The sequence below is a fragment of the Arthrobacter gallicola genome, from assembly GCF_014836775.1.
In the GTDB taxonomy this organism is placed as follows: domain Bacteria; phylum Actinomycetota; class Actinomycetes; order Actinomycetales; family Micrococcaceae; genus Arthrobacter_B; species Arthrobacter_B gallicola.
The window spans coordinates 803681-919023 of sequence record NZ_JACSQD010000001.1 but is presented as its reverse complement, the minus strand read 5'-3'; the positions used below and the strand labels follow the sequence as shown (position 1 = coordinate 919023).

The window sequence follows — 115343 nt, the reverse complement described above, 5'->3', positions numbered from 1 at the left end:
GCTACGAGTCGATCGTGGAACTTTCCGGTCTGGAAAAAGCCATCCACCTGCCCATGCGTTCCTACTCCTCCGGCATGTCCTCCCGGCTGCGCTTCGCAATCGCGGCAAGTATCGACCCGGAGATCCTGCTGATCGATGAGGCACTGAACACCGGAGACGCGCAATTTGCTGACCGCAGCCGGAAAAGGATGGACGAGCTGCGGGCCAACGCCGGCTGCGTCTTCCTGGTCAGCCACAGCTTGGACACCGTCATCGAGATGTGTTCCCGGGTGATCTGGATGGATAAGGGCGACCTCCTGATGGACGGGGAGCCGCGCGCCGTCGTAAAGGCCTACAAGGACTTCACCCGCCAGCTTTCCAAGGGGAACAACATTTCCGCAGCAAAGATCCGGAACGAGGCCATGAAATCGCTGGTGCCCACGCAGATCATTGAGCGCTCAACCGGGCGCCGCAGCGCGAGGGCCAGCTGATGGCGATCCTGGGGGACCTTCGCACCGGGCTGTGGCATCTGCGTTCGGGCGGGCCGGCGCAGGTGAAGGAATGGAACCTCCGGCGGCGGGCCGAACTGGGTTTCGCCGACCCCGCGAACGCCCGCGGGATTGAGGCCGGCTGGATCGGCCGGGGGAGCAAGCGGCGGCTGTCCATTCCTGCCGCGCCCGCGTCGCCGCGTCCTCCGCGCCGCGGTGACCTGAAGGTCGGCGTGATCCTTGACGAGTTCTCTGCCATGGCCTTCGCCTACGAGTGGAACACCGTGGCGCTTGACCCGGTGACCTGGCAGCAGCAGATCCTCGAGCACGAAGTGGACCTGGTCTTCGCGGAATCCGCCTGGGCCGGCAATGACCGGCTGTGGCGCGGAAAACTTGCCGGCAGCGACGGACCGTCAAGCCAGCTCAAGGAGCTGCTGGCCTTCAGCCGGGCCAGGGGCATTCCCAGCGTCTTCTGGAACAAGGAAGATCCACCGCATTACAGTGATTTCCTGCCCACCGCCGCACTCTTTGACTACGTCTTCACCTCGGATGTCAGCCGGGTGGAGCATTACCGGGCGGACCTGGGGCACTCCAACATCGGCGTCCTTCCCTTCGCCGCCCAGCCGGCGATCCACAACCCGGCACGGCCGCGGTACGGGCGCCATGCCCGGGACATTGCCTTCGCCGGCATGTACTTCGCGCACAAGTACCCGGAACGGCGCCAGCAGATGGACATGCTCCTTGGCGGGGCCATGGACGCCTCCGCGAAGCTGCCCCTGGGACTGGAAATTTTCTCCCGGAAGCTCGGCGGTGACCCCAATTACCAGTTCCCGGCGCCCCTGGACTCCAGGGTGGTCGGATCACTGAGCTACCAGCAGATGCTCTCTGCCTATAAGGCCTACAAGGTTTTCCTGAACGTCAATTCCGTGGTGGATTCCCCCAGCATGTGCGCCAGGCGGATTTTTGAAATCAATGCGGCCGGAACACCGGTGGTGACCGCACCCAGCGCCGCGGTCAGCGAGTTTTTCAGCGACGATGAGGTGCCGGTGGCCCGGGACCGCACCGAAGCCGCCCTGCTGACCAGGAGCCTGGCGCGGAACCCGGAACTGAATGACCGCACCGTCCACCTGGCCCAGCGCAGGATCTGGTCCGCCCACACCTACGCGCACCGTGCCGAAACCGTGCTGGCCGCCGTCCTGCCCCAGCACGGCCGGCCGCTGGCGGCACCCACGGTCTCCGCCCTGGTCCCGACCATCCGCCCGCACCAGGTGGAGAACATCTTCCGGACACTGGCCGCCCAGCAGGACGTTGAGGTGGAGCTGGTCCTGCTGGCCCACGGCTTTGAACTGGACCGCGGCCGGCTGACGGAACTGCAGGCAGCCTACGGCCTGCGGAACGTCCAGCTGCTGTCCGCGCCGCGGGACGTGAGCCTGGGGGAGTGCCTGAACCGGTGCGTCGAGGCAGCCTCCGGCGAGGTGGTAGCCAAAATGGACGACGACGACCACTACGGCGCCCGCTACCTCAGCGACCAGCTGCACGCACTGGCCTATTCACAGGCAGAAATTGTCGGCAAGCAGGCACACTACGTGCATTTGGCCGGATCGCGCGCCACCATCCTGCGGAACGCCGAACGGGAACACCGCTACACCGACTTCGTGATGGGACCCACCATCACGACCTACCGCCGCACCGCCAAGGAGCACCCCTTCCCAGCCCTGGGGCTCGGGGAGGACACCGGCTTCCTCCGGGCAGCGGCCCAGGCCGGCCTGCGGATCTACTCCGCCGACCGTTTCAACTTTTTCCAGATCCGCTCAGGTGCCGAACACACCTGGCAGATCGCCGATGCCGAGCTGCTCGCCGGAGGCGAGCTGAAATTCTATGGGGGACCGAGTGAGCATACAGACATTTAGTGCAGGTGAAACCACAACCGACATCAGGTCGGTTGCCGTGATCGGCCTTGGCTACATCGGGCTCCCGACGGCGGCCATCCTGGCCAGCCAGGGACTCCGGGTCACCGGCGTCGACGTAAACCCCGCCACGGTGGAAGCGGTGAACGACGGCCGGGTTCCGTTCGTGGAACCTGATCTGGGCATCCACGTTGCCGGTGCGGTCAGCCAGGGGACGCTGCGGGCTCAAACCGACGTGCCGGCGGCGGACGCCTTCATCGTCGCCGTGCCGACCCCCTTTAAGGGGGACAAGAGTGCTGACCTTGCCTATGTGGAGCAGGCCGCCCGGAACATCGCGCCGCGGCTGCGCCCCGGAAACCTGGTAATCCTCGAATCAACGTCCCCGCCCGGAACCACCCGGCGCATGGCCGAAGTTATCCTCGCCGAGCGCCCGGACCTTGGCACCGAGGCCAACGGCGGAACGGCTGCGGTCCTCTTCGCGCACTGCCCCGAACGTGTCCTGCCCGGCCGGATCATGATCGAACTGGTCACCAATGACCGGATCATCGGGGGACTGACACCGGAGGGCGCCACCGCCGCTGCCGCCCTCTACAGCACGTTCTGCCAGGGCGGCATCCACCTCACGGATGCCACCACCGCCGAAATGGCCAAGCTGGTGGAGAACGCTTACCGCGATGTGAACATCGCTTTCGCCAACGAGCTTTCCATGATCAGCGAAAGCCTGGACATCAACGTCTGGAACCTGATCGAGCTGGCCAACCACCATCCGCGCGTGAACATCCTCCAGCCCGGCCCGGGCGTGGGCGGACACTGCATCGCGGTGGACCCGTGGTTCATCGTGGCGGCCGATCCCGAGCGCTCCCGGCTGATTAGAACCGCCCGCGAGGTCAACGATTCCAAGCCCGACTATGTTGTCTCAGCCATCGAGTCGGCCGCGGCAGGTCTGGAGCAGCCGGTGATCGCGGCGCTTGGGCTCGCGTTCAAAGCGAATGTGGATGACACCCGGGAATCCCCGGCCGTGGACATTGTCCACCGGATCGCCACCGCGAATCCGCAGGCACATATCGCGGTAGGTTCACCGTTCAGCGGCACCGGGCTGCCCGCAAAACTTGCCGGCCTGCCAAACGTTGCCCTGGGAACGGCGGAGGAAGCGCTGGCGGAGGCGGACGTGGTGGCCCTGCTGGTGGACCACGATGCCTTCCGGGAAATCACTCCGGAGCAGCTCGCGGGCAAACGGGTGGTTGACACGCGGGGATTCTGGCGGAATTGAACGCCCTGCCTCAGGCGGCAAGCCGGCTCGCGGCCTCGGTCCATCCTGCTCTCCGCAGCCGGCTGAAACGGCTGGCGCCGGGAACCCCGCGGTCCGCCGATCACGGTCTGGTGAGTGTGGTGGTGCCGATGTTCAATGTTGCTCCCTACCTGCAGCGGTGCCTGAACAGCCTGGTTTCCCAGACCTACCGGCGGCTGGAAATCATCCTGGTTGATGACGGGTCAACGGATGCGACGGCGTCGATCGCCGCCGGTTATGCGCGGCATGACCCGCGGATCCGGCTCATCCGCCTACCCCACGCAGGCAACGGCCGGGCACGGAACGTGGGCGTCAAAGCGGCCCGGGGCCGGTTCCTGGCCTTCGCGGATGCGGACGACGTCGTTCCCCTGGACGCGTACGAGATCATGGCCACCGCCCTGGCGGAGAGCGGCTCGGACTTCTGTGTCGGCTCCTACGGACGGATCCGGGGCAGCCGGCGTACCCGCGTGCAGCTCGCTGACCGGCTCCACCGCGAGGAAGCTGCCGGTGTGCAGCTGGCTTCCCGGCCCGGCGTCATTGACGACGTGTTCCTGTGGAACAAGATGTTCACCCGGACCTTCTGGGAGGACAAGGTGGGTCCCATCCCGGAGGGCGTCCGCTACGAAGATCAGGAAACGACGGCCAGGGCCTACCTGCGCGCAGCCTCCTTCGACATCCTGACTCAGCTGGTCTACTGGTGGCGGATCCGGGAGGACGGGTCCTCCCTGACCCAGGAGAAACACCTGGACGAGGACCTGCGGGACCGGCTTTCCGTTGCGCGTGCCGTCACTGACCTGTATGCCGCGGAGGCACCGGCGGATGTACTGGCGCACTGGCACCGGCGGCTGCTCGGCTCTGACCTGCTTCCGTACCTGGAGCAGGTGCCGGATGCCTCAGAGGAGTTCTGGACCATGCTGCACCGGGGAGCAGCCGGGCTGCTGACGGCCGGCCAACCCTACCTGGATGGAGTGGACCCGCAGGCGCGGGTGCTGCTCTATCTGGCGGCCGAGGGCCGCCGGGCTGACCTGACCCGCGCCGTCGTCGACCGGATCAACAGCGGAACTGCCAGTCCGCTGGTGTTCGACGGTGCACGCATCGAAGCGCGTCCGCCCTTCCTTGAGGTCCTGGCGGAACCCGTTCCGCCAGACCTGCTGACGGTGGGTGCAGAGCAGCTGGAACTGATCACCAGCCTTGAACCGGCGGAAACCTCGGCGGTCCCGCAGCACACCGGACGGCGGCTGCATGGATACGCCTACGTCCGCAATGTTGACCTGCGCAGCATCAGCGTGGACATAACAGCGGGAACCGCCGGTCCGGACGGGTTCGGCCCGCTGGAGGTCCAGCGCCGCGCCGACCCGGATCTCGACATGCTTTCGGGAGACCGGAACTGCAGTTACGCGGATTCGGCCTTCGCCGTCGTCCTGCCGGAACCGGCACCGGCAGAACTGGTCCTGCGGGTGGACATGGCCGGGCACCGGCTGGAACAGACCGTGCAGGTTCCGGCAGACCGGCCTGGTCCACATGTGGCAGATCCGCCTGCAGCCAATCCGCGCACCGGTGCCCTGCGCGTGGCGTCGCTCTCCGCCGCAGCACCGGATGACCTGGAAATGCAGCTCTCCGGTGGCGCCCCCGGAGGCGCCTATGCCCTAGCCACCGCGCGGCATACGATTCCTGCTGAAGCAACCGCACGTCCGGACGGATCCGTGTCTCTGCGCTTTGCCCTGTCCGCCGCGCGCTGGGGCAGAAAAGTCCCGGCGCCGCCGTCGGGCTCCTACACGCTGCGCTGGCGGGCCGACGGCGCGCAGCCGGGGCCGGGCGACCCGGCTGTGCCAGTGTCTGAAGCGGCAGCCGCACAGTTCCGGTCCTTCCTCCTGCCTGCGGCACGGGTGCGCGGGTTCCGGACCGCGGCCGGCGCAATGGCCGTCAGCATCGGTGCACCGCTGGCCGATGATGAAACTGGAACCTTCCACCAGTACCGGCTGCGGCGGGCCGCCTTCCCGCGCGGACTCTCGGGGCAGGCGCCGGAACTTCAGCCGGGGATCTTCTTTGAGAGCTACGGCGGGAAGAGCTGCACGGACAGCCCGCGGGCAATCTCTGATTACCTGGCCTCCGCAGGCTTCGACGAGCCGCTCTATTGGTCTGTGGCAGATCGTTCAGTGGACGTTCCGGCCTACGCTGTGCCGCTGCTGCAGGGTTCGTCCCAGTGGTATGAGAAACTCGCCACCACCAGGCGGCTGGTCAACAACAACAACTTCCCCTGGTATTTCCGCAAGTCACCGGGGCAGTTTTACCTGCAGACCTGGCACGGCACGCCGCTGAAGAAAATCGGGCTGGACGCACCCCAGCGCGCCTTGGCGCTTTCCTACCGGGATCTGCTGCAGCGGGAGGCCCGCTACTGGGACCTGCTGCTGGCGCAGAACGGTTTCGCCGCCGGAGTCCTGCCCCAGGCACTTGGCTACCCGGGTGAGGTGCTGACCGCCGGGTACCCCCGGAACGACGCGCTGCTGACCGCCTTGGACACCGGTGCGGACACCCGGGACCGGGTGCGGGAACTGCTGGGCATCCCGGCGGGCCAGCGGGTGGTGCTGTACGCCCCCACCTGGCGGGATGCGGTCCGCGACGACGCCGGCCGTTCCGACTGGGTCGGTTACCTGGACCTTGAGCTGGCATCCCGCCGGCTGGGCCCCGGATATACGTTCCTGATCCGCGGTCACCACAATGTCGCCGCCCAGCGCCGGATCGCGGCTGCTCCCAACGCCCTGGACGTGACGGAGTATCCGGAGATCAATGACCTGTACCTGGCCAGCGATGTCCTGGTGACCGACTACTCCTCGGCCATGTTCGACTTCGCCGTGCTGGGCCGGCCCATGTATTTCCTGGCGCCGGACTTGGCCGGCTACCAGGAATCGCGGGGCCTCTACCTGGATTACGCGGCGACGGTGCCGGGGGATCCCCTGCCGGACACGGCGGCGCTGGTGCAGGCACTGCGGCAGGACGATTCCGGTCTGCGGGAACGGGTCCGCGGGTTCGCCGCCCGGTTCGCCGCCGCGGACCGCGGACTCGCCGCTGCGGCAGCGGGGGCGCTGCTCACCGCCGAAGGCCATCCAGTTCCCGGCAGCACACATTTGCAGACCAACCGACCGATCAACAGAAATGGTGACCACCGTGGCTAGCGGACAGTTCTCCCTAGTGGTAGCGCTCTACAACGTGGCCGACTACGTGCCGGCGTTCCTGGAGTCGCTGCGGACCCAGAGCTACCCTGTCCAGGACCTTGACATTGTGGTGGTCGACGACGGTTCAACCGATGACTCGGCACTGATCGTCGAGCGCTGGGCCGGTCAGCACCACCCAGGCCTGCGCCTGGTACGGCAGGCGAACGCCGGCCCCGGGGCGGCACGGAACACCGGCCTGCGGCTGGCACGGAACACCTGGGTCACCTTCTGCGACCCGGATGATGTTTTCCACCCCCGGTATTTCCAGGAAACAGCGAACTTCCTGGCCGGGGATGTCAATGGTTCGGCGCAGCTGCTGGCGACGCGGCTGGTGCAGTTCAAGGACGGCACCACAGATCTGCGGCATACGCATCCGCTGGGCAAGAAGTTCCGGTTCGGGAACACGCTGGTCAGCCTGGAAACCAACCCGGAGTGCATCCAGCTCCACGGACCCACGGCCTTCCTGCGCCGCGGCGTCCTGGAAGAGGCGGGCCTGGAATTCGACGAGCGCATCCGGCCCAAGTTCGAGGATTCCAACCTGATCGGCCGGTACCTGGCAGCCGTGGAGGAACCGGTCCTGGGAATTGTTGCCCAGGCGCGCTATCTCTACCGCAGGGACCGGCAGCAGGGGGCATCACTGGTCGCCGGTGCCTGGGGGGACCCCCGGGCCTACGAGGAGCTCCCGCGGCACGGCTACCTCGGCCTGCTCAGCGCCGTCAAGGAACGGCTGGGCAGAGTCCCGCACTGGGCGCAGTACATGGTCCTTTACGACCTGGTCTGGTTCTACATCGATGACAAACGCATGCACAGCCAGACGGCCGGGGCCACGCCCGAACAGCAGGACACCATGCACGCGCTGCTGGAGGAAATCCTTGCCCTGATCGATGTGGAGGTCATCGATACCTTCAGCGTGGTCAGCCAGGGCTGGGTGTTCCACAACATCCTGCGCAGTTACTACAAGCAGTTGCCGGCGGATCCTCCCGTGGTCCAGGAAGGCCCGCATGATCAGCAGCGCGGAACAATGCGGTACTCCTACCTCTTCCAGGGGAACGTTCCTGAGGAGAAGATCTATGACGACGGCGTGCCGGTTACTCCCGTAGCCACGAAGGTCCGGGACCACCGCGTCCTTGGCAAGGTCCTGATCCGGGAACGCGTGCTGATCCTGCCCGCCGGCACGGCACCGGAGGTTACCTTGGACGGCGTGCCCGCCGTGGTAACCACTGACCGGGGGGTGCCGCTCCAGCCAGGACGCATCCCGGAGCAGCTTCCGGGCTTCGAGCTAAGGCCGCCCGCCGTCGCGGAGTCCTCCGGCAGCCCGGTGACCAGGATCGTGCGGAAGGCCAGCGGCACAGCAGACCGGGTCCGCCAGAACCGCACACTGCACCGGTCCCTGACCGGCACAGGCTCGGGGTCTGAAGTCTGGGGGAGCGCCCGCCGGTACGCCCGGAGGCTGAGCGGCCGGCGGGCCGCTGCCCGGCAGGAGGCCGCCGACCAGCGGCTCGTCCACCGGGCGGCACAGGAACCCGCCGCGTCCCTGTACCGGGACGCCTGGATCCTGATGGACCGGATTGGACGGGCTGATGACAACGCCGAGCACCTGTACCGGTACCTCCTGCGGGAACGCCCGGACATTAATGCCTGGTTCCTGCTGGACCGGGCGAGCCAGGACTGGGACCGTCTCTCAAGGGACGGATTCAAACTGGTTCCCTATGGGTCGGACGAATCGGTCCTGCTGTTCCTGAACGCTGCGTACAAGATTTCCTCCCACGCCAACGCCAATATTGAGTACCCCGTCAGCAAAGAGCGGTTCGGACCGGGGAAAGCTCGGTTTGTGTTCCTGCAGCACGGAGTGATCAAGGACGACATGTCGCTCTGGCTCAACACCAAGGACATCGCGCTGATGGTTACGGCTTCAGCCGCTGAATACGACTCGATCGCCGGGGACGGCAACGGCTACAACCTCACTCCCCATGAGGTGTTGCCCACCGGCTTCGCCCGGCATGACGCCCTGCTCCGTGCCGCCCGGCGCTCGCCGGTGTCAGAACGCAGGACATTCCTCGTCGCGCCAACCTGGCGCCAGTACCTGGGCAAGGAGCTTGCCGCGGCGGAATCCGACGCGGAGCGGGTGAAGATCTTCGAGGACAGCGAGTACGGCAGGTCCTGGCTGCAGCTGCTGCGCTCGCCGGAGCTTCGGGACTTCTGCGTGGGCAAGGGGCACCGGATCATCTTCCTGCCCCACCCGGAACTGGAAATCATGGTCCCGCTGCTGGATCTCCCCGACCACGTGCAGTCAGCGGCTTATGCGGATATCAGCGTCCAGGAGAAGCTCGTGGAGTCCCACACCATGGTCACGGACCACTCCTCCATAGCGTTCGACGGCGCGTACGCCGGTTCGCGGATTGTGTACCTGCAGCCGGACAGCGATGAGATCTTTGGCGGCGGACACGTCTACCGGAAGGGATATTTCGACTACGAGCGGGACGGGCTGGGCCCGGTAGCCGGAGATGTCGAGGAAGCTGTGGCACTGCTGACCACGGTCAACCCCGGCGAGACAGACCCGGTTTACCGGGAAAGGATCCAGCGCACCTTCCATTGGTGGGATTCGGGCAGCTGCGAACGTATCACCGCCGCCATTGAAGGCCTCTCCGGCCCGGCGAAATCAGGCTCAGGAAAACCATGAGATCCCTGGGAATCAAGTCCGTGCTTGGCCCCCTGGGGAGAAAGGGCAGGGCCCTTGCCGCCGGACGCCTGCGTAAATCTCCGCAGGCTCCCGGACACGGGCTTCTGAGCCTGGTTCTGTTACCCGGCGGGAATCCCGGTGCTGCACAGCAGACTGCTGCTGCCCTCCTCAACCAGAGATACGGGGAGCTGGAAGTGATAGTCAGCAGGGCCGAGGCACAGGTAGCGGGGCCGCTGCATGAACTCGCCGGCAGTGAACCACGGCTGCGCCTGGTCACTTCCGCACACGGTGTGGGAGCTGCCTTGGCTGCTGCCTCGGGTGAGTTTGTGGCCCTTGTGGAACCGGGCACCCTGCCGGACGCCGGGCTCTACAACGCCTTGTTGGACGTGCTTGCACCATCAGGCGCTGACTTTGCCGGTGCCATTTCGGCAGCACCAAAATCGAGCATCGACCGCCACGTGGTCCGGCTCCCGCCGCAGTCCTTGACCGGGCGGACGCTGGCTGCCTTTCCCGCTGCATTGGCCGATGGCGTGATCTGGACCAAGCTGTACCGTCGCCGGTTCCTCGCGGAAATCCTCGGCGGGCTGCCGGCGGAGACCACCGTGGAGGAGATCGTGGCCCGGGGCTTCCTGGGGGCTGAGAGCTTTGACTACGTCATCACCGCCACGGGAGCCTCTGCTCCGCAGGACACGTGGGGGAGTGTCCAGGAGGAACTGGCTGAGTTGTTGTCCCGCGCCCGAAGGCTGACCGGAGCTATCCCCTCTGGTGCGCCCGAGGAAGCCGTCGCCTCCTGGTTCGCGGCCTCCTTTGGTGCCCGCTGGGCGGGCTTCGCCCGGGAGGTCCCGCGTCACGGTCCGGACTTCTGGACAGCCATGCAGGACGCGGCCCGACTACTCGCGGCCACTCCGGGAGCACTGGACTCCTTTCCACTTCACGACCGGATCCTGGTTGCACTGGCGGCAGACGGCCAGCTCAATGATTTCAGAACGGTTCTAGCCGAGATCCAAGACAAGGGCCGCGGGTACCGCGTGAGCGAGGACCCTGACGGAGCGTTCCACGGACAACCCGTGTACCTGCCGCTCCTGAACTTCCGCGTTCCCACGGAGCTTCTCGCAATCCAACCGGTGGATTTAGGCCTGCAGAGCCGTCTGCGCGGGTTCGTATGGCTGGGAACCACGCTGCGCTTCACGGGATTCGCCTATCTTAGGGGGATTGCACCTGAGCAGACCGGCTTCCGGGTGTTCCTCTCGGACCCCTCGTCCGGCCGCCGGATTCCGCTCCCCGTTCAGCGCCTGCAGGACGACTCGATCAACGAAACGACCGGCGACCGTTGGAACGACTACGCAGAAGCCGGATTTAGTGCAGAGATCGATGCGGAAAACGTCCTCCACACGCTTGCTGCCGACGGTGGTGGCGGGCGCCCCTGGTATGTGGAGCTGGAACTCTCAACTCGGGGAGTAACCGTTGTTGAGCGCCTTATGGTGCGGGACGAGGACTGCGTTCCCGGCCGTTTGCCGGTCGGTCCGGCTGTTGGACGCCGCAGGCTGGTGTCCCAGTTTGACCGGGTACACGGCCTGAGGTTCAGCATGGTTTCCTACCGCTACACCGCGGAACCGGCGGAGCTGGAATCCGGTATCATTTCGCTGACCTTTCAGGGAGAGGTTCCCCATGCCGTCGTCGCTGAGACGGCTGGACAGTCTCCTGTTTCCTTCCGCGCACACCCCGGGAATCCTGCTGTGTTCACCACCGAGCTTGCCGGCCTCGTCCCGTCTGGGAGCAACGGGGACGAAATTACCTTCCAGCTCCGTGCCGGAAACAGCTCCTCGCTGCACCACGTAGGACTCAGCGTGGCCAGCGATGAAACGAATGCGGCGCCGGACGCTCCGGTCCGGACAGGGTCCACGGGATTCGGATTCATCACGCTGACCACTGGGCAGCCGCGCCTGGCGGTTTCGGACTGGGCTCTCACTGCGGAGAACCTGGTCCTTACGCTGATTAGGGCCGGAACCCATGCTCAGGACGGTGTTTCCCTGGCACTGGTAGGTCCGCAGACGACGATCACTGCCGACAGCGTCAAAGTCAGCCCGGACAGTGTGGTTCTTGAAGCGTCCTTCCGCCTGCTGCATGACAGATGGGGAGCTGGGAGCGCGTTCCCACCATACGGTCGGTATCGGCTGGTTGAGCTGGTTGGCAACGAGACCCACGCCGTGGGGGTCTCATCCTCATTGGCCGGAGCCGGTTTGGGCAGCACACAGGACCGCCTCCGGGCGGTAACCCCGGCCTTTAGCCCCGGTCAGCAGTTCCAGCTTCGGCTGCTGCCACCGCTGGGGACTGCGGAACGAGGAGCTCATAACCAACAACGGCTGATCGACGGCTATCGGACCGTCACGGAACCGATTGCTGAGGATCTGGTCCTCTTTGAGACGTTTGGCGGAAAGGCTGCCACGGACAGCGGGTGGGCTCTGAGCAACGAACTGGGTGTTCAGCGGCCCCGGATGCGGAAGTACTGGAGCGTTGCCAACGCTTCCTTTCCCGTGCCCGCCGGGTGTCTTCCGCTGCAGAGGTACTCGGCAGAGTGGTTTCGGGTCCTGGGTACAGCCAAGTACCTGGTTAATAACAATGATTTCCCGGTCTTTTTTCGAAAGCGCCCCGGCCAGATTTACATTCAGACCTGGCACGGAACGCCGTTGAAGCGGATCGGTTTTGACACACCCCGGGAGCGGCTGACTCCGTCCTATCTACGCACGCTGGAACGGGAGCCCCGGGACTGGGACGTCCTCCTGGCGCAAAGCCCTTATGCAGCCCAGGTTCTCGCGTCCGCCTTCCGCTACGACGGCCCGGTTGCCGTTCTGGGATATCCCCGAAACGATGCGCTTAAAAGTCCCCGGGCCTCCGCTGAGCGTCAACGGGTCCGTGCGCTCCTGGGTATCCCGCCGGAGGACACCGTGCTGCTTTACGCGCCGACCTGGCGGGATAACGCACTGACCAGCGGCGGCAAACTCATGGCTGTAAATCACCTTGATTTAGCGGAGGTTAGAGCCGCCCTCGGCAACAACTACTCGGTCCTGTTCCGCGGCCACCACAACGTCGCAGAACAGCGTTCGGGAACAACGCTCAACGGCCTGATCGACGTGACAGATTATCCGCAAATCTCGGATCTCTGTCTGGCGGCCGACATATTGGTTACGGACTATTCCTCCATCATGTTTGACTTCGCCGTTACCGGGAAGCCTATGTTCTTCCTGGTTCCGGACCTGGAGGACTACAGAGACAGCGTCCGCGGGTTCTATTTTGATTTCGAAGCGCAGGCGCCGGGTCCTTTGGTGCGGGACCAGAAAGAGCTTTGCGCTAGGCTCGGCGACTATTCACCAGCTGACTGGCAGGCGAAGTACAGTCGCTTCACGCAGACTTACGCTCCCGATGACGACGGCGGAGCTGCAGCAAGACTTCTGCAGTCGATTTTGATCCCAGGTCATACCTGATGTGGTGTGAACCATAGCGATGGTAATGAGTCAAGCAAATACCCATGAACTGCGTGTTCATGGGTAAGGTATTCCCCGGGGGAACTACCGCCGTTTATCCGGCGTTGCATCGAGACTGTGGTTTAAGCTGCTCTGCGATGTCCCTTTCGGAAGACAGATTTAAGGACCGATAGGAACAAAATGACTGTACAAGCCGTAATTCTCGCTGCTGGCATGGGTACCAGGCTCGCGCGGCCGCATCCGAAGTCGATGACGCAACTGGACGACGGCAGGACGATCATGCAGCAGCAGGTCGAGAACCTGCGGGCCGCCTTTGGCGACGAGCTGCACCTCACCATCGTGGTGGGCTACAAGCTCGAACAGATCATGGAGCACATGCCGGAGGCTTCCTTCGTCTACAACGAGGCTTTCGACCAGACGAATACGTCAAAGAGCCTGCTCAAGGCCCTGAAAAACTCTTTCGACGGCGGTGTGCTGTGGATGAACGGTGACGTCGTTTTTGACCCGGCTATGTTCAGCGAGCTCACCCCGATGATGGCGGCCGACAAATCGTTCGTTGCCGTGGACACTTCCTCCACCTCCGATGAAGAAGTGAAGTACACGGTGGACAGCGACGGACACATCCTTGGTCTCTCCAAGGCCACCCAAAACGCGTTGGGTGAGGCCATTGGAATCAACTACATCGCGTCGGGCGACAAAAAGCACCTGATTGAACGCCTGGCGGAGGTTCACGACCAGGAATATTTCGAAGGAGGCATCGAGAAGACCATTCAGCTGGATGGAGTTGCCTACGTGCCCGTAGATATTAGCGCCTACTATGCCGTGGAAGTGGACTTTGCAGAGGATCTGGTACGGGCTAACCACTGCCTAGACCGCTAAAAGCCCCACAAGATCCGACTTAGCGTTGAAAGGAACTCGGCCAAGGCCGGTTAAACACCCTATGAACTCCAAAGCAATGTTCACTGCTGCACGACTCTCCGAAAAGGCCGGGCGTAAAGCCTGGGCAGCCAGCCTTTACGGGCGTTCCGCAGAAGGTGCCGGAAACAAGCAGGCGGACGCTTTGTTCCGCCTTGCAAATTTGGCGTTCCACCAGGGTGAACTTGATCAGTCTCGGGAGTTTCTCGAGGAAGCCATCGCGCTAAAGCCGGGCCAGGCTCCTTGGCATTACAGGCTGGCAACAGTCTGGGAGAGACTGCACGATAAAGATGCAGCGCTTGCTCATTACCGAAAAGCAAATGCCCTAGCTCCTGATAACAAGGCGTGGGCTGACAAGATGCATCGATGCGAACAAGCCTTGATCTTTACGAAGGCTCAGTTGCACGACGAGCGTGCCAAGTCGCTGCGACAGAAGGGGCAAAGATGGCAGGAGCTGGAACTGCTCCAGTCAGCTAAACCCAGCTTCGAGAGCTCACCCGATTGGTTTCTCAGGCTGGCTGATGCGCTCGAAGCAATGAACAGGTACGGCGAAGCCGCGGAGGCATTCCAACGTGCTAACGAGCTTCGTCCAGGCACAGCCGTAAACCTATTCCGAGAAGGACACTGTTGGCTAAGAGCAGGATCTCAAGACAAGGCGGCAAGCGCCTTCAAGCGCGCAAAGAAAGCTGATCAAAAGCTCCAGAGCAAAAGCCTGGGTATCGGAGTATTTTATGAGCAGCGTGGAATGTGGCCTGAGGCAGCGGATCGTTACGCCATCGATTGCGAGGACTCCCCTTGGAATGGAGAGCTGCACTTCCGAGCCGGACGGGCAAATGAACGCTGCTATCGGTGGAATGCCGCGGTTGCTCATTATGAGGAAGCAATTTCTTCACAGCCCGCTCTCTGGCGGAACCACTTCCGTCTAGGATTCGTCAAGGAACGACTCGGCGATTTTCCCGCGGCCGAGAAAAGCTATGCGTATGGTCTGGACTGCTCGGCAGTTAACAATGAACCAGCAAGATACTGGGCCTATCGACTCGGAGTCGTAAAGGAAGCCCAAGGAGACTTCGAGGGTGCCTTAGCTGCCTACTCAACCTCTCTGGATTATGTGCCCGCCGTAGCAAATGCAGAAAACGAACCAGCTCTCACCACGTTTAGTCAGGACACTGCTTACGAGATGCAGATTTTGCAACGCGCGAGATCCGCAGCACTGCGCTCCCGGGATGCAGATCAAATCCAGAAGATTGCTGCGGAGTTTGAAAATAGAGAACTCTGGGCAGATGCATTGGCATGCTTGAATGCTGCGGCAGATAGAAAGCAAAGCTTTGACGCATCGATCTACTTCCGGATAGCTAAGGCTTATCAGGCTTTGAACCAGCCCGAGGCCGCTGCAAAGGCCTATCGGATGACCAGGATTTCTGTCTCACCCCGAGGCATTGATAATGAAAAGTATAAAAAGGATGCTGGACTTCAAAGAAACTTCCAGTATTCAGAGATGTCTCAGCATCTCCCTATACGGAAGAATGTTATTCTCTATGAAAGCTTCTTCGGCAAGCAAATTACCTGTAATCCCTACGCGCTATTTAGGGAAATATACAACGACCAGGATTACGCACACTTCTTACATGTGTGGGTGACAACCCCAGACACTGCCATTCCAAAATGGATGAGGCACCGTGAGAATATTCTTTTCGTGCAGCGCGGAAGCCATCTATATCTAAGATTTCTTGCTACGGCCAAGTACCTCGTCAACAACGTGACGTTCCAAGCGATGTTTAGCCGGCGTCAGGGCCAGAGATATTTGAACACCTGGCATGGTACGCCAATGAAGACTCTCGGGAAGGATATACAGACCGGAGTTGTGGAGCACCGGAACGTGACACGGAACTTCCTTCATGCCACCCACATCATTACCCCCAACGAGCATACAAGGCGCGTGTTGCTTGAGCGCTATGACGTGGAAGGTTTGGGAACCGCCAAGGTTGCAATCACGGGCTATCCGAGGATCGACTTTACACTGAACGCTTCGCCTAATCGGGTGGAGGATCTGAGGGAAGCGCTGGGCCTCGTCGATAGAAGTAAAAAAGTAGTGCTGTACGCTCCGACGTGGCGGGGCAGCTCCAGCGAGCAGCACTTTGATTCTGAACGTCTTGTCAGTGATTTACAGGCCCTTGCCGGTCTTGATTGCGCTGTACTTTTCCAAGGGCATCACTTATCCGCGTCGTTTATCCCGGACTCTCTCCCGGTTCATGTGGTAAATGAAGAGATAAATACTAATGAGCTGCTTTCTGTAGTAGACATTCTCATAACTGACTACTCGAGCATAGTCTTCGACTTTCTTCCTACCCAAAAGCCGGTAATTTGCTACACTTACGATTTGGACGCCTATAAAGCGGAGCGTGGACTCTATTTTAGTCCGAGCGATATTGGTATTTACGAGGCACGATCTCAGACAGCGCTCGTTGAAGCGGTGCGGCGTTCTCTAGCCGGCGACGGCCCTGAGACTGTACCTTCAAACAGCTTGATAGAAGAGTACTGCGGGCATGAAGATGGTCGAGCATCCGCGCGGACCAAAAAGTTCTTCTTGGAAGATGAGACCGAATGTCTCATTACGTCAAAAATACCGAATAAACGCCGGTTTCTATTTCATCACAGCATGCTCCCTAACGGCATAACGTCTTCACTGATCAACCTCCTCAACTCCTTGGATCCCGCGGAAAACGACGTGACGGTTGTGGTCCCGGTTGAAGGTGTGGACCACACGAAAGCTGGCCTTTCACGAATCGCTGCTTTACCGAACTACGTTAGATTGGTCGCCGACGGCGGGCGCCAGGTCGCAAACATTGAAGAGAAGTGGCTAATAGATTGTTTCAATCGCTGGAACGTCTTTGCCTCAGAAGAGCATCGCCGTCATTATGTAGAGTCCTTCGCGAAGGAATATAAGCGTTTATTCGGTGACAGTCATTTTGATGTAGTTGTGGAGTTTGAAGGTTATTCTCGGTACTGGACGTCGGTCCTGGCAGCAGCCCCGGCTGCAACAAAGAAAGTTATCTATCTCCATAACGAGATGGAGGCAGAATGGCAGATTCGCTTTCCGTATCTTCGTGGAGTGTTTGAACTATATGACGAGTTCGATGCGCTAGCGTCTGTTTCGCCCGCATTATCTGAACTGAATCAGGCAGCGCTGACCCGCATTGTCAATGTCGAGGTTGACAAGTTTTTGCCGGTTATTAACCAGATTGATATTCAGGGAACTCTTGCACGCGCGGCTGAGCCCCTGGACGAGGACCTCGTGGAGTGGTTCGAATACGATACGCCCACGTTCGTTACGATGGGAAGGCTTTCAAAAGAGAAGGACCAAGCGAAGCTATTGCATGCCTTGGCGCGCGTTATCAAGGAAGGGCATCAAGCCAGGCTCCTGGTTCTCGGTGAAGGCCCTCTGCGCGCCGATCTAGAAGAACTGAGGGCGGAACTCAATCTTGATCGCGCAGTCTATTTCGCGGGGCTGCGAGAGAATCCGTTCCCGGCCCTGAGCGCATCTGACTGTTTCGTATTGCCCTCAAACCATGAAGGTCAACCGATGGTGCTACTGGAGGCGATGATTCTGGGCAAGGAAATTTTGGCGACAGATATCCCAGGGTCACGGCAGGTCCTCTCCGACAACCTGGAATGTCTTTGTCAGAACTCCGTAGACGGTCTGGCGGACGGGATTAAGAAGGTTCTTCAAAGCGACAGACAGCACGTACCAGATTTCGACGTTGAGAGGTATGCAAAGGAGGCTCTCGAGGCATTCCTCGGCGCTGCGGGAACAACTCCCTAAGCCCGGGACCCTGAATGCGATGGGAAACACTCGAAGTTTGAGTCTCCGGAGGCGGGCGGCATCTAGCATGTCTAGAATTGCAGCGTCCACGACCTTTGTGCTGGTTACAGAGAGGACTCGGTTGCGTTTCCGGTCGACCAACAGGCTGGTGGCTGGCATCCTCACTCACCTGTTCACGGAGCTTTAGGCCGCGTCGCGGGTCGCTTCTGCCTCTGGAGTTAACTGGACGACCGGGAATCTCTCATGAGGACACCGCAGTTGGGCGGTGGCTTGAACGGGTGCCTTGGCCCGCGAGCTGCGCGTGCACGAGCATGCTTCCGGCGAGTGCATGCCAGGGTGGAATCGGTGGCAATGAACCTGACCGCGCGGATTTGATTAATCCGTGCGGTAGGTACTGCCCAAGACCTCCACCACCGTGGATTACTGGCATATGGTGACGCGGGCGAATCAGATCGTCATTGAGGTTTGGCGGCGTCGTTCCCACGAGCGCAGTGCGCGTGCATAGCCGTTCATTGAGTGCCACCATCTCGGCGATGCTTCGCAGTGCTCCTCGGGGCTCCTCCACTTCTTGTCTCCTGAATGACGTCGAGTAATGCCATCCTGGAAAGCCTCGAAAGGAATCTCTGGTGATAATCGAAAGTATAGTGAAGAGCTGAGGGGCCCCAGGGGTGTGCCTCGAAGGATTGTTGTTGCGGTATGAGAACATCTATGGACTCAACGCCGTCCTTGCTCATGGCATATTCGTCCATTACATCCCAGTGCCGGTTCATGCTGACTGACCACGGCCGAAATTGTTTGGTCTCCCCATCTTTTGCAATCCATGTTGCAACGTTACGAGCCCTGTGGATGATTATCTTTGTGTCTGGGATGTTAACCTCCGCCCATGCGAAGAAGGAATCTACGGCTGCCGTCCAGGCTTCCATAAACTTTCGTGGGGTACGATCTGCTCGATACCAAGCAAGTTCCCGCCCTGCATAGAAACGAGTTTTCGTAGTCGACCATGTGTTATGGGTTACTATCTCACCTTTATCAAGTTCGGAATAACCAAAGACCAAGTCAGGACGGAAGTCCATTATTAAATAATGCGGTTTGGTCGTGGTTAACTCGTCCAGGAAGCTGCGGGAAAACTCGCGTAGTAGTTCACCATGTACGCGCGGGACTAACCCGTTTAGCTCGTCTGGGTCGACCGAAACCGGAGGAGACATGAGAGATACCATTGAGACTTGATTCGCTAGAGCGACGCACTCAAAGAGATCTCTATAACCAGGATTAAAAGTACGATTGAAGATGTCCCGCGTTACGCATGAACCGAGAACGGCTACTCTAATGAGTGGATCCAACGACTTACCTCTGCAACTTGAACTTTAATGGACATGGGGCTGGAGTGTGTGTCTGCAGACCCGAGGATGGCAGCCGTTCGGAAAGTCGATCTCCTCAGAACCTATAAATGCCCTTTCCTAACGGCCGAGAGGGTTCATCACACTCTAGAATGCTGCAAATTTTCTGAGAGGAGTGTTATCTTTCTATTCCAAGTATCTTCCCACTCATCTTCTGAAAACTTATCAGCGGTTTCGACCGCACCGGACCTAAGACGTGCCTGAAGGGTCACATCCGTGAGAATGTCATGTACTGACTTCCCAAGTGCATCGATGTCGCCATCCCCTACCAACAGGCCGTTTTTCCCATTCACAATGAGATCCCTGGCCCCGTAGATCACGTCGTAAGCAACCACGGGGGTTCCCATGGCAAAGCTCTCAGTTATGACTAGCCCGAACCCTTCATACTTTGATGAAAGAATCGAGCAGTTTGCTTCCGCGAACGCCTTTAGTGGGTCTTTAGTCAACCCTTCAAACGTTACAATCCCGTCCAGATCATGAGTGGACACAAGATTTTTCAGTCGTTCTTCGGCCGGGCCCGCACCGTAAATCTTGAACCGAACATTCGGAATTTCGCGACAGTGTCGTGAAAATGCTGTGATAGCATCCTCTACTCGTTTTTCGTCGGCAAGCCTTCCGACGCTGACGAGTGTCGGCATGTGGGGTGGCGTGACGGTGCTACGTTCCGAAGGTGCTGCATGCGGTATTACTGATACATGCTCTGACGGAACTCCGGCGTCCTTGATGAAGTCCAGCCGTTGGGCCTCAGTTAGCAGTACGAAATCCGACACGTTTTGTTTGAATTGTATGTAGTGCCCCATCCAATTCTTGAGGCCGTCCGTGCGATCTTGGTTGTTCTTGAAATGCGTAACGTGGATCGTCGTAACGTGATGAACCAATGGTGAATCTATCTCAAGTGCAAAAGTTGTCCGAGGCTCATCTGTGAATACGACTGAGGGCCCGATTTCAGCGAGCTTTCTCCTTAGCCAGGCAGAGTTGCTAAATCGCATGTCTTTGAACAGTGTGGCTGTTCCGTCGGCTGCATACTCGACCGTTCTGTATTCGTATCCCGCCGGAGTAACCCAGGATGACACATAAGTGCGTCCTGATTCGTCAATATATTCCCTGTATCGACTTTGTCCGGTTTCATCGAAATGATCCCTGCGCGCCAATGTTCCGTCAGACCAGAACAGGTCACGGCATAGCCGCAGCCACGGACGGTTAACGTCGTGGACATCGACGTATCGGGGGCTACGATCGTGTCCTCGGCAAATCAGGCCAACAAAGGAGCCAGCATTGAAAAATCGATCGATGGTGGTTTCGGCAAAGGATTCCGTTACGGACGCAAAGTTTCGGTCGGCTTCCCAATCAGTCCACATCTTGTTCAGTGGCTTTGATCTATCCCTCCTAATATGCCGCAAATCGTCATGAAAGCTCAGAAGTTCCGCGTGTGGCGGTAGTTCGCCATCGCGCTTGAGCTGAGAGAAAATTTGGTGCAAGTTTGGCTGATAGGCGACGGTCACTAGAATCGCACGTTTACCTTCTGCTACCTGCCGAAACCGTTTGAAGGTGGCCTTGGTTAATCCACCTCTACCGGTGCCGATGCTATCCATAACTTGAACAATCGTTGTACTCTCGGTATTCAGCAAGTTTCTTCCTGTCGTCGTTCAGGTACCTGGCTCTGGATCTTTTTAGCGCTGACTGTTGGGCAGCTCGGTATCTGATTCTCGGATGCGCACGAAGTATGTCCTCGTACGGCGCGTACGCGCTGCTCGGGTCTTCCTAAGCGGTGCCGTTAGTGCAACGCTGCGACAGCCGCCACGCTCCGCGTCGCAGCTGTCCCGTCCCCGTACGGATTCATAGCCTCGGACATAGACGCATAAAGCGTTTCGTCATGCAGGAGCGCATTTACCTCAGCGACAATGCGGTCTTCATCCGTGCCGATCAGCTTTACGACGCCAGCTTCCACGGCTTCCGGGCGCTCAGTGTTTTCCCGCATCACCAGCACCGGGACGCCAAGGCTTGGCGCTTCTTCCTGGACACCGCCGGAATCTGTGAGTACCAGGTGGGACATGGCTAGCAGCCGGCAGAATTCCCCGTAGTCCAAAGGCTCGGACACGATGATGTTCGACTTGTTCTCAATAGCAGGCATCACGGCGCTGCGTACGGCCGGGTTCTTATGAAGCGGCACCACCATGGTGAGGTCCGGTTCCGCGTCGGCAATCCGGGCCAGCGCCCTGCCCATACCCCGCATGGCCTCGCCCTGGTTCTCGCGCCGGTGGGTGGTGACCAGCAGGATCCGGGAACCATCCGCCGCCAGCTGCTCCAGCCGCGGATCCGTGAACGGAACGTTCTTTTCGATGGTCATAAAGAGGGCATCAATGACGGTATTGCCCGTAACAACTATGTTCTGGGCGGGAATGTTCTCCCGGAGCAGGTTGTCCCGGCTGGTGGTTGTGGGTGCCAGGTGGAGGCTCGCAATCTGCGAGGTCATCTTGCGGTTGGCTTCCTCCGGGAACGGGGAGAAGAGGTTGTGGCTGCGCAGGCCTGCTTCCACATGCACCACCGGAATACCCTGGTAAAAAGCCGCAATGGCACCGGCGGTGGAGGTGGTCGTATCGCCCTGCACCACCACAGCGTCCGGGCGGTTGACGGTGAATAGTTTGTCCAGCCCGTCGATGGTGCGGCTCAGGATGCCGTTAAGACTCTGTCCCGGTTCAAAAATATTAAGGTCATGGTCTGGAACAATTTCAAACAGGCTGTTGACCTGGTCCAGCATTGACCGGTGCTGGCCGGTGACTGTCACAAAGCAGTCCATGTCCTCGGAGCGCTTTAGTTCCGTGACGATAGGCGCCATCTTAATGGCTTCGGGACGGGTCCCGTAGATAGGCATGATGAGCGCCAAAATTTTACCCCATAGTGTTTGTGAGACCGTGTAATGGCGCTCATGCTACCCGATATGGAATATCGCCGCTGTTATTGCGGGGCGGAAGGTTCCGTTTAGCCAAAGAGCACGAGCAGTACAATCAGGGTGGGAACCGTCAGGAAAACCAGGACACTAATCAGCCACGCGATGGTGCGTTTCTGCCGGTACGAAAGCCCCGAACCTGTCGAGGGGGTGGCAACGGGAGCCGCCACTGCTGACTGGAGCTCCGGGTCCCTGGTACCCGAACTCATGTGCCGCGCAGCCGCAACTTCTGTGTAAAGCCGTTTGCCCATGTGCTCCACTTTCCCACAAAAACCCCGGCGCTTACGGTCGGCTGTCAGGGCCCTGCGGTACGCTTCTCACTGGACAGGCTACTGATCGGGTCAACGGAGCCCCGGAGGTTGTCCACGAACAAACTGGCACAACCGGAGTTCACGCATGAGCAACAGCACGGAACGGGATTACTTTGCAGACTAAAATCACCGCCAATGCGCAAGCGCTGAAGCGATGGTTGAGCAACGCCGAGGTCTCCCTGGGGAACCACAGCGACCGGCTGAACGCCATCAATATCTTCCCGGTAGCCGACGGCGACACCGGAACGAACCTCTACCTGACCATGCGCGCTGCCTCCGCCGCGGCAGCTGAGCTGGACACCCAGGACATTGGAGAGCTGCTCTCCGCCGCCGGCCGTTCTGCCATGGAACAGGCCCGCGGAAACTCCGGAACCCTGCTCTCCGTTTTCCTCACCGCAATGGCAGAGCCGCTGCACGGCAGCACCAGATTGTCAGCGCCGCAGCTGGCCATGGCTCTGGACCGGGCGCAGCTGCGCTCCTGGTCGGTGCTCAGCGATCCCGTTCCCGGGACCATGCTCTCCGTCCTGGAAGAAGCCGCCAGAGGCGCCTCCCGGGTGGAAGCCGCCCAGATGGGCGATGACTCCAACGCAGGCCTGGCCGATACGCTCCGGGCCATGATGCGGGCAGCCCTGGCCGCCGTCGTCCGCACTGAAGAGCAGCTGCAGACCCTCACCGATGCCCGGGTTGTCGACGCCGGCGGCGTGGGCTTCCTGCTGGTGCTCGACGCCCTGCGCGCCGCTGCGCTGGGCGAAGAGCTGCAGGGAGAGCTGCTGGACGGCCTGCACGGCTACGACGTCCAGGACCCGCACATCCACAGCCGGCAGCCGCAGCTCGAAGGCGTGGAAGTTATGTGCACCATCACCCTGAGCCCGCTCGACGCCGCCACCATGCGCCTCTCCCTGGATGAACTGGGGGAGTCCGTGATCATGAGCGCCGTCAGCCCCGTGGGGGAGGGCTACCGCTGGCGGGTCCACGTCCACACCCCCGACGCCGGAGCCGTGCTGGAACTGCTGCGCACAGTGGGCGAACCGACCAACGTCACCATCACCGAACTTTCCGCCAACGGGCACCAGACAACGGAAATCGCGCAGGTCCCGCTCTCCGAAGACACCGCTTCCGGCGGCGATCTGGCCCGCGAAGCTTAGAGGCCCATGCAGGACAGGACTCCCGGCGAACTCGACTACCCCCTCGACCGCCGGATTGGTAAACGCTCCGCGGACAAGATCGCGCAGCAGCTTGGCATCTCCACCGTGGGCGAACTGCTGCTGCACGTTCCCCGCCGTTACCTCGAACGCGGTGAACTCACCCCGATCGCCGAGATCCCCTTCGATGAGGAAGTCACCCTGGTGGCCCGCGTGCAGAGCAACAACGCACGGCGGATGCAGACCCGCAAGGGCATGATCCTCGAAATCACCGTGACGGACGACGCCGACGGGTCGCTGGGACTGCTGCACCTGACCTTCTTCAACGGCTACCAGGCGCAGAAGGACCTGCAGGTGGGCACCCGCGCCATGTTCTCCGGCAAGGTCGGCGTCTACAAGCGGCAGCTCACCCTGACAAACCCCAACTATGTGCTGCTGGCTGACGATGCCGATGACGAGGAAGAGGCCAAGCGGCCCATCCCCGTCTACCCGGCCACCGCCAAACTGACCAGCTGGGAGATCAAGAAAACCATCGACCTGCTGCTGGACAGCCTGCAGACAGAACGGCTGCGGGACCCGCTGCCCGAGGCCATCCGCCGCCGGGAAGGGTTTATGAGCCTGGCTGCGGCCTACGAGGCCATCCACCGCCCCGCGGAAATCCAGGACGCCTACAAGGCACGCCACCGTTTCCGCTACCAGGAAGCACTGGTGCTGCAGACGGCCCTGGCCCGCCGGCACGCCTTCACCGCCCAGGAGGACGCCACCGCCCGGCCGCCGGTTCAGTGCGGTCTGTTGGAAGCCTTCGACGCCGCACTGCCCTTCACCCTCACCGCCGGTCAGGAACAAGTGGGCGGGGAGCTCGCCGCGGACCTGGCCCGGCCGCACCCGATGAACCGCCTGCTGCAGGGCGAGGTTGGCTCCGGTAAAACGCTGGTGGCGCTGCGAGCCATGCTCCAGGTGATCGACGCCGGCGGACAGGCGGCGCTGCTGGCCCCCACCGAGGTCCTCGCCGCCCAGCACCATGCTTCGATTACCCGGACACTGGGTCCGCTGGCAGAAGGCGGACTGCTCGGCGGCAGTGATAACGGAACCCGCGTGGCCCTGCTGACCGGCTCCATGGGCGCCGCGCAGCGCAAGGCCGCTCTCCTGGAGGCGGCCAGCGGCAGCGCGGGAATCGTCATCGGCACCCACGCCCTGCTCTCGGAGCACGTGCAGTTCGCGGACCTCGGCCTGGTGGTCGTGGACGAGCAGCACCGCTTCGGCGTCGAGCAGCGGGATCTGCTGCGGACCAAGGGCCGGCACAGCACACCGCACCTGCTGGTGATGACGGCCACTCCCATCCCGCGGACCGTGGCCATGACCGTCTTCGGCGACCTGGATGTGTCCACCCTGGCGGAACTTCCTGCCGGCCGCGCACCGATCTCCACCTACTTGGCGCCGCTCACGGAGAAACCCGCGTGGGGCCCACGCATCTGGGCCCGGGCCCGGGAGGAGATCGACGCCGGACGTCAGGTCTACGTGGTCTGTCCCAAGATCGGGGACCGTGAGGAGGAACCCGGCACGGAGCTGGCCCTCATCGAGGAAACCCCCGTCAAAACCGCGTCCGCGCGCAACCAGCGGCCGCTGGCCTCCGTCCTGGACACGGTGGAGCGCCTGCAGGAGCTGCCCGCGCTGGCCGGAACCCGGATCGCGATGCTGCACGGACGGATGGACCCGGCGGAAAAATCCGCGGTCATGGACGCGTTCAACCGCGGCGAAATCGATCTGCTGGTCTCCACGACCGTGATCGAAGTGGGCGTTGACGTGCACAACGCCACCATGATGGTGATCCTCGACGCCGAGCGGTTCGGTATGTCCCAGCTGCACCAGCTGCGCGGACGCGTTGGCCGGGGCGGGCTGCCGGGCACCTGCCTGCTGGTGACAAACCTGGAACCCGGGCATCCGAGCCGCGAACGGCTGGACGCCGTGGCGGCGACCACTGACGGCTTCGAACTCTCCCGCCGGGACTTGGAACTCCGCCGCGAGGGGGACATCCTGGGCGCCTCCCAGTCCGGCGGACGCTCCACCCTGAAGCTGCTGCGCGCCATCCAGGACGAGAAAGTCATCGAAAAGGCGCGGACCGATGCGCAGGAACTTGTCGCCGCAGATCCGGACCTTGTGGACTACCCCGGCCTGAACGAAGCGATCGAGGCCTACCTGAACCCGGAAAAGGAAGCCTTCCTGGAACGGGGCTGATGCCGGGCCCGGACCGGCGGCTGACTAAAGTGGAAGCATGAGCCGCATTATTGCCGGGGCCGCCGGCGGAACCACCCTGTCCAGCGTCCCGGGATCAGGAACCCGGCCCACCACGGACCGGGTTAAGGAAGCGCTCTTCTCCCGGCTGGAGTCCTACGAGGTCCTTTCCGGCGCGTACGTCCTGGACCTGTTCGCCGGATCCGGCTCCCTTGGCGTCGAAAGCGCCAGCCGCGGAGCGGCCCGCGTTGACCTGGTGGAGCTGGCGGAGAAGGCTGCGGGGGTCTGCCGCAGCAACGCCGGCCTGGTGAACCGTGTGCTGGGCAAGGAACGCGTGCGGGTGCACCGGGCCAAGGCGGAGACCTACCTGCTCCGGGTGCCCGAAGGCCTGGCCTGGGACCTGGTGTTTATTGACCCGCCGTATGACCTGGAGGAAGCCGCACTGGCCGGAGTCCTGCAGGCACTCACCCCGCACCTCGCGCCGGGCGCCGTCGTGGTGGTGGAACGCTCCACCCGCTCATCCGAACCGCTCTGGCCGGACGGACTGGAACGCTTCAGCGAACGCGCCTACGGCGAAACAACGCTCTGGTTCGCCGAACCGGCGCAGCCGGATGCGGACTCGGACGCTGAGGCAGACGCGGAGCCGGCACCCACCGAAGGCTGACGTCCCGGGCGGCGCTTACCGGCCGGACGCGAAGGCATCCAGCTCCGCCCCGGTGAGCACCGCCGCAGGATGCGGGCCTGCCGCCAGCAGGCTGGCGGTCCACTCCTGCGGCCAGCGGAAACGCGTACCTGCCAGGACAATGTTTCCCGGATGACGGCCGGTGAACATACCCGCGTCGCCCAGCGCCGCAATATCGCCGCCGGCCGCACTGAAGACATCCTGCACCGCGGCCGCCTGCCGGCGCGCAAAGGCCAGCGGCGGATCATCGCCCACGTTGACCAGCAGCACCCCCGCGGGGGAGAGCAGCTCCAGCAGTTCGGCGTAGTACTCCGGCGCCGCCAGGTGTTCCGGGGCGTCGGCACCGGCGAAAACATCCAGCACAATAACGTCGAAGGACGCCGGCTCGAACCGGGCCAGCTCGGCCCGCGCGTCACCGATGATGGTCTGCAGCCGGGTCCCGCCGGGCAGCGGCAGGTACGCCAGCACGTAGTCCAGGAGCTCACGTTCAAGCTCGACGGCGGCCTGCTCCGAGCCGGGCCGGGTGGCCTGGACATAGCGCGCCAGCGTCAGGGCGCCGGCACCCAGATGCAGGGTCCGCAGCGGCTGGCCGGCCGGCGCGGCGAGGTCCAGGACGTTGCCGATCCGGCGGAGGTACTCGTAGAAGATTTCCTGCGGTTGCGCCAGGTTCACGTGCGACTGCTGGGCACCGCCGATGGACAGGATCCAGGCGCCGTCGGTGAACGCGTCCTCGTCCAGTTCGGCGTGCGCGCCGATGCCCCGCAGCAGGCGCGACGGCGGACGGCGGGCCACTAGAGCCCCTCGCCGAGGCGGGCGATGCGTTCGGCTGCTTCCTGCAGCACATCGAACCGTTTGCAGAACGCGAAGCGCAGCAGGGTCCGGGTCCGTTCGGCTCCCTCGGGGTGGCAGAACATGGCCACCGGGATGGCGGCGACGCCCACCAGCTCCGGGAGCTGCCGGGCGAGCTCGGTGGCATCGGTAATGCCCAGGGGAGCGACGTCGGCGTTGACGAAGTAGGTGCCCTGCGGCGTGTAGACGTCCAGTCCGGCGGCCCGCAGCCCGGCGGACAGGACATTGCGTTTGGCCCGCAGGGTTCCGGCGGCGTCCGTGAAGAAGGAATCCTCCATCCGCAGGCCCGTGGCGATGGCCGCCTGGAACGGCGACCCGGAGCTGTAGGTGAGGAAGCTCTTGACCGTGCGGACGGCGGCCACCAGCTCCGCGGGGCCGCTCAGCCAGCCGATCTTCCAGCCCGTCAGGGAGAACGTTTTGCCGGCCGAGGAGATGGTGAGGGTCCGGTCCGCGGCTCCGGGCAGCGTCGCCACCGGGATGTGGCGGGGACCGAAGGTCAGGTGTTCATACACCTCATCGGTGAGGATCACGGCGTCGTGCCGGATGGCAAGGTCCACGATCCGCTGCAGGACCGGCTCCGGGAACACGGCGCCGGTGGGGTTGTGCGGGTTGTTCACCAGGACCACGCGGGTGCGGTCCGTGAATGCTGCCTCCAGGGCGTCCAGATCCGGCATGAAGTCCGGCGCCAGCAGGGGAGCGGTGGTGTGGGTGGCGCCGGACAGGCCGATGATGGCGCCGTAGGAATCGTAGAACGGTTCGAACGTCAGGACCTCGTCACCCGGACCCGTCAGTGCCAGCAGCGCAGAGGCAATGGCCTCGGTGGCGCCCGTGGTGACAATGATCTCGGTGGCCGGGTCCAGAGTTAGTCCGTAAAAGCGTTCCTGGTGCTCGGCGACAGCCTCGCGCAGGACCGGAAGCCCCTGGCCCGGGGCGTACTGGTTGGCGCCGGCGAGAATGGCCTTGCGTGCAGCGTTGCGGATCTCCGCCGGGCCGTCCTCATCCGGGAATCCCTGGCCCAGGTTGATGGCTCCGTGCACGCCGGCCAGAGCGGTGATCTCCTCGAAGATGGTCACCCCAAGATTTCCGTCCGCGCCGAGCAGGTTGGCGCCCGCGGCTGTCCGCTGCCAGGGAGCGGGAGCTCCGTTCCGGGAGTCACGGAGGGTTTGTGCTCGGGGTGTTGAAGTCATGCCTTCAAGTATTACCCGCACCAAGCCGGTAGATTCGACTTATGCGACGCGCAGTATGCCCCGGTTCCTTTGACCCGATCCACAATGGCCACCTGGAAGTGATTGCCAGGGCCGCCAACCTCTTCGACGAGGTCATCGTGGCCGTTTCCACGAACTACGCCAAAAAGTACCGGTTCTCCGAGGAGGAACGCCTGGAGATTGCGGCGGAGACACTCGGCTCCCTGGCCGGGGTGTCGGTGCTGCCCATGGGGCACGGGCTGCTGGCGGAGTTCTGCCGCGAGCACGGTGCCAACGCCATTGTGAAGGGCCTGCGCTCGGTGCAGGACTACCAGTATGAACTGCCGATGGCCGTGATGAACCGGCACCTGACCGGGGTCGAGACCGTGTTCCTTGCCGCTGATAACTCCTACACGCACCTGTCCTCCAGCCTGATCAAGGAAGTTGCCGCACTGGGCGGGGACATCGCCGGATTCGTGCCGAGCGCCGTCCTGAAGCGGATGGACGCGCTGCGCTAGCCGTGCCGGGGTGTTCCTGGCCGGAGCTAGCCGATCCGGCTGGCGCACGCCGGGCGCAGAAAAGCCGCCAGCAGGCCGCCTGTCTCCTCCACAAACCGCCCGGCCCACCGCCAGGGGCTCATTGTGGGCTCCGAAGCGACCATGGTGATGTGGGCTGCCGAGCACTGGGTGATGTTGGCCTCCGCACGGACCACGTGGTACGTCGAGGTCACCACGATGATCTCGTCCCAGCCGTTATCCGCGGCCAGGCGGGCAACCGAGCGGGCCTCGGCACGGGTTGTCAGCGGAGACGGGGTGAAACACTCGATTGCCGGGTTGGTGGTGTACTCACAGACGAAGTCAGTGTTCGCGTTGCCCGGAGTGTCGGTGGTGGACAGGACGAGGACGGGAGCGTACCCGTCCCGCAGCAGCTGCTGGCCCACCGGCAGGCGCTCGGCGGCAGCCCCGGCCAGCACCACAATGGCGTCCGCGCTGACCGTTTCCCCGGCGGGCTCCGTGGCGGCCTGGGGATACAGGAAGAGGTTGGCGGCGGCGAATAGCCAGACCAGCAGGGCGCACAGCACTGCCGCCCCAATCCGGACAAAGACGCGCCGGAAAGCGGCAGCAGGGCGAAGGAGAGACACACCGCAAGCGTAGGTGAGAGCTGCCCGTGAGCCGGAATCCGCCGTCGTGCCCCGGTGCGGCTAAACTGGACCAGTAGCCGCGGTACGGCAGGCACGGGGCCCAGCCCCAGCGCCCGCCGGCGGGCCGGTTTGAGAGATTCCCTCCGGTCAGGCTAAGATGATATGTCGGTCTATGTTCTACAGGAGTTCTCATTAGCGTTTCATCGCGGTCACATCCGAGTTCCCCCTTGGCAGTCAATGTCAAGGATCTCGGGCGCAGCCCGGGAACCATGCGGACAATGCATGAGCATCTGCCGGCACCGAAAGACTTCGGTGTTGCGCTGATCGGCGTACCCGTGGGATCGGACATTGAGCTCGATCTGCGGTTTGAGGCCGTGCACGAAGGGATTTTGGTATCAGGAAACGCGGTTGTCCCAGTCCGGGGCGAGTGCGGCCGGTGCCTGACGCCCATCGCGTACGACCAGGACGTCGATGTGCAGGAACTCTTTTACTACGAGGACGCTGAGTCCTTCGGAGAAGAAGAGGAAGAAGAGCAACGCCGGATCGAGCGAGATGTCATCGATCTTGAACCGGTTTTGCGGGACGCAGTGGTCACCACCCTGCCGTTCCAGCCGGTGTGCCGGGAAGACTGCGAAGGTCTTTGCCCCGATTGCGGGGTGCGCCTTGAGGAGGATCCGGGTCACCACCATGAAGTCGTGGATCCTCGCTGGGCAGCCCTTGCCGGGTTGACTGGCACCGCCGCTGACAACGAAGCGGCAAAAAGTACAGAGTCAGACGAGAGAGAAGAGAGTTAGTCGTGGCTGTTCCCAAGCGGAAAATGTCCCGCTCGAATACGCGTGCACGCCGGTCCCAGTGGAAGGCAACTGCGCCCAACCTGGTGAAGACCGTTGAGAACGGCCGCGTAACCTACAGCCTGCCCCATCAGGCCAAGGTCGTAACCGACTCCGCAGGCACTGCGCTGTTCCTTGAATACAAGGGCCGCAAGGTAGCGGACGTCTAAGACCAGTGTTTACCCCTTTTCCGTCTGTCCTCTGAGGACATTCGTTGAAGGGGCACACTGCTTTTCGGGGCGATCTCAGCACGTGAAGAATACTGAAGAGCTTCAGAAGCGTCTCGGCGTCGACATCGACGCCGGGACGCTTCGTCTTGCGCTCACACACCGGTCCTACGCCTACGAACACGGCGGCATCCCGACCAACGAACGCCTCGAGTTCCTTGGGGATTCCATTCTCGGTTTCTCCATCACCGACGCGCTGTACCGGGACAACCCCGACCTCTCCGAAGGAGAGCTGGCCAAGCGCCGCTCCTCCGTCGTGAGCACCAAGGCGCTTGCCTCAGTTGCCCGCCAGCTGCAGCTTGGAGATTTCATCCTGCTGGGACAGGGCGAGAAACTGACCAATGGCAAAGACAAATCCTCCATCCTGGCCGACACCACCGAAGCCCTGATTGGCGCGGTGTACCTGTGCCACGGGATCGAGACGGCCCGCGCCATGGTGATGCGGCTGATCGGTCCGCTGCTGCACGACGCAGACACCCTGGGCGCCGGAACCGACTGGAAAACCAGCATCCAGGAAATCGCTGCCGCCCGGAAACTCGGCGACATCGAATACCAGGTCACCGGCACCGGACCGGACCATTCCCGCAGCTTTGTGGCTGTCCTGCACATCGGCGGCCGTGCTTACGGCACCGGCAGCGGACGCTCAAAGAAAGACGCCGAGCAGGAGGCCGCAGCGGATACCTGCCGGCGCCTGAACGCCACCGGAACCCTTCCAGCCGCCCGCGCCGCCGGCGCCTGACCTCCCCGGCCCATGCCCGAACTTCCCGAAGTTGAGGTAGTGCGCCGTGGCCTGGCCCGGTGGGTACGCGGACGGAACATCGACGCCGCGGAGGTCCTTGACCCGCGCTCCGTGCGGCGGCACGCCCCGGGCCCGGACGATCTGCGGGCAAACCTGGAAGGCGCCCGCGTCCTTGACGTCGTAAGGCGCGGTAAGTTCCTCTGGATGCCCCTGGTTGAGGCCGGTGACGATTCCGGTGCCGTTCCTCCCTTCGCCCTGATGGCGCACCTGGGTATGAGCGGCCAGCTGCTGATGGAAGACCCGGCGCTGCCGGACGAGAAACACCTCAAAATCCGGCTGACCCTCAGCCCCGCCACGGATACTGACGGGTCACCCATGCCCACCGAACTCAGATTCGTGGACCAGCGCATCTTCGGCGGGATGTTCCTTGCCGATCTGGAGCCGACTCCGGACGGCGCGCCGGGCGGGCTCTCCGAAACCGGAATGCCGCTGCTGCCCTCTGAGGCCGCGCACATTGCCCGGGATCCGCTGGACCCGGCGTTCTCCTTTGACGAGTTCTACCGCAGGCTGCGTTCCCGCCGCACCGGGATCAAGCGGGCACTGCTGGACCAGGGCCTGATCTCCGGCGTGGGGAACATCTACGCCGATGAAGCGCTGTGGAGCGCCAAAATTCACTTCGCCCGGCCCACGGACACCATGCGCCGTGCCGACGCCCTGCGGCTGGTGGAGGCCGCGCGGGACGTTATGACGCGGGCGCTTGCGGCCGGCGGCACCAGCTTCGATTCGCTCTACGTCAACGTGAACGGAGCATCGGGGTACTTCGCCCGGTCGCTGAACGCCTACGGGCGGGAAGGTGAGCCCTGCCTGCGCTGCGCCGAAGCCGGCCGCACCACCCTCATCCGCCGAGACTCCTTTATGAACCGGTCCTCCTACAGCTGCCCGGTCTGCCAGCCGCGGCCACGCAACGGCCGCTGGTAGCCCCGGCGGACGCTTGGCTCTGCTGTGTATCCCTGTGTGGTGGCCGTCCCGCCCGGCGGACAATGGGCGCCCCTGCATGCCGGATTCAGCGCAGGACCTCAATGAGGACCACCCAGGCAAAGGCCGCTCCCGCAATCACGCCGAGGATAGCCCCGGCCCCCAGCCAGGCCAGCCCGCCGCCGTCGCCCGCCAGCAGCAGGACCGCTCCAACGGCATAGGAGACAACCGGCGCCAGGAGCAGTAGAGCCTTAGGGAGCCGCGTCCCGCGCGGTGCGCCGGAGCTGCGGTACACGGAGCCGACGGCGCGGATCACCACCACGGCCAGCGCCGCGGTGCCAAGCGCCGTCTCGGCGCCGTAGGCCCAGAGCGGCTGGCCGGGGACCAGCCCGAGTGCGCAGACCACCAGAGCCAGGGTGAGCGTGGCAACGGCCGCTGCGGCACGGGACGGGAGCGGCTCTGCCGCGAGGATGTCCTTAATATTGACGCTCATCGCCACGATGAGCAGCCCCACCAGTGCCGCCGTGCCGCCCAGCATGGCTACGTTGAATTCACTCCAGGCTTCCAGCGGGGCTTCCATGCCAGCACACTGTAGCGTGCACGGCCGGTGTTCTCAGCAGTGCCGGCGCGGTTAGCTGCCGCGCAGCTCCGCAACCAAGGCGTCGTTGTACACCGGCCAGGCTTCCGCGGCCCAGGGACCAAAGTCCCTGTCTGTGAGGACGACGGCGGCTGCCTGCAGTTCGGGATCAACCCAGAGGAACGTGCCGGACTGCCCAAAGTGCCCGAACGTGCGCGGTGAATTGCTGCTCCCGGTCCAATGCGGGGACTTGCTGCCCCGGATCTCGAACCCCAGCCCCCAGTCGTTCTCCTTCTGCCGGCCAAAGCCGGGCAGGACGCCGGTGAGTCCGGGGAAAACGACCGAGGTGGCTGCGGCCAGCGACTCCGGTGAGATGAGCCGGGGCGCCTGCAGCTCCGCGGCGAACCGGACCAGATCCGCGGCCGTGGAGACGGCGCCGGCTGCGGGGGAACCGTCCAGGGTGGTGTCGGCCATTCCCAGGGGAGCCAGGACAGCTTCCTGGAGATAATCGGCGAACTCAATGCCGGTGGCCTCCTGGAGGGCCTCGGCCAGGACTTCGAAACCGGCATTGGAGTACAGCCGCCGCGTGCCCGGTTCATACCGGACGGTGCGGTCCCCGAAGTCGTAGCCGCCGGTGTGGGCCAGCAGATGGGCGACCGTGGAGCCGGGCGGGCCGGCGGGATCGTCCAGGGCCACCGCCTCCTCTTCGAGCGCAACCTGGAAGGCATACGCCGTGAGCAGTTTGGTCACGGAGGCCAGCGGAAAGCGACGGCCCTGGTCGCCGTCGGTCCCCAGCACGGTGCCGTCGGCGGCGATGACCGCCGCGGCTGCATGTTCTACGGGCCAGTTGCGGATCAATGCTGTGCTTTTCATCCCTGTCATCCTAGAGCGCCGTCCGGCCGGCGATGTCCGGTTCGTCCTGCGCAGCCGTGCCGCCGTAGTGGCCGGCCAGGCGCCGCATGCCCTCATCTATGGACACCTCCGGCGTCCAGTCCAGCACCTCGCGGGTGTGGCGCTGATCGAACCAGTGGGAGGTGGACAGCTGTTCGGCCAGGAAGCGGGTCATGGGCGGCTCATCGTGGACCAGACCGCGTGCTCCGGCCGCCAGCCAGGCCTTCTCGATGACGCTTCCCGCGCCGCGGGCCAGCCAGCCCGGGACGCTGAAGGCCGGCGGCCGGACGCCTCCGGCGGCACAGATACCGCTCATCAGCTCGCCGACCGTGCGCGGCTGGCCGTTCGTGACCACCAGCGCCTGCCCGTGCGCGTGTTCCATCCGTTCCAGTCCGCGGACGATCCCGGCCGCGGCATTGTCCACGTAGGTGGTATCAATCAGGGCGGCACCGCCGTCCAGCAGCGGCAGCCGGCCGGAGCGGGCCCGGTCGATGACGCGTTCCACCAGCTGGGTGTCGCCGGGACCCCAGACCACGTGCGGCCGGATCGCCGTCACCCGGAACTGCGCGGAGTCCGCCGCGAGGGCCAGCAGCTCCGCCGCGGCTTTGGACCGCGCATAATTGCCGCGGGCCCGGTCCGGATCCGCCCGCCCGGCGCCGGCACCGGCGATCGGTTCGCCGAAGTGCGCCACGGACGGGGACGAGACGAAAACGAGGTCCCGGACCCCGGCAGCCTGGGCGGCGGCCAGAAGGTTGCGGGTGCCTTCGATATTGGTTGCCTCAAACTCGGACCACGCGCCGGTAAAGGACACCTTGGCCGCCAGATGCACGACGGCGTCCATTCCCTCGACGGCCCGCGCTACGGCTCCCGGGTCGGTCACCGAGCCGGCCACCGATTCCAGGCCGGTCCCGGCTGCCGGCCGGCGCTGGAAGGTACGCACCTGATGCCCGCGGTCGGCCAGCAGCTGGGCGACGGCGCCGCCGAGCAGGCCGCTGGCACCGGTGACGAGGATACGCCGGCTCATCGCCGGGCTCCCGGCGCGCTGATCCGGCCGCCGGCCAGGACCTTCTCGGCCCAGTCGCCGAGGGCGGCGCGGTCGATCTTGGAGTTGTGCCGGATGTCGGTGGGCATCTGCGGCAGCACCAGCACGGCGGCGAGGTCGAGTCCGCAGGCCGCGGCGACGGCGTGCCGGACAGCCGCTGCCGTTTCCTGATCAGCCGGCCCTGCCTTGCGGGCGCCGCCGTCGGGTTCAATGACCGCCACCGGCACCTGCGCACCGGCGGGGCCCACACCGACCAGGGCGGCCAGGCGCACCGCGGGCACGCTCTCGGCAGCCTGCTCCGCGGCGACCGGGGTCACCGGTCCGGTGGCCGTGCTGAGCACATGTCCCAGCCGGCCCTCGACCCAGAGGCGCCCGTCGGCGTCGAAATGGCCCACGTCTCCGGTCCGGTGCCAGCCGGGCACCGAGGAACTGTGCTCTTCGGTGATCCAGAGCCTGTCGTACCGGTCCTTCACGTGCGGGGCGCTGACCAGGATTTCCCCGGTCACGTCTGTAGCGGCGGAGAGCCCGGTTCCGGCGGAACCGTCCGCGGCCAGCGGGGCGATGGCCACCCGGGCGCCGGCGACGGCGGTCCCCACGCAGACACCGTTGCCGGTGCCGGCCTTGCGGATCTGCTCCAGGCTGATGTCGGTGACCGGCAGGGCCTCGGTCATGCCGTACGGGGTGTGCAGGGCAGCCTGCGGTACCAGCAGCTGGACCCGGCTCAGCAGTGCTTCCGGAATCGGCGCGCCGGCGGAAAGCAGCAGGTCCACTCCGGCCAGCGCGGCACGCTGCGCCGCGTTGAGCTCATCCGCGGTGGCCAGGACGTTGGCCAGAGCGGCCGGGGACGCGAACACCGTGGTGGCAGCCACGGCGGCGGCTGCGTCCGCCAGCGCGCGGGCGCTGAGCGTGCGCGGCGCGGTGACGTCCATGTCCGGGGTCACCGACGTGGCGCCGAGGGCCGGGCCCAGCAGTGCGAACGGGGCGAAGCCGGCCACCAGTGAGGAGCCGGCCCGCAGGTCGTAGGTCTCCTTCAGGGTGTCCCGCATCGCGGCCAGCCGCCGGTGGGTGTACACGGCGCCCTTGGCCGGGCCGGTGGAACCGGAGGTGAACAGGACGGCGGCATCGGCGTCGGGATCCGCGGGGTAGTCCGGCACCGGCTTGCCGGTGCCTGCCTGCACCAGCTCGGCGACGGTGTGCTCCACGCCCAGCAGCCTGCGCCGCGTCTGTGAGGCGTCCCCGGCCAGGATCCGCTGCCCGGGCCAGCCGAAGAGCCGGGCCCCGGTGATGGCCCGTTCGATTCCCACGATGAACTGCGGGCCGGCGCCCTTGATGGCGCGGCTCAGGCCCTTGGTGCCCAGACCGGCGTCGGCCACCACCACCACGGCGCCGAGGCGCAGGCAGGCGTAAATCAGCGAGGTCAGCTCGATGCCGGGCGGCACCAGCAGGTTCACCCGGTCGCCCGGACGGACGCCGATTCCGGCGAGCCCCGCGGCGAGGGCATCAACCCGGACGGCGAGCTGCTTCCAGGACAGGGTTGCCGGGACGGCTGCGTCACCGCCGGCGGCCGGAGCCATGTCGACGACGGCGGGGGAGTCATCCCCGGAGCGTTCGTCCAGTTCCGCGAGCATCGGCCGGAAGGGCGCCTGAGCGGCGGGCGCTTCCGCGGACCGGCCAAGGGAGCTGACATTCCGGTCCAGCCAGCTGAACACGGGGGAAGCGATGTCCCGGTCTTCGGGCAGCAGATGGCCGGCACCTTCGAAGCGGTGGACGTCGGCGTGCGGCAGCCGCTCAATCAGGTCGCGGAGGTAACGGTCGGAGAACACCGGGTCCTTGGGGCCCCACAGGGCGAGGGCCGGGACTTTCAGTCCGCGGATTCCCTCGGCCACCCGGGTCAGGGTGCGGAAGCTCGGATGGGTTTCGTCCGCCGGGATGTCCGCCACGAAGTTCCCGACGCCGGCGCGCCGCGGCGTACCGCGGTAGGGTGCGGCGAAGGCGCGGCGGACCTCGGGTGCCAGTGCGGGCTGCGCCAGGGCGTGGGTGACCCGGACGAACGCGTCAGTGCTGACGGTGCCCCAGCCATGTACGGCGGGATGCAGCGCCAGCCGGAGGGCCGGCGGAAGCGAGAACCCGGCCGGGTGCACGGCGGTGTTGGTCAGGACCACCCCGGCCAGCTGGCTGCGGTGCGCCAGCGCCCAGCCCAGGGAAATGATGCCTCCCCAGTCGTGGCCCACAGTAACCACCGGTCCGTCCAGCTCCAGGGCTGCCGTGAGATCGGAAAGATCGCTGATCCGGTCCGCCAGCCGCCGGAACGTGCCGGTGCGGGCCGAGTAGCCCATGTCCAGCTGGTCGACGGCGATGACCCGCCAGGGGGATTCGGCAGTGCTGCCGGCGGCGGCCAGCGTCCGCCAGAGGTAGGACCAGGTGGGGTTGCCGTGCACGCAGAGCAGGGTGCCTGCAGGTTCCACGCCGCGCGATTCGAGATCCGGCGCGTTGTCGAGCACGTGCCACTTGTGCTGTGTTCCGGGACGGTCGACGGCGGCGGTGGAGGGAACCTGGACATAGCGGGACCAGGCGGCCGGAACACCGGGCCAGAGTTCAGCTACCACGCGATTTCCATCATGGTGGTGTTCAGGCCGGAGCCAACGCCCATGCACAGCACCCGGTCACCCGGGGTCAGGGTTTTGGATTCCTGCGCCAGGGTCATGGGCAGGGAAGCGGGTCCCACATTGCCCCAGCGGGGGAAAGTGATCGGCACCCGCTCACGGTCCAGGTCCACGGCCTTGATGATCGCGTTGGTGTAGGAATTGGATACCTGGTGGGTCACGTAGCGGTCCATGCCCTGCCAGTCCCACCCGTTCGCCTGGGCTTCATGCCAGGCCGTGACCACCAGCTCCAGTCCGCCTTCGAGCAGGCCCTTGGTGTCGGTGTACATGCCGCCCTCGCTGCCGACGCAGAGTTCGTGGTGTTCGGTGCCGGCCCGGGAGACTCCGCCCAGAATCCGGTGCGATCCGGGGTGGTCGGCGGCGCGGCCGATCACGGCGGCAGCGGCGCCGCTGCCCAGGGTCAGGGTGGCGAATTCCCGGAGGTAGTCCTGCCGGGTGGAGTCTTCCCGGTTCAGCCGTCCGAAGGTGGCTTCCTGCACGCCCTGGGAGTCTTCCCCGGCGACGATCAGGGCGTAGTCGATCTGCCCGGACTCGATCATGTTGGACGCCATGGTGATGCCGTTCACAAAGCCCAGGCAGGCGTTGGCCAGATCGAAGTTCAGGGCGGAGGAGGGCAGGCCAAGGTTGTGGTGGATCTTGACGGCGACGGACGGCTCCAGGTTCCTGCGCGTGACGGACGTGTTGATCAGCAGCCCGATCTGCGAAGGTTCCACGCCGGCCTCTGCCATTGCCTTGGCGCCGGCTTCGATGGCGCCGTCTTCGAAGGAGGTGCCGGGCGCCCACCAGCGGCGCTCACTGACCCCCGCTACCCGCTCCAGCAGGCCCTTGGATAACCTCAGCCGCTTCAGGGAAGGAGCGAGCCGCTCATCGAATTCGGGTGAGCTGACAACGACTGGCGCCTCTACGCTCTTCACGCTCAGGAGTGCGGTGTTGGTGTGTTGGAAGTTGAAGTTCCCGCTCAAAATGCCTGCCTTGTCTGCTGCCAAAAAGATCGCGGTCCGGGCCCGGTTGTTACCCGTAACGGCGCCGCCGAACCATATGATTCTTCTAGAAGCCTACTTTCCTGCCGGGCCTGGAAAGCGCGAAAGCCCGGATTACGCTCTGCGAGTACTGCGGTTAAGTGTGGGGGAAGCACCGGCTTTAGGGAATCTTCCACAAACGAGAGACAGCGGACAGTGCATTTAAAAACCCTCACGATGCGGGGCTTCAAGTCCTTTGCATCGGCCACCACCTTTGAGTTCGAGCCGGGGGTGACCGCTGTTGTCGGTCCCAACGGCTCGGGCAAATCCAATGTGGTGGACGCCCTGGCCTGGGTTATGGGGGAGCAGGGAGCCAAGACGCTGCGCGGCGGCAAGATGGAGGACGTCATCTTCGCCGGGACGTCCGGCCGCCCGCCGCTGGGCCGGGCGCAGGTGTCCCTGACCATCGACAATGCCGACGGCGCGCTGCCCATCGAGTACTCCGAAGTCACCATCTCCCGCACCCTGTTCCGGGCCGGGGGCTCGGAATACGCCATCAACGGTTCCCCCTGCCGGCTGCTGGACATCCAGGAGCTGCTCTCCGACTCCGGCCTGGGCCGGGAAATGCACGTGATCGTGGGGCAGGGACAGCTGGACAAGGTGCTGCACGCCTCAGCGGAGGACCGCCGCGGCTTTATTGAAGAGGCGGCCGGGATCCTCAAGCACCGCCGTCGCCGCGAAAAAACCGTCCGGAAGCTGGACGCCATGCAGGCGAACCTGGCCCGGCTGACCGACCTGACCACGGAACTGCGCCGGCAGCTGGGGCCGCTGGGTAAACAGGCCGCCGTGGCGCGGCGGGCCAGGCAGGTCCAGCTGGATGTGCGGGACGCCCGCGCCCGCCTGCTGGCCGATGACCTGGTGACCCTGTCCACCGCCGTCGAGCGGGATACCGCCGCCGAAGAGGCCCTGAAGCTACGGCGCCGGGAGGTGGAGCAGGCGGTGCAGGTCCAGGGGGCACGGCTGGCCGAACTGGAACGGCTGGCGGCCGTTGCCACCCCGCGGGTGAACGCCGCACGGGATGCCTGGTACCAGCTGTCCTCCGGCCGCGAGCGGCTGAATTCGCTGCAGGCGCTTGCCCTGGAACGCCAGCGCCTGCTGGGCTCCAGCGACGCGGCACCTGATCCCGGGCGGGACCCCGAGAAGCTGCAGGCCCAGGCCGAACGGATCCGCGCCGAGGCCGCCGACCTGGAGGCCGAGACCCAGGAGCGCGACGGGGCGCTGGAAGACGCGGTGGAGATCCGGGCCGCAGCCGAGGAAGAGGCCGCTGCTGAGGAACGCCGCCTCGCCTCCCTTCTGCGGGCCGCCGCAGACCGGCGGGAAGGGTTGGCCCGGCTGGCCGGATCCGTTGCCGCGGCCCGCTCCCGCGTGGAAGCAGCGGAAGCGGAATTGGGACGGCTGCGCGCCTCGATTGCGCAGGGTGAGGAACGCCGCCGGAACGCGGAAGCCGAATTCACCGCCCTGGAAAGCCAGGCGGCCGGCGCGGAAGCCGGTGAAGAGGACCTGGATGCCCGCTACGAGGAAGCCGTTGCCCGGCTGGAAGCAGCGGAGGAACGGCTGGCGGAGCTGCGCGGACAGGAGCGCGAAGCCGTCCGGGCCAGGGAGACGCTGACCGCCCGCCGCGATGCGCTGGCCGTGGGCCTGGACCGCAAGGATGGTTCCCAGGCCCTGCTGGAAGCCGGCATCGAGGGGGTCCTGGCGCCGTTGGCCGACCTGCTGAGCGTGCGTCCCGGCTACGAGCGCGCGGTCAGCGCCGCGCTGGGCCCGGCCGCGGAGGCCTTGGCGGTCCGGGGAACGGAACCTGCGCTCGCCGCCCTGGCCCTGCTCAGGGAATCCGGTGCCGGCCAGGTCTCGCTGGTCTTCGCGGAGGCCCCCGGAACCCCCGGTTCCTCCGGAGCGCCCGGAACCGGAGCGCCCGTCCTTGGCGGAGCGCCCGGAACCGGCGGAGCGCCCGGAACCGGCGGTTCTCCCAGCCCGGACGGGAGCGGCGCTGCAGCCCTGGCGGGAATGCCCGCGGAGCTGCCGGAGCTGCTGGACCTGCCGGACGGCTGCGTCCGTGCCCTGGACGTCGTCGAACCTGCCGCCGCGAACGGGAGCGAGGACGGAAGCGAGGACGGAAGCGGGGCGGCGTCCGGGGCTGGGACGCAGGCGGCCCTGCGCGCCCTGCTGCGCGGCGTCGTAATTGTTCCTTCGCTGACGGCAGCCGCTGCGCTGCTGGCGGATGCCCCCGGAGTGACGGCGGTGACCGCCGACGGCGATGTGCTGACCGCTTTCAGTGCCCGGGGCGGTTCCTCCAGTGCTCCCGGGCTGATCGAAATCCAGGCTGCTGTGGAGGAGACCGAGGCACGGCTGGCCGAGGCTACGGCCCGGGCCGAGGCAGCCCGGTTCGAGATTGCGGGCGCAGCCGGTGAACGGGATGCTGCGCAGGCGCAGGTGGACGCCGCGCTGGCTGAACTCCACGATTCCGATGCCCGGCTGGCGGCGGTAGGGGAACGGCTGGGATCGCTGGGCTCCATCCTGCGCTCTGCCGCCGGTGAAGCGGAACGGCTCTCCCACCTGGCAGAGGCAGCCGAAGCGAACCTGGCACGTGAACAGGAGCAGCTTGCCGCCGTCACGGAGCGGCTCGCCGCGGCGCAGGAAAGCCCCGGGGAGGCAGCCGAACCCTCCACCGACCGGCGCGATGCCCTGGCGCTCGCCGCTGCCCAGGCCCGGCAGGCGGAGATGGACGCGCGGTTGTCCCTGCGCTCAGCCCAGGAGCGGCTGAAGGCCGTCGCCGGGCGGGCGGAGTCCCTGGAGCGTGCCGCGGCCGCCGAACGCCGGGCCCGCGCCGCCGCAGCTGTCCGCGCCCGGGCCCGGGCCGCGCAGGCCGCCCGTGCGGCAGCCGTCGCGGAGGCCGCTGCGGCCGTCCGGCGCCGGGCCGATGCGTCCCTGGAAGCTGCCGCGGCCGAGCGGGACGAAGCCGAAGCCGTGCGGGCCGAATGGGACACCGAACTGGCCGCCGTGCGGGCCGCCAGCGCCGAGGCGACAGCGGAATTGGCCAAGCTCACGGACTCAGTTCACCGGGAGGAGCTGCTCCGCGCCGAAAAACGGCTGCGGATCGAAGCCCTGGAAACCCGGGCCGTGGAGGAACTTGGCATCACCGCCGGCAATCTGATCGCGGAGTACGGGCCCGATCAGCCGGTCCCGGTGCCCGCCGAGGCCGCTGAGACGGCGGGCAAGTGGGCCGCCCTCCACGTTCCGGTGGATGAAGACGGCAACCCGCTCGTGGAAGGCATTCCCTACAACCGTGCCGAGCAGGAAAAACGGCTCAAGCGGGCCGAACGCGACCTGAGCTCGCTGGGTAAGGTCAACCCGCTGGCCCTCGAGGAGTTTGCGGCCCTGGAAGAACGCCACCAGTTCCTGAGCACCCAGCTTGAGGATCTGAAGGCCACCCGCAAGGACCTGCTGGACATCATTCGTGAAGTGGACCAGCGGGTGGAGGAGGTCTTCACTGCGGCGTTCCAGGACACGGCCGTGCAGTTCGAACGGGTCTTCGGCCGGCTGTTCCCCGGCGGCGAGGGCCGCCTGGTGCTGACCGACCCCGCGGACATGCTCACTACGGGCATCGAGGTGGAAGCACGCCCTGCCGGAAAGAAGATCAAGCGGCTCTCCCTGCTCTCCGGCGGCGAACGCTCCCTGACCGCCGTCGCGCTGCTGGTGGCGATCTTCAAGGCCAGGCCCTCACCCTTCTACGTCATGGACGAAGTTGAAGCGGCCCTGGATGACACCAACCTGGGCCGGCTCATCACCATCTTCGAAGAGCTGCGTGAGTCCAGCCAGCTGATCGTCATCACCCACCAGAAGCGCACCATGGAAGTCGCCGATGCGCTGTACGGGGTATCGATGCGCGGCGACGGTGTCTCAGCGGTGATCAGCCAGCGGCTGGACAAGTCCGCCGTCTGACCCGGACCCGGTTACCGGGGCGGTCATCGGGATCCCAACCCGTCCCGTTCGGGGCAGGGCCCGGGGCCAGGTTCGGTGCCACCGGACCCGGCTGACCCGGTTGGGGGTTGATGCGGGCCGGCCGACTGTCCCGCCGGGGTTCGGCCCGCCGCGGTTCCTGCCGGCTGCCCCCGCCTGTGGCTGCCCCCGCCTGGCTGCCCGTGTGGCTGCCACGCCTGGCTGCCCGCCGGGGTTCGGCCCGCCGACCCGGCCGGGACAAGCTCCGGAAACCCTCCGTTCTGGGCTAAATCGTCCGGAATGGGATTTTCCTGCCGTTGCGCGGCGGAGGGAAATCCCATCGCGGCGGGGTTTTCCCAAAACGGAGGGGAACGGTGTCACGAACCGGCGGGGTTTTCCCAAAACGGAGGGGAACGGTGAACGACGCGGATGTGCACCCAGCCGCCCACCCCGGATCAGATGGGGAAACTAGCGCGCGTAGCGGGCGGTGAAGTTCCGCAGGATCAGGGGAGGGACACTGACGTTCCGGGAACGGATTGAGTCCATCACGGCGTCGGCTTCCTCCGGCGGGAAATACCCCGCATTGCGGTAGACCGAAATGCGGGTCAGCAGCCCGGCCACATCCAGCTCAGGATGGAACTGGGTGGCGTAGAGATTGGACCGGACCCGGAACATCTGCACCGGGCAGCCGGGGGAGCCGGCGAGGTTCGCAGCATGGGCCGGGAGCTTGGAGACGGCCTCCTTGTGGCCCACAAACGCGTCGAACGTATCCGGCAGGCCGTCCAGCAGCGGATCCCTGCGGCCTTCGGAGGTGAGGGACACCGGCACCGCAGCGATTGCCTCACCGAACTGACGGTCGACGACGGCGCCCTGGTGCCGGCCCAGCGTGCCGACTCCGTAGCAGGCGCCGAGGAAGGGGAAGTCCCGGGCCACCACAACATCGAGCAGAGCGCCGAGTTCCTTTTCCACCCGCAGCTGCAGGGGAGATTTGGTTTCTTCGGCGTCAGAGGAATTGAAGGGGCTGCCGCCCACGATGATCCCGCTGTAGCGGTCCAGATCGATTTCCGGCAGGGGCGCGGCTTCCATCCGGACCCGGTGCAGCTGGGCAGGCAGCAGGCCGCCGAATCTCAGATACGACTCATATTCCTCCTCGGCGGCACCGTCTTCGGCGCGCGAGGCCAGCAGCAGGAAGGGCTTCATTCCTCGATGGTAGTGCGCGTCCCGCGCGCCCGCTTCACCCGCATCTGGGGTGCCAGGGATTCGCGGGCACCGAGCCACACCAGCAGGGCCACGGCAGCGATCGCGCCGGTGAGCGCGAAGGCCCAGGTATAGCCGAACCGGTCTGCCAGCACACCGGCAAGGATGGGGCCGATGATGGCGCCGGTGTCGGAGGACATCTGGAAGGCGGCCAGGACCTTGCCGCCGCTGCGGCCGCTGCCAACGACGTCGGCCACCGCCGCCTGCTGCGCCGGGTTCAGCAGGCCCGTGCCGATCCCGGCGATGCCGGAGACGATCAGGAACACGGCCACGGACCCGGAGAAGCCGATGGCGGCAGTGGCCGCGGCATTGATTGCCAGCCCCGTGATGACCAGCGGCTTGCGTCCCCAGCTGTCCGCCAGCCGGCCGGAGAACGTCAGGGCAAGGGCCGTGCCGGCCGCGAAGGCCGTCAGCGAGATGCCGGCGATTTCCGGCCCGGCAGACAGTACTGCTGCCGCGAACAGCGGCAGCAGGGAGTTCCGGACCCCGAAGGAGGACCAGCCGTTGGCGAAGCTGGAGACCAGGGCGGCCCGGTACGCGGAGTCGGAAAGGGCTTCGCGGACGGTCAGGTTTACGGGGGCGGGTCCGGCGTCCGGGCCGGGCCTGGCACCCTTGGCATCCCGCAGCATGACAGCTACAAACACCGCGGTGACCAGCAGCGCCGCAGCGTAGGCCAGGAACGGCACCCGGAGCCCAAACCCGGCCAGCAGCCCGCCCAGCAGCGGCCCGCCGATGTTGCCGAGCAGGAAGGAGGAAGCATAGGCGCCGGAAATCCGGCCGCGGATGGCCGGCGGCGCCAGGCGGATGATCAGCGCCATGGCTGAAATCGTGAACATGGTGGATCCGATGCCGCCCAGGCCGCGGAAGATGAGCAGCTGCCAGTAGTTTTCGGCAAACGCACACGCCGCGGTGGACAGAGCCACGATCAGCAGTCCCATAACGTAGACCGGGCGTTCGCCGAGCTTCTCCAGCAGCACGCCGCCGGCAGGGGCGAAGACCAGCCGGGTGAAGGCGAAGGCGCTGACCACCACCGAGGAGGCAGCGACGCCCACGTTGAAGCTCTGGGCAAACTGCGGCAGGACCGGCGCCACCAGGCCGAAGCCCAGGGCGATGAGGAAGGCTGCAGCGATAAGGACTTTGATTTCGCGGGGGATCGGAATCCGGGGAGAACGCACCATGATGATCTGATTCTCGCAGAATCCTCCGCCGTTCCGCCTGGGGCGGACGGGGGTGCGCCCGCCGGCCGCGGCGGGTGCCCCGCAGCTGTGGCGTATGACATGCTGGAAAGCGTGAATGAGACTCTTTCGATAGTGATCTATGTGGTCATCGGGCTTGCCGTGATCGGTTCGATTGCGGCGCTGCTCGTGCGCACCCGGCGTACGCCCAAGGGCATGTACCCCACGACCCGCGACGCCGACGACCAGCCCGGAGGCAGCACCGCCGTCCTGGACCGTCCGGGAACGGCGGAGCCTGGGACGGACACCGCCGTCACGGTCCCCGACGACCTGCGGGACCTGGAGGAAGCTCCGGCGCGCCCGACCGCTCCGGCGCTGGAAACCCCCGAACCCGTCCAGGGCCGGCTGGCCCGGCTGCGCGCCCGGCTCTCCAAGTCCAACAACGCCCTGGGCAAGGCCCTGCTGGCGCTGCTCTCCAGCGACAAGATTGATGAGGACGTCTGGGAGGAAATCGAGGAGACACTGCTGCTGGCAGACCTCGGGACCGAACCCACCATGGAACTGGTGGACGCGCTGCGCGAACGGGTGCGTATTTCCGGCAGCCGCGACCCGCAGGAAGTCCGCGGGATGCTGCGCGAAGAGCTGATCAAGCTGGTGGACCCCACCATGGACCGTTCCCTGGCCGTGGAACGCCACGCGGACAAGCCCGCCGTCGTGATGGTGGTGGGCGTCAACGGCGTCGGCAAGACCACAACGGTCGGCAAGCTGGCCCGGGTGCTCGTCGCCGAGGATAAGGATGTTCTCCTGGGCGCTGCGGATACCTTCCGCGCCGCGGCCGCCGAGCAGCTGGCCACCTGGGGCCAGCGCGTGGGCGTGCCGACCGTACGCTCCGACGTCGACGGCGCCGATCCGGCGTCGGTCGCCTTTGAAGCGGTGAAGGCGGGGATCGACGGCGAGGTGGACACCGTGCTGATCGACACCGCCGGGCGCCTGCAGAACAAGGTGGGCCTGATGGACGAGCTTGGCAAGGTCAAGCGCGTCATCGAAAAGCAGGCCGAGGTGGACGAGGTCCTTCTGGTCCTGGACGCCACCACCGGCCAGAACGGGCTGACCCAGGCGAAGGTCTTCGCTGAGGTCGTCAACATCACCGGCATCGTGCTGACCAAACTGGACGGAACCGCCAAGGGCGGGATCGTCGTCGCTATCCAGCGCACCCTGGGTGTGCCGGTGAAGCTGGTCGGCCTGGGCGAGGGCCCGGACGATCTGGCACCTTTCGAGGCCGAAGAGTTCGTGGACGCGCTGCTCTCCTGACCTCCTTCTTTCCCAAGCTTTGCAACACAAAAGCTCCCCGCACCGGTTCCGGTGCGGGGAGCTTTTTGGTCGGGACCTGGTGCCCGTGCGGTTACTCCTGGAACGTGAAGTTCAGGACGGTTACCGTGCCGGCGGTCAGGACAAAGTCCTGGGTTTCCGAGCCGTAGGCAAACCCGGGGAGCGTCAGGCGCTCGCTGACGGGCACGGCTTCCGTAAGCTGCCCGTCGATCAGGGTGCTGTCCTCCGAAGCGTAGGAGGAACCGGTCAGCTGGGACATCGCGGCGGTGAGCGGGCGGCCGGGAAGCTTCAGGCTGACGCTCAGCTGTGCGTCGGTTTCCGGGTTGTTGGCGTTCACCAGCACCACGCTGACACTGCCGTCCGCATGGCGTACCGCGTAGGCATGGCTCAGGCCGCCGCCGGTCTCTTCCACGGCCAGGAACTCGCCGGGCTGCATTTCGGCGATCATGGACAGCCCGTAGTAGTTGGCGCGTTCATCCACGGCTCCGTTGGGCTGCAGGTACTCGCCGCCGGTGCAGATGGCAGACATGGGCGGCCCGCCCTTGCAGGTGATCAGGGAACTGTGGAAACTCAGGCGGCTGATACCCAGCTGGGCGCCGCTGATGGCGTAATCGGCTGCCCAGAGTGCTGAGGCGTGGGTCTTGGTGGTTTCATTCGAGCCGGGGCAGGCCGAAACTCCGGTCTCGGTGATCCAGGTCTCCAGGCCCGCTGCCGACGCGGGCTCCAGGGCGGCCCCGCGGTACCGGTCGGCATGGTCGTGGATATTCTGGCTCATCAGGTTCGCCAGGACCGGCGCGCCACCCGGATCCTTCGCCCCGTCACAGCTGGAAAGCGGATAGTGGTGGAAGGAGAAGATCTTTTCCTGCGGCAGGTCCACGGACGCGAACGGCGCCCACCAGGACTGCTCATAAACGCCGGGACCAATGATCTTCACCTCCGGCGCCGCCGCGTAGATGGCCTGGGCGTACGCCTTCAATTCCGTCAGGTAGTCGTCAACCGTCCATTTGGAATCCCGCAGGCCGTTGCTGGCGTAGCCGTTGGGCTCATTGCCCACCGTGATTCCCGCCAGCCGGTCACCGAAGATCCGGGAGGCATGGGCTGCCATGTCGGCGGCTCGCGCAGGATCATAATGACCCAAATCAACGGTCAGGTTGATGGAGCCATCCACTGCCAGCAGCAGGGTGTTCACCCGTTCCAGGTCAGCGGGGGTGACAGCGCGCACGGGATGCGCCTTGTCCCCCGTCAGGTTGCTCGGAACCGGTTCGCCGGCGGAGGTCCAGAAGAACCGCCGGTCCACGGCGTTTCCACCGAAACGCAGCAGGGGCTTGCCCAAGCCGGTGAGCGACTGGACCATCTCCGGGTTCTCACCGGACATAGCCGGATCCGCCAGGTCGGTGGCTTCCAGGGACAGGCCCACCAGCCCGTCCGTCAGGGAGGTTCCGGTCTTCTGGGTGCCCACCGTCAGCGCCAGCGGCTCCACGGCCGTCAGGGGAGATCCCTCGGGCGGACCGATCTGGTTGTAGTAGGTAAAAACCGGTTCCGGCGGGAGCGGGGTTTCCGCCACCGCGGTGGTTTCGGGCTCCGCCGGCACCGGCGCCGGGGCCGCCGCAGAATCGTCGAGGAGGAGCGGGATGCTGATTCCTCCTGCAGCCAGGAGAACCGCGGCGGTCCCGGCAGCTATCCATTTCGCCCGTCCCGGGCGGGATGGCCGGCGGCGCCGCCGGCGTGGCGGGTCCTGGCTGGCGGGCGAAGTCCGTCCGGGCAGGGGCGGGTTATCAGGCATGGGGGATATTCCTCCGGGGGTAGTGAGACTCAGGGAACATCCTAGCCGCGGCCGTGAACTGTCCTGTGACGCAGCACGCCCGGCGGTTCAGGGCCGGAGTAACCTCAGCGAAACCTTCCCGTCACCGCGGTTTTACGCAGCGGGGCGCTTTGTAATCTGCCGGCAATGGATCCGGCCGAATGCCGAAACCTCGCCCCGGCAGAGTTCTCTACGCGGGAGATGCCCGCGGATCGTGGAAGGACGTGGAGATGGATCTGTCAGCAGGTCACGTCTGGGTGATGGTATCGGCGGCCCTGGTGCTGCTCATGACCCCCGGAGTGGCATTCTTTTACGGCGGTATGACCCGGGCCAAAGCGGCACTGAACATGATGATGATGAGCTTTGTGTCGATCGGGCTGGTCGGCGTCGTCTGGGTTCTCTGGGGATTTTCCATGACGGGCGGGGAAGGTGTCGCCGGCCTGTTCGGCAGCCCCTTTGCCTCATTCGGGCTTGAGGACCTGATCGGTACCGAGGACATGATCAGCGCCGGCTTCGGGGCTACGTTCGCGATCATCACCGTGGCACTGATCAGCGGCGCCATCGCCGATCGGGCGAAGTTCAGCGCCTGGGCCGTTTTCGTCCCGGTCTGGGTCACCCTGGTCTACTGCCCGCTGGCATTTATGGTCTGGGGCGGCGGCCTGCTCGGTGCCGACGGCGCCGTCGGCTCCGTGGTCGGTGAAGCCATCGACTTCGCCGGCGGAACCGTGGTGCACATCAACGCCGGTGTCGCAGCCCTGGTCCTGGCCCTGATCATCGGCAAACGCCGGGGCTTTGGAACGGATCCCAGCCACCGTCCGCACAACATTCCCTTCGTGATGCTGGGAGCGGCACTGCTGTGGTTCGGCTGGTTCGGCTTCAACGGCGGTGCTGCCGGCACCGCGGAGGAGGCCGGGCTGATCTGGGTCAATACCCTGGCTGCACCCGCAGCGGCGATGATTGGCTGGCTGCTCACCGAACGGATCCGGGACGGCCGCCCCACCTCCCTGGGTGCGGCGTCGGGCATCGTCGCCGGCCTGGTAGCGATCACGCCGGCCTGTGCCAGCGTCAGCCCCGCGGGGGCACTCGGGCTCGGCCTGGTGGCCGGCATCGTGGCGGCGCTCGCCGTCGGACTGAAGTACAAGCTCGGCTACGACGATTCCCTGGATGTTGTGGGGGTCCACCTGGTAGCCGGTCTGATCGGAACTGTGGCGCTGGGATTCATCGCCCTTCCGGTCGACGGCGCCGGCGGCGGACTGTTCTACGGCGGCGGATTCGCCCAGCTCGGTGCCCAGCTCGCCGCGACGATCGTGGCCGTCATCTTCTCGGCCGTGATGACCCTGATCATCGGTCTCGCAATTCACAAGACCATTGGCTTCCGGGTCTCCGAGGAACAGGAAATCACCGGCGTTGACCTCAGCGAACATGCTGAGAGCGCCTACGAACTCGGCGGAGTTGGCGTCGGCGGCTCGTTCCGCCCGGCCGCCGAAACCGCACCCGCAGCCAGCAAGGAGAGCGTCAACTCATGAAACTTGTCACCGCAATCGTCCGGCCCGAGAAGTTCGACTCAATCCGCGGCGCACTGGAAAGCTACGGCGTCCAGGGGCTGACGGTCAGCCAGGCCAACGGCTACGGCCGTCAGCGCGGCCACACCGAGGTTTACCGCGGCGCGGAGTACACCGTGGACCTGCTGCCCAAGATCCGCGTCGAAGTCCTGGCCGCCAACGAATGGGTCAGCGACATTGTGGACGTGCTGGTTTCCACCGCCAACACCGGCCGCGCCGGCGACGGCAAGGTGTGGGTGACCAACGTCGAAGAGGCACTGCGCGTCCGCACCGGTGAACGGGGCGACTCCGCTCTCTAGCTTCCACCCACAGGGCATCTGAGAAAGGAACCGTCCGGCTGCCATCCAGCCGGGCGGTTCCTTCGTTTGGCTGCAAAGACCAGGAATGGCTGGGTGTGCCGCAACCTCCCCGCCGGCGGGAGGAAGAGAAGAACCGTGCGGCCAATACCCACCGGCGCTTGGTACCCTTAACAGCTGGGCCTGGCAAACATGGCGAACTACCTGATGAAAGAAGTGCGCAGCGCGTGTTCAATTCACTGTCTGACCGGTTGACTTCCACGTTCAAGAACCTGCGTGGGAAGGGGCGGCTGAGCGAAGCCGACGTCGATGCCACAGTGCGGGAAATCCGCCGCGCCCTCCTCGATGCCGACGTCGCCGTCCCCGTAGTCCGCAGCTTCACCGCTTCGGTCAAGGAACGTGCCCTGGGCTCCGAGGTGTCGCAGGCCCTGAACCCGGGCCAGCAGGTCGTCAAGATCGTCAACGAAGAACTCGTCGGCATCCTGGGCGGACAGACCCGCCGCCTCACCTTCGCGAAGAACCCCCCGACCGTCATCATGCTCGCGGGCCTCCAGGGCGCCGGTAAGACGACGCTGGCCGGCAAGCTTTCGCGCTACCTCAAGGACCAGGGCCACAGCCCGCTGCTGGTCGCCGCCGACCTCCAGCGCCCCAACGCCGTCAAGCAGCTGCAGGTCAACGGCGAACGCGCCGGTGTTCCGGTCTACGCACCCCACCCGGGCGTGAGCTCCGAGTTCGAAGCCGCAACGGGAGATCCGGTTACCGTCGCCCGCCAGGGTGTGGAGGAAGCCCGGACCAAGCTGCACGACATCGTTATTGTCGACACCGCCGGACGCCTGGGCGTTGACGCGGAACTGATGCAGCAGGCAGCAGACATCCGCGCCGCGATCACTCCGGACGAGGTCCTCTTCGTCATTGACGCGATGATCGGCCAGGATGCCGTCGCCACCGCGCAGGCGTTCAACGAAGGCGTGAACTTCACCGGCGTCGTCCTCACAAAGCTCGACGGCGATGCCCGCGGCGGTGCCGCGCTCTCCGTAGCGTCCGTCACCGGCAAGCCCGTGATGTTCGCGTCCACCGGTGAAGGCCTGAAGGACTTCGAAGTCTTCCACCCGGACCGCATGGCCAGCCGCATCCTGGATATGGGCGACATCCTCACGCTCATTGAGCAGGCGGAGAAGTCCTGGGACAAGGACGAAGCCGCCCGCATGGCGAAGAAGTTCGCCGACCAGGAGGACTTCACCCTCGACGACTTCCTCGCGCAGATGCAGCAGCTGCGCAACATGGGCTCCATGAAGAAGATGCTCATGATGATGCCCGGCGCAGCCGGCATGCGTGAGCAGCTGGAAAACTTCGACGAGCGCGAAATCGACCGCGTCGAAGCAATCGTCCGTTCCATGACGCCGCACGAGCGGGTTGCCCCGAAGATCATTAACGGCTCCCGGCGCGCCCGGATCGCCCGCGGCTCCGGTGTCCACGTCTCCGAAGTGAACGGTCTGCTGGAACGCTTTGCGCAGGCCCAGAAGATGATGAAGAAAATGGCTGCCGGCGGCGGTATTCCCGGAATGCCGGGAATGGCCGGCCCGGGTGGCTTCAGCGGCGGACGCAAGAAGCAGCAGGCTGCCAAGGGCAAGAAGAAGGCCCGCTCCGGCAACCCGGCCAAGGCCGCCCAGGAGCTGGCCGAAGCGGAGGCCCGGCGCGCCGGTGCCCGCAAGTCCCTGCCCGCCGGCTCCGCTTTCGGAGCGCAGGGCGGCGACTTCGATCCCTCCTCACTGAACCTGCCGAAGGGCTTCGAGAAATTCCTCGGCAAGTAAGCTCCCGGTAACGGCTGTGGCTGTGCGCCGGCATTCGCTCCGGCGCACAGGATAGGCTTCTGCGAATTCACGCAGTAACCACCGGTGCGGAGGGCAGGCTTTGGCAGGACAGGGACTGACACGCTTCTATGGCAGTGTGTTCCGGCGCCGGGTGGACACCTCGCTGCTGCTCCGGGACGGCTCCGGCGGAATCCTGATAGTGCGTGCCGGCAACGGCCCCTGGGCGCTGCCCGGTGGAGTGGTCAAATCCGGGGAAGACCCGCGCTCGGCAGCCGCCCGGGAAGCCTCGGCTGTGCTGGGGGACCGGGTCCAGGCCGGCAGGATGCTTGTGTTCGACTGTTCTGTGGTGCCTGCGCAGGACGGCGGCGCCTTGTCCTTTGTCTACGACGGCGGTTCGATCGCCGCCGCCACCAGCGAGTTCCGTGCCGCGGGTGGTTCTCTCCAGGCCAGATTTCTTCCCGCAGCGGACTGCACACGGCTGCTCGACGCACCGGAGGCAGCCCGCCTGGCAGCGGGCCTGCGCGCCTTGGAAATGCAGGGGGTGGCGGAGCTGGTGGACGGACACGCCACCACGGTGGACGTTCCCCGCCCCACCGGTGCTCCGGCTCTGATGCCGCGCCTGCCGGAAGTGTCACACCTGCTGGGGTAAACCGCCCCGGCCCAGCGGCGATACGCTGTTTGAATGGCTCAGCAACGCGTTGTTTTTGTGCACGGTGCCGGCCGCGTTGGCGCCGCCGCGTGGCCCCGGCAGCATTTCCTGGCAGGCAGGTACGACGCCCTGTTCCTGCGCAGGCATGGTTACCGCCCGGATCTGCCGCCGGCTCCCACCGATCACCGTGCCGATGCCGCCGCCGTCCTGGCAGCGCTCGGTGCCGGAGGCCACGTCGTCGCACATGCCGAAGGCGCTATTTCCGCCATGTTGGCGGCAGTGCTGGCTCCGGAGCGCGTCTGGTCCCTGACCCTGTGCGAGCCTGCAGTTTTTTCACTCACCCGTGACCTGCCGGCCACCTCGGCCCACCGTCAGCATCTGCAGGCGCTATTCAGCAATGCCCGGCTCCTCAGCGACGAGGAGTACGCCGCCGAGTACCGCCGCCTGGTGTTCTCCGCGGAGGCGGCTGCTCCTGCCGACGGAGATCCTTACGCCGCGGCACGGCAGCGGATGCAGTCACCGCCGTGGGAGGCACCGCTGGAGATTGTCCCGGGAGTCCCCACCCTCGTCCTGACCGGTGGATGGGAGCCACTGTATGAAGAAGTGGCAGGGTTCCTGGCCTCGACGGGTGCCGACCACCGGGTCATCGGCGGTAACCACCGCCCTCAGGACACGGACGCGGGGCAGGAAGCGATCAGCGGGTTCCTTGCCGGCAGTCAGCCAGCCACAGCGGCAGCGGCCGGCTGATGCCTTCCATCCGGACCGCAACCCCCGCGGACCTGGTCCGGCTTCCCGCCCTGGAAGCTGCCTCCGACACCCTGCTCACCACAGCGCCCGGAGTTGACCCCACCGCGCTGGAGCGGTTGCCCCCGCCGGCGGCTGCCGTGGAGCTGGCCGCCGCACTGCATCTGCTGGTCGCCGGCGACCCGGCCGCCGGGTTCGCACGTATCGAGGAAGTCGACGGCTTTGCGCACTTGGAGCAGCTGTCAGTGCACCCTGCGTCTGCGGGCCGGGGGCTGGGACGGGCACTTGTCAGCGCCGCGCTGGACTGGGCGCAGGCACACGGCTACCCGGGAATGACCCTTTGCACGTTCCTGGATGTACCGTTCAACGCACCTTTTTACCGCAGCTGCGGATTCGAGGTCATTGAGCCGCACGGCAAACTGGCCGCGCTCCGCCGTCGCGAAGCGGAGTGCGGGCTGGACGACGCCGGACGACGCGTCGCCATGTCCATCCGCTTCGGACCGGATTAGTTCCAGTTCCTTCACGAGGCCTCTTGGGATTACTCGAAGCTTCAAGTAATATGGATTGCATGAACCTTCAAGTAAATTCTGCGGACCTGCTGCCTGCTGACCTCTCCATGGGGACGGTCATGCTCAAGGTGGGGGACCTGCCCAAGTTGTCCGCCTACTATCAGGGCGCCCTGGGCCTGGAAGTGGCGGCAGAAGCCGACGGCGGACTGTTCCTCGGGCGCGGAAATGTTCCGGTGGTCCATCTGGCGCCCGCTGGGGGACTGCAGGTCGCAGCGCGCGGGGAAGCGGGTCTGTTCCATACCGCAATCCTCTTCGAAACCCAGGCGGACCTCGCGGCCACCGTGGCACTGGCCGCGCAGTATGATCCGACAGCCTTCGTTGGCAGTGCCGATCACCTGGTCAGCGAGGCCTTCTACTTCACCGATCCCGAGGGGAACGGAATTGAGCTCTACTGGGACCGTCCGCGGGAAAACTGGGACTGGGACCAGGATGTGAACGGCAGGACGGTCAGGATGGCCTCGCTGGCACTGCCGCCCCAGGACTATTTCCGCAAGCACCTGTCCCAGGCGGCACTCGACGGTGTGTCCGAAGCCGGAACCGGCGTTGGCCATGTGCACCTGCAGGTAGGGGATACCGCCACTGCCGCCGCGTTCTACGTGGACACCCTCGGATTCGAGCGGACCGCCGATTTCCATGGGCAGGCACTTTTTGTCTCGGCCGGCGGCTACCACCACCACATGGCCATGAATGTCTGGAACAGCCGCGGTGCCGGCCCCCGCCGGGACACCCTCGGGCTGGGAGAGGTGCTCATCAGTGTTCCGGATCAGGATGCGGTCGGGGCCCTTGCCGAGAGACTGGCATTCGCCGGGGTTGCCAGTCACCACACCGGCGCTGAACTGCGCTTCGAGGATCCCTGGCGCAACCGCCTCCGCGTCGCCGCAGCCTAGCTCCGCCCTGTTCTGTCCGGGCGGATCCCCGCGGGGTGCTTGTCCTGCCGCCGACGGCAGTGTCGCGCAGTGAGGTTCTGCATGTTTTGGGACATTCCTGCCGCCAAGGGACTTTCCTGCCACGGCGCCGCGCAGGAAAGTCCCGATATGGCAGGGATGTCCCAGATGGGAGGGGGTCGGCGCCATTGGGTCCCGAACGAAACAAGCGCCGACAATCCTGCCTCAACTAAGCAGCCAGGTCCGCGGAGCGCCGCGAGTCGCGAAAGATGGTCCCGTCTGGCACAATGGACAGGTACTCGATCTGCGCGGCCCCTCTCTCCGTGCAGTATCTTGTCCTTTTGAACCCCAACGTTATGGCCCGCCCCACGGGAGCAGAAGTACGGGTTCGCCCCATTTCAGATCAGGAGTGACCACAAAAGTGGCCGTAAAGATTCGCCTTAAGCGCCTTGGTAAGAAGTTCTCCGCACACTACCGCGTTGTTGTCATGGATTCCCGTGCCAAGCGCGATGGCCGTGCCATCGAGGAAATCGGAATTTACCGTCCGACCGAGGAACCGTCGTACATCGACATCAAGTCAGACCGCGCGCAGTACTGGCTCGGCGTCGGCGCCCAGCCGACCGAGCAGGTCGCAGCTCTGCTGAAGATCACCGGTGACTGGCAGAAGTTCAAGAACATCGAGGGCCAGGAAGGTACCCTGCGTACCAAGGCTCCGAAGGAAGCTTTCGTGGCTCCCGAAAAGAAGTCAGTGATCGTCCCCGAGGCAATCACCCCGAAGGCCAAGAAGGAAGAGGCTGCCGCCGCTTCCACTGAGGCTGAGGCTGAGTAGATTGCTGGCTGAAGCGCTGGAGCACCTCGTCCGTGGAATCGTTGACTCCCCTGAGGATGTCAAGGTTTCCGCCAAGAACAACCGCCGCGGGGAAACCCTCGAGGTGCGTGTTCACCAGGAAGATCTCGGCCGGGTTATCGGCCGCCAGGGCCGTACCGCCCGCGCCTTGCGCACGGTGATGTCCGCCTTGGCCGGCAGCGACCAGGTACGTGTTGATGTCGTCGACACGGACCGCCGCCGCTGACGCACCAGCAATTCAAGCAGTTCTTAGCATCCGGCCCCGGCACCAGATAATGGTGAAGGGGCCGGATGTTTTTTCGGCACCGGCCCTTTCTGGCCGAGCCTTTCGATCCAAGGAGAATCCATGCAGTTGCAGGTCGCACGAATCGGCAAGCCCCACGGTATTCGGGGCGAAGTGACCGTCCAGGTCCTGACCGATGCACCTGAGGACCGCTTTGTTCCAGGTGCCGTCCTCACCGTTGAACCGGCTGCCAAGGGCCCGCTGACAGTGATCAGTGCGCGCTGGAACAAGGACATCCTGCTGCTCGGCTTCGAAGAAGTCGAAGACCGCAACGGCGCTGAGGAGCTGCGCGGGGTCAAGCTGTTCATCGACACTGATGAAGCTGACGCGGACGACGACGGCGAAGGCTGGTATGAGCACGAACTGGTGGGCCTGAAAGCGAAGGTGGGTAACGACGTCGTTGGCACCGTCACCGCGCTGCGCACCCTCACGGTTCAGGACCTGCTGATCATCGAGGACACTGCGGGCCGCGAGGTCCTGGTTCCGTTCGTGGAAGCCATTGTTCCCGAGGTGAACACCGAAGACGGGTATGTGCTGCTGACGCCGCCGGACGGCCTGTTTGAGCTGAACCTGCCCGAGGCAGACAAGGGCGGGGCTGGGCGCTAAGTGCGTATTGACGTCTTCTCGATTTTCCCGGAGTACCTCGCCGCACTGGACCTGTCCCTGATCGGCAAGGCACGGCAGGACGGGATCCTGGACGTGCGGGTACAGGACCTGCGCACGTTCACCACCGACCGGCACCGCACAGTGGACGACACACCCTACGGCGGCGGCGCCGGCATGGTCATGAAGCCCGAACCGTGGGCCGAGGCACTGTCCACCGCGCTCAGCGGTGAGCCGGCGGAGAATGCGTCCGGACGCGGGGAGCGTCCCACACTGATCGTTCCCTCGCCGGCGGGAGAGGTGTTCACGCAGGCCACCGCCTACGAACTCGCGGAGAAGCAGCAGCTGGTCTTCGCCTGCGGGCGGTACGAAGGCATCGACGAACGCGTCCTGGAATGGGCCGGTGAACACTTCGACGTCCGGCCCATGAGCCTGGGCGACTACGTCCTCAACGGGGGAGAGGTGGCGGTGCTGGCCATGGTGGAGGCCATCGGCCGCCTGGTTCCCGGCGTCGTCGGTAATCCGGAGTCCCTGGTGGAGGAATCGCACTCCGACGGCCTGCTCGAGTACCCGGTGTACACCAAGCCCTCGCAGTGGCGGGACCGGCCCATTCCGGACGTCCTGCTCAGCGGCAATCACGCCAAGATCGCCCGGTTCCGGCGGGACGAGCAGCTTCGGCGGACCGCCGAACGCAGGCCGGACCTGATTGCGAAGCTTGACCCGGCCTTGCTGGACAAGGCCGACCGCGCCGCACTGGCAGCGCTGGGCTGGACGGTCACGGCGGAGGCCGTGCTCCCTCAGCCCTGACCGGGCCGTGCTCCCTCAGCCCCGACCGGGCCGTGAATCCCGAGCCGCGATTCGCGCGTGCGCCCGGGCCGGGAGCCTATCCGCCGGTTGGTCGGCCGGACGGGTGTGTGGCAGAATGGATAGTTGTGTCATCTGGGTCCGCACCTGCCACAGGGGGAGCGAGGCCAACAGCAGGACACACCGGCGCCGATTCCCGGACCGCCGGTTTCTTTAGCTTCGGCGGTATTTGTGCGCTTCACTGCGCATCCTTGCCGCCGTGACCAAAGTGAATGACCTGTGGCGTTCACCAGGAGTGACAAATAATGCACATCCTAGATTCTGTTGATGCAGCATCGCTGCGTTCAGACATCCCCGAGTTCCGCGCCGGTGACACGGTCAAGGTTCACGTCAACATCGTTGAAGGCAAGAACACCCGTGTTCAGGTCTTCCAGGGCTTCGTTATGAAGCGCCAGGGCGATGGCCTCCGCGAGACCTTCACGGTCCGTAAGGTCAGCTTCGGTGTCGGCGTGGAGCGTACCTTCCCGGTACACTCCCCGGTCCTCGACAAGGTTGAGATTGTCAGCCGCGGCGACGTCCGCCGTGCCAAGCTGTACTACATGCGCGACCTGCGCGGCAAGGCTGCCAAGATCAAGGAAAAGCGCGACTTCCGTCCCGCCAAGTAATTTCTTGTCTGATACATCCGCAGACGGGGCCAGCCCCCGGAAGCACACGAAACGCCGGTCCATTGCGGGCTGGCGTTTCGTGCTCTGGGCCCTGGTTGGGGCCGTCGTCCTCGGCGGGCTGCTCCGCGCTTTCGTCGTCGACGTCTATTACATTCCGTCGGGGTCCATGGAGCCGCTGCTGGAACCGGGGGACCGCGTCCTGGTCTCCCGGACCGAGTACCGCACCGGCAGCATCCAGCGCGGCGACGTCGTCGTGTTTGACGGCCGCGGTTCCCTGGCGCCCCTGCGCAGTTCAGATCCGGTCCTCACGCAGGCGGTAAAGACAGCAGGCCAGTGGCTTGGGCTCACGGGCAGCGACACGGTCTACGTCAAACGGGTCATCGGTGTTGCCGGGGACCGCGTTGCCTGCTGCACTGATGGAGATCCGCGGATCACGGTGAACGGCCAGCCGGTGGAGGAACCGTACCTTTATCCGCAGGATTCACCCAGCGAGCAGGCCTTCGACGTGGTGGTGCCCGAGGGGCGGCTCTGGCTGATGGGGGACCACCGGTCCGAGTCAGCTGACTCCCGGTCCCTGCTCGGCGCGCCCGGCGGCGGCCTCATCCCGGAGGAGCGGGTGATTGGCCGCGCCCAGCAAATCCTATGGCCATTCGAAAGAAGCACCGAGATTCAACGGCTAGAGTTGGATTCTGTATGGAATTCAGCGGAATAAGAGGACAGCACATGGCGCAGGACTTCCCGGACGATCCCCAGGACGGGAACGCTGCTTCCGGTGAAGCGCGCCCCCACGCCGCCCACTCGACCGGGCAGAACGGCAAGGACGGCAAGAACCGGGGCTTCGGTTCCTGGCTGCGCGAGGTCGCAACGATCGTCGTCATCGCTTTGCTGCTGTCCTTCCTGATTAAGACCTTTCTCTTCCGGGCGTTCTTCATTCCCTCCGGGTCGATGGAGGAAACACTGGAGATTGACGACAGGATCTTCGTGAACCTGCTGGTCCCGGAGCCTTTTGACCTGGAGCGCGGCGACGTCATCGTCTTCAAGGACACCCAGGCCTGGCTGCCGCCGACGGAAAACGGCGGCGGGAACTTCATCCAGGACGCCCTCACCTTCGTTGGCCTGCTCCCGGACGAATCCGAGCAGCACCTGGTCAAGCGGGTTATCGGCATGCCCGGGGACCACGTCGTGTGCTGCGACGCCGACGGCAAAATCACCATCAACGGGCAGGCGATCGACGAACCCTACCTGTACCCCGGAGCACTCCCCTCGGAAACCCCGTTCGACGTGGTGGTTCCGGACGGCAAGGTGTGGGTGATGGGCGACCACCGCAACGCTTCGGCGGACTCCCGCGAGCACCAGAATGGTCCAAACGGCGGGTTCATCGACATCTCCGATATTGAGGGCAAGGCATCGGTCATTGCCTGGCCGCTGAGCCGGGCAGGCTTCATCGGAAGCTATCCCGAAGTCTTCGAGAACGTGCCGGACCCTGCCGGCGCTACGGTTGCACCGTGACCGCTGAGCCCCAGGAACGACGGCGCGCTCCGGCAGGTGCCACGGCAGCCGCTGCGGTGACCACCCGTGCGGCGCGGCCGCGGACCCCGGGCACGAAGGCGCCCACCCTGCGTTTTGAGCGCACGTTCGCGGCCCTGGGACACCGTGTCCTCGCCGGATGCGATGAAGTGGGACGCGGTGCGCTGGCCGGACCGGTCAGCGTGGGCCTGGTGGCAGTCCAGCTGGACTCCGTCCGCGCGCTCAAAGGCGTGAAGGACAGCAAGCTGCTCTCCGCGGCCGACCGCCAGACATTGGCGCCGCTGATCCGGAAATGGTGCCCGGCCTGGGGTGTGGGCCATGCCAGCGCCGCGGAAATCGACCTGCTGGGACTGATGGGTGCGCTGCGCCTGGCCGGGACCCGCGCCTGGACGCAGGTCCGCGAGACCCTGACGCCCGACGTCGTGCTCCTGGACGGCAACCACAACTGGCTCTCACCGGCCGTTCAGGCCAGCCTGTTCGACGACGTCGAGGCGGAGGACGAGTCTGCCTGCACGGCGCCCGTGCACACGCGGATCAAAGCGGACATGACCTGTCTCAGCGTGGCAGCCGCCTCGGTTCTGGCCAAGGTGGAACGCGACGCGCTGATGACCGAATACGCCGCACTGCACCCGCAGTACGGCTGGGAGATCAACAAGGGTTACGCCACTGAGGCGCACCGGGCGGCCATCGACCAGCTCGGTCCCTCACCGCTCCACCGCCTCTCCTGGCGGCTGGGCTCGGCGCGATCCGATGAGGAAGGGCCCGCTGCGGGCCCGCTTGGGGGATGATGGTGCCATGAGCGCAGAGGATCTTGAGAACTACGAGACGGATATGGAGCTGCAGCTCTACCGCGAATACCGCGACGTCGTGGGCCTGTTCAGTTACGTCGTCGAAACTGAACGGCGCTTCTACCTGGCTAATCACGTGGACCTGCAGGCCCGCTCGGCCGACGGCGAAATCTACTTCGACCTCACACTGCAGGACGCCTGGGTCTGGGATGTGTACCGCTCGGCCCGGTTCGTCAAAAGCGTTCGGGTGATCACCTTCAAGGACGTCAACGTCGAGGAGCTCACCCGCAACGACGACCTCACGCTGCCTAAGCCGGACGACCTGAACTAGGGGAGCCGGGCGCCGTGTCAGGCGGCGCGCCCTGCGGCACCACCGGCAGCATCCGGAGACAGTCAGACCAGAGAATTTTGGGAACCCGGGGAGCAGCTGACTCCAGCTCGGAGAACCAGGCATCCACCATTTCCCCCCGGTGGGGGAGCATCCGCGGAACTGTCACGGGAAGCGGGAAGCCGCTGCGCCACACGGGTTTATAACTGCCGATGTTCCCGACGTTGGACGTCCAGTTGACGCGTTCCCAGCCGAGGGAGTCGAAGGCATAGGTGATTGCCAGCCGCACCGCGCGGCTCATCAGCCCCTGGCCACGGAACTCCGGCGCCGTCACGAATCCGAGCCCTCCGGTTCCCGCGCCCTGCCAGCGCAGGTCGATGCTGCCTGCGTACCTGCCGTCCTGCTCCAGGGCCCAGGCGATCTTGTCCTGCTGCGGAACTCCTACGGCGTTGACGTAGTTCAGCGCCATCTCGCGGGTGTAGTCCAGCGGCACCGTCGTCCATTCAACCGTGAGGGGATCCCGGGACCGGGCCAGCACGGCGTCAGCGTCCGCCTCCACATGGGGCCGCAGCACAAGCGATTCGTCCTGCAGCCGCGGGATGTCCAGCACCATTTTTACAAGGTACCGCGCCGGCGGGCGCCCACGGCATCATAGACTGCGTTCGTGGCCCCTTCGCTGCCAGATCCAGATCCAGTTCCCACCGCCGGTGCACCGGGAATTCCCGGCGCGTTCTCCGGTGCGCGCATCTATGCGCAGCTGAAGCCCGACGGCGCGGGGCTGGCAGAACTGCTCCGGCTTCAGGCAGCAGCCAGGGACCGGGCACCGGGGACCCGGCGGGTATCCGGAGGACGGCTGCACCTGACCCTGATCCATTTCGGAAAGGCCGACGACGCGTTTGGCCGGCTCACGGTGGCCACCGGCGTCGAAACCGGCGCCTATGACCGGGCCCTGGCCAGGTATCTGAGGGCCACCGCCGCCGCCCTGCCGGAGGACGATTTTGTCCTGGAGCCCCGCGGGCTGGCGGGTTTCGGGCGGGACGGTTCCACTCTTGCCGTGGAGTTCGCTTCGACGTCTACGCTCGATGCGGTCCACCGCACCCTGTACGGCGTGCTGCTGGACTTCCTGGCGGCCTGCGGGGTGCCGGACCCGGCTGGATACGCTGCCGGGGATCCGGCGCTGGCATTCGCGGCGCGGCTGCATCCGCATGTCAGCCTCCTGCATGGGTTCCACGGCTTCAGCGGACCGCCGCCGGTGCTGGATCTGCGGCCTGTCCGGCTGCGGCCGACGCCGGTGCTGTACCGGAGCTGACCCATCCTGCTGATGCGCCCGCTCAGCTGACTAGTCCTGCACATCCGTGTCTGCCGAGCCCGTTGCCCACATCGGAACGGCATCCCCTCGGCCAGCGGGATTCCCGCGGGCAGGCTGAAGGCATGAGAGCCAAAGATGCTTTAGGCCGGACAGGTGAAGACCTCGCTGCGGACCATCTGACCGCCGCCGGATACAACATCCTCGAACGGAACTGGCGGTGTCCGCAGGGGGAAATAGACCTCGTGGTACGGGACGGGGCCACCTTGGTGGTGGTGGAGGTTAAAACCCGGTCGTCCCTGAACTACGGGCACCCGTTTGAGGCCGTCAGCTCCGCAAAGCTGGCCCGGCTGTACGTGTTAGCCGCCGCCTGGGCACGGGCTCATCCGGCCTCACCCAAGGACTGGCGGGTGGACGCTGTCTCCGTGCTGCTGCCCGGGTCCGCTGATTCGGCCGGAAACCCGGACCCCGTCATCGAACACCTGAAAGGAATCGGCTGATGGGGCTGGGTCGCACCTACGGGGTGGGACTGACGGGGCTGGAAGGAAGAATCGTCGAGGTGGAGGCCGACATTGGCCAGAACCTCCCCGCGTTTATCCTGCTGGGTCTACCGGACGCCTCCCTGAACGAGTCACGGGACCGGGTGAAATCAGCGGCGAAGAACTCCGGGCTTCCACTAAGCCGGCGGAAGATCACCGTGAACCTCATGCCGGCGGATGTCCACAAGCGCGGCTCCGGCTTCGATCTGGCGATCGTCATGGCGGCGCTGGCGGCAGCGGGAGACATCCGGGATACCGGCAGGACAGTGTTCCTTGCCGAGCTGGGTCTGGACGGGAGGCTGCGTCCGCTGCGCGGCATCCTTCCTTCGGTGATGGCGGCCGTCGACGCCGGATTCCAGGACATCGTGGTGGCGGAAGCCAACGGTGCTGAAGCCTCCCTGGTGCCGGCCGCCCGGGTGGGCGGGTTCACCTCCCTGGCCGCCGTTGCCCGGCGGTTCGGAGCCGACCCCGAACAGCTGGTTTTCCCTCCGGATACGCCGGCGGCCAAGCCGGACCAGCGGACCGATGAGGGGGAGCTCCGGTCCCAGCGCGGGGATCCGGACCTCGCAGACATCGCCGGCCAGACCGAAGCCCGGTTTGCGCTGGAGGTGGCCGCCGCCGGTGCGCACCACCTGCTGATGACGGGTCCGCCGGGCGCAGGAAAAACGATGCTCGCGGAACGGCTGCCCGGCCTTCTGCCGGATTTGGAGGACACCGCAGCCATGGAAGTCACGGCCATCCATTCACTCGATGTCCGCGGCGGTCCCTGCACCGGGCTGATCCGGCGCCCGCCGTTCGAAAGCCCACACCATACCGCCACTGCCGCGGCCGTGATCGGAGGCGGTGCTGGCATCCCGCGTCCCGGAGCCGCGTCCCGTGCGCACCGGGGAGTTCTCTTCCTGGACGAGGCACCCGAATACGAGGCACGGGTACTGGACGCCCTGCGCCAGCCGCTGGAGAGCGGCACGCTGGTACTGCACCGGGCCGCCGGCACGGCTGTGTACCCTGCACGCTTCCAGCTGGTGCTGGCAGCCAACCCCTGTCCCTGCGGACTGGCAAGCGGAAAGGGTATCGACTGTACCTGCAGCGCACTCCAGCGGCGCCGCTACTTCGGCAGGCTTTCCGGTCCGCTGCTTGACCGGGTGGACCTGCAACTGGAGATCCGCCGCGTTTCGCTGCCGGAATTCGCAGCGGCCGGTGGTGCCGAGAAAACTGTGGATGTTGCCCGGCGAGTGGTCCAGGCGCGGCAACGCCAGCGTGAGCGCCTCCGCCCGTGGAGCTGTGAGACCAACGCCGAGGTCCCGGGCACGGTCCTGCGCGGCCCGCTGAAGCCGCCGGTGAACGCCACGAAGGCCCTTGACCGGGCCATGGATCGGCAGTCCCTAACCGCCCGCGGATACGATCGGGTGCTGCGCGTGGCCTGGTCCATCGCCGATCTGGCCGGGCACAGCGCTCCGGACGCCGACGACATCGGCCAGGCCCTCAGTTTCCGGCAGCAGGCGGTGGCCGCATGAACGCGGCTGTTCCCGGGATTCTCCGGGCACGGGCCGCGCTGTCCCGCCTCATCGAGCCCTCGGACACCATGGGCCAGGCACTGGTCACAGCCGTGGGTCCGGAACACGCCGCCCGGATTGCGTCCGGGGAGGAACCGCCCGGGGAGGCCGTACGCCGCCGGGTCAGCAGCCTGCTGGATGAAAGCGGCATCCGTGCCCCCGGACGGGCCCTGGCCGAGGCGCTGGAACGCTGGCGTCCACGGGCTGCCGGCCTTGCCCCGGACCGGGACCTGGCCACTGCTGTTCGGTTCGGTGGAACCCTGCTTGTTCCGGAGTACCACGGCTGGCCGGAGGCGCTCTATGACCTGGGGCTGGGGATGCCGTTCTGTCTGTGGGCCAGGGGAGGTGCCGCCGTGCCCGCTGCGCCGCACTGTATCGCGGTTGTCGGATCCCGGGATGCAACCGCCTACGGGCTGGCCATCACCGGAGACCTGGCCGCGGGCCTGGCGCAGCGTGGCCGGACAGTCATTTCCGGAGGTGCCTACGGCATCGATGCGCAGGCCCACCGGTCCGCGCTCGCCGTGGCGGACCGGGATGGACCGGAGCCGGGGGAACCCCTCCGGACCATCGCTGTGCTGGCCGGCGGAGTCGACCGCTTCTATCCTGCGGGCAATGAGGACCTGCTGCGCGCTGTGGCGGACCGGGGCCTGGTCCTGAGCGAAGTGCCACCGGGATCCGCGCCCACCCGATGGAGGTTCCTGCAGCGAAACCGCCTCATCGCAGCACTCAGCGCGGCAACCGTCGTAGTGGAAGCGCGCTGGCGTTCCGGTGCACTGAACACGGCGCACCACGCGGCCGGCCTCGGCCGCGGCGTCGGGGCAGTCCCGGGGCCGGTCTATTCCGCCAACTCCGCCGGCTGTCACCGGCTGCTCCGCGACGGCAGCGCGGTCTGCGTGACCGATGCATCCGAGATCCTGGAACTGGCTGATCCGATTGGGCTCTCCCACGCCGCTTCCCCGGGTGACACCCAGCCGGAGACCGGGGACCACCAACGCGCGGACCACGATGGTCTGGCTGTCGAAGACATCCTGCTGCTGGATGCCCTGCCGCTGCGGTCCGGGGCCGTGGTGGAAAAACTGGCTGTTGTGGCAGGCCTGGGTGTTCCGGCCGTCCGTGCCGGTCTGGCGCGCCTGGAGCTGGAGGGCCTCGCCCGGCGCTCCCGGGCAGGACTGTGGCAGCGTGCCGCGCGGTAACGCACCAACCATTTTTCAGTTTCTCCATCTATGGAAGGACAGCATTATGCGAAGCCACAAAGTCATCACGTCCCCACTCGGAATCTTCACGCTGGTAGCGGAGGACTCAGTGCTCATCGCGGTTGAACCATCCGCGCCGGACCCGGCGTCCCCGGTGGCTTCCCGCTATGGTTTGGCGGCTGACACCGGGTTCGAGGCAGCCGAACGCCAGCTTGATGAGTACTTCGACGGTCGGCGGTGCTGTTTCAGCCTGCCAATCAGCCAGGCCGGTACGCCCTTCCAGCAGCAGGTGTGGGACGCAGTCAGCGCTATTCCGTATGGCCAAACCCGCAGCTACAAACAGTTGGCTCTGGATCTCGGTGACGCAGCCAAGGCGCGTGGGGTAGGTGCTGCGCTCTCCCGCAACGCCCTGAATATTGTGGTGCCTACGCATCGGGTGGTCGGGGCCAGGGGCGCCCTGACCGGCTACTCCGGCGGAGTGGATGCCAAACGCGCCCTGCTGGAGCTCGAAGCCGGACCCCAGACCGGCGCGCTCCGCCAGCAGTGCTCCGGGTCCGGTGTGCCTGCTTGAAGGCGTCCCGAAAAGCGGGGAAAGTGGGACAGTGAGCCAGAACAGCAGGGGAACCTCAGCCGCAGGGAACGATACAAACCCTGCCGGGAACACCCCGGAGGGGGATCCGGCGGGCCCAACGGGCACCGGCAGCAGGGCCGCGGAGGGGGATCCCGCAGCCGCCCGGCCGGCGGAGTTCAACCAGGCCCTGGAATCCTTCGCCAGCTATCTCACCTCCGAGCGCGCCCGCTCCGAACACACGGTCCGGGCGTACCTCGGTGACATCTCGGGTCTGCTGGACTACGCGGCCGGGCTGGGCCTGACCAGTCTGGCTGAAATTGACCTGCACGTGCTCCGCGGCTGGCTGGGTTCCCTGAATGAAGCCGGCCTGGCGCGGGCGACCCTGGCACGCCGGGCGGCCACCGCCCGTGCGTTCACCGGCTGGGCCCTGCGGGAGGAACGGATTACCGCGGATCCTGCACTCCGACTCAAAGCGCCGAAGCGCACCAAGACCCTTCCCGGTGTGCTCCGCCCGGCCCAGCTCGCTGTCCTCTTCGAGACGCTGGCAACGGCCGCCGGGGAAGGCGATGCAGTGGCCCTCCGCGACCGCGCGCTGGTGGAACTGCTCTACGCCACCGGCATCCGGGTGGGGGAGCTTGCCGGCCTGGACAGCGACGATCTCGACCTGGAGCGCCGCACGCTGAAGGTTCTGGGCAAGGGAAACAAGGAACGCACGGTGCCCTACGGGCTGCCCGCTGCGCTGGCCGTTGACGACTGGCTCCGCAGGGGGCGTCCGGCACTGGCCACTCCGGACAGCGGCCCGGCGCTGTTCCTGGGCCGGCGCGGCCGGCGGATTGACCAGCGCCAGGTCCGGGCGGTCACCTCGGCACTTTTTGAGGCACTCGGAGACACCTCCGCCAGCGGTCCCCATGCCCTGCGCCACAGCGCAGCCACGCATCTGCTGGACGGCGGGGCGGACCTGCGCAGCGTGCAGGAAATCCTGGGCCACAGCAGCCTCGCAACCACCCAGCTCTACACCCATGTTTCTGTGGACCGGCTCCGCACCAGCTACCAGCAGGCGCACCCCCGCGCCTGAAGCTCCCACCACCTAGGAGCGTGCGCGGGAATCAACTGACAACCCAGTAGTTTCATTGGCGTAATTGCGTATCATGCGGCACAATGATGCTAGGTCTCACACCGAGTAGTCCGGCAATGCCAGAGGACTGCGGCAGTTTCAGGGCACACAGGCAGATTTCGTCCCGTTTGCAGGTCGTTGGGGAAGACGCACCTACAGCTACGGAGGATGGAATGACTGTTGTGATGGCGCACGGCGTATTGTTCGTGCACTCAGCCCCTTCTGCGTTGTGCCCGCATATCGAATGGGCCGTCGGATCCGTGGTTGAGAAGCGGAGCGACTTCGACTGGGCACCCCAGCCTGCTGCTCCCGGAATGGTACGCGCTGAGCTTGCCTGGTCCGGCCCGCAGGGGACAGGATCACTGCTTGCCTCCGCGCTGCGCGGCTGGGCCCACCTCCGCTACGAAGTCACCGAGCAGCCCAGCGCCGGAGCCGACGGCAGCCGCTGGTCCCACACCCCGGAACTCGGTATCTTCCACGCCACCACCGACGTGCACGGGAACATCATGGTCTCCGAGGACCGGATCCGCTACGCCTACGAAAACGGTGCGGGCGACCCCGCAGCCGTTTACCACGAACTCTCCCTCGCACTCGGCGAAGCCTGGGACGACGAACTTGAGCCGTTCCGCCATGCAGCCGACGGCGCTCCCGTCCGCTGGCTGCACCAGGTCGGCTGACTCCGCGGTTCCTTCCGCACCGGATTTTCCGCAGCAACAGCGTCTTTAAACGGCTAAGGCCGGGATCCCCGAAAGGGATCCCGGCCTTAGCCGCGTTCGGCGCTTTAGTGGTTCCGCAGGGCCACGACGGCGTTGTGCCCGCCGAAGCCGAAGGAGTTGTTCAGGGCCACGATGTCGCCGGCCGGCAGGTTACGGGCGGAGGTGACGACGTCCAGCGGAATTTCCGGATCCTGGTTGTCGAGGTTGATGGTGGCAGGGGCCTGCCGCGTGTAAACGGCCATAGCTGTCATCACTGCTTCGACGGCGCCGGAAGCTCCGAGCAGGTGTCCGGTCTGGGACTTCGTCGCCGAGACGGCAACGTTGTCCACGTGCGCGCCGAGGGCACTCTTCAGGGCGGTGTACTCGGGCTTGTCGCCCACGGGGGTGGAGGTTGCATGCGCGTTGACGTGCACCACGTCTTCGGCGTGGGCGCGGGCATCGAAGAGGGCTGCCTTGAGGGCCCGGGTCGCGCCCAGTCCCTCGGGATCGGGAGCCGTAATGTGGTAGGCGTCGGCGGTGACTGCCGTTCCGGCCAGTTCCGCGTAGATCCGGGCGCCGCGGGCCTGGGCATGTTCCTCGGCCTCAAGCACCAGGGCACCTGCGCCCTCGCCCATCACGAAACCGTCGCGGTCCCTGTCATAGGGGCGGGAGGCACGCTCGGGGTCATCGTTGCGCTTGGACAGGGCCTGCATGGACGCGAAGGACGCCAGCGGCATGGGGTGGATCGCTGCTTCCGCTCCGCCGACGACGACGATGTCGGCCTTGCCGGAACGGATCAGCTCAAGTCCCTGGTGCAGGGCTTCGGTGCCGGAGGCACAAGCAGAAACGGGTGTGTGGGCGCCCGCTCGGGCGCCGAGGTCCAGACTGACAGCAGCGGCCGGACCGTTGGGCATCAGCATCGGGACTGTCATTGGCAGGACGCGCCGGGGACCCTTTTCGCGCAGGGTGTCCCAGGCATCGAGCAGGGTCCACACGCCGCCAATGCCGGTGGCGAAGGAAACCGCCAGCCGGTCGTGGTCAACGTCGGATTCCGCCAGTCCGGAGTCCGCCCAGGCCTCGCGGGAGGCGACGACGGCGAACTGGGTGGAGGGATCCATCCGCTTGGCTTCGACCCGGGAGAGGACGTCAGTGGCAGGTGTGGACACGCGCGCCGCGAAGGTGACCGGCAGGCTGTACTGCTCCACCCAGTCGTCTTCCAGTGTGCGGGCACCGGAAACACCCTTCAGGGCGTTCTTCCACATGGTCGGGACATCTCCGCCGATCGGCGTCGTTGCGCCGAGGCCGGTAATGACTACTTTGCGGGCCATGATTCACTCTCTTGGAAATTTTTGGGTGGTGCGCCCACCCGGGGCGCGGCGGCGCGTGTTGCTGTAAAGGGCGGCCGCCGCACCGGCAGCGGCCGCCCTCCACGAACTACGCCTGGGCGTTGGAGATGAAGTCGACTGCGTCGCCAACGGTCTTGAGGTTCTTGACCTCTTCGTCGGGGATACGCACACCGAACTTTTCCTCGGCGTTGACCACGATGGTCATCATCGAGATGGAGTCGATGTCCAGGTCATCCGTGAAGGACTTGTCGAGCTCGACGGCCTCGGGGGCCAGGCCGGTTTCCTCGTTGACGATCTCGGCGAGACCGGCCAGGATTTCTTCGTTGCTAGCCATGGGGGCTCCTTTTTCTGTAATGCCGGTTCTGGACCGGCCTGGGTTTTCCAACCGCCTGAAGCGGTGTGGCTTGGAAACTAGGGGAGGACTACTACCTGGGCACCGAAGACCAGTCCGGCACCGAATCCGATCTGCAGCGAGAGTTTGCCGCTGAGCTCGGGGTGTTCGGTGAGCAGACGGTGGGTCGCCAGGGGGATCGACGCGGCGGAGGTATTCCCGGCATCTGCGATATCCCGGGCAATGACCACGGACTCGGGCAGCTTCAGCTGCTTGGCCATCTCATCGATGATCCGCATGTTCGCCTGGTGCGGGACAAAAGCCGAAAGGTCGGCCGCGGTGATGCCGGCGGCGTCCAGGGCCTGCTGGGCCGCTTTCGCCATTTCCCACACTGCCCAGCGGAAGACCGTCTGGCCGTCCTGGCGGAGGGTGGGCCAGAGCTTGGTTTCGCGTTCGGCAAGGACTGAAGCGGGAAGCGATCCGTCGGCTTCCGCGGCGAGGGAGAGCTCGCGGACTTCGAGCATGGAATGCGTCATGCCGATGGCACCGGACTTGCTGCCGTCCGAACCCCAGACTGACGGGCCAATGCCGGGAGTGGAGGACGGGCCGACGACGACGGCTCCCGCGCCGTCGCCGAGCAGGAAGGAAATCGTGCGTTCGGTGTTGTCGATGAAGTCCGACAGCTTCTCCACGCCGATCACCAGAACGTACTCGGCGGCGCCGGAGCGGACGAGCGCGTCGGCCTGGGCGATGCCGTAGCAGTAGCCGGCGCAGGCTGCGGAGACGTCATAAGCGGGTGCCGGGGTGGCGCCGAGCCGGTCCGCTACCTGGGCAGCGGCGGAAGGGGTGGCATAGGGGTGGGTCACGGTGGAGACGATGACCGCGCCCAGGGCGGAGCCGTCGATGCCGGCCTTCTCCAGCGCCTCGCGTCCGGCGAACTCTGCCATGTCCACCACGGAGGTTCCCTTGTCAGCCCGGTGCCGGGTGACGATGCCGGTCCGCTGGCGGATCCACTCGTCGGACGAGTCGATCCACTGGCAGACGTCGTCGTTGCTGACGATCACATCGGGACGGAAGGCCCCGATGCCGTGGATGCGGCTGAACTCGTGAACGGGGGACTGCTTCAGGGTGGGCGTGCTCACGCATTACCTTCTTGTGTCGTAACTGCTGCGGCGCCGGAATGCTCAGCCACGAATGCGCGGGCTGCGGCGAGATCTTCGGGGGTTTTCAGGGCCAGCGACGGAACTCCGCGCATGCCCCGCTTGGCCAGGCCGGTCAGGGTGCCGGCCGGGGGAAGCTCCAGGATGCCGGTGACTCCCGCTGCCGTCATGGTTTCCATACACAGATCCCAGCGCACCGGCCGTGAGACCTGGGCGATGAGGCTGTCGAGGTTGGCATCGCCGCTTACTACGGCAGCGCCGTCGTAGTTTGACAGCAGTGTGGGGCGCGGGTCGGCAGGTGAGAGGGAAGGCCGCAGCGCTTCGAGGACGCTCACGGCCGGTTCCATATGCGAGGTGTGGAAGGCGCCGGCGACCTTGAGCGGAATGACACGGGCCTTCGCCGGCGGGTTTTCCGCCAGCGCCTGGAGCTGATCCAGCGTGCCGGCGGCAACAACCTGGCCCCCGCCGTTGGCGTTGGCAGCCGTGAGGCCGGCCTCGGCCAGGACGCGCGCCACATCTTCCGGGTCTCCGCCGAGGACGGCGCTCATGCCGGTGGGCTGCGCTGCGGCGGCCCGGGCCATGGCATTGGCACGTTCACGGACAAACACGATGGCATCAGCCTCGGGCAGTGCGCCGGAGACAGCCGCGGCCGTGATCTCGCCGACGGAGTGGCCGGCGACGACGGTAGCCGCGGTGAGTGCTTCAGTGTCCAGGAGCTGCCGGGCAGCCACCAGTCCGGCAGCCACAATCAGCGGCTGGGCGACGGCGGTGTCCTTGATGGTCTCCTCATCGGAGACCGTGCCGTGGGCAATGAGGTCCAATCCGGCTACTGCGGAAAGGGCTTCGAGGTGTTCCGGCACTCCCGGCAGTTCAAGCCACGGAGAAAGGAAGCCGGGCGTTTGTGACCCCTGGCCGGGGCAGACGATTGCTAGCACGTATCAAGCTTTCCAAAGTTGGCGGGATTTCCCGGGTGTTTAGGTGAACCAAGCTCACCGGAGGGCGTTGTAGGAAGTCTACAAGCGCAGCCGGCGCTGGCAAGTCGGTCAGCTGCGTGGCGAAGGCCGTTCCGGGGCTGCCTTTCCGTTTGGCGCAAGCCTCCCCACCACCAGGGCTGTCTGCAGGACGAACGCTTCCCGCGGCAGCATCGGATCCCAGCCGGTGATGTCACAGACCCGCCGGAGCCGGTACCGGACGGTGTTCGCATGAACGAAGAGTTCCCGGGCCGTGGCTTCAAGTGAATGGCCAAGTGAAAGGTAGGCGGACAGGGTTTCGGCCAGGCCGTTGGAGGCAGCCAGCAGGGGGCGGTAGATGCTGCGCACCAGGGCTTTGCGGGCCGATTCGTCGCCTGACATCACGCGCTCGGGCCAGAGATCGTCAGCCGAGACCGGACGCGGGGCAGCCGGCCACGCGCGCGCGGCGGTCAGGCCGGCGAAGGCCGCCTGGGCAGATGGCCCGGCCTCAACCAGGGAGTCGGCAAGCGGCCCGTAGACCACCGGCCCGGGGCCGAAAAGGTCTGCCAGCCGCGTGTAGGAACCGGTTTTATCCGACAATCCGCCCAGGACCAGGATCAACCGGTCCCCTTGGATGCCGACCAGGATGTCCTCCGCGAGCCGTCCGGCCACGCGGCGCAGTTCGTTGACGAAGGTGGGGTTCTGGTCCGCCGGGGAACTGCCGACAAACACGGTGACTCCCGCCGTCGACGTCCAACCCACCGCCGCGATGCGGGAGCGCAGGGCGTCGGAACTTTCGCCGCGCAGGATGGCGTCTACCACCAGTGCCTCGAGGCGCGTGTCCCAGGCACCGCGGGTTTCCGCGGCCCGGGCGTACACATCGGCGGCTGCGAAGGCGACTTCACGCGAGTACCGCAGGACCGCTTCGCGCAGCGGGCCCTGTGACGAGCCGGCGGCCAGCTCCGGAACCCGGTCCTCCACGACCTGCACGACGACGCGGATGAGGGCGAGTGCTTTCTGCAGGCTGATGGCCCGGGTCAGCTCGGTGGGTGCTGTGCCGAAGACGTCGCTGAGGACCCAGGCCGGTGACGCGGGGCGCTCATACCAGTTGACGAAGGAGGCGATGCCTTTCTGGGCCACCATGCCCAGGGCGGAGCGCTCATCCGGGCGCAGTCCCCGGTACCACGGGAGGGATACATCGAGTTGCTTCATCGTGGCGGTGGAAAGCTTGCCAATATTTGCCTTGAGCCGTTCCAGAACCACTGGGTCGGCGCCGCTCTGATCCGGCGCAGTGGAGGCATTGCGTACAGAGTGGGGAACTGGCATGTCTTGAGCTTACGACTTCAAGCAGGCAACCTCCATTTTGTGTGAAGGCTACAACTCTCAGGCAGTGGCGGAAGCCGGCGTCCGGCAACACCGGGGACCGCTATGCGTCGCCCCCGGCGTTGCCGCTGGTGCCCTTCGTGACGTCGTACAGGTGGTACCGGTTGATGGCCTGCATCGGCGCCGCCGGATCCACCTCGCTGCGCCGGGCCAGCATCTCCAGGGCGCGGACCACCATCGAGTGGCTGTCGATCTTGAAGTACCGCCGTGCAGCGGCCCGGGTGTCGGCGAAGCCGAAGCCGTCCGCGCCCAGGGTCGCAAACTCGTTCGGGAGGAACTGGCGGATCTGGTCCGGAACGGCCTTCATGTAGTCAGTGGATGCCACAACCGGGCCGGTGGCGCCGGACATTTGGGAGGTCACAAAGGGCACCCTGGGTTCGGCATCCGGATGCAGGAACGCCTCCTCCTCAGCGGCGAGTCCGTCCCGGCGCAGTTCATTCCAGGACGTGACGGACCAGACATCGGCCGAGACACCCCAGTCATCCGCCAGCAGCTGCTGGGCTTCCATGGCCCAGGGGACCGCGACGCCGGAGGCCAGCAGCTGGGTGCGCGGCCCGTCGATGCTCGCGGGGGAGAGCAGGTAGATCCCCCGGATCACGCCTTCGACGTCCAGTTCCTCCGGTGCCTTAGGCTGCAGGATGGGTTCGTTGTAAGCCATGATGTTGTAAATCACGTTCGGATCCGCAGAGCCCTGACCATACATTTCGTCGAGTCCGTGGCGCACGATGTGCCCGATTTCGTAGCCGTAGGCCGGATCGTAGGTCTTTACCGCGGGGTTGGTGGCGGCCAGGATCGGGGAGTGGCCGTCGGCATGCTGCAGGCCCTCACCCGTCAGGGTGGTGCGGCCGGCGGTCGCGGAGATCAGGAAGCCGCGGGCCATCTGGTCAGCGGCGGCCCAGAGGTAGTCGCCGGTGCGCTGGAAGCCGAACATCGAATAGAACACGTACACCGGGATCAGCGGAACTCCCTGGGTGGCGTACGCCGTGCCCGCCGCAGTGAACGCGGCGATCGAACCTGCCTCGTTGATACCCACGTGCACGATCTGCCCCTGCGGGGATTCCTTGTAAGCCAGCATCAGATCGCGGTCCACGGAGAGATAGTTCTGCCCCAGGGGGTTGTAGATCTTTGCGGTGGGGAAAAACGAATCCATGCCAAAGGTGCGGGCTTCATCGGGGATGACCGGGACAACCCGCATCCCGAATTCCTTGTCCCGCATCAGGTCCTTAAGCAGCCGGACAAAGGCCATGGTGGTGGCCGCCAGCTGCTTGCCCGAGCCGCGGTTGGCCACCTCGTAGGACTTTTCTCCGGGCAGATGGATGGGCTTGTAGTCCGTGCGCCGCTCCGGCAGGAAACCGCCCAGTTCCCGCCGGCGGTCCAGCATGTACCGGATCTCGGGAGCCTGCGGCCCGGGGTTGTAGTACGGCGGACGGTACGGGTCCGCCTCCAGCTGGTCATCCGTGACTGGAATCCGCAGGTAGTCGCGGAACAGTTTCAGGTCATCCAGGGTCAGCTTCTTCATCTGGTGGGTTGCGTTGCGGGCTTCGAAGTGCGGCCCCAGGCCATAGCCTTTGACGGTCTGCGCCAGGATCACCGTGGGCTTTCCCTTGAACTCCATGGCGGCCTTGTAGGCGGCGTACACCTTCCGGTAGTCGTGTCCGCCGCGCTTGAGGTTCCAGATCTCGTCGTCGGACAGGTCAGCGACCATGGCCTTGGTCTGCGGGGACCTGCCGAAAAAATGGTCGCGGATAAAGCCGCCGGATTCGGCCTTGTAGGTCTGGTAATCGCCGTCGAGCGTGGAGTTCATGATCTTGACCAGCGCGCCGTCGGTGTCCTTCTCCAGCAGCGCGTCCCATTCCCGGCCCCAGACCACCTTGATCACGTTCCAGCCGGCCCCGCGGAAGAACGCTTCGAGTTCCTGCATGATTTTGCCGTTGCCGCGCACCGGTCCGTCCAGGCGCTGCAGGTTGCAGTTGATCACGAACGTGAGGTTATCCAGCTTGTCGTTCGCGGCCACATGCAGCAGCCCGCGTGATTCGGGTTCGTCCATTTCGCCGTCGCCCAGGAAGGCCCAGACATGCTGGTCGGAGGTGTCCTTCATGCCGCGGTTGTCCATATACCGGTTCAGCTGGGCCTGATAGATCGCGTTCATCGGGCCGATGCCCATGGACACGGTGGGGAATTCCCAGAACTCGGGCATGGAGCGCGGATGCGGGTAGGAGGACAGTGCATGGCCTTCGCGGGACTTTTCCTGCCGGAAACCGTCCATGTCCTCCTCGGACAGACGCCCCTCGAGGAACGCCCGGGCGTACATTCCCGGCGCTGCGTGGCCCTGGAAGAAAATCTGGTCCCCCCGGCCCGGGTGGTCCTTGCCGCGGAAGAAATGGTTCATGCCCACCTCGTACAGTGTCGCTGCACCGGCGAATGTGGAGATGTGGCCGCCAACCCCAACCCCGGGCCGCTGCGCCCGGTGCACCATCACAGCAGCGTTCCAGCGCATCCAGGCCCGGAAACGCCGCTCAAACTCCTCGTCGCCGGGGAACTCAGGTTCCTGGTCCACCGGGATGGTGTTGATGTAGTCGGTGGTGGTTACCATCGGAACTCCGATGGAATGCGCACCGGCCCGCTGGAGAAGGGAACGCATGATGAACTGCGCCCGTTCGGTGCCCTCACTGCGGACCAGATCGTCCAGGGACTCGATCCACTCCGCGGTTTCTTCCGGGTCACTGTCCGGCAGCTGGCCGGTGAGCCCGCTGAGGATGTCAGTTCTGTCTTCTGCGGCCACGAAACTCTCCTATGCACAGATGGTGTCTGGGCAGTGGTCCTGTGCTGCGGTGCTCCTGTGGTGCTGGTGCCGGACCTGTCCGCCGGACGGGGAGTGCGGTCAACCGGCGGACGGCTGCGCCCGCTTCCCGTGCCTTAAGGCCACTGTAGACCGGCCCGGAACCCTTGCGTAGCCTTCCGGGCGAACCTCGTTCCTGCGGAAGGCCGTGTGGCAGCGGCGGGTGGTGCGGGCCTTTTCAGGGGTGCGGGCCGGGCTCCGGATTCCGGCCCCCACATCGGCTGCGGCCCTTGAAGCTTGCTGCTAAAAGGTGTTCCCTTGAGTCAGGGAAAGGGCAGTTCGGGCGAAGATGTGATTCCCTTGTATTTATGCAGTCAACCAGGAGGAGTGAAGTGAGCGAGGCCGATGCCGTCACGGAGAGCAACGTGGCGGAAAGAATGGGTTTTAAAGACGGTGACCTGATTCAGGAATTCGGCTACGACGACGACGTCGACTTTGATCTGCGGGAGGACCTCGAGGACTTAGTCGGCGGAGAACTCCTCACAGAAGACGACCACGACGTAGTCGACGGAGTCATCCTGTGGTGGCGTGCCGATGACGGGGATCTGGTCGATGCGCTGGTCGATTCGCTGACCACACTCGATGACGGTGGCGTTGTCTGGGTCCTGACGCCGAAATCGGGCCGGAACGGTTACGTGCCGCCGGCGGATATCGAAGAAGCAGCACCCACCGCCGGGCTGCACGTGACAACCTCTCCCGGCGTCTGCCAGGACTGGGCTGCCACCCGCCTGGTGAGCCGCAGGAAGAAGTAATTTCCGCAGTGGCACCCGAAACGGCGCAGGGCCCCGGGATCGGGGACCCTGCCCCGGGCTTCGACCTTCCCAATCAGTATGGGGAACCGGTCAGCCTTGAGGGATTCGCGGGGCGGTCCGTGGTCCTGGTCTTTTACCCCTTCGCCTTTTCCCGCGTGTGTTCAGGGGAGCTGTCCAGCCTCGCGGAGCAGGAGCCAGCGTTCGCTGACGCTGGAGCCGCACTGCTGGCAGTCTCCTGCGACACCAAGTACGCGCTCCGCGCCTGGGCGCGGGAACAGGGCTGGTCCTTCGACCTGCTCTCGGACTTTTGGCCGCACGGAGAGGCGGCCAGGCGCTACGGCGTCTTCGACGAAGGCCGCGGGCTGGCCACGAGGTCCAGTTTCTTCATCGGTCCGGACAGGACGATCCAGCACATCCTGCGCTCCGATATCAACGCGCCGCGGGACCCGGCGGAATACCTCAGGGTGCTTGGGGACATGGCATCCGCGGGAGGAGCCTAGAATGGCTGTTCCCCGGAAGCCCCAGACCTCCCGGGATCCGGGAACCGGTCTCACCGGATTGGCGGCCCGAGAAGCCGCTGAAGCATCGGCTGAACCAACCGAAGCCGAACGGCAGGAGCTGGACGCCGCCGTCGAACTTCTCGCCGGACGCCGGATGGCGCTGCTGACCGGCGCCGGGCTCAGCACCGATTCAGGCATCCCGGACTACCGTGGCCCCGATGCGCCGCCGCGCAACCCGATGACCTACCAGCAGTTCGTGGGCGACCCGGTGCTGCGCCAGCGGTACTGGGCCCGTAATCACGTGGGCTGGCACCACCTGCGCCATGCCGTGCCCAATGCCGGCCACGAGGCCGTGGTGCATCTGGAAGAGCGCGGCCTGCTGACCGGAGTTATCACCCAGAATGTTGACCGGCTGCACAGCGATGCCGGAAGCATCCGGGTCATCGATCTGCACGGCCGGTTCGACCGGGTGCTGTGCCTGTCCTGCGGCTCCGTGTACACCCGCGAAGGGATAGCGAGGCTGCTGGAGCGGCTGAACCCCGGGTATTTGGAGCGGGTCGCCGGCGAAGGTGACATTGCTCCTGACGCTGACGCGGAAGTTTCCGATACTGAGGACTTCACCGTCGCCGACTGCCCCGTCTGCGATGGCATGCTCAAACCTGATTTCGTGTACTTCGGGGAAAACGTCCCCAAGGACCGGGTGCGGCTTGCTTACGCGGCGGTGGACGACGCCGGTGCCCTGCTGGTTGCCGGCTCCTCCCTGACCGTGATGAGCGGACTGCGGTTTGTCCGGCATGCGGCCAGGGAAGGCAAGCCCGTGGTGATCATCAACCGTGGCCAGACGCGCGGAGACGCCCTGGCGGACCTGAAAATCAACATGGGTGTCGGCACAGCGCTTCAGTACCTTGCCCGGACCCTGCCTGATCCTGGTGCCGGCGTGCCGCAGCATCCGGGCCGGCACTCCGATTAGGCATTTGGCGTGGCCTTCCGGTAATGTAATTCCTCGTGATGCGGCGCTGACGGGGTTTCCCGCTGGCATAACGAATCACGTCGGGTCTTTAGCTCAGCTGGTAGAGCGCCACGTTTACACCGTGGATGTCATCGGTTCGATCCCGGTAGGACCCACCGGCTAAACCCGCTTGCAGCAACGTCTGCAAGCGGGTTTTTTCGTGCCCGGACACGCCGGTTCCAGCCGCTCCCAGCAGCCGGACAGACTAGGCACATCGAACTCAAAGACTGAACTGGTACCAAGGATCAAGTGCGTTTTGCGCACCGCTGTTCCGCCGGTACCTGAAAGAAACGTCCACCTTGCGCACTGAACTTCTGAAGCCTGTCCTGGCAACCCTGCTTTCGGCGGGACTGCTGCTGACGGCGGCCACCGGGTGCACGGCAGAGCCGGAAGCGGGAACGGTGAGCGCGCCGGGCAGCGCCGAAACGCCGTCTGCCACTACTGAGCCGGAGCTGGCGCTGCAGGCCGAACTGGACCGCTACGCAGCGGAAACCGGGATCGATTTCTCGGTTGCGACCTATGAGTATGATTCCGGCCGTGCCTGGTCCTACAACGCCGACGGGCGGTATCTCGAGGCAAGCCTGGTCAAGGTGCCGATCCTGCTCACGCTGCTGCGGCAGGCCACGGGGGAAGAACGGGACCTCACCGACGTCGAGCTGGAATTGACGGAGCTGATGATCTGCCTGAGTGACAACGCAGCCACCGATGAGCTCTACGCCGCTGTTGGTGGGGCGGAGGAACTGCAGCAGACCTACAATCTGCTCGGAGTCGCCGAGACGGAAGCCTCCGATATCTGGGGCGCAAACGAAACCGTCGCGGAGGACCAGCTTCGCATCGCGACGGCGGTTGCCCTCGGAGTGGAATGGATCCGCCCCGACCTGCAGGACTACGCCGTCAGCCTGCTCGAAAGCGTGGCGCCGGACCAGATGTGGGGGATCACCGCGGGTATCCTCAATCCTCTCGCCGAAGTAGGGCTGAAGAACGGCTGGCTTCAGGACGATTTCCTCGCCTGGAACGTCGGAAGCTCCGGGTTTGTGGTCGGCGGCACCACGGAGTACAGCATTGTTGTCCTGAGCGCCGGCACGGAAAGCCTAGACGAAGGCATCGCGGTCCTGGAAGGCGCTGCGGCAATCGTGAACCGGTGGGAACTCGCCGGTGCCGGCTAGCGTGCCGGCAGGTCAGGTTCCCGGCCCGGATTCGGGCGGGGATTCCCGGGGTGTGCCTCGAACCAGCGCTGGTAAGCGGCCACAAAAGGCATGACAGTGAGTCCGTGCGCGAAAACGCTCAGCCCCACCGTGACGACCACCGTCGTCAGGAGCGTTGTGGCGTAGGGGGTTTCGCGTTCAAAAGCGAGCAGGCCGAACACCACGGAGGCTAGTCCGCGGGGGCCGAACCACCCCATAAACGCCAGGGTAGGCCACCTCGCACCGCTGCCGATCATTGCTGTGGCCACCGGCAGCATCCGCACAACCGTGAGGCTCAGCACCGCGTAGACGATGACCTGCCAGGTAATGTGGGGGAGCGCGATAAGGACGGCTACGGAGCCGAAAATCATCCACGTCCCCGCCGCGAGAACGCTCCCGGCTTCGGCAGTGAACCGCGTTGTCTCAACGTTGCCGGCACCCGAACTCCAGCGGAACGCCATTCCGGCCACAAAGGCCGCGATGAAGACACTGCCGCCCAGCGTGCCCGCCGCTGAGAAGGCCCCCAGCGCCACCGCCAGAGTGAACAGCTGGTGCCACCCGGAGAGGAACCAGTCCCGGGCCCGCGCCGCCCGCAGCAGGTACCCGCCGGCTCCTCCCATCACGACCCCCGCCACGAGGCCCCAGCCGATCTGTTCCGTGATGGCGCCGGCGACGGCCGACCCTACATTGCCCTCCAGTGTTGCCAGTGAGATGTCCAGGGACACCAGGAAAAAGGGCACCGCGATTCCGTCATTCAGGCCGCTTTCCACGTTGAGCGCCTGACGCACCGGTCCCGGGACCGCGGGGTCCTCCACCACGCGCTGGCCCAGGGCGGCGTCGGTTGCGCAGAGCATCGCCGAGAGCAGGAAGACGCTGGCCAGCGGAAGGTCCGGGAAGAGCAGCATCCCGGCGCCCAGGCCCAGGAGGAGGGTCAGCGGCAGGCCAATGAGCAGCAACCTCCCCGGCCACCCGAGGCTGCGGCGCAGGACACCTAAATCCAGGCGGGCAGCGTCAGTGAAGAGCAGGAAGACAAGGGCCAGTTCTGTTATCTGCTCGGCGGCGGCGCTGTCCAGTGCTATTCCGAGTGACCCGCCGGAGGCGGCGCCGAGGACCACCCCGGCCAGGACGAAGGCCATGGCGGATGTTACGCCCCGGCGGCTCAGCGGCCCCGACAGGGCACTGTACGCCAGCAACACCACCGCTCCGAGCAGTAAGGCTGTCATGCGGTTCCTCCCAGCGCCCGGTGCAGCAGCGGCGGCCCTGCCTGGCGCACATGGGGCGGGCACAGGAGTCAACCTACGAGGCAGCGCCCCCCGTGGTCGAGAGCGGACGGCCCGGCAGGCGCGACAGTCCGGGAAGAATCTGCACCGGACTGTTTTGTTGCCGGGGCTGAGGGAGCTCCGGGCCAAAGAGCTCCGGCCACAGATCAGGGAGGCGGACCCCATCCCTTTAGGCGGGCCGATCCGCTATTCTGTCGACAATCTTTCGACACTGATTACTGAACACGAACGGCCGCGGAAACGGGCCGCGCCGGGTGCAGGCGTCACAGAGAGGCAGCCGATCATGGTCAGGACCAAGGTCAAGCACCCGAGCGTTGAGGAACGTGTGGCGGCCGGTAAGCACTGCCGGGAGGCAACACCTCTCTCCGCGCTCAAGGGGTGGGCCCCCGCCCCCGGACGTCCGGATCCCGTCGCGCTCATCGAAGAGCAAAACCTTACCCGCGAACCGGACCTCGTGCCGGTGCGCCACGGCCGGATGCTGGCGTCTCCGTTCACGTTCTATCGAGGAGCGGCCAAGATCATGGCCGCGGATCTGGCGGACACGCCGCGGGCCGGGCTGACAACCCAGCTGTGCGGCGACGCCCATCTTTCCAACTTTGGGGTGTTCGCCTCCCCGGAACGGATTCTGCTGTTCGACCTCAACGACTTTGACGAGACCCTTCCAGGTCCGTTTGAGTACGACGTCCTGCGGATGGCCGCCAGTTTCACCATCGCGGCCCGGAATAACGGCTTCACGGCCGCAGAGGCGCACGGGGTCACCCTTGCCGCGGTCCGGGCGTACCGCGAAGCGATGCGCGGGTTCGCGAAAATGGGCACCCTGGACATCTGGTACGCACGTCTGGCGGAGGCCGATCTTCTCTCCGCGATCCAGCTGGCAGCCGAAACCAGTAAGGGGAAGGCACAGAAAAAGGCGGCGGAACGAGCCGAACGGACTGCAGAGAAGACCGCCCGGAAGGCGCGTTCCCGGGACAGCCTGCAGGCACTGTCCAAGCTGGCCGAGCGGGTGGACGGGACCTACCGGATCATCAGCCAGCCGCCGATCCTCATTCCCGTCCGGGAGCTCGGCAATACGCTGGGCCTGTCCCCGGAGGAAATGAAGGAGGCAGCCCGGGAACAGCTCCGGTCCTATCGGTCGACCTTGCAGGATGACAGGCGCCTGCTTCTGGAGCGCTTCGAAATTATCGACGTCGCCCGGAAAGTGGTGGGCGTTGGCAGCGTTGGTACCCGTGCCTTCATTGCTCTGCTGCAGGGCCGTGATCCAGAGGATCCGCTGTTCCTGCAGGTGAAGGAGGCGACACGGTCAGTCCTTGAGGATCATCTGCCGAAGAGTAAATACCGGCAGCCGGGGGAGCGGGTGGTGCAGGGACAGCGCAGGATGCAGGCCGCGAGCGACATTTTCCTGGGCTGGACCAAAGGGGTGGAAGAAAACCGGTACCTGTATTGGCGGCAGCTGCGCGATATGAAGGGCTCAGTGGTTGTTGAAGCGATGAAACCGCTCAGTATGGACTTCTATGCCGGGACCTGCGGCTGGACCCTGGCGCGGGCCCACGCCCGGGCCGGGGACCCGATCGCAATGGCGGCTTATCTTGGCAAGAGTGAGAAGTTTGACCACGCGGTCGCCGACTTTTGTGAACGGTACGCGGATCAAAATGAACAGGACTACCAGGCATTCGCCGAGGCGGTGCGGTCCGGGCGCCTGCCCGCCGTAGAAGGGGTTTAGCCGGAGCCGGTGCGTCCGCCAGCCCGGGGCTGGCCGCGTACGTGTTGCGCGTCGCATACCCCCGTGTGGCGGGGGCAGCCAGAAGGAGAATAGGCTGGAGGCTGAAGACGGCGCGATCGGTGCGCCGACACCGTGCTGCGGCAAGCGGCACCTAAAGAATCCTTGGAGTGAACTTTGAGCGCACAGATAGGTGTGACCGGCCTCGCCGTTATGGGGGCCAACCTCGCCCGCAACCTGGCCCGCAACGGCTACACGGTGGCCCTGCACAACCGGTCGGTCGAGAAGACAGATGCCCTGCTCTCCGCCCACGGCGATGAAGGGGACTTCATCCGCACCGAGACGCTGCAGGAGCTCGTCGATTCGCTGGAGAAGCCGCGCCGTGTACTGATCATGGTGAAGGCCGGAGCGCCCGTTGATTCGGTCATCGACCAGCTGGTTCCGCTGCTGGAACCGGGCGACATTGTGATCGACGCCGGCAACTCGCACTACGAGGACACGCGCCGCCGTGAGGCCGCCCTGGCGGAAAAGGACCTTCACTTCGTCGGCGTGGGTGTTTCCGGCGGCGAGGAAGGCGCGCTGCTCGGCCCCTCGATCATGCCCGGCGGCTCGCGTGAATCCTACGATTCCCTCGGCCCCATGCTGGAAAAGATTTCCGCCAAGTACAACGGTGAACCGTGCTGCACCTGGGTCGGTACTGACGGTGCCGGCCACTTCGTGAAGATGGTCCACAACGGCATCGAATACGCGGACATGCAGGTTATCGGCGAAGCCTACGACCTGCTGCGCTCGGCCGCGGGCATCGAACCGGCTGAACAGGCTGAGATCTTCACCGAATGGAACAAGGGCCAGCTGAGCTCCTTCCTCATCGAGATCACCGCTGAAGTCCTGGCCCATACGGATGCCAAGACCGGCAAGCCTTTCGTCGACGTCGTGGTGGACTCCGCGGGGCAGAAGGGCACCGGCCGCTGGACGGTCGTCTCCGGCCTTGACCTTGGCTCTCCGGTATCGGCGATCGCCGAATCGGTGTTCGCCCGGGCCCTTTCCTCCCAGCGCGGCCAGCGCGAAGAGGCGCAGGAAATCCTCGCCGGTGAGGAACAGACCGTTGAACTGCCGGAAACCTTCGTCGAAGACGTCCGGCAGGCACTGTATGCCTCCAAGCTGGTCAGCTACGCCCAGGGACTGGACATGCTCACCGGTGCTGCCAAGACGTACGGCTGGGACCTGAAGCTGGATGAGATCGCCTCCCTGTGGCGTGCCGGCTGCATCATCCGTGCCGAACTGCTGGACGACATCATGAAGGCCTACGCAGACGGTAAGGCTCCGGCCAACCTGCTGCTGGCCCCGGCGTTCGCCGAGTCCATCGCCGCGGCTCTCCCGGCCTGGCGCCGGGTGGTGTCGGTTGCCGTGCAGCTGGGCATTCCGGTACCGGTCTTCTCCTCCTCACTGGCCTACTACGACGGCCTGCGCCGCAAGCGGCTTCCGGCCGCCCTGACCCAGGGCCTGCGGGACCTCTTCGGTGCGCACACCTACAACCGGGTCGACGCCGAGGGCACCTTCCACACGCTGTGGAGCGGTGACCACTCTGAAATCGAAGCGGTGGACACCCACTAGGTAAAACACACGCAACGCCAAAAGGCCGCCGCTCCCTTCCGGGGGCGGCGGCCTTTTAGCTTCTCCGGAGCGATCCGGGAACCGGGTGCAGCTGACTAGATGTAGATTGCCGGATCGACGTACTCGGCGGGGTCCACAGCAGGCTGGTTCATCTTTGCGTCCCGGTGGCGCCAGGTGGCGGGGATGCCGGTGATGATCGAATCAGCCGGAGCGTCCTTAACGACGACGGCGTTGGCGCCCACCGCGCTGTTGGCGCCGATGGTGACCGGTCCCAGGACCTTGGCCCCGGCGCCGACCACAACACCGTCGCACAGGGTCGGGTGCCGCTTGACCTTCGCCAGGGAACGGCCACCCAGGGTGACTCCGTGATAGAGCATCACATCATCACCGATTTCGGCGGTCTCGCCAATGACGACACCCATGCCGTGGTCGATGAAGAACCGCCTGCCGATGGTCGCACCCGGGTGGATTTCGATTCCGGTGGCAAAGCGCGTCAGCTGGGACAGTGCCCGGGCGGGGAACCGAAGGGCGGGGTTTCCCCACATCCTGTGGGTCAGCCGGTGCATCCAGATGGCGTGCAGGCCGGAATAGACAACAAGGTTCTCGAGCGAACCCCGCGCCGCCGGGTCGTGGGACGCGGCGGCGTCGAGGTCTTCACGCAGTCGTGACAGGAGGCTCACGTGGGACTTTCTGCTTGGTTTTTCCGCTCAGGGGCGGGTTGGCTAGCCGCGGATATCGTCGTAGAGAACCGTGGAGATGTAGCGTTCGCCGAAGTCACAGACAACAGCCACGATCAGCTTACCGGCGTTCTCCGGCCGCTTGGCCAGTTCGAGTGCTGCCCAGACGATTGCCCCGGAGGAAATTCCGCCGAGAATACCTTCCTGGGTCCCCAGTGCGCGGGCGGTGGCGACGGAGTCCTCGATCGAGGCGTCGAAGACTTCGTCGTAAATGCCGGTGTCCAGAATTTCAGGGACGAAGTTTGCGCCGATGCCCTGGATCTTGTGCGGGCCGGGAGAACCACCATTGAGGATCGCGGAATCCTTCGGCTCGACCGCGACGATCTGCACCGACGGCTTCCGCTTCTTCAGCACCTGGCCCACACCGGTGACCGTTCCGCCGGTGCCAACACCGGCCACGAAGATGTCCACCTGGCCGTCAGTGTCTTCCCAGATTTCCTCGGCGGTGGTGGTGCGGTGAATCTCCACATTGGCCTGGTTGGCGAACTGCTGTGCCCAGATCGCGTTGTCCGTGGTGGCCACGATTTCCTTGGCCTTCTCCACGGCGCCGCGCATGCCGTCAGCGCCCGGGGTGAGGACGATTTCGGCACCGAAGGCACGCAGCATCACCCGGCGTTCGGTGGACATGGTCTCCGGCATGGTCAGGATGACCTTGTACCCGCGTGCCGCGCCGACCATGGCCAGGGCAATTCCGGTGTTGCCGGAGGTGCCCTCCACGATGGTGCCGCCGGGCCGCAGTGCGCCGGCCTTTTCGGCTGCATCGACAATTGCCACACCGATGCGGTCCTTGACCGAGTTGGCGGGGTTGTAGAACTCAAGCTTCACCGCAACATCACCGGGGAGGCCCTCAGCGAGGCGATTAAGGCGGACCAGGGGAGTCCCGCCCACCAGCTGGGTTACGTCGTCGTAAATTCGTGCCATGGAAATTGTCCTCTGTTCGTAAGGCCGTGCACCGGATGCGAAAACTGTGTACCTTCAAGCGTATCGCTACGCATTATCAGGATTAGTTGTCAAGCCATTCGGCGTAATATTTGCGGGCTTTGGCCAGCTTGGGATTGATGATCACCTGGCAGTACCCCTGCTCCGGATGCTTGGCGTAGAAATCCTGATGGACTTCCTCCGCCCGGTAGAAGGTGGAAAGCGGTGTGATTTCTGTGACTATCGGATCCGTCCAGAGCGACTGGGCACGCTGCAGGGCTTTCTCCATCTCTTCGCGTTCCTCGTCTGTCCGGTAGAACATCGAGGAACGGTACTGGGTGCCGACGTCGTATCCCTGGCGGTTCAGGGTGGTGGGATCGTGGGAGATGAAGAACATGTCGAGGATCACCTCGGACGGAATGATCTCCTCGTCGAACGTCACGGCCACGACCTCGGCATGCCCGGTCATGCCGGAACAGACGCTTTCGTAGTCGGGGTGGGCGGTGAACCCGCCGGTGTAGCCCGAAACCACGCTCTGCACGCCGCGGGTCTTCTGATAAATGGCGTCGAGGCACCAGAAGCAGCCTCCGCCAAGAACATAGGTCTTCATGCCTTTATATAAGACACCCGGGATGCCAAAGATTCCCGGTGCGGGAAAACAGTGCGGGGAACCTCCGCCGGCCGGCCGGAGGCGGTTTCCTCTGCGTACATCCGGGGCTGGTGCGGTAGAACTTATACCTATGGAAACCCCACGCAACGGCGAGCAGAACAGCAACACCGATCCGCTGGCGGAGAATCCGGAAACCCCGGAGGACCAGGCGGGCCAGGACACCGGCAGCAGCCAGGAGGAGAACCGGGACGCCGACGGCGCGGCGCTGCCCACCGTCGGAGATGTCCTGGTGGCGGTGGAAGAACTGTGGCCGGAGTCCCTTGCCGAGGACTGGGACGCCGTCGGCATGGTCCTGGGGCGCCCCGCCCGGGCGGTGCAGCGCATTCTCTTCGCCGTCGATCCCACACACGAGGTCATCGACGAGGCCCTGGAATGGGGTGCGGACCTTCTGGTGACCCACCATCCGCTCCTGCTGAAGCCGGTCCATTCCGTCGCTGGCACGAGCTTCAAAGGGGAGGCCGTGCACCGCCTGATCGAAAGCGGCTGCGCCTTGGTGACGGCGCATACCAACGGTGACAGCGCCGTCGGCGGAGTATCGGATGTGCTGGCCGATGCCTTTGGCCTCGTTGACACGGTCCCGTTGGTTCCCGCAGCCAACGGCCTGCCCGAAGAAGGGATCGGCCGGGTGGGAAACCTGCCGGACGTTATGAAGCTCGGAGATTTCGCTGAGCTTGTGTTCAGCATTATGCCCGCGGTGGCCGGCGGCGTCCGGGTAGCAGGAGACCCCCAGGGACTCGTCCGCCGGGTGGCCGTCTGCGGCGGTGCCGGGGACAGCCTCTTCGACGCCGTCCGGGCTCAGCACGCGGACGTGTATGTGACCGCTGACCTGCGGCATCATCCTGCCTCAGAAGCCCGGGAGGCCGCCGTCAACGGCCGGCCCTACCTGATTGATGTTTCCCATTTCGGCAGTGAATGGCTGTGGCTCACGCCGGCCGCGGCAGCGCTGGAAAACGTCCTGGCGGACCAGGGATTTGAGGTTGAGATCCGGGTGAGCACCCGCAACACAGATCCGTGGGACTTTGTCCTGACTCCCGGCTGAGGATCCGGGCCGCCAGTGGCATAGGCTAGGAGAGCCGCACCAGCCAGGCAAGCGGATTAAGTGGAGGTATTTGGTGGCAAAAGCATCACCGGCGGAGCAGCTGAGGCTGCTGGACCTGCAGGCGTTGGACAGCAAGATGAAACAGCTGGACACCCGCGCACGTTCAGTACGTGAGAACCCGGACCTCGCGGCCCTGGCCGCGAAGGCAGCTGCTGCCCGTACAGCGCTGGGAGCCGCAGCTACGGAAAGTGCGGACATTGAGCGTGAGCTTACCCGCGCTGAAGCCGATGTGGCCTCTGTGACCGCCCGGCTGGAGCGCGACCAGAAGCACCTCGACAGTGGATCCGGCGGCTCCAAGGAGCTGACGGCGCTGCAGAGTGAGATCGAGTCGCTGAGCCGGCGCCGCTCGGACCTCGAAGACACTGAGCTGGAAATCATGGAGCGCCTGGAAGCGGTCAAGGCCGTTGAAGCCGAGCGCCGCGCTGAAGCGGCCGCCGCGGAGGAAGAGCTCGCCGGGCTTGAAGCCAAGCGGGACACCGAGCTGGCAGAAATCGGTGCTGAACGCGCTGAGACCCAGCGCCAGCGCACGGAGCTCGCCGATCGGTTCGCCCCGGACCTGCTGGCTGTCTACGAGCGGACCCTTTCCCGCCACGGAATCGGTGCGGCCCGGCTGTTCCACGGCACCTCCGAAGGGTCCGGGATGCAGCTCAGCCCCGGCGACCTCGCGGACATCCGCAAGGCAGCGGCTGACGACGTCGTGTTCTGTCCGGATTCGGGCTGCATCCTGGTCCGTTCCGAGGAGTGGGGCAGCTAGCCCGTGACCCTGTTTGATCCATCGGACACCCCCGTCCATGAGGCCCCGGCTACCACGCGGCGCACCCTGATTGTCGAGGCCGACGGCGGTTCCCGGGGCAACCCCGGGCACGCGGGTTACGGCGCACTGGTCCGGGATCCGGAGACCGGCGAAATCCTGGCGGAGAAAGCCCAGTATCTTGGCATCGTTTCAAACAACGTTGCAGAGTACTCCGGGCTGATTGCCGCCTTGGAACTCGCCCATGAAATTGATCCGGACGCATGGATTCTGGCGAAAATGGACTCAAAGCTCGTGGTTGAGCAGATGAGCGGGCGCTGGAAGATCAAGCACGAGGACATGCAGCGGCTCGCCGCCCAGGCCAGGTCCACCGTGGACCCCCGCAGGGTCAAATACCAGTGGATTCCCCGGGAAATCAACAAGGACGCCGACAGGCTTTCCAACGAGGCCATGGACGCTGGTATTGCCGGCGTGCCCTGGAAACCGCGGGCGCTGAAGCCGGCGGCAGGCGGCGGGGCTTCGGCTGCGCCGGCAGACGGTGCGGCCTCTTCCACAGCTGGTTCGGGTGCGAAGGCTTCGGCTCCGGCAGCGAAGGACGGTGCGGCGCCTGCCCCGGCTGCCGAAGCGGCTGCAGCGGTAACCGGCCGGCTGCACCACGTAGAGATTTGGGTTCCGGACTTCCCCCGGGCCGAGGCCAGTTTGGGCTGGCTGTTGGAGCGGCTGGGATTCCTTCGGCGCGATTCCTGGTCCACCGGTGCCAGCTGGCAGGGTATCGGGGGCTACATTGTGATCGAAGCCGGTCCGGACGTCCTTCCGGCAGGACATGAGCGCCGCCGTCCCGGTCTGAACCATCTGGCCTTTGGTGCAGGTTCGCCGGCCGATGTTGACCTGCTGGCCCGCCGTGCGGCAAGCCACGGCTGGAAGCTGTTGTTCAGCGACAGGCATCCGCACGCCGGAGGGCCGGACCACTATGCGGCCTACCTGGAAAACGCAGACGGATTTGAAGTTGAGCTGGTGGCGGACCGCCCCTAGCGGCTGGTGCTCTCCGGGAGAATCAGATTCAGCTGATGGGGTTTGGTCCCGGAGGCGGGGATGAGTTCCGTATCCCATTTCTCGGCGGCAGCGCCGCGCAGCTCTGCGGCGGTGGCCGGCGCTGGTCCGCTGCGCGTCAGCAAATGCCGGGCAAGTTCCCCGCGGGTGTGTTTGGCAAAGTGGGAGACGACTTTCCGTTCACCGCCGCGGATCTGGAAGACGTTGACGGCGGCTGTCATGGCCGGGTCCGGCCGCCACGCCGCGGCGTAGGTGCTGGACCGGCAGTCCACGACGAGGTTTCCGGCCGCGTAGTCATTCAGCGGTTCGGTCTGGGCTGTCTTCCAGAAGGCTGCCAGCCGGCCGATGCCCGGCAGATTCGTCCCCATCGACAACCGGTAGGCGGGAATCGGATCGGAAAAACCGATGGCGCCCCACAGCGCAGACATCACCAGAACCCTCTCGTCTGCTGCGCGGCGCTGGCTTGCCGTCAGGGAATCATAGCCAAGCGCGTCATAAAGGACGCCCGAGTAGACCTGGTGGGCGGGAGCGCAGGGTTCGCTCTCCAGTACGGCGTTCCGTGCCACCTCGCCGGCAAGGGTAGCGCCGACCCCCAGTATCTGGTGGGCCTGCGCGGAGGAGCTGGCCTCCATCAGGGCGGAGAGCGTGAGCTTCCGGGCATCGGTCAGTTCCGGAAAGCGCAGCATTCCCGGATCAAGGACCGGGCCGTCAGCGGGGCGTGTTTTACCTTCAGAGGGCGGCAGCAGAATCAGCACTGATTAATCGTACGTTCCGCTGCCGGGTACCATTGACCGAAGGACGGGTTGGCCAGGCAATCGCGTCAGGACGGCCCTGCCGTTCCTGGCGAGGAAAGTCCGGGCTCCGCACGGCAGGGTGGTGGGTAACGCCCACTCGGGGAAACCCGCAGGCCAGTGCCACAGAGAAGAGACCGCCCGCGTTGATTCGCGGGTAAGGGTGAAACGGTGGTGTAAGAGACCACCAGTGTCCCGGGTGACCGGGACAGCTAGGTAAACCCCACCCGGAGCAAGGCCATACAGGATGCGTTTGAGGGCTGCCCGCCTGAGTATCCGGGTAGGCCGCTAGAGGGCACCGGCAACGGTGCTCCCAGATGGATGATTGCCACCTGCCTGGCTGGAGACAGCCGGCAGGCACAAAACCCGGCTTATCGGCCAGCCCGTCCCCACCGGCCGGTGAAACTGGGCAATCTGTACCCCTCCGGACGCAGAGCGAACAATATTGAACCGTGCCGGGCCCAGGCACAACCCAGCTTGCCGGTTTTGGCGGTATTTTGGGCGACTTTTCCACACGGGCAAGCCGCGGCATGCATTCGCATGAGCCTCGGCTATTCTTTGGCAATGGTCAGGAACCCGGCGCCGAAGAAACACCTGGTGCTGCGCAATGCGAACTTCCGGGCTTTGTGGCTCTCCTCCACGGTAGGAATCCTCGGCGGATCTGTCACCGCGGTTGCCCTTCCCATCATCGCTGCGGTGGAACTTGGGGCCAGTGATTTTGCTGTTGCGGCGCTTTCCGGCATGGTGTTCCTGCCCTGGCTGCTGTTCGGTCTGCCCGTGGGCGTAGTGGTGGACAGACACCGCCGCCGCCCTGTCATCCTCATCTCGCTGGTGGTTCGGGTGCTGCTGCTTGCTACCCTCCCGGTTGCCTACTGGCTTGGCGTCCTGACCACGGTCCAACTGTTCGTGGTTTCCTTTCTGACCGGCCTGGCTGCTGTGTACTTCACGCTCGCTGAGGCGGCGCTGATCCCGCGTGCGGTGGAGCGGGAAGAGCTGATTGAAGGAAACGGTCTGATGACCGGGTCCGGGGCCTCAGCTGACGCCCTGGGACGCGGGCTGGGCGGATGGCTCACGTCCGCCGTCGGGGCGTCGAACTCACTTCTGGTGCAGGTCGCCGCCTCTGCCGCATCCTTCGCAGCCATACTTCGGCTCAAGGTGGAGGAGCAGGTGCCTGCGGCCCCGGGGAAACGGCACATCTGGCGGGAGATGGGCTCCGGGCTGCGCTACACGCTGAGCACCACGCCACTGCGGGTTCTGCTGCTGGTGGCAGCCCTGTGGAATCTCGGTGGCAACATTGTCGTCTCCTTGCTGGTCCTCCTCGTCGTCCGCACGCTGGGTCAGAACGGCACCTGGCTGGGCTTCCTGATGGCTGCCACCGCGCTCGGCGGCACAATCGGCGGGCTAACCGTGAAGTGGCTCAGCGGACGGTTCGGTTCCGGCGTTGTCTGGCGCTTCTCGATGTTTCCGGCCGCAGCGGGCTACGCCTCCCTGCTGCTGATGACACCCGGCTGGGGGATGCTGCCCGGATTTTTCGGGCTCTTCCTGACCGGGCTGGCGATCTCCATGAATATTGTGGTCTCCACGAGCTTCCGGCAGCGTGTCTGCCCTCCGGACATGATGGGACGGCTGGGATCAGCCACCCGGATGGTCAGCTGGGGGATGCTTGCCATCGCCTCACTGACCGCCGGTGTGCTTGCCAGCACCATTGGTGTGCGCGGCGGTATTGCCACCGGGATTGTCATAGCCGTCCTGGCTCCGGTCATTGCTTCCTTCGGTCCGTTGAAAGGTGTGCGTCATCTGGAGGGCCTCGAGCCGGGACCGGCCGAAGACACGCCGGAAGACACCCGTGGACCCGGGACCGCGGCTCATGTGCCGGCAGCTCCGCCGCAGGAGGAAACCGCGGGCAGGCCGAAAGACGCGGAAGCGCTTCTGGAAAAATAGCGGGCCCACTCCGGTTTCTCCCTGCCCGGGGGACAGATGCGCCCTCGCCTGTCACCGGTGTCCTTGTGATAAACATCTCCCGCCGCGTTCAGGAAGCCCGGCTGTGGCCTAATACACTTAGTAATTGTCTGCCGCCTGTTTTACCGCGGTGAACTACGTAGACCTGGCCCTGAAACGGGCTGCCGGCGGCGCGTGCGCTGCCGGCCTTACCAACCGGCACAAAGCAGTGCCGGCTGAGATAAAGGATGTGAAGATCTGTGAGCCAGAAGTCCGATACCTGCCTGGATGCGTGGATGGACAGGGAAGCGATGGCAGAGGCCATGATCCCTCTCATTGGCCGGCTCTACCGGGAGAACAGTGTTGTTACCTCGGTTCACGGCCGTCCGCTGGTCAACCGCTCCGTAATCGACATTCTCAAGGCGCACCGTTTCGCCCGGCAGATCGATGATGCGGAGCTTCCTATTGCCGAAACGCTGCCGATCCTGCAGGCACTGACCGAACTCGAACTGGGTGCGGCCTCCGTGGATCTGGCACGCATGAACGCCAAATACCAAAGCGAAGGAAACGGCAGCTCCCTTCTGGACTTCCTGCGCACCGAGCTGGCCGATGTTGCCGGCAAGCGCGGCGCCGATGAGCGGACCAGCACTGACGTCGTCCTGTACGGCTTTGGGCGCATCGGCCGGCTCCTGGCACGTATTCTGATCGACCACGAAGGCGGGGGACAGGGACTGCGGCTCCGGGCTATTGTGGTCCGCAAGGGCGCCGAGAACGACTTGGTCAAGCGGGCCAGCCTGCTGCGGCGTGACTCCGTGCATGGTGCCTTCCCCGGCACAATCACGGTAGACGAGGAAAATAACACCATCCTCGCCAACGGCACCTTGATCCAGGTCATCTACTCGAATGATCCCGCCACCGTGGACTACACCGCCTACGGCATCAACAACGCGATCGTTGTTGACAACACCGGCCGCTGGCGCGATGAAGAGGGCCTGGCCCAGCACCTCGCTGCCAAGGGCGCCGCCCGGGTGCTCCTGACCGCACCGGGCAAGGGCGACCTGAAGAACATTGTCCATGGCATTAACCACCAGCAGATCACTGACGAAGACACGATTCTTTCCGCCGCATCCTGCACCACCAACGCCATTACTCCGGTACTGAAGGTGCTCAACGATAAATACGGGATCGTCAGCGGCCACGTGGAGACGGTGCACTCGTTCACCAACGACCAGAACCTGATCGATAACTTCCACAAGGGCGACCGGCGCGGACGGTCCGCCGCGCTGAACATGGTGATCACCGAAACCGGTGCAGCCAAGGCTGTCGCCAAGGCGCTGCCGGAACTGGCCGGCAAGCTCAGCGGCAACGCGATCCGCGTTCCCACCCCGAACGTTTCCATGGCGATCCTGAACGTGAACATGGAAAACGGAACCACCAAGGAAGAGCTCAACACCTTCCTGCGTGAAACGTCGCTGAATTCGGAACTGCACAAGCAGATCGACTACATCGATTCCCCGGAGGTCGTGTCCAGTGACTTCGTCGGCTCCAAGCGCGCCGGCATCGTTGACGGGCTGGCCACCATCTCCAACGGCAAAAACGCCATCCTTTACGTCTGGTACGACAACGAGTACGGCTACAGCTGCCAGGTCATCCGTGTGCTGGAGGAAATGGCGCACGTAAACCCGCCTGCCTTCCCCCGCGCCGAAGAACTGGTCGCTACGGTCTAATCCGCGGAGTCCGCTTTAAACAGCAGTGCCCGCCCGGTAGAGGGGCGGGCACTGCTGTTTGTCATTTGCCTCAGCGGGCAGGCGGTTCAACGCCCCGGCCCCAGCGGCTAAGACCAGATCAGTGGCCGAACGGATCCAGATCGACTCCCGGCATCCAGCTCAGGCCCGGAACACCCCACCCGTTGGCTTTGAGGACCTTGCGTGCCTTGCGTCCCCAGCGGTCATTGAGGCGGTCCACGTAGAGCTTTCCGTCCAGATGGTCGTATTCGTGCTGCAGGACCCGGGCAAACCAGTCGGTGGCCTCGAACTGCACTGGGTCCCCGTTCTCGTCCACCCCCGAGATCCGCGCCCACTCGGCCCGCCGCAGCGGAAAATTCTCGCCCGGGACGGAAAGGCAGCCTTCGACTTCCTCATCCGGGTCCGGGGCCGAGCCCGGGACCTTGGAGGTGACCAGCACCGGATTGATGATGACCCCGCGGTCCGGGGCGTCGTCGTCGTTCGGGAAATTGAAGGTGAACAGGCGCAGCCCTACGCCCACCTGCGGAGCGGCGAGGCCAACACCGTTGGCAACATCCATGGTTTCGTACATGTCTGCCACCAGGGTGCGCAGTTCCTCAGTGAAGTCCTGGACTTCGGCAGCCCGGCGGTGCAGTACCGGCTCCCCGTGGATAACGATCGGACGGACGGTCATTGGTTCGTAAGCTCTTTCTGCTCTGGGGCGGTGGTCAGACGGCAACGCTACGGCCGATGACTTCACGCATGATCTCGGATGTGCCGCCGAAAATGGTCAGCAGGCGCGCGGCGAGGAAAGCCTGGGCCACCGGATACTCCATGATGTAACCGTAACCGCCGTGCAGCTGCAGGCAGCGGTCGGTGATGGACTTGGCCCGTTCACTGGCCCAAAGCTTCACCTTGGCCGCGGAGACGGCGTCCAGGGTGCCCTCATTAAAAGCCCGGACGGCGGAGTCCACATAGGCTTCGGTCACTTCGACCTCGGTCAGGATGTCGGCAAGCGTAAACCGGCTGTTCTGGAAGTCAGCGATCCGCTGCCCGAAAGCGCTGCGCTCACCGACATACTTCACGGTTGCTTCATACACCGTGCGGGCTACGGCGGAAGAGGCGACGGCGATGGCCAGGCGGCCCTGGGGCAGCTGGCCGGCGGCGTATTCCAGTCCCTTGCCTTCCTCGCCCACGAGGTTTTCCGCAGGGACGCGGACGCTGTCGAAGTAGAGTTCCGCAGTGTCCGAAGCCTTGACGCCCATTTTGTCCAGCTGGCGGCCAGTGCTGTACCCCTCGGTCTTTTCGACCATGAACATGCTGAAGGACCCGCGTCCACCGCGTCCGGTGCTGCCATCGGTGCGTGCGAGCACCAGGGCAGCGTCGCCGCTGATGCCGTTGCCGATGAAAGTCTTCTGGCCCGTGAGCAGCCAGTCGCCGTCGCTGGTCCGGACCGCCTTGGTGCGGATGCCGCGCAGGTCACTGCCTGCGCCCGGTTCCGTCCACGCCACGGAGGTGACCTTGTCTCCGCTGACCATCTGCGGCAGCCAGCGCTGCTTGAGGTCCTCGGAGCCGTAGGCCAGCAGATGCGGCAGCACGAGGTCGTCATGGAGGTGGAAGGCCAGTGCGACGGCCAGATGGTTCGCCCGGGCGAATTCCTCGTCCAGGACCACCCGGTAGCGGTAATCGGGCATTCCCGCGCCGCCGAACTCTTCCGGCACGGCGAGGCCCAGCAGGCCCTGCTCCCCGGCCGCTTTCCACAGCCGCCGGGGCATCATGTGGTCGGCGTCCCAGACCGCGTAGTCCGGAGCGATTTCACGGACGTTGAACTCCCGGGCCAGGTCACGGAACAGCTCGTGGTCCTCGTCGAAAAGCCTGCGTTCCAAGACGGTGCCTCCTGAAGATCATCCCGTCCGGAGCTGATACCTCCGATGCCGGGGGACTGCCCGGCGCGGGCAGTCCTGGTGGTACGTAAAAAGGCCGCCCCGGACAATATCCGAGGCGGCCTTTCGAAGCTGGAAGCCAGCCTCATCTGGGTGAGTAACGGGGGTTGAACCCGCGACCTCCTGGACCACAACCAGGCGCTCTGCCAACTGAGCTATACCCACCATGTGCACTCAGATATCATTCCCAAACTCCAGGCGAGTGGACTTTGCGAACTCATTTATCTGAGGCAGCGGATACAAGCTTACACGGTTTTTTGGGTGCACTTGACACAAGTGCCCCTCAGAGCGGCAAATGTGATGCAGCTAACCTTTTCAGGCGCCTCCGGCAACCTCTGCGGCGATCTTCTTGGCCGTGGCCGAATCGGGACCGGGGGCCGGCACGAAGACTGCTGCACGGTAATAGCGCAGCTCGTTGATGGAATCCACAATGTCTCCCAGAGCCCGGTGGCCGCCGTTTTTCGCCGGGGCCTGGAAGTAGGCACGCGGATACCAGCGGCGGGCCAGTTCCTTGATGGTGGATACATCGATGATCCGGTAATGCAGGTAGTCGATGACCTCGGGCATGTCCCGGGCCAGGAACATCCGGTCCGTACCCACGGAGTTGCCCGCGAGCTGGGCCTTCTTCGGCTCCGGGACCCACTTGGTGATGTACTCGATGACCTCCGCCTCTGCTTCCGCCAGAGTCATCCCGTGGGGCAGTTCGTCGAGGAGCTTGGACGTGGTGTGCATCTGGCGGACAAAGTCGCCCATCTGCTCCAGTGCTGCCTCGTCCGGCTTGATGACGACGTCCACGCCGTCACCGAGGACATTCAGTTCGGAATCGGTCACCAGGACTGCAACCTCGATAAGGGCATCGGCGCTGATGTCCAGCCCGGTCATCTCGCAGTCGATCCAGACAATGCGTTCGTTAGTTATTGGCACGAGTCAAATGTACCCCGCCCTGCCCGCACTCCAATGGGCCAGTCCAGTGGCGCAGTCCAGTGGCGCAGTCCAATGGGCCGGCACAGTGCCGGTCCGGGTCACTAATGGCTGGAATGGCTCCGCTGCCGGCGGTCCTGCTGCTGCGGGTCGGCGGTTTGAACAGCGGCGCGGCGGGCAGGCACATAGGGCTGAAGCGGCAGGGAACCGGTCTCCGGAGGTCCGAACGTGCGCGTCCAGCGGCTGGTTTCACCGGGCGCTGCGGCGGAGGCGGCGCGTCCTCCGCCCAGGAATTCCTGGACAGCTTCCGGAGCCAGCGGGATGGGCGGTACTGTAACGGCGGTTTTCCCGCCTGTTCCGGGAACAGGAGAGGGCTGCAGCGGTTTTTCGGCGGCGGCAGGAGCGGGCGTTGATCTGCCGGCACGGTGCCCCGGTCCCTCCGCCGTGGTGCTGCCCGCAGAGAGATACCAGGCAGTGAGGAAAGCGGCGAGAAGCAGCCCCGTTACCCCGGCAACCAGGGCAACTGGCACCTCGGCCCAGAACAGGCAGGCTGCACTGGTGCCGGTGAGGAACAGGCCCCAGCCCAGCAGCTCCGGATTACGGCGGTGTCCGGAACGGCCGCTGCGCGGCTCCGCGGTGCGGTGGTCCCGACGTTTTCCTACAGGTTCTGCCCGGTGGCGCCCCACAGCCTTTACCGCCTTGTCTCGTCCGACTCAACTTCCCCAGTGTATGTGAGCCGCGCCCCACTGCCGGCCAGCGCGCGGCGGCATCCCGGGGGCGGCCGGGACTCGATGCTAATATTTGGCCTACTGACGAAGCCGCCGTGCCCCGCTGGCGGTCCATTCCACCAAAGCGGTTCTTCGGCGGCGCGTGCTCTGAAACGGCGCGCCTGAACGTTGGGAAAGCTGCACCAAACCAGAGATTGGAATGACCCACGATGACCGCCCAGGTCCCTGCGACCGAGCCTTCGTCTCCCAAACCGGAGAACGCGAAAGCTGACCATCCCAACGTCGCGATTCTCCAAGGCTTCATCGGCTCGATGCTGATGCTGGCCGGTTCGCTCGGTGTCGGGTGGCTGTCCCTCTCTTCCTATGAGCTGCGCCGCGTCAGCTTCATTATGTGGCTGCGCTTCGAACCAGTGGGCGCCGTCCTGTCCGTGTTCCTGCTCGCCGTCGGCGGTATGCTCCTGGTCCGGTCCTGGCTGCGGTTTGGCCAGCGGATCGGCAGCTGGGGACCGGAGTCCAGGCCCTTGGTGCTGAAGGCGGTCGTGGCGTGGGGTGCCCCCATGGCCCTGGCGCTGCCGCTGTTCAGCCGCGATGTGTTCGCCTACATAGCCCAGGGTCTGGTGATGGTCAGCGGGCTCAATCCGTATAAAGACGGCTATTCGCAGATTTCGAACTACCTGCAGCTGGGCGCGGACGATCTGTGGGCGCAGAGCCCCACCCCGTACGGACCGATTTTCCTCTGGCTCGAGGAAATCGTGGTCCGGATTACCGGCGGGCAGACCGAGTTCTCCATCCTTCTGTTCCGGCTGATCGCGCTGATCGGCGTGGCGATGTGCGTCTACTACGTGCCAAAGCTCGCCGAACTCCACGGCATCAACCCCAACCGTGCGCTCTGGCTGACGGCAGCTAACCCGCTGTTCCTGACCAACTTCATCGCCAGTATCCACAATGATGCGCTGATGATCGGCCTGGCCCTGGCGGGGCTCTACTACGCAGCGACCAAACGCGCTATCCGCGGCATTCTGCTGGTGACCCTCTCCATTGGAATCAAGCCGATCACCCTCATTTTCCTGCCGTTTGTCGGCCTGATGTGGGCTGGCAAGGGTGCCTCCTGGCCCCGGAAATTCCTGTACTGGTTCCTCACGGCAGGGCTGTCGCTGGGACTGCTGGCAATCCTGGGTGTGGTCAACGGACTCGGGTTCGGCTGGGTTGGTGCCCTGAGCACGCCCGGAAGCGTGTGGATCTGGTATGCGCCGGTAGGTTTCCTGGGGCTTGTGGTGGCCACGCTGGGCAACGCTCTCGGACTGCCCGGCTGGTCCTTCGCCGACGTCGTGCACCTGCTCGGGCGCCTGGCATCCTTCGCCGTCGTTTTCTGGCTGATGTTCGTAGGCGACTACAGCCGCCTGGTGCGCCGTCTGGCCCTGGCGTTTGCTGCGATTGTGATGCTCGCGCCGATGATTCAGTCCTGGTACGTGGTCTGGCTGATCCCGCTGTTCGCCGTCACCGGCATCCGCAGCGACTGGCAGGTCAAGACGCTGTACCTGTTCGTCTCATTCTTTATGGTCTACGCGATCAGCGACCAGCTGGACATCTGGCCCTACTTCGAGTTCAGCCTCAGCGCCGCCCGCCAAATCGCAGCGGTCACGGCCGTGGCCTTCGCCCTCTACCTGATCTTCCTTGACCCGAAGACGAAGGTCCTGTTCCGCAAGAAGCTTACGGAGCCTGCTCCGGGAGAACTGCGGATTCATTGACGGTCCGCCCGGTCCGCGCCAGCTGGACAATGTGCATAACGGCCCAGACAAACAGGGCCATCACCAGCAGGTTGCGGACCGTGAGCATCGCGGCGACGCCGGCGTTCAGGTCGTCATACAGCGCCGCGTAGAACATGGGGTAAACCAGCGTCGTCAGTGCGGCCACCGGAATCATCATCAGGGCGGGAACACGCCAGGAGCGGCCCTGCCAGGCAAGCCCAACAGCAGTGACGGCTCCAAGCCAGAGCATGAACTGCGGTGAGCCAACCTTGTTGAAGACAATGAAGGCTCCGACCAGGGCCAGGGACCCGGTAGCGAGCAGCGAGCCTGCGTCGGCGCCGCGGCGGAGCGCCCAGAGCAGCAGAACGACGACGGCGACAGCCGCCAAGGCGAGCAGCGGAGTCATCAGCGCGGCGACGGGTTCGCCCCACGCACCGCGGACCTCCCGGGTATTGATAACGGTGTCCTCGAAAATGTAGGCGCCCGATTGGCCCAGAATGGCCTGCCACAGTCCGGGGGTTGTGAACGGCGCTTCGAGCTGCATGCCCCGGTCTCCCTGGGCACCGACAAAACTGAGCAGATAACGCAGCCCGCCCGAAGCGGCGACCACCACCGCGACAGCGGCGGACACTGCGGCGCCGGTTACCAGGACGGTGAGACGCCGGCGGGAGACAGCCAGGGCAGCGAGAATAACGGCTGCCGGCCACACCTTGATCCAGGTGGCGGCTGCAAGCAGCGCTGAGGCCAGCACCGGACGCCTGGCCAGCAGCAGCATTCCAATAATCACCAGGGGAACAGTCAGCCCGTCCACCCGGCCCACAGCGACAGGTCCGAGCAGGGCAGTGATTCCCATCCACCAGTAGGCGGCAATGAACCGCTGGCGTGTGCGCTGCTTGGTCAGCACCGCCAGAGCGGCAGCGTTGAGCCCGGCAAAAATCAGGAACCAGGCAAACTGATAGGCACCGTACCCGAACACCGCGGCCAGCAGCATGGGTGCCAGTGCTCCGATGGGATACACCCAGGCGGTGCTGATGCCCTGCCAGTGCCCGTTGTCGATGCCTTCGAAGGCCCACTGCCGGTAGAACTGGATGTCGCTGAGGACTTCACCGGTGAAAATCAGGGGACTCAGCAGGCCAAAGAACAGCAGGTGGAGGACGCCGAAACTCATCCACAGAAAGGAGGTACGCATGTACCGGGGCTCGGCGGATACCGGTGTGGACGACATGCGTGGTGGTTCTCCTTCAGCGTCATTTTAGGGCCCCCAAACGGCGGCGCCCCAGCGACAAGGGTACCGTCGGCGTGACACGGGCATGCAATTGGTGCCCGGACACGGGATACTGAAGATATGTCCGACGGAACAGAACACTCGATCACTGCCGACTTCGACGTTTCCTCATGGGAGCCCACGCCCTATGTCGTCGAGGGAACCAACAGCGAACTTTCGACCGTACGGGCGGTGAAAATCTTTGAGGGGGCCGTCTCCGGCACCAGTGTGGCGGACCTGCTCCTTGCCGGCAACGCGGCCGGCGCCGGTTACGTAGGAAGTGAAGTTTTCGCCGGCAGTGTGGAGGGCCGCGAGGGCACCATGGTGATCCAGCACTGGGGACTGGCTGAAGGTGAGGCAACGGCATCTTCCGGACATATCATTCCGGGTTCCGGCACCGGGGGACTGGCCGGAATCTCCGGAAAAGCCATTTTCACCCAGGCCGAAGACGGTCAGCACCGGCTTGAACTGCGTGTCACCTTCCCGGGGAACCAGGCCTCCGGCCACGGCGAGCATTCCGGCTCAGATAGTGCCGCTGACGCTGATTCCGCGGCCGACGCCCGCTAAGGGAAGGCATTTCAGGCAGGCAGCAGCAACCACAGCGAACCGGCCGCACAGGCAGTGATGACCAGCGCAAAGGCTGTGAGCCAAACCAGCGCGGGGATGCCGCTGGGCTGGGCCAGGATCCAGGCATCCGATGAGGACAGCGCGTGCCTGCGCCGGGTGTGAACGCTCAGGAGGTTGAGCCAGTCCCGCACGGCGCCCGCGAGCAGGGCGATGCCGAGCGTGAGCACGGCATAGGCCACCTGCTCGGCAGGGACGAACCAGACCAGCAGAACGGCGGCAGCAGCGCAGCCCGCGGCGATGGTCAGGCCCTGCAGGTTGCGGATGAACAGGAGCGCTGCGGCGAGGATCAGGACACCCAGGGAGAGTGCCGCCGTCGCCCATCCCTGGCTGGCAGCCCAAATCAGTGCCAGCCCTGTGACGGCCGGGACCGGGTAACCCCAGAAGCCCGCCCACACTGCACCGAAGCCCCCGCGGCCCAGGCTCCGCATCTGTCCGGAGTGATCAAAGCGCAGCTCGATTCCGGAGATTCGGTGCCCTGCCATCAGCGCTGCGAACGCGTGCCCAAGTTCGTGAACGAAGGTGACGTACAGTCCAAACCACCGCCATGTTGCCCGCGGGATGGTCAGGAAAGCCGCGCCGGCCGCCAGGGCGAGCAGAATCCAGGGAGATGCTTCCAGGCCGCCGGTCCGCATAAAGCCGCCGGTAATCCGGGCCCACAGTTCAGCCAGCCAGCCGGCTCCGTCACCGGACACGCCGGCACCGGTCATTCCGGGGGAGAACCTCATCCGGTGCGCTTCCGCCCGCTTGCCCGGTGTATGGAATACCGCTCACAGCTGGAGTTGACCGCGAAGAATGGAGTTGCCCGAATGCTCGGGGTTGCCGTCCAGGGGCTCATCGGAAATATCGACGATCGGGTAAGCGGACAGGTCCAGGCCCGCGGGGATGCGGAACCGTGCCTCGCGCCCATCCATGGTGCCCAGGCTAACCATTGAGGTGATGTCCGGAGAGATCAGCCACACCTCGCGGTAGCCCTCTGCCTGGCTGCTGCTGGCCGTGACCACGAGTTCACGTTCGCCATCGGGCAGCTGGTCGACAGTTGCCGTTCCCTCATCGCTGTAGGAGGGCAGGGGCTGCAGAGCCGTGGAGGCCAGGACCTCCGGCTGTGGCGGCAGGCTGCGGACAACTCCCCAGGTTGCCGCCCCGGCGATCAGGGCTGCCACGGCGGCGGCCGCAAGCCATCCGGTGCTCCGGCGGCGGCGTTTCCCGTCCAGGGACACCGGTGCCTCCACCGGCGGACCGGCGGGAGTCTCCGGGTGCTTGCCAGCGGTGTTCCGGACGGCACGGGTGCTGCTGGGCGCGGCCGGGCTGGTGGGGTCGGCAGCGGAGGGCGTTTCCTCGAGCGGGTTCCGGCGCACGTCCGGTCCGAGGCCAAGGCTGCTGTGGATGTTTTCCCAGACCTGCGGGGGAGGCACGGAAGCGTCGATGGTGCCGGTGCTGCGCGCAGCACGGACCACGCGGCCGTAGGAGGTTACCTCGGCCCGGCAGCGGTCGCAGGCCTCCAGATGGGCGGCCTCCTCCGCCGTCGGTTCCTCACCCAGTGCGAGGAGAGCCAATGCATCATCATGCAGGTGCATCGCTGACCTCCAATCGTTGCCGCAGCTGGATGAGTCCCCGGCGGATATGGCTCTTAACGGTTCCCAGGGGCAATTTGAGCCGCTCCGATATTTGCTGATGAGTCAGGTCTTCATGGAAGGCCATCCTCAGGATGGAATGCTGCGGCTCGCCCAGCCGGGTGAGTTCGGCGTCGAGCACCACTTTGTCTGCCACGCTCTCCGGGTCCGGAACCAGGTATGCGGCGCGCTGGTCGCGGACGGCGGCGCTCTCCAGCACGTCGTCCTCGCGGATCCGCGAGGAAGTCATAGTCAGCGCAACGTTCCGCGAAATTCCCACCAGCCAGGCCGCCAGGGTTGACCGGTCCGGCGAATAGCTTTCCCGGTAGCGCCAGGCGCGGATAAAGACCTCCTGCACCGCGTCATCCGCTGCTGCCGGATCCAGCAGGCGCCGAAGCGCCATGGTACGGATCAGCGGCGCAAAGCGGCGGTACGCCTCAGCGAGTGCTGCCTCCTCGCCGGCGGCGAAAGCCCCGTCGAGGACGTCGTCCCACTCGGGGACACCGGATGACATCGGGGGCATTCTCCTGCCGTTGGCCAGCTTTGCAGTGGGAAACGCAGTGCTGAGTCTCTTGCGGTCGGTGCTGCGGAATGTCCCTATGATAGCGGCGCAGCCGTGAGTACAACGTTATCTTCATAGTCGTCTTCCGTGTCCAGCCAGCGCCCGCCGCAGGTCACCAGTTTCAGAAGCGGGCTCCCGGTGCGGTCAAAGAGGCGGTGTCCGTCGAGGGAACGTTTAGCGATGTGCTCTACCTGTTCGGTCTGATAGACGACGGTGGATCCGTCTTCCAGGGTCACCGTCACCTTGGTTCCCGCGGGGACATCTTTCAGCCCCGCAATGGGCAGTGCCTCGGTCCGGGAATCCACGTGGGCGGCCAGGACAGCGGATCCGGCCGATGACCCGGGGCTGGGGCCGTAGCGGTACCACCCGGCCTGGTAGTGGTTATCCGGAATGGTCATGGCACCGTTGTCCTCCACACCGGTGGGGACTATCTCAAGGTCGATTCCCGTCCCTTCAACCCGCACCCGGACCGGCTGCGCCAGGACTTCAGCCGCCTCGGGCGTTGCCTCCCGGACGGGTATTCCGGACGGACCGGCCCCTGGACCGCTGCCGGACGCCGTCGGGGATCCTGCGGCCGTCGGGGATCCTGCAGCCGCCGAGGTGGAGGGTGCAAGGGAAGATGAAGGGGGTGCCTCAGGGCTGCCCATGGTCGCCGTCGAACCGCAGGCTCCCAGCCCCACGCCCCCAGCAGCCAGCAGCAGGGCTGCGAGGCGTCGGCGGGCGCTTGAAGAGTGATGCATGTACGTGTCCTGTTCTGTTGCGGTTGGGTCGCTGACGGGCGGATCTACGCTTGAGGGATCTTCTCCGGATGGGCCTTTTCGCTAAGTGGGCCCTCCGCTTAGCGGACCTTTCGCGGCGCTGCCGTTTCGCTGTTCGGGCTCTTCGCTGTGCGGGCCCGGGTGCGGTGCAGCGGAGGGCTGCACCGCACCCGGCGGATTTCCAGTCTGTCCAGCTGGACTGGCACGGGTGAGCCGTCGGGATCAGCTGGAGACGGTCCCCGCAGCTTCTGCCGTGGCCGCGCTGCGCCGGCGGATCAGCACGGCGGTTCCGGCCAATGCCATGAGGGTCAGCCCGCCGGCTGCGGCGAGCACGGTGCCGTCAGGTGCAGCATCAGCAGCCAGTGCTCCGGGAACCGCATTGGGTGCGCTTTCCATCCCGGAAATGGTCTGCGTGGCCAGGGCCAGGTTGCCTTCCTCAAGGGAACCCCACGCGTAGACGATCGTGTGGACGCCCTCAGGGAGGGTGAGATCGGCCGGGCCGATGACCGGTGTGGTGGTGCCTGCCGCAGCGACGGAAGCCGAGATTGTTCCGGCGTCCACCGGGAGGGTCTTCTCGTCGGGGTTGGCCAGATTCGTGATCACCGCTGTGCCGTTAGCCAGGACATCGACTGCCGGCGCGGCCGCAACATGCCGGACAGTCAGGTGTGCCTTGCCCGCCGGGATGGTGGACGTGTCGTTGGTGAACACATTCGCCGTTGGTGTGCCATCAGCACTCAGATTGGCGACGGCGGTGAAGTTGCCGCCGGCAGTGAGGTTGGCGGAAACCGGGCCAATGAGGGGAGCGGAGGCGTCTGCGGCATCTGCTGCGGTGATGGCCAGCTCATAGTTCCCGGCCGGCAGGGGCAGGGGCCCGGCCATGGACCCCGGCGTGAAATCGTCCAGGGTCAGGGCACCGTTGACGTACACGTCCACCGTGGTGCCGGGCACCGCGTGCAAAACGGAGAGCTGGGCGTCGTCCGCGGCTGTCGCTGCGGGGGCGGCTGCAAGTCCGGCTCCGGCGGCCAGTCCTGCTGCGGCGAATAGTGTGGCGGTCCTGCGCATGGCTTTCTCCTCTGGTTCCGGCCGGGTCAAAGCCCGGCTTTTTGTGACCTACATCTCCCTTACTTCCGGCCGCCGGTGTTTGGATGCAGTGGCATCGATATTTTTTGAAAAGCTGTTCTGCCTGAGGACCGGCTGCCCGGCTGCCCGGCTGCCCGCTGCCCGCTGCCGGATGTCCTCAATTCCGCCGCCGTCCGCCGCCGTCCGGCGCAGCCGCAGCGTCTGCCGCCGCTCGGAGGACCGGAAACACCCGGCACATGTCCGCCGTCGAAGGTTCCCGACGAGGTAGTGGGGCCGGTGGGATGCGCCGGCGGTGATCTGCCTGCGGCCTGGGACGGAAGGCTCGTAGTATCATCTATTGGTCTGCCCTCGTAGCTCAATGGATAGAGCAACGGCCTTCTAATCCGTAGGTTGCGCGTTCGAGTCGCGCCGGGGGCACCCATAAAGCCTCCAGCCACGGTGCCGCCGTGGCTGGAGGCTTCAGTCTTTAAGGGCAGCGGGCTTTAAGGGGAACGGGCCTTAGGGGCGACGGGCTTTAAGGGGGAACGGGCCTTCCCCGAAGCCAATGGTGAAGGCTCCTGTGCAGTTAGGGACATGGCCGGTCTTTCCATCTGTCCACCTGTCCTCCCCAGCCCACGAGTGGCAACCGCTGACTCGACTCCATCCACATCCCCGGCTGCTGCCGGCAATGACCGTACCCCGGACCTGCACACTGGCTGAACCGGCCAACCGCGCCGGCATCGTTTCGGCGTTCGGTACCGGCGCCCCGACAGCAGCAGAAGGGGAAACCCATGACTGACACCATTACCCTCCGCGGTTTTGTGGCGACGGAGGTCCGGACCACAACGGCAGAGAGCGGACTGGCGATTGCCGGCTTCCGGATGTGCACAACTGAGAGGCGGTTCGACCGGGAAACAAGTCTCTGGGTGGACGGGCAGACCAACTGGTACTCCGTGTCGATGTTCCGGCAGCTCGCTACCAACGCGGCTGTGAGCATCCACAAGGGCGACCGCGTTATCGTGACCGGCCGGCTCCGTGTCCGGCAGTGGATGACCGAAGGAGGGCGCAGCGGAACGTCCGTTGACATCGACGCTGATTCGGTCGGACACGACTTGATGTGGGGCACCGCCAATTTCCGCAGGAGTATCAGTGTTGCCGCCCCGCTCCGGGATGTCCCCGGCGACAGTGCAGGCGAGATGCCCGGTGACGTGGATCCAGAGACCGGAGAACTGCTGGCACATGGAACAGACGATTTCACCGGGGGACTCGGCACTGGCCTCGGCTTCGGTCCGGACCCTGCTGAAGCCGAGGGGAGTGAGGAGCCGGCGCCCGCATACTGAGCACTCGTCTGCTCGTCCGCGCATCCTCGAGGCGACCCTGTCTGATCCGAACATCTGACTTCCACACACCGGGTGCATGGCACAATGACGGGGTGAACGCACAGAATCAAACCGCGGAGCCGGGACTTTCCGGGAGGCTGCCCCGGAGCCGGACTTCCTCGGTCCGGACTCCCCGCATCCAAGCATCCCGGGTCCGGACTTCCGGGGGCAGCCGGATACCCAGGCCGGTCCACTTTGCGGGCGTGGCTGCGCTCGCCTGCCTTGTGCTGGGACTGTCCGGGTGCTCGGCGGCTGACCCAGCAGCTCAGGGACAGCAGCCGGCTCCGGCAGAATCCAGCAGTGGCGAAGCCCAGGCCGGTCCGGCTGCCTCCCGGATCCCGGAAGCTGATGCCGTGGAGACGCAGCTCGCCGCACTCGCAGCGCAGGCCCCTAAGCCCTCCCGGGACGCCGTCCGGGATGCCTACGCGGCTGCGGGATTTGCCCCGGAGAGCATTGAGGTGTCCCAGGACATCACTCCCACCGGTCTTGCCGTGGACTCGATCGTTGCCGGGGCTCCGGTGGCCGGGGAGTGCGTGGTGGGAGAAGTCCGCAGCGGAGCCGTCACGGTGACGGTGGTTCCGGCGCTGGCAAGCGGTCAATGCCTGATTGGAGACGACCGTTAGGATTCGGTCTCGCCGGCCACTGGGCGGCCAGTCGCCGGCCACTGGACGGCCAGCGGACGCTGGACCGATCCGGGGTGTGTACCAAATGGCACTTAGTGGCACCGACACACTAGCCTGAGAGCATGGCGGAATTTATCTACACGATGACCAAGGCCCGAAAGGCCGTTGGTGACAAAGTTATTCTCGACGACGTAAGCATGTCCTTCTACCCCGGCGCCAAGATCGGTGTGGTGGGGCCTAACGGTGCCGGTAAGTCCACCATCCTGAAAATCATGGCGGGCCTGGACACCCCCTCTAACGGTGAAGCCCGGCTCAGCCCCGGCTACACCGTCGGCATCCTGCTCCAGGAACCACCGCTGAACGAAGAGAAGACCGTACTCGGCAACGTCCAGGAGGGCGTCGGCGAGATCTACGGCAAGATCCAGCGGTTCAATGAGATCTCCGAAGAAATGGCGCAGCCGGACGCCGACTTCGACTCCCTCCTGGAAGAAATGGGCAAGCTCCAGGAAGCGATCGACGCAGCTGATGCCTGGGACATCGATTCCCAGCTTGAGCAGGCTATGGACGCCCTGCGCTGCCCGCCGCCGGACGCTGACGTGACAGTTCTCTCCGGTGGTGAGCGCCGCCGCGTTGCACTCTGCAAGCTTCTGCTCCAGAAGCCGGATCTGCTCCTTCTCGATGAGCCCACTAACCACCTCGACGCCGAAAGCGTCCTGTGGCTGGAACAGCACCTCTCCTCGTACCACGGTGCCGTCCTGGCCGTGACCCACGACCGGTACTTCCTGGACCATGTGGCCGAATGGATCGCTGAAGTCGACCGCGGCCACCTGTACCCCTACGAGGGCAACTACTCCACCTACCTGGAGAAAAAGCGCGCGCGCCTCGAAGTGCAGGGCAAAAAGGACCAGAAGCTGGCCAAGCGGCTGGCGGACGAACTGGACTGGGTCCGTTCCAACGCCAAGGGCCGGCAGACCAAGTCCAAGGCCCGTCTGGCCCGCTACGAGGAAATGGCAGCGGAAGCCGAGCGGACCCGCAAACTGGACTTCGAAGAAATTCAAATCCCGCCGGGCCCGCGGCTTGGATCCCTGGTCCTGGAGGCCAAGGGCCTGGAGAAGGGCTTCGGCGACCGCAAGCTGATCGACGGGCTCTCCTTCTCGCTGCCGCGCAACGGCATCGTGGGCGTTATCGGCCCGAACGGCGTCGGAAAGTCGACGCTTTTCAAAACCATCGTCGGCCTGGAGCCGCTCGACGGCGGAGAGCTGAAGATCGGCGAATCGGTCAAGATCTCCTACGTTGACCAGTCCCGCGGAGGAATCGACCCCAACAAGTCCCTCTGGGAGGTCGTTTCCGAAGGACACGACTTCATTCAGGTTGGACAGGTCGAAATGCCGTCCCGCGCCTACGTCTCCGCTTTCGGATTCAAGGGCCCGGACCAGCAGAAGAAGGCCGGTGTGCTTTCCGGTGGTGAGCGTAACCGCCTGAACCTGGCTATGACCCTGAAGCAGGGCGGAAACCTGCTCCTGCTCGATGAGCCCACTAACGACCTCGACGTCGAAACGCTCTCCAGCCTGGAGAACGCGCTCCTGGAGTTCCCGGGCTGCGCCGTCGTCGTATCGCACGACCGCTGGTTCCTGGACCGCGTGGCAACCCACATCCTTGCGTGGGAAGGCACCGACGAGAATCCCGGCAACTGGTACTGGTTCGAAGGCAACTTCGAGTCCTACGAGCAGAACAAGGTTGAGCGGCTTGGCGCGGACGCAGCCAAACCGCACCGTGTGACGCACCGCCGCCTGACCCGCGACTAGCAGGCACGAAAGCGAAACGCCCCCGTCAATGACGGGGGCGTTTTGCGTGCCGGAAAGGCCGTAGGCGGGGGTTCAGGCTTCGGGAGCTTCCGGCAGCCGGATCATGCCCTCCTGGGCGATTGTCGCAACGAGTTCGCCTGAGCGGTTGAAGATCCTTCCCGTGGACAGCCCGCGCGCGCCGGAAGCGCTGGGGGATTCCTGCACGTACAGCATCCATTCATCAACACGCACCGGACGGTGCCACCACATGGCATGGTCCAGGCTGGCTACCGACATGCCGGGGGTGGCCCAGGAGACGCCGTGGCGGCGCAGAACAGGCTCAAGGATGGTGTAGTCGGTGGCATACGCCAGCGCGGCACGGTGCAGGTTCTGGTCATTGGGCATGGGACCAAATGTCTTCATCCAGACCGCGTTGCGGGCCGTCCGCTCAGGGTCTGTTTGGAAATACACGGGCTTATCCACGTGGCGGATGTCCATCGGGCGGTAGTAGGACCAGGCCTTGGCGACCGGATGGTCGAAGGAGGCCAGCAGTTCCGCGGTTGTCGGCAGGGTCTCGGGATCGGGAACTCCCTCCGGCATGGGTTCCTGGTGGTCAAGCCCTTCATCCGGTACCTGGAACGAAGCAATCAGGGAAAGGATGGGCACACCGTTCTGATAAGCGTGGGTGCGGCGGGCCGAGAAGGACCGGCCGTCCCGAAGCCGCTCGACGCCGAAGGTGATGGGCACCTCTGTGTCACCTGGACGGAGGAAGTAGCCGTGCATGGAGTGCATCAGCCGGTCCGCCGGCACCGTCCGGGCAGCGGCGACCAGCGACTGCCCCAGGACCTGTCCGCCGAAGACCCGTTTGCGCGGCTCCTGCTGGGAACCGCCAACGAAAATATCCTCGTCGGTTTTTGCTCCGCCCGCGTTGCTCAGATCCAGAAGATCGATCAGCGCGGCGGTCGGATCAAAGTTCTCGGCTGATGCCATGGGTGGTTGCTCCTTGAAGGCGGTGTTTTCAAGCGGTGAAGACAGCGGCCCCGGTGCCGGGACCCCTCTTTGACATTAGACGTACCTGCGGGCCAGGCCCAACATTCGCGGCCGCGGGCCGCATGCGCACACCTGCTGCCGCCGTCGAGCCCTGCTTTCGCGCTGGCCGGAACCTTCCTGAGAGGATGGATGCATGCCTATCCACCGCTTTCCCATCCAGCTGCGCTTTGGCGACGAGGATTCCAACGGTCACGTCAACAACGTCCGGTACGTGCAATTCCTCGAGGAAGCCCGGGTACGCCTGTCACTTCTGCCGCTGGCCGGCACCGGGGCGGGCCAGGACGCGGAGACCTTCCGGTCGCTGACGGCGCAGGCCGGGGTGACTCTGGTGGCGCGTCAGGAAATCGAGTACCGCACGCCGCTGACCTACCGGCAGGACCCGGTCTGGATCGAGATCTGGGTGAGCCGGATCGGCGGATCCAGCCTGGGATACGGTTTCCGGCTTACCGACGGCGACGCCGGAACAGTCTTTGCGGTTGCCGAAGCGGACATGGTGATGGTCAGCCGGGAAACCGGAGCACCTCTGGCGCTCTCCTCCCGGCAGCGGGAAATCCTTGAATCGTGGCGGGGCGGTGCCGTGCCCTTCCGGCGTGCCGGCGCAGCGGAGGCGGTGAACTGATGCCGGGGCAGAACCTTGTGCTGGGCGATCCGCAGGTCCGGGCAGACTTGAAGAACTTTGTGTCCAGGGCACGCAGTGCTGACGACGGCGCGATCCGGCTGCAGGTGGTGGGAAACACCCTGGCCGCGTACGTTTGCGTGCTGCGGCCCCGTGTCCTGGGAGAACGGATGCCCACGATCCTGGGCATGCGTGCCATGCCGCTGGCCGAACCGGCCGAGCTGGACACCACGGTAGCCCTCGCGGCCGTGGCAGACAGGCTTGCGCGGATGGAGGAAACCGACACGCAGCTGCCCGTGCCTCCCATGACCGTCTCTGAGAGCTGGGCCGGTATCGCCGCGCCGCGGACCGGTTGGCGGCGGCAAGCGGACGTGCCCGTTTCCCTGCTGGAACAGACAGCGCACCGGGGAATCCGGGAGGTAGCCGCCAGGCTGCCCGGTCAGCCCGGGGCCGCCGTCGTCAGCAGCGTCCGGGGTCCGGTGTGGAGCGAAGTCATTCCCGGTCTCGAGGAGCCGCTGCCCACGGGGGCAGCGTTTGCAGCCCTGACCCTGGGGTTCCTTCCGGAAGCTGCCGGCGGTGCCGCCGCTGCATTGTTCAGCAACGGCAGGTGGCTGCGGCTCTCCACCGACCGGGGCCACATCCTGGTCCGGCCGCCGTCCCTGCTGTTCTAGCGCAGCAGTTTCCTTCGCCCGGGGAGCCGACTACGCGGAATTGACCATGGAATGCGCGGCGCGGTCCAGATAGTCCCAGAGCGTCGCTTCGTGCAGCGGCGCAAGGCCCAGCGAGTCGACGGCGGTTCGCATGTGCCTAAGCCACGCATCCCGTGCCTCCGGTGTCACCTGGAAGGGCATGTGCCGCATCCGCAGGCGGGGATGGCCGCGCTGCTCGCCGTAGGTTTTGGGCCCGCCCCAGTACTGTTCCAGGAACATCAGCAGCCGCTCTTTCGCGGGGCCAAGGTCTTCCTCGGGGTACATGGGCCGCATCAGCGGATCCTCCGCCACACCGTCATAGAAAACGTCCACCAGTTTCACGAAGGTGTCATGGCCGCCGACCGCGTCGTAGAAGTTGTACTCCGGCTGGGAAAAGCCGGTGCCGGGGTTTGCTGACGTCAACGGCAGGGAAGCCGGGCGCTGGGGTTGTTCGCTCACTTCATGTCCTCTTCCTTGGCCGTCCCGGCCGGTGTGCTGCTGAGTTCCGCAGCAGCCGGTTCCACAAACCGTCCCTGGGAACGGTTGCCAACCTTGGCGAACTCGCCGTTGCGGATATACCAGATCACTCCCCGCTCATCAACAATCCGGGTGATCCTGATGCCCACGGACTGGACAGTGCCGGTGGTGTCACCGACTTCGATGACGTCCCCGATCCCGTACTGGTCTTCCATGGTGATGAAGAGCCCGGCCAGCGCGTCGCGGATGATTTCCCGTGCACCGAAACCCAGGGCGATGCCGACGATTCCCACGCTGGCCAGCAGGGGAGCGATATCGATGCCTACCGCGCCGAGGACCATGATGACAACGATCGTCCAGATCGCCACGGAGACGGAGCTGCGCAGCAGGGCACCGATGGTGTCAGCGCGCTGAGCCCTCCGCTTGGTGTCCAGGTTCCGCATGACCGGCTGGGCCCAGCGGAGTCTGCCGGTCCGGAACAGCGCCGATCCCCGCTGCGCCCGCGCAACGACCTTTGCAATCAGATAGCGGGCAATCAGCCAGGCCACGAGTCCGACCAGGAGAATAATTCCTGCTTCCAGAAGCCCGGAGAAATCGAACTCGCTTACGTCAATGGCTGCAGGTTCTACGGTTGCGGGAAAGTGCACGGGTGGGCGCCGTCCTTTGAAATCGGGGAGGGGGTGTAGTCCCCAGATTACCCGTTCCCGCTAAGGTTCAATCGAGGCTTCGTGCCGGACGGGGAAGTTTACGCTGCGGGCGATGAAGCACACCCGGTTCGCTTCTTCGTGAAGGGTGTTTGCCAGCTCAGCATCTCCCGAGGCGATGCGGACCCGGGGCCGCAGCAGCACGGAGGTAAATTCCCCGCTGCCGTCGCGGTTGAGCCGGAGCGTTCCTTCCGCATCGTCTTCGTAGGAGATCACGCTGATGCCGTTTTTCACGGCTACGTGGAGGTAGGAGAGCATGTGGCACTGTGAGAGGGCGGAGAGCAGCAGCTGCTCCGGATTCCACCGGTCCTTGTCGCCGTGGAACGTGGGGTCGGCTGTCCCGGCCAGATCCGGCAGCCCCGGGGCACGCAGCACATGGTCGCGTCCGTAGCCGCGGTAGGTCTGCGTGCCGGTGCCGCGGTTGCCGGTCCATTCCAGGGACACGCCGTAACGGTGTTCAGAGAGATTCACAGCTCCAAACTACCGTGCGGGAGATCCCGGATGGGACAGGCAGCCGCGGCACCGCGTCGAACCTTTCAGCCCAACAGGCCGGACTTAGCGGTCTGCGGCCTGCGCCTTGAGCGCACGGACCACGCCGTCCCGGCTTTCCAGCAGGAGCCGGCGAAGGGCCGGGGCCTCATCCCCAAGGGAAGCGAGGAATGCGTCGGTGCGGTCCACCGTCTCCTGGGTGGTCAGACGGGAGGGATAGAGCCCGACGACGATCTGCTGCGCGATCTCGTGGGTACGGGACGCCCACACCTCGCGCAAGGACTGGAAGTACCGATCTGCGTAGGGCACCAGGAGGGACGTGTCATGAACCCGGCTGAACCCTCCGATCGCTGCACGCTGGGCGGCATTGGGCAGGTCGGAACGCACCACGATGGTGTCCCAGGCGGCCGCCTTCGCTTCGGCGGTGGGCAGAGCCGCCCGCGCCCCGGCAGCTGCGAGCTGGCCCGTGGCGGTTGCGTCGCGCTCGAGCTCCGCGGCGATATCCGGCTCTCCCATCCGTCCTCCGGCCACCAGGGCAGTGAGCAGTTCCCAGCGCAGATCGGATCCGACTTCCAGCCCGTCCAGGCTGAGGTCACCGGTGAGGAGAGCTGCGACCGTGTCCAGCTGCTGCCCGGACTCAGCGTGGGAGGCGAAGGCCTTGACGAACTGAAGCTGTGAATCAGAGCCGGGGGCTGCTTCCCGGCTGAGGTCCCACAGGCTGTCCGCGGCGGCCTCGGTCATAGGCAGTCGGTCTTCGGGAGCCACGTAGAACGTGAGTGTGGTGGCCAGCTGCCGCAGCAGCACCTGCACCACCGAGGAATCCGACTCGGACGCGATGTTCTGCAGGACCAGTTCCACATAGTTCCGGGCGGGGATTTCGCCGTCGCGGGCTGCATCCCACGCTGACGCCCAGACCAGGGTGCGTGGCAGCGACTCGGCAATATCGCGGAGCCTCCGGGTGGCCAAACGCCAGGATGCGTCGTCGAGGCGGATTTTGGCGTAGGCCAGGTCATCGTCGTTCAGCAACAGCAGGTCCGGGCGGGCGCGGCCAGCCAGTTCCGGAACGTCGGTGCGTTCGCCGTCGATATCCAGTTCAATGCGGTGGCTGCGGCGCAGCTTTCCGTCCTCATCCGCGTCGTAGAACCCAATGGCCAGGCGGTGCGGGCGCAGCGTGGGGTACTCGGCCACCGCCGTCTGCCGGACCGCGAAGGAGGTGATCACGCCGTCGTCGTTTACGTCCAGCTCCGGGCGCAGCGTATTGACTCCGGCCGTTTCCAGCCACTTGGCGGACCATTCGCGCAGGTCCCGGCCACTGGCGGCCTCAAGTTCGGACAGGAGGTCGGAGAGTTCGGTGTTGGCCCAGGAATGCTTCCCGAAGTATTCGCGCACACCCTGCATGAATTTGTCCTGGCCAACCCAGGCCACCAGCTGCTTCAGGACGGATGCGCCCTTGGCGTAGGTGATGCCGTCGAAGTTAACCAGGACGTCCTCGAGGTCGCGGATCTCGGCGACAATCGGGTGCGTGGTCGGCAGCTGGTCCTGCCGGTACGCCCACGCCTTTTCCAGCGACGCGAACGTGGTCCACGCCTGCTTGAACTCGGTAGCCTCCGCCGCTGCCAGTGTGGACATGAATTCGGCGAAGGACTCGTTGAGCCAAAGGTCGTTCCACCAGCGCATGGTCACCAGGTCGCCAAACCACATGTGGGCCAGTTCGTGGAGGATGGTGATGGCGCGCCGCTCCACGGTGGCATCCGGCACGCGGGAGCGGAAGACATAGCTTTCCAGGAAGGTGACGGCCCCGGCGTTCTCCATGGCTCCGGCATTGAATTCCGGAACAAACAGCTGGTCGTACTTCTCGAAGGGGTACGGCGTGCCGAACTGGGCTTCGTAGAACGCGAACCCCTGACCGGTGAGTTCGAAGATGTTCTCGGCGTCGAGGTATTCCATCAGGGAACGGCGGGCGAACACGCCCAGGGGGATGGTGCGTCCGTCGGAGCTGGTGAGCTCGGACCGGACGGACTGGTACGGGCCGGCGATCAGCGCGGTGATGTAGGAAGAGATCCGCGGAGTCGGTTCAAAGGACCAGGTGGCGCGGGGGAGCCCTGCCTCGGTGTTGTCGGCGGCATCGGCCGCGACCGGTTCGGGGGTGGGGGAGTTGGAGATGACGTCCCAGTGGGCAGGCGCGGTGACGGTGAACCGGAAGCTGGCTTTCAGGTCAGGCTGTTCGAAGACGGCGAATACGCGCCGTGAATCCGGAACCTCGAACTGCGAGTAAAGGTAAACCTCGTTGTCGACCGGGTCCACGAAACGGTGCAGGCCCTCACCGGTGTTCATATAGAACGCATCGGCTTCCACCACCAGTTCATTGGAAGCGGCCAGGTTGGTCAGCTGGATACGCACCCCGTCAGAAACGGTTGCGGGATCCAGGCTGACGCCGTTGAGCGTGATCCGGTGAACGTTCGCCGTAACGGCGTCGATGAAAGTGGAGGCGCCCTGGGCCGCGGAGAACCGCACCACGGTTGTGCTTCCGAAGACCTCGTCTCCACGGGTCAGATCCAGATTGATGTCGTATGACTCGACATCGATCAGTTCTGCCCGGACACGAGCTTCAGTACGGGTGAGATTCATACCTGGCAAGGTAGAGCCTTTCGAAGTGGAGAGTGCAGCCGTCCGGCCTGTCAGAACCGGACGGCGTCAAGTGAATAACTGCAACAATCTCGCACTTTGCGCCATTCTGCCAAGTAGGCGAGGGAAGCAGGCTGCATCCGGGCTACTTGTAACTGATGGCAATCTTTCCGCTGGAACTCAGGCTAATCCGGCCGCCCTGATAGTCCTGAACAGTAAATCCTCCCGATTTATACTCGCCGCTGGTGGGATAGCCCAGGCGGCCTGATTCGAAGCCCTGTTTCTGGTACGCGGTGCGGATGGGTCCCTTGAGGGACACCTGGGCGCCGGTGGTTTTGGTCCAGAGGATCGCGCCGCCCTGGTAGTCCTGGTACTTGCCGCCGCCGGGGATGGCGACTTCGCCGCTGGTGGGGTAGCCCAGGGCACCGGATTCGAAGCCCTGTTTCTGGTAGGCGGTGCGGATGGGTCCCTTGAGGGAGACCTGGGCGCCGGTGGA

General features: G+C 65.3%; 102 protein-coding genes, 3 tRNA genes and 1 other RNA gene (1 of these 106 cut by a window edge). 62 read left to right on the top strand and 44 right to left on the bottom strand.

Going from position 1 to position 115343, the window contains the following annotated elements:
* The 8 genes from H9639_RS04155 to H9639_RS04120 all read left to right on the top strand — a co-directional run.
* On the top strand, nt 1-470 hold the 3' portion of the coding sequence (locus tag H9639_RS04155) for an ABC transporter ATP-binding protein (RefSeq protein ID WP_191806808.1). 424 nt of this gene lie to the left of the window's left edge; the window shows 470 of its 894 coding nt (coding positions 425-894); its start codon lies beyond the left edge, outside the window; the stop codon is at nt 468-470.
* The gene (locus tag H9639_RS04150) at nt 470-2377 is read left to right on the top strand and encodes a glycosyltransferase family protein (protein WP_191806807.1); all 1908 of its coding nucleotides are present in this window, start codon (nt 470-472) and stop codon (nt 2375-2377) included. The genes H9639_RS04155 and H9639_RS04150 overlap by 1 nt, the downstream gene beginning before the upstream one ends.
* A complete protein-coding gene (wecC, locus tag H9639_RS04145) occupies nt 2358-3644 on the top strand; it encodes a UDP-N-acetyl-D-mannosamine dehydrogenase (protein WP_318241970.1) in 1287 nt (428 codons plus the stop codon). The genes H9639_RS04150 and wecC overlap by 20 nt, the downstream gene beginning before the upstream one ends.
* Nucleotides 3641-6835: a CDP-glycerol glycerophosphotransferase family protein gene (locus tag H9639_RS04140; protein ID WP_191806805.1), complete on the top strand. Its 3195-nt coding sequence runs from the start codon at nt 3641-3643 to the stop codon at nt 6833-6835. Before wecC ends, H9639_RS04140 begins: the two co-directional genes overlap by 4 nt.
* Nucleotides 6828-9554, top strand: coding sequence for a bifunctional glycosyltransferase/CDP-glycerol:glycerophosphate glycerophosphotransferase (locus H9639_RS04135; protein WP_191806804.1), 2727 nt, complete (start codon nt 6828-6830; stop codon nt 9552-9554). The genes H9639_RS04140 and H9639_RS04135 overlap by 8 nt, the downstream gene beginning before the upstream one ends.
* Nucleotides 9551-13036: a bifunctional glycosyltransferase/CDP-glycerol:glycerophosphate glycerophosphotransferase gene (locus tag H9639_RS04130; protein ID WP_191806803.1), complete on the top strand. Its 3486-nt coding sequence runs from the start codon at nt 9551-9553 to the stop codon at nt 13034-13036. Before H9639_RS04135 ends, H9639_RS04130 begins: the two co-directional genes overlap by 4 nt.
* 180 nt (nt 13037-13216) lie before the next feature.
* Nucleotides 13217-13915, top strand: a complete 699-nt coding sequence (locus H9639_RS04125) for a phosphocholine cytidylyltransferase family protein (protein WP_191806802.1) — start codon at nt 13217-13219, stop codon at nt 13913-13915.
* Between the two features lie 61 nt (nt 13916-13976).
* Nucleotides 13977-17771 carry a CDP-glycerol glycerophosphotransferase family protein gene (locus tag H9639_RS04120; protein ID WP_191806801.1) on the top strand — a complete coding sequence of 1265 codons (3795 nt, stop codon included), beginning with the start codon at nt 13977-13979 and terminating at the stop codon, nt 17769-17771.
* Nucleotides 17772-18280: 509 nt separating this feature from the next.
* Here the strand turns inward: H9639_RS04120 and H9639_RS17255 are convergent.
* From H9639_RS17255 to H9639_RS04105, 4 genes are all read right to left on the bottom strand, one after another.
* Entirely contained in the window at nt 18281-19111 is an 831-nt protein-coding gene (locus H9639_RS17255; protein ID WP_225219095.1) for a DUF6270 domain-containing protein, read from the bottom strand.
* Between the two features lie 137 nt (nt 19112-19248).
* On the bottom strand, nt 19249-20796 hold the full coding sequence (locus H9639_RS04115; protein ID WP_191806800.1) for a glycosyltransferase: 1548 nt from the start codon (nt 20794-20796) through the stop codon (nt 19249-19251).
* A gap of 146 nt (nt 20797-20942) precedes the next feature.
* On the bottom strand, nt 20943-22040 hold the full coding sequence (gene wecB, locus H9639_RS04110; protein ID WP_191806799.1) for a non-hydrolyzing UDP-N-acetylglucosamine 2-epimerase: 1098 nt from the start codon (nt 22038-22040) through the stop codon (nt 20943-20945).
* A gap of 107 nt (nt 22041-22147) precedes the next feature.
* Nucleotides 22148-22366 (bottom strand): hypothetical protein, encoded by a 219-nt coding sequence (locus tag H9639_RS04105; protein ID WP_191806798.1) that lies wholly within the window; start codon nt 22364-22366, stop codon nt 22148-22150.
* Between the two features lie 206 nt (nt 22367-22572).
* Between H9639_RS04105 and H9639_RS04100 the strand changes: the two genes are divergently transcribed.
* The 3 genes from H9639_RS04100 to rsmD are packed head-to-tail and all read left to right on the top strand — an operon-like array spanning nt 22573 to nt 26464.
* Entirely contained in the window at nt 22573-23571 is a 999-nt protein-coding gene (locus tag H9639_RS04100) for a DAK2 domain-containing protein (RefSeq protein WP_191806907.1), read from the top strand.
* A gap of 6 nt (nt 23572-23577) precedes the next feature.
* Nucleotides 23578-25803, top strand: coding sequence for an ATP-dependent DNA helicase RecG (recG, locus tag H9639_RS04095; RefSeq protein ID WP_191806797.1), 2226 nt, complete (start codon nt 23578-23580; stop codon nt 25801-25803).
* A gap of 37 nt (nt 25804-25840) precedes the next feature.
* The gene (gene rsmD, locus H9639_RS04090) at nt 25841-26464 is read left to right on the top strand and encodes a 16S rRNA (guanine(966)-N(2))-methyltransferase RsmD (protein WP_191806796.1); all 624 of its coding nucleotides are present in this window, start codon (nt 25841-25843) and stop codon (nt 26462-26464) included.
* 15 nt (nt 26465-26479) lie between these two features.
* Here the strand turns inward: rsmD and H9639_RS04085 are convergent, their stop codons facing one another.
* Nucleotides 26480-27274 carry a spermidine synthase gene (locus H9639_RS04085; protein ID WP_191806795.1) on the bottom strand — a complete coding sequence of 265 codons (795 nt, stop codon included), beginning with the start codon at nt 27272-27274 and terminating at the stop codon, nt 26480-26482.
* Nucleotides 27274-28518, bottom strand: a complete 1245-nt coding sequence (locus H9639_RS04080) for an aminotransferase class I/II-fold pyridoxal phosphate-dependent enzyme (RefSeq protein WP_191806794.1) — start codon at nt 28516-28518, stop codon at nt 27274-27276. The genes H9639_RS04085 and H9639_RS04080 overlap by 1 nt, the downstream gene beginning before the upstream one ends.
* A gap of 41 nt (nt 28519-28559) precedes the next feature.
* Here H9639_RS04080 and coaD point away from each other — a divergent pair, with 41 nt between their 5' ends.
* Nucleotides 28560-29033, top strand: coding sequence for a pantetheine-phosphate adenylyltransferase (coaD, locus tag H9639_RS04075; protein WP_191806793.1), 474 nt, complete (start codon nt 28560-28562; stop codon nt 29031-29033).
* Nucleotides 29034-29059: 26 nt separating this feature from the next.
* Here coaD and H9639_RS04070 read toward each other — a convergent pair whose 3' ends face one another.
* Complete coding sequence (locus tag H9639_RS04070; RefSeq protein WP_191806792.1) at nt 29060-29656, bottom strand: YdcF family protein; 597 nt, start codon at nt 29654-29656, stop codon at nt 29060-29062.
* A gap of 227 nt (nt 29657-29883) precedes the next feature.
* Between H9639_RS04070 and H9639_RS04065 the strand changes: the two genes are divergently transcribed.
* The 4 genes from H9639_RS04065 to mutM all read left to right on the top strand — a co-directional run bounded on the left by H9639_RS04065 (nt 29884) and on the right by mutM (nt 32430).
* Nucleotides 29884-30450: a YceD family protein gene (locus tag H9639_RS04065; protein ID WP_191748972.1), complete on the top strand. Its 567-nt coding sequence runs from the start codon at nt 29884-29886 to the stop codon at nt 30448-30450.
* A 2-nt stretch (nt 30451-30452) separates the two neighbouring features.
* A complete protein-coding gene (rpmF, locus tag H9639_RS04060; RefSeq protein ID WP_055240805.1) occupies nt 30453-30656 on the top strand; it encodes a 50S ribosomal protein L32 in 204 nt (67 codons plus the stop codon).
* An 82-nt stretch (nt 30657-30738) separates the two neighbouring features.
* A complete protein-coding gene (gene rnc / locus H9639_RS04055; RefSeq protein ID WP_191806791.1) occupies nt 30739-31452 on the top strand; it encodes a ribonuclease III in 714 nt (237 codons plus the stop codon).
* Nucleotides 31453-31464: 12 nt separating this feature from the next.
* Entirely contained in the window at nt 31465-32430 is a 966-nt protein-coding gene (mutM, locus tag H9639_RS04050; RefSeq protein ID WP_191806790.1) for a bifunctional DNA-formamidopyrimidine glycosylase/DNA-(apurinic or apyrimidinic site) lyase, read from the top strand.
* An 85-nt stretch (nt 32431-32515) separates the two neighbouring features.
* Here mutM and H9639_RS04045 read toward each other — a convergent pair whose 3' ends face one another.
* The 5 genes from H9639_RS04045 to H9639_RS04025 are packed head-to-tail and all read right to left on the bottom strand — an operon-like array spanning nt 32516 to nt 38562.
* Entirely contained in the window at nt 32516-33007 is a 492-nt protein-coding gene (locus tag H9639_RS04045; protein ID WP_191806789.1) for a hypothetical protein, read from the bottom strand.
* 51 nt (nt 33008-33058) lie between these two features.
* The gene (locus tag H9639_RS04040; RefSeq protein ID WP_191806788.1) at nt 33059-33877 is read right to left on the bottom strand and encodes a serine hydrolase domain-containing protein; all 819 of its coding nucleotides are present in this window, start codon (nt 33875-33877) and stop codon (nt 33059-33061) included.
* 10 nt (nt 33878-33887) lie between these two features.
* The gene (locus H9639_RS04035; RefSeq protein WP_191806787.1) at nt 33888-34919 is read right to left on the bottom strand and encodes an NAD-dependent epimerase/dehydratase family protein; all 1032 of its coding nucleotides are present in this window, start codon (nt 34917-34919) and stop codon (nt 33888-33890) included.
* On the bottom strand, nt 34916-37543 hold the full coding sequence (locus H9639_RS04030; RefSeq protein ID WP_191806786.1) for an alpha/beta fold hydrolase: 2628 nt from the start codon (nt 37541-37543) through the stop codon (nt 34916-34918). Before H9639_RS04030 ends, H9639_RS04035 begins: the two co-directional genes overlap by 4 nt.
* Complete coding sequence (locus H9639_RS04025) at nt 37537-38562, bottom strand: 3-oxoacyl-ACP synthase III (RefSeq protein ID WP_191806785.1); 1026 nt, start codon at nt 38560-38562, stop codon at nt 37537-37539. Before H9639_RS04025 ends, H9639_RS04030 begins: the two co-directional genes overlap by 7 nt.
* Nucleotides 38563-38775: 213 nt before the next feature.
* Between H9639_RS04025 and H9639_RS04020 the strand changes: the two genes are divergently transcribed.
* Nucleotides 38776-42558: an AAA family ATPase gene (locus H9639_RS04020; RefSeq protein ID WP_191806784.1), complete on the top strand. Its 3783-nt coding sequence runs from the start codon at nt 38776-38778 to the stop codon at nt 42556-42558.
* 465 nt (nt 42559-43023) lie between these two features.
* Here the strand turns inward: H9639_RS04020 and H9639_RS04015 are convergent, their stop codons facing one another.
* Nucleotides 43024-43755: a glutamine amidotransferase gene (locus H9639_RS04015; RefSeq protein ID WP_191806783.1), complete on the bottom strand. Its 732-nt coding sequence runs from the start codon at nt 43753-43755 to the stop codon at nt 43024-43026.
* Nucleotides 43752-44990 (bottom strand): MFS transporter, encoded by a 1239-nt coding sequence (locus H9639_RS04010; protein ID WP_191806782.1) that lies wholly within the window; start codon nt 44988-44990, stop codon nt 43752-43754. The genes H9639_RS04015 and H9639_RS04010 overlap by 4 nt, the downstream gene beginning before the upstream one ends.
* Before the next feature lie 111 nt (nt 44991-45101).
* Here H9639_RS04010 and ftsY point away from each other — a divergent pair, with 111 nt between their 5' ends.
* Nucleotides 45102-46298 (top strand): signal recognition particle-docking protein FtsY, encoded by a 1197-nt coding sequence (gene ftsY, locus H9639_RS04005; RefSeq protein WP_191806781.1) that lies wholly within the window; start codon nt 45102-45104, stop codon nt 46296-46298.
* 91 nt (nt 46299-46389) lie between these two features.
* Here the strand turns inward: ftsY and H9639_RS04000 are convergent, their stop codons facing one another.
* Nucleotides 46390-48099 (bottom strand): hypothetical protein, encoded by a 1710-nt coding sequence (locus H9639_RS04000; RefSeq protein ID WP_225219092.1) that lies wholly within the window; start codon nt 48097-48099, stop codon nt 46390-46392.
* Between the two features lie 248 nt (nt 48100-48347).
* Between H9639_RS04000 and H9639_RS03995 the strand changes: the two genes are divergently transcribed.
* From H9639_RS03995 to H9639_RS03920, 16 genes are all read left to right on the top strand, one after another.
* Complete coding sequence (locus tag H9639_RS03995) at nt 48348-49643, top strand: ammonium transporter (protein ID WP_191806780.1); 1296 nt, start codon at nt 48348-48350, stop codon at nt 49641-49643.
* Nucleotides 49640-49978, top strand: coding sequence for a P-II family nitrogen regulator (locus tag H9639_RS03990; RefSeq protein WP_191806779.1), 339 nt, complete (start codon nt 49640-49642; stop codon nt 49976-49978). The genes H9639_RS03995 and H9639_RS03990 overlap by 4 nt, the downstream gene beginning before the upstream one ends.
* A 224-nt stretch (nt 49979-50202) precedes the next feature.
* Nucleotides 50203-51786: a signal recognition particle protein gene (gene ffh / locus H9639_RS03985; RefSeq protein WP_191806778.1), complete on the top strand. Its 1584-nt coding sequence runs from the start codon at nt 50203-50205 to the stop codon at nt 51784-51786.
* 100 nt (nt 51787-51886) lie between these two features.
* Nucleotides 51887-52435, top strand: coding sequence for an NUDIX domain-containing protein (locus tag H9639_RS03980; protein ID WP_191806777.1), 549 nt, complete (start codon nt 51887-51889; stop codon nt 52433-52435).
* A gap of 33 nt (nt 52436-52468) precedes the next feature.
* Nucleotides 52469-53182, top strand: coding sequence for an alpha/beta hydrolase (locus H9639_RS03975; protein ID WP_191806776.1), 714 nt, complete (start codon nt 52469-52471; stop codon nt 53180-53182).
* Complete coding sequence (locus H9639_RS03970; RefSeq protein WP_191806775.1) at nt 53182-53688, top strand: GNAT family N-acetyltransferase; 507 nt, start codon at nt 53182-53184, stop codon at nt 53686-53688. Before H9639_RS03975 ends, H9639_RS03970 begins: the two co-directional genes overlap by 1 nt.
* Nucleotides 53689-53747: 59 nt before the next feature.
* Entirely contained in the window at nt 53748-54635 is an 888-nt protein-coding gene (locus H9639_RS03965; protein ID WP_191806774.1) for a VOC family protein, read from the top strand.
* A 418-nt stretch (nt 54636-55053) separates the two neighbouring features.
* A complete protein-coding gene (gene rpsP, locus H9639_RS03960) occupies nt 55054-55461 on the top strand; it encodes a 30S ribosomal protein S16 (RefSeq protein WP_191806773.1) in 408 nt (135 codons plus the stop codon).
* A 1-nt stretch (nt 55462) separates the two neighbouring features.
* The gene (locus tag H9639_RS03955; RefSeq protein ID WP_066303058.1) at nt 55463-55705 is read left to right on the top strand and encodes an RNA-binding protein; all 243 of its coding nucleotides are present in this window, start codon (nt 55463-55465) and stop codon (nt 55703-55705) included.
* A gap of 120 nt (nt 55706-55825) precedes the next feature.
* On the top strand, nt 55826-56368 hold the full coding sequence (gene rimM / locus H9639_RS03950) for a ribosome maturation factor RimM (protein WP_191806772.1): 543 nt from the start codon (nt 55826-55828) through the stop codon (nt 56366-56368).
* Nucleotides 56369-57172 (top strand): tRNA (guanosine(37)-N1)-methyltransferase TrmD, encoded by an 804-nt coding sequence (trmD, locus tag H9639_RS03945; RefSeq protein ID WP_191806771.1) that lies wholly within the window; start codon nt 56369-56371, stop codon nt 57170-57172.
* A 302-nt stretch (nt 57173-57474) separates the two neighbouring features.
* Entirely contained in the window at nt 57475-57834 is a 360-nt protein-coding gene (rplS, locus tag H9639_RS03940; RefSeq protein WP_191806770.1) for a 50S ribosomal protein L19, read from the top strand.
* Between the two features lie 61 nt (nt 57835-57895).
* Entirely contained in the window at nt 57896-58546 is a 651-nt protein-coding gene (gene lepB, locus H9639_RS03935) for a signal peptidase I (RefSeq protein ID WP_318241976.1), read from the top strand.
* Between the two features lie 11 nt (nt 58547-58557).
* Nucleotides 58558-59343, top strand: coding sequence for a signal peptidase I (gene lepB / locus H9639_RS03930; protein WP_225219091.1), 786 nt, complete (start codon nt 58558-58560; stop codon nt 59341-59343).
* Nucleotides 59340-60149 carry a ribonuclease HII gene (locus H9639_RS03925; protein WP_404799715.1) on the top strand — a complete coding sequence of 270 codons (810 nt, stop codon included), beginning with the start codon at nt 59340-59342 and terminating at the stop codon, nt 60147-60149. The genes lepB (H9639_RS03930) and H9639_RS03925 overlap by 4 nt, the downstream gene beginning before the upstream one ends.
* 7 nt (nt 60150-60156) lie before the next feature.
* Nucleotides 60157-60480 (top strand): DUF2469 domain-containing protein, encoded by a 324-nt coding sequence (locus H9639_RS03920; RefSeq protein ID WP_066303048.1) that lies wholly within the window; start codon nt 60157-60159, stop codon nt 60478-60480.
* Here the strand turns inward: H9639_RS03920 and H9639_RS03915 are convergent.
* On the bottom strand, nt 60458-61090 hold the full coding sequence (locus tag H9639_RS03915) for a GNAT family N-acetyltransferase (protein WP_191806767.1): 633 nt from the start codon (nt 61088-61090) through the stop codon (nt 60458-60460). The two genes, H9639_RS03920 and H9639_RS03915, sit on opposite strands and share 23 nt — an antisense overlap.
* A gap of 51 nt (nt 61091-61141) precedes the next feature.
* Between H9639_RS03915 and H9639_RS03910 the strand changes: the two genes are divergently transcribed.
* The 7 genes from H9639_RS03910 to H9639_RS03880 all read left to right on the top strand — a co-directional run bounded on the left by H9639_RS03910 (nt 61142) and on the right by H9639_RS03880 (nt 67430).
* Nucleotides 61142-61786: a 2'-5' RNA ligase family protein gene (locus H9639_RS03910; protein WP_191806766.1), complete on the top strand. Its 645-nt coding sequence runs from the start codon at nt 61142-61144 to the stop codon at nt 61784-61786.
* Nucleotides 61787-61908: 122 nt separating this feature from the next.
* Complete coding sequence (locus H9639_RS03905; protein WP_191806765.1) at nt 61909-62283, top strand: YraN family protein; 375 nt, start codon at nt 61909-61911, stop codon at nt 62281-62283.
* Complete coding sequence (locus H9639_RS03900) at nt 62283-63836, top strand: YifB family Mg chelatase-like AAA ATPase (RefSeq protein ID WP_191806764.1); 1554 nt, start codon at nt 62283-62285, stop codon at nt 63834-63836. The genes H9639_RS03905 and H9639_RS03900 overlap by 1 nt, the downstream gene beginning before the upstream one ends.
* Nucleotides 63833-65068, top strand: a complete 1236-nt coding sequence (locus tag H9639_RS03895; protein ID WP_191806763.1) for a DNA-processing protein DprA — start codon at nt 63833-63835, stop codon at nt 65066-65068. Before H9639_RS03900 ends, H9639_RS03895 begins: the two co-directional genes overlap by 4 nt.
* A 46-nt stretch (nt 65069-65114) precedes the next feature.
* Nucleotides 65115-65639: a methylated-DNA--[protein]-cysteine S-methyltransferase gene (locus H9639_RS03890; RefSeq protein ID WP_191806762.1), complete on the top strand. Its 525-nt coding sequence runs from the start codon at nt 65115-65117 to the stop codon at nt 65637-65639.
* A 187-nt stretch (nt 65640-65826) separates the two neighbouring features.
* Nucleotides 65827-66714, top strand: coding sequence for a tyrosine recombinase XerC (locus H9639_RS03885; RefSeq protein WP_225219223.1), 888 nt, complete (start codon nt 65827-65829; stop codon nt 66712-66714).
* Between the two features lie 212 nt (nt 66715-66926).
* Complete coding sequence (locus tag H9639_RS03880) at nt 66927-67430, top strand: DUF3145 domain-containing protein (RefSeq protein WP_191806760.1); 504 nt, start codon at nt 66927-66929, stop codon at nt 67428-67430.
* Nucleotides 67431-67534: 104 nt separating this feature from the next.
* Here H9639_RS03880 and fabF read toward each other — a convergent pair whose 3' ends face one another.
* The 6 genes from fabF to aceE form a co-directional block, all read right to left on the bottom strand.
* The gene (gene fabF, locus H9639_RS03875) at nt 67535-68776 is read right to left on the bottom strand and encodes a beta-ketoacyl-ACP synthase II (protein ID WP_191806759.1); all 1242 of its coding nucleotides are present in this window, start codon (nt 68774-68776) and stop codon (nt 67535-67537) included.
* A 106-nt stretch (nt 68777-68882) separates the two neighbouring features.
* Nucleotides 68883-69128, bottom strand: a complete 246-nt coding sequence (locus H9639_RS03870; protein ID WP_055240832.1) for an acyl carrier protein — start codon at nt 69126-69128, stop codon at nt 68883-68885.
* A gap of 77 nt (nt 69129-69205) precedes the next feature.
* Complete coding sequence (locus H9639_RS03865; RefSeq protein ID WP_191806758.1) at nt 69206-70267, bottom strand: beta-ketoacyl-ACP synthase III; 1062 nt, start codon at nt 70265-70267, stop codon at nt 69206-69208.
* Nucleotides 70264-71220 carry an ACP S-malonyltransferase gene (locus H9639_RS03860; RefSeq protein WP_191806757.1) on the bottom strand — a complete coding sequence of 319 codons (957 nt, stop codon included), beginning with the start codon at nt 71218-71220 and terminating at the stop codon, nt 70264-70266. The genes H9639_RS03865 and H9639_RS03860 overlap by 4 nt, the downstream gene beginning before the upstream one ends.
* A 108-nt stretch (nt 71221-71328) precedes the next feature.
* On the bottom strand, nt 71329-72561 hold the full coding sequence (locus H9639_RS03855) for a PucR family transcriptional regulator (RefSeq protein WP_191806756.1): 1233 nt from the start codon (nt 72559-72561) through the stop codon (nt 71329-71331).
* A 100-nt stretch (nt 72562-72661) separates the two neighbouring features.
* Nucleotides 72662-75400 (bottom strand): pyruvate dehydrogenase (acetyl-transferring), homodimeric type, encoded by a 2739-nt coding sequence (gene aceE / locus H9639_RS03850; protein ID WP_191806755.1) that lies wholly within the window; start codon nt 75398-75400, stop codon nt 72662-72664.
* 389 nt (nt 75401-75789) lie between these two features.
* Here aceE and H9639_RS03845 point away from each other — a divergent pair, with 389 nt between their 5' ends.
* The 5 genes from H9639_RS03845 to H9639_RS03825 all read left to right on the top strand — a co-directional run bounded on the left by H9639_RS03845 (nt 75790) and on the right by H9639_RS03825 (nt 78884).
* Nucleotides 75790-76209: a DUF3052 domain-containing protein gene (locus H9639_RS03845; RefSeq protein WP_191806754.1), complete on the top strand. Its 420-nt coding sequence runs from the start codon at nt 75790-75792 to the stop codon at nt 76207-76209.
* Nucleotides 76210-76217: 8 nt separating this feature from the next.
* Nucleotides 76218-76709 carry a peroxiredoxin gene (locus tag H9639_RS03840; protein ID WP_191806753.1) on the top strand — a complete coding sequence of 164 codons (492 nt, stop codon included), beginning with the start codon at nt 76218-76220 and terminating at the stop codon, nt 76707-76709.
* A gap of 1 nt (nt 76710) precedes the next feature.
* Nucleotides 76711-77679 carry an NAD-dependent protein deacetylase gene (locus H9639_RS03835; protein WP_191806752.1) on the top strand — a complete coding sequence of 323 codons (969 nt, stop codon included), beginning with the start codon at nt 76711-76713 and terminating at the stop codon, nt 77677-77679.
* An 82-nt stretch (nt 77680-77761) separates the two neighbouring features.
* Nucleotides 77762-77834: transfer RNA gene (locus tag H9639_RS03830), tRNA-Val, on the top strand.
* A gap of 183 nt (nt 77835-78017) precedes the next feature.
* Nucleotides 78018-78884: a serine hydrolase gene (locus H9639_RS03825; RefSeq protein WP_191806751.1), complete on the top strand. Its 867-nt coding sequence runs from the start codon at nt 78018-78020 to the stop codon at nt 78882-78884.
* Here the strand turns inward: H9639_RS03825 and H9639_RS03820 are convergent.
* Nucleotides 78881-80125 (bottom strand): cation:proton antiporter domain-containing protein, encoded by a 1245-nt coding sequence (locus H9639_RS03820; protein WP_191806750.1) that lies wholly within the window; start codon nt 80123-80125, stop codon nt 78881-78883. The genes H9639_RS03825 and H9639_RS03820 overlap by 4 nt on opposite strands.
* Nucleotides 80126-80465: 340 nt before the next feature.
* Here H9639_RS03820 and H9639_RS03815 point away from each other — a divergent pair, with 340 nt between their 5' ends.
* Both H9639_RS03815 and gndA read left to right on the top strand, forming a co-directional pair.
* Entirely contained in the window at nt 80466-81902 is a 1437-nt protein-coding gene (locus tag H9639_RS03815) for a DUF2252 domain-containing protein (RefSeq protein ID WP_191806749.1), read from the top strand.
* 174 nt (nt 81903-82076) lie between these two features.
* A complete protein-coding gene (gndA, locus tag H9639_RS03810; RefSeq protein ID WP_191806748.1) occupies nt 82077-83513 on the top strand; it encodes an NADP-dependent phosphogluconate dehydrogenase in 1437 nt (478 codons plus the stop codon).
* A gap of 95 nt (nt 83514-83608) precedes the next feature.
* Here the strand turns inward: gndA and epsC are convergent, their stop codons facing one another.
* The 3 genes from epsC to msrA all read right to left on the bottom strand — a co-directional run bounded on the left by epsC (nt 83609) and on the right by msrA (nt 85778).
* The gene (epsC, locus tag H9639_RS03805) at nt 83609-84193 is read right to left on the bottom strand and encodes a serine O-acetyltransferase EpsC (RefSeq protein ID WP_191806747.1); all 585 of its coding nucleotides are present in this window, start codon (nt 84191-84193) and stop codon (nt 83609-83611) included.
* A 42-nt stretch (nt 84194-84235) separates the two neighbouring features.
* Nucleotides 84236-85171 (bottom strand): cysteine synthase A, encoded by a 936-nt coding sequence (cysK, locus tag H9639_RS03800; RefSeq protein WP_191806746.1) that lies wholly within the window; start codon nt 85169-85171, stop codon nt 84236-84238.
* Nucleotides 85172-85253: 82 nt separating this feature from the next.
* Nucleotides 85254-85778: a peptide-methionine (S)-S-oxide reductase MsrA gene (gene msrA / locus H9639_RS03795; RefSeq protein ID WP_191806745.1), complete on the bottom strand. Its 525-nt coding sequence runs from the start codon at nt 85776-85778 to the stop codon at nt 85254-85256.
* Between the two features lie 130 nt (nt 85779-85908).
* Between msrA and H9639_RS03790 the strand changes: the two genes are divergently transcribed.
* The 3 genes from H9639_RS03790 to H9639_RS03780 all read left to right on the top strand — a co-directional run bounded on the left by H9639_RS03790 (nt 85909) and on the right by H9639_RS03780 (nt 88720).
* Nucleotides 85909-86877, top strand: coding sequence for a Nif3-like dinuclear metal center hexameric protein (locus H9639_RS03790; RefSeq protein ID WP_191806744.1), 969 nt, complete (start codon nt 85909-85911; stop codon nt 86875-86877).
* A 73-nt stretch (nt 86878-86950) separates the two neighbouring features.
* Nucleotides 86951-87691 carry a zinc ribbon domain-containing protein gene (locus H9639_RS03785; RefSeq protein WP_191806743.1) on the top strand — a complete coding sequence of 247 codons (741 nt, stop codon included), beginning with the start codon at nt 86951-86953 and terminating at the stop codon, nt 87689-87691.
* 3 nt (nt 87692-87694) lie between these two features.
* Nucleotides 87695-88720, top strand: a complete 1026-nt coding sequence (locus H9639_RS03780; RefSeq protein WP_404799713.1) for a reverse transcriptase-like protein — start codon at nt 87695-87697, stop codon at nt 88718-88720.
* Here H9639_RS03780 and H9639_RS03775 read toward each other — a convergent pair.
* Entirely contained in the window at nt 88717-89493 is a 777-nt protein-coding gene (locus H9639_RS03775; protein ID WP_191806742.1) for a YaaA family protein, read from the bottom strand. The genes H9639_RS03780 and H9639_RS03775 overlap by 4 nt on opposite strands.
* 44 nt (nt 89494-89537) lie before the next feature.
* Between H9639_RS03775 and rnpB the strand changes: the two genes are divergently transcribed.
* The 3 genes from rnpB to H9639_RS03760 all read left to right on the top strand — a co-directional run bounded on the left by rnpB (nt 89538) and on the right by H9639_RS03760 (nt 93194).
* Nucleotides 89538-89919: RNase P RNA component class A (rnpB, locus tag H9639_RS03770), an RNA gene on the top strand.
* 174 nt (nt 89920-90093) lie between these two features.
* Entirely contained in the window at nt 90094-91470 is a 1377-nt protein-coding gene (locus tag H9639_RS03765; protein ID WP_191806741.1) for an MFS transporter, read from the top strand.
* Nucleotides 91471-91727: 257 nt separating this feature from the next.
* Nucleotides 91728-93194, top strand: a complete 1467-nt coding sequence (locus H9639_RS03760; protein ID WP_191806740.1) for a glyceraldehyde-3-phosphate dehydrogenase — start codon at nt 91728-91730, stop codon at nt 93192-93194.
* Nucleotides 93195-93312: 118 nt separating this feature from the next.
* Here H9639_RS03760 and H9639_RS03755 read toward each other — a convergent pair whose 3' ends face one another.
* The 5 genes from H9639_RS03755 to H9639_RS03735 all read right to left on the bottom strand — a co-directional run bounded on the left by H9639_RS03755 (nt 93313) and on the right by H9639_RS03735 (nt 96741).
* Nucleotides 93313-93885, bottom strand: a complete 573-nt coding sequence (locus H9639_RS03755) for a peptide deformylase (RefSeq protein WP_191806739.1) — start codon at nt 93883-93885, stop codon at nt 93313-93315.
* A 34-nt stretch (nt 93886-93919) separates the two neighbouring features.
* Nucleotides 93920-95077, bottom strand: a complete 1158-nt coding sequence (locus H9639_RS03750) for an acyl-CoA dehydrogenase family protein (protein WP_191806738.1) — start codon at nt 95075-95077, stop codon at nt 93920-93922.
* Nucleotides 95078-95226: 149 nt separating this feature from the next.
* A tRNA-His gene (locus H9639_RS03745) sits at nt 95227-95299 on the bottom strand.
* 150 nt (nt 95300-95449) lie between these two features.
* Nucleotides 95450-96058, bottom strand: a complete 609-nt coding sequence (orn, locus tag H9639_RS03740; RefSeq protein ID WP_191806737.1) for an oligoribonuclease — start codon at nt 96056-96058, stop codon at nt 95450-95452.
* 101 nt (nt 96059-96159) lie between these two features.
* A complete protein-coding gene (locus H9639_RS03735; protein WP_191806736.1) occupies nt 96160-96741 on the bottom strand; it encodes a hypothetical protein in 582 nt (193 codons plus the stop codon).
* Between the two features lie 251 nt (nt 96742-96992).
* Here H9639_RS03735 and mptB point away from each other — a divergent pair, with 251 nt between their 5' ends.
* Nucleotides 96993-98531, top strand: a complete 1539-nt coding sequence (gene mptB, locus H9639_RS03730; RefSeq protein WP_191806735.1) for a polyprenol phosphomannose-dependent alpha 1,6 mannosyltransferase MptB — start codon at nt 96993-96995, stop codon at nt 98529-98531.
* On the opposite strand, the gene H9639_RS03725 is transcribed toward mptB, so the two are convergent.
* A complete protein-coding gene (locus H9639_RS03725) occupies nt 98494-99756 on the bottom strand; it encodes a glycosyltransferase 87 family protein (RefSeq protein ID WP_191806734.1) in 1263 nt (420 codons plus the stop codon). The two genes, mptB and H9639_RS03725, sit on opposite strands and share 38 nt — an antisense overlap.
* Before the next feature lie 120 nt (nt 99757-99876).
* Between H9639_RS03725 and H9639_RS03720 the strand changes: the two genes are divergently transcribed.
* Complete coding sequence (locus tag H9639_RS03720) at nt 99877-100362, top strand: DUF3224 domain-containing protein (RefSeq protein ID WP_191806733.1); 486 nt, start codon at nt 99877-99879, stop codon at nt 100360-100362.
* Nucleotides 100363-100373: 11 nt separating this feature from the next.
* On the opposite strand, the gene H9639_RS03715 is transcribed toward H9639_RS03720, so the two are convergent.
* From H9639_RS03715 to H9639_RS03695, 5 genes are all read right to left on the bottom strand, one after another.
* Nucleotides 100374-101147, bottom strand: a complete 774-nt coding sequence (locus tag H9639_RS03715; RefSeq protein ID WP_225219089.1) for a M50 family metallopeptidase — start codon at nt 101145-101147, stop codon at nt 100374-100376.
* 42 nt (nt 101148-101189) lie between these two features.
* A complete protein-coding gene (locus tag H9639_RS03710) occupies nt 101190-101996 on the bottom strand; it encodes an anti-sigma factor (protein ID WP_191806732.1) in 807 nt (268 codons plus the stop codon).
* Nucleotides 101983-102546, bottom strand: a complete 564-nt coding sequence (locus H9639_RS03705) for an RNA polymerase sigma factor (RefSeq protein WP_191806731.1) — start codon at nt 102544-102546, stop codon at nt 101983-101985. Before H9639_RS03705 ends, H9639_RS03710 begins: the two co-directional genes overlap by 14 nt.
* Nucleotides 102547-102629: 83 nt before the next feature.
* On the bottom strand, nt 102630-103334 hold the full coding sequence (locus H9639_RS03700; RefSeq protein WP_191806730.1) for a class F sortase: 705 nt from the start codon (nt 103332-103334) through the stop codon (nt 102630-102632).
* Between the two features lie 240 nt (nt 103335-103574).
* Complete coding sequence (locus tag H9639_RS03695; protein ID WP_191806729.1) at nt 103575-104414, bottom strand: DUF4397 domain-containing protein; 840 nt, start codon at nt 104412-104414, stop codon at nt 103575-103577.
* A gap of 362 nt (nt 104415-104776) precedes the next feature.
* Between H9639_RS03695 and H9639_RS03690 the strand changes: the two genes are divergently transcribed.
* From H9639_RS03690 to ettA, 4 genes are all read left to right on the top strand, one after another.
* A tRNA-Arg gene (locus tag H9639_RS03690) sits at nt 104777-104849 on the top strand.
* A gap of 353 nt (nt 104850-105202) precedes the next feature.
* On the top strand, nt 105203-105751 hold the full coding sequence (gene ssb, locus H9639_RS03685) for a single-stranded DNA-binding protein (protein WP_191806728.1): 549 nt from the start codon (nt 105203-105205) through the stop codon (nt 105749-105751).
* 242 nt (nt 105752-105993) lie between these two features.
* Nucleotides 105994-106413, top strand: a complete 420-nt coding sequence (locus tag H9639_RS03680) for a DUF6993 domain-containing protein (protein WP_318241969.1) — start codon at nt 105994-105996, stop codon at nt 106411-106413.
* Between the two features lie 122 nt (nt 106414-106535).
* A complete protein-coding gene (gene ettA / locus H9639_RS03675; RefSeq protein ID WP_191806727.1) occupies nt 106536-108218 on the top strand; it encodes an energy-dependent translational throttle protein EttA in 1683 nt (560 codons plus the stop codon).
* Between the two features lie 72 nt (nt 108219-108290).
* Here ettA and H9639_RS03670 read toward each other — a convergent pair whose 3' ends face one another.
* Nucleotides 108291-109187, bottom strand: a complete 897-nt coding sequence (locus H9639_RS03670) for an acyl-CoA thioesterase (RefSeq protein WP_191806726.1) — start codon at nt 109185-109187, stop codon at nt 108291-108293.
* A gap of 193 nt (nt 109188-109380) precedes the next feature.
* On the opposite strand from H9639_RS03670, the gene H9639_RS03665 reads away from it, so the two are divergent.
* Both H9639_RS03665 and H9639_RS03660 read left to right on the top strand, forming a co-directional pair.
* Nucleotides 109381-109866, top strand: coding sequence for an acyl-CoA thioesterase (locus tag H9639_RS03665; protein ID WP_191806725.1), 486 nt, complete (start codon nt 109381-109383; stop codon nt 109864-109866).
* Complete coding sequence (locus H9639_RS03660; RefSeq protein ID WP_191806724.1) at nt 109866-110534, top strand: hypothetical protein; 669 nt, start codon at nt 109866-109868, stop codon at nt 110532-110534. Before H9639_RS03665 ends, H9639_RS03660 begins: the two co-directional genes overlap by 1 nt.
* 30 nt (nt 110535-110564) lie before the next feature.
* On the opposite strand, the gene H9639_RS03655 is transcribed toward H9639_RS03660, so the two are convergent.
* The 5 genes from H9639_RS03655 to H9639_RS03635 form a co-directional block, all read right to left on the bottom strand.
* Nucleotides 110565-110981, bottom strand: coding sequence for a globin (locus tag H9639_RS03655; protein ID WP_318241974.1), 417 nt, complete (start codon nt 110979-110981; stop codon nt 110565-110567).
* 26 nt (nt 110982-111007) lie between these two features.
* Nucleotides 111008-111676: a mechanosensitive ion channel family protein gene (locus tag H9639_RS03650; protein ID WP_191806723.1), complete on the bottom strand. Its 669-nt coding sequence runs from the start codon at nt 111674-111676 to the stop codon at nt 111008-111010.
* Between the two features lie 60 nt (nt 111677-111736).
* Complete coding sequence (locus H9639_RS03645) at nt 111737-112204, bottom strand: OsmC family protein (RefSeq protein WP_191806722.1); 468 nt, start codon at nt 112202-112204, stop codon at nt 111737-111739.
* An 84-nt stretch (nt 112205-112288) separates the two neighbouring features.
* Nucleotides 112289-114850: an aminopeptidase N gene (pepN, locus tag H9639_RS03640; protein ID WP_191806721.1), complete on the bottom strand. Its 2562-nt coding sequence runs from the start codon at nt 114848-114850 to the stop codon at nt 112289-112291.
* Between the two features lie 142 nt (nt 114851-114992).
* Nucleotides 114993-115343: LGFP repeat-containing protein (locus H9639_RS03635; RefSeq protein ID WP_404799711.1), on the bottom strand; the 351-nt coding region annotated here is incomplete at its 5' end.

What these genes read in the sequence shown, in the direction of transcription:
- H9639_RS04150 (WP_191806807.1), top strand. Translation starts at nt 470, where the DNA reads ATGGCGATCCTGGGGGACCTTCGCACCGGGCTGTGGCATCTGCGTTCG.
- H9639_RS04130 (WP_191806803.1), top strand. Translation starts at nt 9,551, where the DNA reads ATGAGATCCCTGGGAATCAAGTCCGTGCTTGGCCCCCTGGGGAGAAAG.
- H9639_RS04125 (WP_191806802.1), top strand. Translation starts at nt 13,217, where the DNA reads ATGACTGTACAAGCCGTAATTCTCGCTGCTGGCATGGGTACCAGGCTC.
- H9639_RS04120 (WP_191806801.1), top strand. Translation starts at nt 13,977, where the DNA reads ATGAACTCCAAAGCAATGTTCACTGCTGCACGACTCTCCGAAAAGGCC.
- wecB (WP_191806799.1), bottom strand. Translation starts at nt 22,040, where the DNA reads ATGCCTATCTACGGGACCCGTCCCGAAGCCATTAAGATGGCGCCTATC.
- H9639_RS04105 (WP_191806798.1), bottom strand. Translation starts at nt 22,366, where the DNA reads ATGGGCAAACGGCTTTACACAGAAGTTGCGGCTGCGCGGCACATGAGT.
- recG (WP_191806797.1), top strand. Translation starts at nt 23,578, where the DNA reads ATGCAGGACAGGACTCCCGGCGAACTCGACTACCCCCTCGACCGCCGG.
- rsmD (WP_191806796.1), top strand. Translation starts at nt 25,841, where the DNA reads ATGAGCCGCATTATTGCCGGGGCCGCCGGCGGAACCACCCTGTCCAGC.
- H9639_RS04080 (WP_191806794.1), bottom strand. Translation starts at nt 28,518, where the DNA reads ATGACTTCAACACCCCGAGCACAAACCCTCCGTGACTCCCGGAACGGA.
- coaD (WP_191806793.1), top strand. Translation starts at nt 28,560, where the DNA reads ATGCGACGCGCAGTATGCCCCGGTTCCTTTGACCCGATCCACAATGGC.
- mutM (WP_191806790.1), top strand. Translation starts at nt 31,465, where the DNA reads ATGCCCGAACTTCCCGAAGTTGAGGTAGTGCGCCGTGGCCTGGCCCGG.
- H9639_RS04045 (WP_191806789.1), bottom strand. Translation starts at nt 33,007, where the DNA reads ATGGAAGCCCCGCTGGAAGCCTGGAGTGAATTCAACGTAGCCATGCTG.
- H9639_RS04040 (WP_191806788.1), bottom strand. Translation starts at nt 33,877, where the DNA reads ATGAAAAGCACAGCATTGATCCGCAACTGGCCCGTAGAACATGCAGCC.
- H9639_RS04035 (WP_191806787.1), bottom strand. Translation starts at nt 34,919, where the DNA reads ATGAGCCGGCGTATCCTCGTCACCGGTGCCAGCGGCCTGCTCGGCGGC.
- H9639_RS04015 (WP_191806783.1), bottom strand. Translation starts at nt 43,755, where the DNA reads ATGAAGCCCTTCCTGCTGCTGGCCTCGCGCGCCGAAGACGGTGCCGCC.
- H9639_RS04010 (WP_191806782.1), bottom strand. Translation starts at nt 44,990, where the DNA reads ATGGTGCGTTCTCCCCGGATTCCGATCCCCCGCGAAATCAAAGTCCTT.
- H9639_RS04000 (WP_225219092.1), bottom strand. Translation starts at nt 48,099, where the DNA reads ATGCCTGATAACCCGCCCCTGCCCGGACGGACTTCGCCCGCCAGCCAG.
- H9639_RS03995 (WP_191806780.1), top strand. Translation starts at nt 48,348, where the DNA reads ATGGATCTGTCAGCAGGTCACGTCTGGGTGATGGTATCGGCGGCCCTG.
- H9639_RS03990 (WP_191806779.1), top strand. Translation starts at nt 49,640, where the DNA reads ATGAAACTTGTCACCGCAATCGTCCGGCCCGAGAAGTTCGACTCAATC.
- H9639_RS03975 (WP_191806776.1), top strand. Translation starts at nt 52,469, where the DNA reads ATGGCTCAGCAACGCGTTGTTTTTGTGCACGGTGCCGGCCGCGTTGGC.
- H9639_RS03970 (WP_191806775.1), top strand. Translation starts at nt 53,182, where the DNA reads ATGCCTTCCATCCGGACCGCAACCCCCGCGGACCTGGTCCGGCTTCCC.
- H9639_RS03965 (WP_191806774.1), top strand. Translation starts at nt 53,748, where the DNA reads ATGAACCTTCAAGTAAATTCTGCGGACCTGCTGCCTGCTGACCTCTCC.
- rimM (WP_191806772.1), top strand. Translation starts at nt 55,826, where the DNA reads ATGCAGTTGCAGGTCGCACGAATCGGCAAGCCCCACGGTATTCGGGGC.
- rplS (WP_191806770.1), top strand. Translation starts at nt 57,475, where the DNA reads ATGCACATCCTAGATTCTGTTGATGCAGCATCGCTGCGTTCAGACATC.
- lepB (WP_225219091.1), top strand. Translation starts at nt 58,558, where the DNA reads ATGGCGCAGGACTTCCCGGACGATCCCCAGGACGGGAACGCTGCTTCC.
- H9639_RS03920 (WP_066303048.1), top strand. Translation starts at nt 60,157, where the DNA reads ATGAGCGCAGAGGATCTTGAGAACTACGAGACGGATATGGAGCTGCAG.
- H9639_RS03915 (WP_191806767.1), bottom strand. Translation starts at nt 61,090, where the DNA reads ATGGTGCTGGACATCCCGCGGCTGCAGGACGAATCGCTTGTGCTGCGG.
- H9639_RS03905 (WP_191806765.1), top strand. Translation starts at nt 61,909, where the DNA reads ATGAGAGCCAAAGATGCTTTAGGCCGGACAGGTGAAGACCTCGCTGCG.
- H9639_RS03900 (WP_191806764.1), top strand. Translation starts at nt 62,283, where the DNA reads ATGGGGCTGGGTCGCACCTACGGGGTGGGACTGACGGGGCTGGAAGGA.
- H9639_RS03895 (WP_191806763.1), top strand. Translation starts at nt 63,833, where the DNA reads ATGAACGCGGCTGTTCCCGGGATTCTCCGGGCACGGGCCGCGCTGTCC.
- H9639_RS03890 (WP_191806762.1), top strand. Translation starts at nt 65,115, where the DNA reads ATGCGAAGCCACAAAGTCATCACGTCCCCACTCGGAATCTTCACGCTG.
- H9639_RS03880 (WP_191806760.1), top strand. Translation starts at nt 66,927, where the DNA reads ATGACTGTTGTGATGGCGCACGGCGTATTGTTCGTGCACTCAGCCCCT.
- fabF (WP_191806759.1), bottom strand. Translation starts at nt 68,776, where the DNA reads ATGGCCCGCAAAGTAGTCATTACCGGCCTCGGCGCAACGACGCCGATC.
- H9639_RS03870 (WP_055240832.1), bottom strand. Translation starts at nt 69,128, where the DNA reads ATGGCTAGCAACGAAGAAATCCTGGCCGGTCTCGCCGAGATCGTCAAC.
- H9639_RS03855 (WP_191806756.1), bottom strand. Translation starts at nt 72,561, where the DNA reads ATGCCAGTTCCCCACTCTGTACGCAATGCCTCCACTGCGCCGGATCAG.
- H9639_RS03835 (WP_191806752.1), top strand. Translation starts at nt 76,711, where the DNA reads ATGGCTGTTCCCCGGAAGCCCCAGACCTCCCGGGATCCGGGAACCGGT.
- H9639_RS03820 (WP_191806750.1), bottom strand. Translation starts at nt 80,125, where the DNA reads ATGACAGCCTTACTGCTCGGAGCGGTGGTGTTGCTGGCGTACAGTGCC.
- H9639_RS03815 (WP_191806749.1), top strand. Translation starts at nt 80,466, where the DNA reads ATGGTCAGGACCAAGGTCAAGCACCCGAGCGTTGAGGAACGTGTGGCG.
- cysK (WP_191806746.1), bottom strand. Translation starts at nt 85,171, where the DNA reads ATGGCACGAATTTACGACGACGTAACCCAGCTGGTGGGCGGGACTCCC.
- msrA (WP_191806745.1), bottom strand. Translation starts at nt 85,778, where the DNA reads ATGAAGACCTATGTTCTTGGCGGAGGCTGCTTCTGGTGCCTCGACGCC.
- H9639_RS03790 (WP_191806744.1), top strand. Translation starts at nt 85,909, where the DNA reads ATGGAAACCCCACGCAACGGCGAGCAGAACAGCAACACCGATCCGCTG.
- H9639_RS03765 (WP_191806741.1), top strand. Translation starts at nt 90,094, where the DNA reads ATGGTCAGGAACCCGGCGCCGAAGAAACACCTGGTGCTGCGCAATGCG.
- H9639_RS03755 (WP_191806739.1), bottom strand. Translation starts at nt 93,885, where the DNA reads ATGACCGTCCGTCCGATCGTTATCCACGGGGAGCCGGTACTGCACCGC.
- mptB (WP_191806735.1), top strand. Translation starts at nt 96,993, where the DNA reads ATGACCGCCCAGGTCCCTGCGACCGAGCCTTCGTCTCCCAAACCGGAG.
- H9639_RS03725 (WP_191806734.1), bottom strand. Translation starts at nt 99,756, where the DNA reads ATGTCGTCCACACCGGTATCCGCCGAGCCCCGGTACATGCGTACCTCC.
- H9639_RS03720 (WP_191806733.1), top strand. Translation starts at nt 99,877, where the DNA reads ATGTCCGACGGAACAGAACACTCGATCACTGCCGACTTCGACGTTTCC.
- H9639_RS03715 (WP_225219089.1), bottom strand. Translation starts at nt 101,147, where the DNA reads ATGAGGTTCTCCCCCGGAATGACCGGTGCCGGCGTGTCCGGTGACGGA.
- H9639_RS03710 (WP_191806732.1), bottom strand. Translation starts at nt 101,996, where the DNA reads ATGCACCTGCATGATGATGCATTGGCTCTCCTCGCACTGGGTGAGGAA.
- H9639_RS03705 (WP_191806731.1), bottom strand. Translation starts at nt 102,546, where the DNA reads ATGTCATCCGGTGTCCCCGAGTGGGACGACGTCCTCGACGGGGCTTTC.
- H9639_RS03700 (WP_191806730.1), bottom strand. Translation starts at nt 103,334, where the DNA reads ATGCATCACTCTTCAAGCGCCCGCCGACGCCTCGCAGCCCTGCTGCTG.
- H9639_RS03695 (WP_191806729.1), bottom strand. Translation starts at nt 104,414, where the DNA reads ATGCGCAGGACCGCCACACTATTCGCCGCAGCAGGACTGGCCGCCGGA.
- ssb (WP_191806728.1), top strand. Translation starts at nt 105,203, where the DNA reads ATGACTGACACCATTACCCTCCGCGGTTTTGTGGCGACGGAGGTCCGG.
- ettA (WP_191806727.1), top strand. Translation starts at nt 106,536, where the DNA reads ATGGCGGAATTTATCTACACGATGACCAAGGCCCGAAAGGCCGTTGGT.
- H9639_RS03670 (WP_191806726.1), bottom strand. Translation starts at nt 109,187, where the DNA reads ATGGCATCAGCCGAGAACTTTGATCCGACCGCCGCGCTGATCGATCTT.
- H9639_RS03665 (WP_191806725.1), top strand. Translation starts at nt 109,381, where the DNA reads ATGCCTATCCACCGCTTTCCCATCCAGCTGCGCTTTGGCGACGAGGAT.
- H9639_RS03660 (WP_191806724.1), top strand. Translation starts at nt 109,866, where the DNA reads ATGCCGGGGCAGAACCTTGTGCTGGGCGATCCGCAGGTCCGGGCAGAC.
- pepN (WP_191806721.1), bottom strand. Translation starts at nt 114,850, where the DNA reads ATGAATCTCACCCGTACTGAAGCTCGTGTCCGGGCAGAACTGATCGAT.